The organism is Micromonospora tarapacensis, from assembly GCF_019697375.1.
GTDB lineage: Bacteria > Actinomycetota > Actinomycetes > Mycobacteriales > Micromonosporaceae > Micromonospora > Micromonospora tarapacensis.
Genome location: NZ_JAHCDI010000004.1, coordinates 598,511 through 713,853 on the forward strand (window position 1 = coordinate 598,511; position 115,343 = coordinate 713,853).

85 protein-coding genes and 13 pseudogenes (1 of these 98 cut by a window edge) are annotated in these 115,343 nt (G+C 72.3%); 52 read left to right on the top strand and 46 right to left on the bottom strand.

Going from position 1 to position 115,343, the window contains the following annotated elements; translation table 11 throughout:
* The 3 genes and pseudogenes from KIF24_RS34370 to KIF24_RS08795 all read right to left on the bottom strand — a co-directional run.
* Positions 1-1,456: pseudogene (locus KIF24_RS34370) on the bottom strand (right-handed parallel beta-helix repeat-containing protein) (it extends 213 nt beyond the left edge of the window).
* Positions 1,457-1,725: 269 nt separating this feature from the next.
* Positions 1,726-3,210, bottom strand: a complete 1,485-nt coding sequence (locus KIF24_RS08790) for a right-handed parallel beta-helix repeat-containing protein (RefSeq protein WP_331461045.1) — start codon at positions 3,208-3,210, stop codon at positions 1,726-1,728.
* A 385-nt stretch (positions 3,211-3,595) separates the two neighbouring features.
* Positions 3,596-5,077: an aminopeptidase P family protein gene (locus tag KIF24_RS08795; protein WP_221083600.1), complete on the bottom strand. Its 1,482-nt coding sequence runs from the start codon at positions 5,075-5,077 to the stop codon at positions 3,596-3,598.
* 133 nt (positions 5,078-5,210) lie between these two features.
* Here KIF24_RS08795 and asnB point away from each other — a divergent pair, with 133 nt between their 5' ends.
* Positions 5,211-7,172: an asparagine synthase (glutamine-hydrolyzing) gene (gene asnB / locus KIF24_RS08800; RefSeq protein WP_221083601.1), complete on the top strand. Its 1,962-nt coding sequence runs from the start codon at positions 5,211-5,213 to the stop codon at positions 7,170-7,172.
* A 69-nt stretch (positions 7,173-7,241) separates the two neighbouring features.
* On the opposite strand, the gene KIF24_RS08805 is transcribed toward asnB, so the two are convergent.
* Positions 7,242-8,369, bottom strand: a complete 1,128-nt coding sequence (locus KIF24_RS08805) for a lytic polysaccharide monooxygenase (RefSeq protein ID WP_221083602.1) — start codon at positions 8,367-8,369, stop codon at positions 7,242-7,244.
* Between the two features lie 397 nt (positions 8,370-8,766).
* Between KIF24_RS08805 and KIF24_RS08810 the strand changes: the two are divergent.
* Positions 8,767-9,700, top strand: a pseudogene (locus KIF24_RS08810) (PfkB family carbohydrate kinase).
* Positions 9,701-9,815: 115 nt separating this feature from the next.
* On the opposite strand, the pseudogene KIF24_RS08815 reads toward KIF24_RS08810, so the two are convergent.
* Together KIF24_RS08815 and KIF24_RS08820 are read right to left on the bottom strand one after the other, a co-directional pair.
* Positions 9,816-10,645: pseudogene (locus KIF24_RS08815) on the bottom strand (MBL fold metallo-hydrolase).
* Positions 10,642-11,046: a thioesterase family protein gene (locus KIF24_RS08820; protein WP_221083603.1), complete on the bottom strand. Its 405-nt coding sequence runs from the start codon at positions 11,044-11,046 to the stop codon at positions 10,642-10,644. Before KIF24_RS08820 ends, KIF24_RS08815 begins: the two are co-directional and overlap by 4 nt.
* A gap of 122 nt (positions 11,047-11,168) precedes the next feature.
* Between KIF24_RS08820 and KIF24_RS08825 the strand changes: the two are divergent.
* A pseudogene (locus KIF24_RS08825) lies at positions 11,169-12,203 on the top strand (phosphatase PAP2 family protein); the annotation flags it as partial.
* Positions 12,204-12,228: 25 nt separating this feature from the next.
* Here KIF24_RS08825 and KIF24_RS08830 read toward each other — a convergent pair.
* The 3 genes from KIF24_RS08830 to KIF24_RS08840 all read right to left on the bottom strand — a co-directional run bounded on the left by KIF24_RS08830 (position 12,229) and on the right by KIF24_RS08840 (position 14,524).
* Positions 12,229-13,542 carry a PH domain-containing protein gene (locus KIF24_RS08830; protein WP_407939904.1) on the bottom strand — a complete coding sequence of 438 codons (1,314 nt, stop codon included), beginning with the start codon at positions 13,540-13,542 and terminating at the stop codon, positions 12,229-12,231.
* A gap of 189 nt (positions 13,543-13,731) precedes the next feature.
* Positions 13,732-14,274 carry a PH domain-containing protein gene (locus KIF24_RS08835; protein WP_221083604.1) on the bottom strand — a complete coding sequence of 181 codons (543 nt, stop codon included), beginning with the start codon at positions 14,272-14,274 and terminating at the stop codon, positions 13,732-13,734.
* Entirely contained in the window at positions 14,261-14,524 is a 264-nt protein-coding gene (locus KIF24_RS08840; RefSeq protein ID WP_221083605.1) for a hypothetical protein, read from the bottom strand. The genes KIF24_RS08835 and KIF24_RS08840 overlap by 14 nt, the downstream gene beginning before the upstream one ends.
* A gap of 233 nt (positions 14,525-14,757) precedes the next feature.
* On the opposite strand from KIF24_RS08840, the gene KIF24_RS08845 reads away from it, so the two are divergent.
* The 3 genes from KIF24_RS08845 to KIF24_RS08855 are packed head-to-tail and all read left to right on the top strand — an operon-like array spanning position 14,758 to position 17,800.
* Positions 14,758-15,855 (top strand): AAA family ATPase, encoded by a 1,098-nt coding sequence (locus KIF24_RS08845; protein ID WP_221083606.1) that lies wholly within the window; start codon positions 14,758-14,760, stop codon positions 15,853-15,855.
* Positions 15,834-16,853: a DUF58 domain-containing protein gene (locus KIF24_RS08850; protein WP_221083607.1), complete on the top strand. Its 1,020-nt coding sequence runs from the start codon at positions 15,834-15,836 to the stop codon at positions 16,851-16,853. The genes KIF24_RS08845 and KIF24_RS08850 overlap by 22 nt, the downstream gene beginning before the upstream one ends.
* Positions 16,850-17,800 carry a VWA domain-containing protein gene (locus KIF24_RS08855; RefSeq protein ID WP_221083608.1) on the top strand — a complete coding sequence of 317 codons (951 nt, stop codon included), beginning with the start codon at positions 16,850-16,852 and terminating at the stop codon, positions 17,798-17,800. The genes KIF24_RS08850 and KIF24_RS08855 overlap by 4 nt, the downstream gene beginning before the upstream one ends.
* Positions 17,801-17,819: 19 nt before the next feature.
* Here KIF24_RS08855 and KIF24_RS08860 read toward each other — a convergent pair whose 3' ends face one another.
* From KIF24_RS08860 to KIF24_RS34375, 5 genes are all read right to left on the bottom strand, one after another.
* Entirely contained in the window at positions 17,820-17,972 is a 153-nt protein-coding gene (locus KIF24_RS08860; RefSeq protein ID WP_221087662.1) for a hypothetical protein, read from the bottom strand.
* 296 nt (positions 17,973-18,268) lie between these two features.
* A complete protein-coding gene (locus KIF24_RS08865; RefSeq protein WP_221083609.1) occupies positions 18,269-19,393 on the bottom strand; it encodes an acyltransferase family protein in 1,125 nt (374 codons plus the stop codon).
* Positions 19,390-20,328, bottom strand: coding sequence for an alpha/beta hydrolase (locus tag KIF24_RS08870; RefSeq protein ID WP_221083610.1), 939 nt, complete (start codon positions 20,326-20,328; stop codon positions 19,390-19,392). Before KIF24_RS08870 ends, KIF24_RS08865 begins: the two co-directional genes overlap by 4 nt.
* Positions 20,329-20,459: 131 nt before the next feature.
* Complete coding sequence (locus tag KIF24_RS08875; protein ID WP_221083611.1) at positions 20,460-21,122, bottom strand: response regulator; 663 nt, start codon at positions 21,120-21,122, stop codon at positions 20,460-20,462.
* Positions 21,119-22,348, bottom strand: coding sequence for a sensor histidine kinase (locus tag KIF24_RS34375; RefSeq protein ID WP_221083612.1), 1,230 nt, complete (start codon positions 22,346-22,348; stop codon positions 21,119-21,121). Before KIF24_RS34375 ends, KIF24_RS08875 begins: the two co-directional genes overlap by 4 nt.
* 150 nt (positions 22,349-22,498) lie before the next feature.
* Here KIF24_RS34375 and fabG point away from each other — a divergent pair, with 150 nt between their 5' ends.
* The 4 genes from fabG (at position 22,499) to KIF24_RS08900 (ending at position 25,959) form a co-directional block, all read left to right on the top strand.
* Positions 22,499-23,203: a 3-oxoacyl-ACP reductase FabG gene (gene fabG / locus KIF24_RS08885; RefSeq protein WP_221083613.1), complete on the top strand. Its 705-nt coding sequence runs from the start codon at positions 22,499-22,501 to the stop codon at positions 23,201-23,203.
* A gap of 27 nt (positions 23,204-23,230) precedes the next feature.
* Complete coding sequence (fabI, locus tag KIF24_RS08890) at positions 23,231-23,998, top strand: enoyl-ACP reductase FabI (protein ID WP_221083614.1); 768 nt, start codon at positions 23,231-23,233, stop codon at positions 23,996-23,998.
* Positions 23,999-24,110: 112 nt separating this feature from the next.
* Positions 24,111-25,142, top strand: a complete 1,032-nt coding sequence (locus KIF24_RS08895) for a ferrochelatase (protein ID WP_221083615.1) — start codon at positions 24,111-24,113, stop codon at positions 25,140-25,142.
* A 37-nt stretch (positions 25,143-25,179) separates the two neighbouring features.
* The gene (locus tag KIF24_RS08900; RefSeq protein ID WP_221083616.1) at positions 25,180-25,959 is read left to right on the top strand and encodes an HAD-IIA family hydrolase; all 780 of its coding nucleotides are present in this window, start codon (positions 25,180-25,182) and stop codon (positions 25,957-25,959) included.
* A 67-nt stretch (positions 25,960-26,026) separates the two neighbouring features.
* Here the strand turns inward: KIF24_RS08900 and KIF24_RS08905 are convergent, their stop codons facing one another.
* Together KIF24_RS08905 and KIF24_RS08910 are read right to left on the bottom strand one after the other, a co-directional pair.
* Positions 26,027-26,821: a hypothetical protein gene (locus KIF24_RS08905; protein WP_221083617.1), complete on the bottom strand. Its 795-nt coding sequence runs from the start codon at positions 26,819-26,821 to the stop codon at positions 26,027-26,029.
* 166 nt (positions 26,822-26,987) lie between these two features.
* Positions 26,988-28,193 (bottom strand): IS110 family RNA-guided transposase, encoded by a 1,206-nt coding sequence (locus KIF24_RS08910; protein ID WP_221083618.1) that lies wholly within the window; start codon positions 28,191-28,193, stop codon positions 26,988-26,990.
* A gap of 327 nt (positions 28,194-28,520) precedes the next feature.
* On the opposite strand from KIF24_RS08910, the gene KIF24_RS08915 reads away from it, so the two are divergent.
* Together KIF24_RS08915 and KIF24_RS08920 are read left to right on the top strand one after the other, a co-directional pair.
* The gene (locus KIF24_RS08915; RefSeq protein WP_221083619.1) at positions 28,521-29,333 is read left to right on the top strand and encodes a DUF3097 domain-containing protein; all 813 of its coding nucleotides are present in this window, start codon (positions 28,521-28,523) and stop codon (positions 29,331-29,333) included.
* Positions 29,334-29,411: 78 nt separating this feature from the next.
* The gene (locus KIF24_RS08920) at positions 29,412-30,704 is read left to right on the top strand and encodes an AI-2E family transporter (protein WP_230415402.1); all 1,293 of its coding nucleotides are present in this window, start codon (positions 29,412-29,414) and stop codon (positions 30,702-30,704) included.
* Between the two features lie 22 nt (positions 30,705-30,726).
* Here KIF24_RS08920 and KIF24_RS08925 read toward each other — a convergent pair whose 3' ends face one another.
* Positions 30,727-32,046: a serine hydrolase domain-containing protein gene (locus tag KIF24_RS08925; RefSeq protein WP_221087256.1), complete on the bottom strand. Its 1,320-nt coding sequence runs from the start codon at positions 32,044-32,046 to the stop codon at positions 30,727-30,729.
* An 83-nt stretch (positions 32,047-32,129) separates the two neighbouring features.
* Between KIF24_RS08925 and KIF24_RS08930 the strand changes: the two genes are divergently transcribed.
* The 9 genes and pseudogenes from KIF24_RS08930 to KIF24_RS08970 all read left to right on the top strand — a co-directional run.
* Entirely contained in the window at positions 32,130-32,600 is a 471-nt protein-coding gene (locus KIF24_RS08930; protein ID WP_221083620.1) for an NfeD family protein, read from the top strand.
* Positions 32,601-32,604: 4 nt separating this feature from the next.
* Positions 32,605-33,714 (top strand): SPFH domain-containing protein, encoded by a 1,110-nt coding sequence (locus KIF24_RS08935; protein WP_221083621.1) that lies wholly within the window; start codon positions 32,605-32,607, stop codon positions 33,712-33,714.
* Positions 33,715-33,904: 190 nt separating this feature from the next.
* A pseudogene (locus KIF24_RS08940) lies at positions 33,905-34,693 on the top strand (hypothetical protein); the annotation flags it as partial.
* A gap of 302 nt (positions 34,694-34,995) precedes the next feature.
* Positions 34,996-36,009 (top strand): hypothetical protein, encoded by a 1,014-nt coding sequence (locus tag KIF24_RS08945; protein ID WP_221083622.1) that lies wholly within the window; start codon positions 34,996-34,998, stop codon positions 36,007-36,009.
* Positions 36,010-36,385: 376 nt separating this feature from the next.
* Positions 36,386-37,240, top strand: coding sequence for an L-histidine N(alpha)-methyltransferase (locus KIF24_RS08950; protein ID WP_221083623.1), 855 nt, complete (start codon positions 36,386-36,388; stop codon positions 37,238-37,240).
* 13 nt (positions 37,241-37,253) lie between these two features.
* Positions 37,254-38,768 carry a class I SAM-dependent methyltransferase gene (locus KIF24_RS08955; protein WP_221083624.1) on the top strand — a complete coding sequence of 505 codons (1,515 nt, stop codon included), beginning with the start codon at positions 37,254-37,256 and terminating at the stop codon, positions 38,766-38,768.
* 63 nt (positions 38,769-38,831) lie between these two features.
* The gene (locus KIF24_RS08960) at positions 38,832-41,567 is read left to right on the top strand and encodes a prenyltransferase/squalene oxidase repeat-containing protein (RefSeq protein WP_221083625.1); all 2,736 of its coding nucleotides are present in this window, start codon (positions 38,832-38,834) and stop codon (positions 41,565-41,567) included.
* A complete protein-coding gene (locus KIF24_RS08965) occupies positions 41,564-41,953 on the top strand; it encodes a hypothetical protein (RefSeq protein ID WP_221083626.1) in 390 nt (129 codons plus the stop codon). The genes KIF24_RS08960 and KIF24_RS08965 overlap by 4 nt, the downstream gene beginning before the upstream one ends.
* Before the next feature lie 95 nt (positions 41,954-42,048).
* Positions 42,049-44,154: pseudogene (locus KIF24_RS08970) on the top strand (transglycosylase domain-containing protein); the annotation flags it as partial.
* A 258-nt stretch (positions 44,155-44,412) separates the two neighbouring features.
* On the opposite strand, the pseudogene KIF24_RS08975 reads toward KIF24_RS08970, so the two are convergent.
* A pseudogene (locus KIF24_RS08975) lies at positions 44,413-46,268 on the bottom strand (thiamine pyrophosphate-requiring protein).
* Between the two features lie 416 nt (positions 46,269-46,684).
* On the opposite strand from KIF24_RS08975, the gene KIF24_RS08980 reads away from it, so the two are divergent.
* The 4 genes and pseudogenes from KIF24_RS08980 to KIF24_RS08995 all read left to right on the top strand — a co-directional run bounded on the left by KIF24_RS08980 (position 46,685) and on the right by KIF24_RS08995 (position 50,545).
* A complete protein-coding gene (locus KIF24_RS08980) occupies positions 46,685-46,957 on the top strand; it encodes a hypothetical protein (RefSeq protein WP_221083627.1) in 273 nt (90 codons plus the stop codon).
* Positions 46,938-47,522, top strand: a complete 585-nt coding sequence (locus KIF24_RS08985; RefSeq protein WP_221083628.1) for a DNA glycosylase AlkZ-like family protein — start codon at positions 46,938-46,940, stop codon at positions 47,520-47,522. Before KIF24_RS08980 ends, KIF24_RS08985 begins: the two co-directional genes overlap by 20 nt.
* Before the next feature lie 73 nt (positions 47,523-47,595).
* Positions 47,596-48,432, top strand: coding sequence for a TrmH family RNA methyltransferase (locus KIF24_RS08990; protein WP_221087257.1), 837 nt, complete (start codon positions 47,596-47,598; stop codon positions 48,430-48,432).
* A 133-nt stretch (positions 48,433-48,565) separates the two neighbouring features.
* A pseudogene (locus KIF24_RS08995) lies at positions 48,566-50,545 on the top strand (PucR family transcriptional regulator).
* 21 nt (positions 50,546-50,566) lie between these two features.
* Here KIF24_RS08995 and KIF24_RS09000 read toward each other — a convergent pair.
* Positions 50,567-51,920 (bottom strand): annotated as a pseudogene (locus tag KIF24_RS09000) (hypothetical protein).
* A gap of 90 nt (positions 51,921-52,010) precedes the next feature.
* Between KIF24_RS09000 and murD the strand changes: the two are divergent.
* From murD to KIF24_RS09025, 5 genes are all read left to right on the top strand, one after another.
* Entirely contained in the window at positions 52,011-53,360 is a 1,350-nt protein-coding gene (murD, locus tag KIF24_RS09005; RefSeq protein WP_221083629.1) for a UDP-N-acetylmuramoyl-L-alanine--D-glutamate ligase, read from the top strand.
* Positions 53,361-53,517: 157 nt separating this feature from the next.
* The gene (locus KIF24_RS09010) at positions 53,518-54,363 is read left to right on the top strand and encodes a hypothetical protein (protein WP_221083630.1); all 846 of its coding nucleotides are present in this window, start codon (positions 53,518-53,520) and stop codon (positions 54,361-54,363) included.
* 7 nt (positions 54,364-54,370) lie between these two features.
* On the top strand, positions 54,371-55,300 hold the full coding sequence (locus KIF24_RS09015; RefSeq protein ID WP_221083631.1) for a hypothetical protein: 930 nt from the start codon (positions 54,371-54,373) through the stop codon (positions 55,298-55,300).
* 100 nt (positions 55,301-55,400) lie between these two features.
* Positions 55,401-56,702, top strand: coding sequence for an aspartate aminotransferase family protein (locus KIF24_RS09020; protein WP_221083632.1), 1,302 nt, complete (start codon positions 55,401-55,403; stop codon positions 56,700-56,702).
* Positions 56,699-58,189: a CoA-acylating methylmalonate-semialdehyde dehydrogenase gene (locus KIF24_RS09025; protein WP_221083633.1), complete on the top strand. Its 1,491-nt coding sequence runs from the start codon at positions 56,699-56,701 to the stop codon at positions 58,187-58,189. Before KIF24_RS09020 ends, KIF24_RS09025 begins: the two co-directional genes overlap by 4 nt.
* On the opposite strand, the gene KIF24_RS09030 is transcribed toward KIF24_RS09025, so the two are convergent.
* Positions 58,161-59,606 carry an acyltransferase family protein gene (locus KIF24_RS09030; RefSeq protein ID WP_221083634.1) on the bottom strand — a complete coding sequence of 482 codons (1,446 nt, stop codon included), beginning with the start codon at positions 59,604-59,606 and terminating at the stop codon, positions 58,161-58,163. The genes KIF24_RS09025 and KIF24_RS09030 overlap by 29 nt on opposite strands.
* Positions 59,607-60,074: 468 nt before the next feature.
* Here KIF24_RS09030 and KIF24_RS09035 point away from each other — a divergent pair, with 468 nt between their 5' ends.
* The 6 genes and pseudogenes from KIF24_RS09035 to KIF24_RS09060 all read left to right on the top strand — a co-directional run bounded on the left by KIF24_RS09035 (position 60,075) and on the right by KIF24_RS09060 (position 66,016).
* The gene (locus KIF24_RS09035) at positions 60,075-61,037 is read left to right on the top strand and encodes a MurR/RpiR family transcriptional regulator (protein ID WP_221083635.1); all 963 of its coding nucleotides are present in this window, start codon (positions 60,075-60,077) and stop codon (positions 61,035-61,037) included.
* A pseudogene (locus KIF24_RS09040) lies at positions 61,034-61,782 on the top strand (sugar isomerase domain-containing protein). Before KIF24_RS09035 ends, KIF24_RS09040 begins: the two are co-directional and overlap by 4 nt.
* Positions 61,783-61,808: 26 nt before the next feature.
* On the top strand, positions 61,809-63,212 hold the full coding sequence (ngcE, locus tag KIF24_RS09045) for an N-acetylglucosamine/diacetylchitobiose ABC transporter substrate-binding protein (RefSeq protein WP_221083636.1): 1,404 nt from the start codon (positions 61,809-61,811) through the stop codon (positions 63,210-63,212).
* A gap of 38 nt (positions 63,213-63,250) precedes the next feature.
* Positions 63,251-64,192, top strand: coding sequence for a carbohydrate ABC transporter permease (locus KIF24_RS09050; protein WP_221083637.1), 942 nt, complete (start codon positions 63,251-63,253; stop codon positions 64,190-64,192).
* A 13-nt stretch (positions 64,193-64,205) separates the two neighbouring features.
* The gene (locus KIF24_RS09055; protein ID WP_221083638.1) at positions 64,206-65,168 is read left to right on the top strand and encodes a carbohydrate ABC transporter permease; all 963 of its coding nucleotides are present in this window, start codon (positions 64,206-64,208) and stop codon (positions 65,166-65,168) included.
* A gap of 302 nt (positions 65,169-65,470) precedes the next feature.
* The gene (locus KIF24_RS09060) at positions 65,471-66,016 is read left to right on the top strand and encodes a hypothetical protein (RefSeq protein WP_221083639.1); all 546 of its coding nucleotides are present in this window, start codon (positions 65,471-65,473) and stop codon (positions 66,014-66,016) included.
* An 81-nt stretch (positions 66,017-66,097) separates the two neighbouring features.
* Here the strand turns inward: KIF24_RS09060 and KIF24_RS09065 are convergent, their stop codons facing one another.
* Positions 66,098-67,102, bottom strand: coding sequence for a GNAT family N-acetyltransferase (locus tag KIF24_RS09065; RefSeq protein ID WP_230415408.1), 1,005 nt, complete (start codon positions 67,100-67,102; stop codon positions 66,098-66,100).
* A 52-nt stretch (positions 67,103-67,154) separates the two neighbouring features.
* A complete protein-coding gene (locus tag KIF24_RS09070; RefSeq protein ID WP_221083640.1) occupies positions 67,155-67,799 on the bottom strand; it encodes an alpha/beta fold hydrolase in 645 nt (214 codons plus the stop codon).
* Between the two features lie 108 nt (positions 67,800-67,907).
* Here KIF24_RS09070 and KIF24_RS09075 point away from each other — a divergent pair, with 108 nt between their 5' ends.
* The 4 genes and pseudogenes from KIF24_RS09075 (at position 67,908) to KIF24_RS09090 (ending at position 73,489) form a co-directional block, all read left to right on the top strand.
* Positions 67,908-68,282, top strand: coding sequence for a nitroreductase family deazaflavin-dependent oxidoreductase (locus KIF24_RS09075; protein WP_221083641.1), 375 nt, complete (start codon positions 67,908-67,910; stop codon positions 68,280-68,282).
* A gap of 54 nt (positions 68,283-68,336) precedes the next feature.
* A pseudogene (locus KIF24_RS09080) lies at positions 68,337-70,015 on the top strand (bifunctional 3'-5' exonuclease/DNA polymerase).
* Positions 70,016-70,119: 104 nt separating this feature from the next.
* Positions 70,120-72,207 (top strand): xanthine dehydrogenase family protein molybdopterin-binding subunit, encoded by a 2,088-nt coding sequence (locus KIF24_RS09085; RefSeq protein WP_221083642.1) that lies wholly within the window; start codon positions 70,120-70,122, stop codon positions 72,205-72,207.
* A 175-nt stretch (positions 72,208-72,382) separates the two neighbouring features.
* On the top strand, positions 72,383-73,489 hold the full coding sequence (locus KIF24_RS09090; protein WP_221083643.1) for a hypothetical protein: 1,107 nt from the start codon (positions 72,383-72,385) through the stop codon (positions 73,487-73,489).
* Here the strand turns inward: KIF24_RS09090 and KIF24_RS09095 are convergent.
* A complete protein-coding gene (locus KIF24_RS09095) occupies positions 73,486-74,475 on the bottom strand; it encodes an FAD binding domain-containing protein (RefSeq protein WP_221083644.1) in 990 nt (329 codons plus the stop codon). The two genes, KIF24_RS09090 and KIF24_RS09095, sit on opposite strands and share 4 nt — an antisense overlap.
* A complete protein-coding gene (locus tag KIF24_RS09100; protein WP_221083645.1) occupies positions 74,472-75,011 on the bottom strand; it encodes a (2Fe-2S)-binding protein in 540 nt (179 codons plus the stop codon). Before KIF24_RS09100 ends, KIF24_RS09095 begins: the two co-directional genes overlap by 4 nt.
* Positions 75,012-75,138: 127 nt before the next feature.
* On the opposite strand from KIF24_RS09100, the gene KIF24_RS09105 reads away from it, so the two are divergent.
* The 4 genes from KIF24_RS09105 to KIF24_RS09120 all read left to right on the top strand — a co-directional run bounded on the left by KIF24_RS09105 (position 75,139) and on the right by KIF24_RS09120 (position 79,690).
* Complete coding sequence (locus KIF24_RS09105; protein WP_221083646.1) at positions 75,139-76,134, top strand: XdhC family protein; 996 nt, start codon at positions 75,139-75,141, stop codon at positions 76,132-76,134.
* 126 nt (positions 76,135-76,260) lie between these two features.
* Positions 76,261-77,682: a polyprenol phosphomannose-dependent alpha 1,6 mannosyltransferase MptB gene (gene mptB, locus KIF24_RS09110; RefSeq protein WP_331461046.1), complete on the top strand. Its 1,422-nt coding sequence runs from the start codon at positions 76,261-76,263 to the stop codon at positions 77,680-77,682.
* A 40-nt stretch (positions 77,683-77,722) separates the two neighbouring features.
* Positions 77,723-78,946 (top strand): glycosyltransferase 87 family protein, encoded by a 1,224-nt coding sequence (locus tag KIF24_RS09115; RefSeq protein ID WP_221083647.1) that lies wholly within the window; start codon positions 77,723-77,725, stop codon positions 78,944-78,946.
* A gap of 150 nt (positions 78,947-79,096) precedes the next feature.
* The gene (locus KIF24_RS09120) at positions 79,097-79,690 is read left to right on the top strand and encodes a nucleotidyltransferase family protein (protein ID WP_221083648.1); all 594 of its coding nucleotides are present in this window, start codon (positions 79,097-79,099) and stop codon (positions 79,688-79,690) included.
* Positions 79,691-79,812: 122 nt separating this feature from the next.
* On the opposite strand, the gene KIF24_RS09125 is transcribed toward KIF24_RS09120, so the two are convergent.
* The 8 genes from KIF24_RS09125 to KIF24_RS09160 all read right to left on the bottom strand — a co-directional run bounded on the left by KIF24_RS09125 (position 79,813) and on the right by KIF24_RS09160 (position 89,639).
* Positions 79,813-81,216: a GH1 family beta-glucosidase gene (locus KIF24_RS09125; protein WP_221083649.1), complete on the bottom strand. Its 1,404-nt coding sequence runs from the start codon at positions 81,214-81,216 to the stop codon at positions 79,813-79,815.
* Entirely contained in the window at positions 81,213-83,444 is a 2,232-nt protein-coding gene (yicI, locus tag KIF24_RS09130; protein WP_221083650.1) for an alpha-xylosidase, read from the bottom strand. Before yicI ends, KIF24_RS09125 begins: the two co-directional genes overlap by 4 nt.
* Positions 83,441-84,316, bottom strand: a complete 876-nt coding sequence (locus tag KIF24_RS09135; protein ID WP_221083651.1) for a carbohydrate ABC transporter permease — start codon at positions 84,314-84,316, stop codon at positions 83,441-83,443. Before KIF24_RS09135 ends, yicI begins: the two co-directional genes overlap by 4 nt.
* Positions 84,316-85,281: a carbohydrate ABC transporter permease gene (locus tag KIF24_RS09140; protein ID WP_221083652.1), complete on the bottom strand. Its 966-nt coding sequence runs from the start codon at positions 85,279-85,281 to the stop codon at positions 84,316-84,318. Before KIF24_RS09140 ends, KIF24_RS09135 begins: the two co-directional genes overlap by 1 nt.
* Positions 85,282-85,340: 59 nt before the next feature.
* Positions 85,341-86,612, bottom strand: a complete 1,272-nt coding sequence (locus KIF24_RS09145) for an ABC transporter substrate-binding protein (protein ID WP_331461047.1) — start codon at positions 86,610-86,612, stop codon at positions 85,341-85,343.
* A gap of 61 nt (positions 86,613-86,673) precedes the next feature.
* Positions 86,674-87,786 carry a LacI family DNA-binding transcriptional regulator gene (locus KIF24_RS09150; RefSeq protein WP_221083654.1) on the bottom strand — a complete coding sequence of 371 codons (1,113 nt, stop codon included), beginning with the start codon at positions 87,784-87,786 and terminating at the stop codon, positions 86,674-86,676.
* 129 nt (positions 87,787-87,915) lie between these two features.
* Positions 87,916-88,833: an amidohydrolase family protein gene (locus KIF24_RS09155; RefSeq protein ID WP_221083655.1), complete on the bottom strand. Its 918-nt coding sequence runs from the start codon at positions 88,831-88,833 to the stop codon at positions 87,916-87,918.
* Positions 88,830-89,639, bottom strand: a complete 810-nt coding sequence (locus KIF24_RS09160; protein WP_221083656.1) for a metal-dependent hydrolase — start codon at positions 89,637-89,639, stop codon at positions 88,830-88,832. Before KIF24_RS09160 ends, KIF24_RS09155 begins: the two co-directional genes overlap by 4 nt.
* A gap of 247 nt (positions 89,640-89,886) precedes the next feature.
* Here KIF24_RS09160 and KIF24_RS09165 point away from each other — a divergent pair, with 247 nt between their 5' ends.
* On the top strand, positions 89,887-90,450 hold the full coding sequence (locus KIF24_RS09165) for a GNAT family N-acetyltransferase (RefSeq protein ID WP_331461048.1): 564 nt from the start codon (positions 89,887-89,889) through the stop codon (positions 90,448-90,450).
* Between the two features lie 37 nt (positions 90,451-90,487).
* Here the strand turns inward: KIF24_RS09165 and KIF24_RS09170 are convergent, their stop codons facing one another.
* The 4 genes and pseudogenes from KIF24_RS09170 to KIF24_RS09185 all read right to left on the bottom strand — a co-directional run bounded on the left by KIF24_RS09170 (position 90,488) and on the right by KIF24_RS09185 (position 95,825).
* The gene (locus tag KIF24_RS09170) at positions 90,488-90,988 is read right to left on the bottom strand and encodes a hypothetical protein (protein ID WP_221083658.1); all 501 of its coding nucleotides are present in this window, start codon (positions 90,986-90,988) and stop codon (positions 90,488-90,490) included.
* Positions 90,989-91,153: 165 nt separating this feature from the next.
* On the bottom strand, positions 91,154-92,254 hold the full coding sequence (locus KIF24_RS09175) for a serine/threonine-protein kinase (RefSeq protein WP_331461049.1): 1,101 nt from the start codon (positions 92,252-92,254) through the stop codon (positions 91,154-91,156).
* Between the two features lie 167 nt (positions 92,255-92,421).
* A complete protein-coding gene (locus tag KIF24_RS09180) occupies positions 92,422-93,753 on the bottom strand; it encodes a glycosyltransferase family 4 protein (RefSeq protein WP_221083659.1) in 1,332 nt (443 codons plus the stop codon).
* A 141-nt stretch (positions 93,754-93,894) separates the two neighbouring features.
* Positions 93,895-95,825: pseudogene (locus tag KIF24_RS09185) on the bottom strand (amylo-alpha-1,6-glucosidase).
* Between the two features lie 42 nt (positions 95,826-95,867).
* Here KIF24_RS09185 and KIF24_RS09190 point away from each other — a divergent pair.
* From KIF24_RS09190 to KIF24_RS09205, 4 genes and pseudogenes are all read left to right on the top strand, one after another.
* A pseudogene (locus KIF24_RS09190) lies at positions 95,868-98,563 on the top strand (MGH1-like glycoside hydrolase domain-containing protein).
* 233 nt (positions 98,564-98,796) lie between these two features.
* The gene (locus KIF24_RS09195; protein WP_331461050.1) at positions 98,797-99,369 is read left to right on the top strand and encodes a TetR/AcrR family transcriptional regulator; all 573 of its coding nucleotides are present in this window, start codon (positions 98,797-98,799) and stop codon (positions 99,367-99,369) included.
* Positions 99,370-99,624: 255 nt separating this feature from the next.
* Positions 99,625-100,737, top strand: coding sequence for an acetyltransferase (locus KIF24_RS09200; protein WP_230415410.1), 1,113 nt, complete (start codon positions 99,625-99,627; stop codon positions 100,735-100,737).
* A gap of 108 nt (positions 100,738-100,845) precedes the next feature.
* Positions 100,846-101,520, top strand: a complete 675-nt coding sequence (locus tag KIF24_RS09205; RefSeq protein WP_221087261.1) for an HAD family hydrolase — start codon at positions 100,846-100,848, stop codon at positions 101,518-101,520.
* A gap of 269 nt (positions 101,521-101,789) precedes the next feature.
* Here the strand turns inward: KIF24_RS09205 and KIF24_RS09210 are convergent, their stop codons facing one another.
* The 5 genes from KIF24_RS09210 to KIF24_RS09230 all read right to left on the bottom strand — a co-directional run bounded on the left by KIF24_RS09210 (position 101,790) and on the right by KIF24_RS09230 (position 104,606).
* Positions 101,790-102,059 (bottom strand): hypothetical protein, encoded by a 270-nt coding sequence (locus KIF24_RS09210; RefSeq protein WP_221083661.1) that lies wholly within the window; start codon positions 102,057-102,059, stop codon positions 101,790-101,792.
* A gap of 47 nt (positions 102,060-102,106) precedes the next feature.
* Positions 102,107-102,538: a RusA family crossover junction endodeoxyribonuclease gene (locus KIF24_RS09215; protein ID WP_221087262.1), complete on the bottom strand. Its 432-nt coding sequence runs from the start codon at positions 102,536-102,538 to the stop codon at positions 102,107-102,109.
* 212 nt (positions 102,539-102,750) lie between these two features.
* Positions 102,751-103,455, bottom strand: a complete 705-nt coding sequence (locus KIF24_RS09220) for a VOC family protein (RefSeq protein ID WP_221083662.1) — start codon at positions 103,453-103,455, stop codon at positions 102,751-102,753.
* A gap of 144 nt (positions 103,456-103,599) precedes the next feature.
* Positions 103,600-103,794 carry a DUF397 domain-containing protein gene (locus KIF24_RS09225; RefSeq protein ID WP_221087263.1) on the bottom strand — a complete coding sequence of 65 codons (195 nt, stop codon included), beginning with the start codon at positions 103,792-103,794 and terminating at the stop codon, positions 103,600-103,602.
* Complete coding sequence (locus tag KIF24_RS09230) at positions 103,791-104,606, bottom strand: helix-turn-helix domain-containing protein (RefSeq protein ID WP_221083663.1); 816 nt, start codon at positions 104,604-104,606, stop codon at positions 103,791-103,793. Before KIF24_RS09230 ends, KIF24_RS09225 begins: the two co-directional genes overlap by 4 nt.
* A 621-nt stretch (positions 104,607-105,227) precedes the next feature.
* Here KIF24_RS09230 and KIF24_RS09235 point away from each other — a divergent pair.
* The 3 genes from KIF24_RS09235 (at position 105,228) to KIF24_RS09245 (ending at position 106,912) form a co-directional block, all read left to right on the top strand.
* Positions 105,228-105,470, top strand: a complete 243-nt coding sequence (locus KIF24_RS09235) for a hypothetical protein (protein WP_221083664.1) — start codon at positions 105,228-105,230, stop codon at positions 105,468-105,470.
* A gap of 82 nt (positions 105,471-105,552) precedes the next feature.
* On the top strand, positions 105,553-106,002 hold the full coding sequence (locus KIF24_RS09240) for a hypothetical protein (protein WP_221083665.1): 450 nt from the start codon (positions 105,553-105,555) through the stop codon (positions 106,000-106,002).
* A gap of 10 nt (positions 106,003-106,012) precedes the next feature.
* Positions 106,013-106,912, top strand: coding sequence for a cupin domain-containing protein (locus KIF24_RS09245; RefSeq protein WP_221083666.1), 900 nt, complete (start codon positions 106,013-106,015; stop codon positions 106,910-106,912).
* 1 nt (position 106,913) lies between these two features.
* Here the strand turns inward: KIF24_RS09245 and KIF24_RS09250 are convergent, their stop codons facing one another.
* The 5 genes from KIF24_RS09250 to KIF24_RS09270 all read right to left on the bottom strand — a co-directional run bounded on the left by KIF24_RS09250 (position 106,914) and on the right by KIF24_RS09270 (position 115,301).
* Entirely contained in the window at positions 106,914-109,790 is a 2,877-nt protein-coding gene (locus tag KIF24_RS09250; protein ID WP_221083667.1) for a WD40 repeat domain-containing protein, read from the bottom strand.
* 403 nt (positions 109,791-110,193) lie between these two features.
* Positions 110,194-110,772 carry a DsbA family protein gene (locus KIF24_RS09255; RefSeq protein WP_221083668.1) on the bottom strand — a complete coding sequence of 193 codons (579 nt, stop codon included), beginning with the start codon at positions 110,770-110,772 and terminating at the stop codon, positions 110,194-110,196.
* Positions 110,773-110,855: 83 nt separating this feature from the next.
* Positions 110,856-112,577: an IlvD/Edd family dehydratase gene (locus KIF24_RS09260; protein WP_230415412.1), complete on the bottom strand. Its 1,722-nt coding sequence runs from the start codon at positions 112,575-112,577 to the stop codon at positions 110,856-110,858.
* A gap of 31 nt (positions 112,578-112,608) precedes the next feature.
* Complete coding sequence (locus KIF24_RS09265; protein WP_221083670.1) at positions 112,609-114,120, bottom strand: aldehyde dehydrogenase (NADP(+)); 1,512 nt, start codon at positions 114,118-114,120, stop codon at positions 112,609-112,611.
* The gene (locus KIF24_RS09270; RefSeq protein WP_221083671.1) at positions 114,117-115,301 is read right to left on the bottom strand and encodes a fumarylacetoacetate hydrolase family protein; all 1,185 of its coding nucleotides are present in this window, start codon (positions 115,299-115,301) and stop codon (positions 114,117-114,119) included. Before KIF24_RS09270 ends, KIF24_RS09265 begins: the two co-directional genes overlap by 4 nt.
* Positions 115,302-115,343: the final 42 nt, after the last annotated feature.

The window sequence follows — 115,343 nt, forward strand, 5'->3', positions numbered from 1 at the left end:
CACCGCCTGGTTCGCCAGCAGCTCGGAGTCCCGCAGGGTCACCGACGCGCGGTCGTTGAACAGGCCGCCGCCGAAATCGCCGCCGGCGACGTTCTCCTTGATGACGCTGTTGGTGATGACGGCGATGGAGTCCTCGACGACGCCGACCCCGCCGACGTCGTCGCCCGCGTAGTTCCGGGCGACCAACACGTGTTCCAGGCTCAGCCGACTGTCGGCGATGGCGACCAGGCCGCCGCCGTCGACGCTGCTGGTGTTGTCGGTGACCTGGCTCTGGGCGAGGGTCGTGTCGCCAGCGGCGAGCAGGACGCCACCGCCGAGGCTCGTGGTCCGGTTGTGGCTGATCGTGCTCTTCCACACCCAGAGCGTGCTGCCCGAGCCGGCGAATCCGTTGCCGACCGGGCCGTTGGCGATGCCGCCGCCCGCGGTGCCGGCGGTGTTGTAACCGATCTTCGACTCCTCGACCCGCAGGATGCCCGCGTTGAACACGCCGCCGCCGAAGCTGCCGGCGCTGTTGTACTCCACCGTGCTGGTGCGCAGGATGGTGGTGCCGTAGTTGGCGATGCCGCCACCGTTGCGGCTGGCCTGGTTCTGCACGACGCGGATGTGCTCCAGGTCGGCGGTACCGCCCCGCTGCACCAGGATCCCGCCGCCGTCCACCCCGTCGGCGGCGATGCCGGGCGGCGCGGCCTCCGCCCCGGCCGCCCCGGCCGGCTCGGCACCGGCCGCCCCGGCCGGCTCGGCACCGGCCGCCGGCTTGGCCGCGTCCGCCTTGGCGGGCCGGCTGCGGCGGCCTTCGCCGCCGGGGCGAGGTCCAGCGCGGCCACCGGCTCCAGGATCGACATGTCGGACGCCGTCTGGCCGCCCTTGACGGTCACGCCCGTCAAGGTCAGGTGACCGCCCCGACCGACGTTGAGGATCCGGAACCGCTCCACGTTGGCGGCGCGGACGATCTTGCTGTCGTCGCCCTTCAGCGTGATCGGCCTCGTGATCACGGGGAGGCCGTTGCCGTCCTCGCTGCGGGTCAACTCGTACGTGCAGTGCCGGGCCAACGCGAGCACCCCGCCGTCGCGCCGGTTGGCGTGGACGATGGCCTGGATCAGCTTGTCGGTGTCGCAGGGCACCGCGTGTTCCCTGCCCTTGTCGCCGCGGCCGTCCTTCTTGCCGCTCCGGTCGCCGACGGCCCGCTCGTCCTCACCCTCGGTCCTGCCGCCGTCGGCGCCCTCGGCCTTTCCGGCGTCGCTGGCGTTCTGCCGGGCGTTGGACTGGGCGTCCGGCCGGCCGGCGTCCCCGGACCGGTCGTCGTCCCGGGCGGCCACCCGCCCAGGGCGGCCAGCCCGACGACGCCGGTCAGTCCGGCGACACCCGCGGCCACCCACAATTTTCGTCGTCGAAGTCCCGGTGGAGGTGGTGGAGCCGGGGGTGGCCCACCGTAGGAAGTGGTCATGTCATCAGACATCGGAGCCTTCCGCCCTTTCCTGATATCCAGAAGGGGTCGCACCATCCGAAGTCGGTGCGAGAAGGCCCAAATCGGCTGCGGCCTCCGATAGCCACCATATGAGAGCTATCTTCATGAGAGGTGCTTATGCGAAAAAACCCTACATTCGCCTCATCTGGTTCACGGCCGTCGGCCGGCACCAGTCACGCGGACTGGTGGACGAGGGTCGCCACGGCCGGCAAGGGGTCCCCTTCCGCTGTGGGAAGGGGACCCGAAGCCGCTGCGCTGGCTCAGCCGAAGCAGCCTTCGACGGTCCCGGCGCAGTTGGTGGGTTGGTTTGCCTTGACGGCGGTCTTGTCGAGCTCGACCTCGCCGCCGTTCTGGAAGATGCCGCCGGCGCCCTCCGCCTCGCCGGCGAAGTTTTTGACGATCTTGCTGTCGCGGATCTCCAGGTCACCGGCGTCGTGGTAGATGCCGCCGCCCTGCCGGGCGTCGTTGTCCTCGAACTCGGTCTTGCTGATGAGCAGACCGAAGCCGTTGAGGAGGACACCACCGGTCGCGTCGTCGTCGACGAGGATGCCGGTGAAGAGCCCGCCGCCGTTGAAGCCGGCGGTGTTGTCGAGGAACCTGCTGTCGGTGATGACGCCGCCGCTGCTGCCGTACCAGACACCGCCGCCGTCCGCGCTGGCCGTGTTGCCGGCGATGAGCAGGTGGCGGAGTTCGGCCGTGCGGTCCCCGGCGGTGTAGATGCCGCCGCCCTCGTCACCACCGGTGTTGCCTTCGACCTTGGTGAACGTGACGGTGAGGCTGCTGCCTTCGCTGTTGATGCCGCCGCCATCGTTGCTGGCCGCGTTGTCCTTGATGGTGCTGTGGGAGACGGTGGCGTGGCCGCCGTCGAAGTTGGCGATGGCGCCACCGCTGCCGCCGACGCCGTCGGCGTTCGACGTGGCGGTGTTCTTCGCCAACTCGGAGTCGCGGACGTCCAGCCTGCCCTCGTTGTAGATGGCGCCGCCGTTGCCGCCGTTGCCGAGTCCCCGGGCGTGATTGTCCCGGGCGACACTGTCCTCGAGCGTGACGTGGCCGGAGTTGTAGATGGCGCCGCCGTTGCCGCTGTTGCCCTGTCCGGTGGCCCGGTTGTGCACCAGGGTCGTCTTGTGCAACAAGGCCTTACCGCCCTGCTGCACGAGCAGGGCACCGCCCCGGCCTCGTTCCGGCGGAGGGCCGCTGACCTGGCCGCCCTTGAGAGTGAGGTCCTTCAGTGTCAGTTCGCCCCTTGAGGCGACCTCGAAGAAACGGAAGAGTCGCGTGCCCTCGTGGACGAGGGTCGCGCCGTTGCCCAGAATTGTGATCTTCCCGTCGACGACGGGGAACGCGTTGAAGTTGCTCTCCCGGGTGAGCCGGTATTCGCAGCGCGGGGCCAACTTCAACACGTCATCGTGCGTCCTGAGGGCCTTGTTCACCGCCTCGACCAGCGCCTCGGCCTTGCACGGCACCTCCTTGGCCCGGCCGTGCCCGTCCTCGCCTTTCCTGCCCTCGCCCTTGCCGCCCCAGTCGCCGCCGGACCAGTCGTCCTCGCCGTCGCCGGAGTCGTCCTCGTGGCCCTTGGCCCTGGCGTCGTCCTCGGCCTTGCCGGCGTCGCTGACGGATTGCTTCGGCATCGAGGCAGAAGCATCCGACACGCGCCCCGCGCCGTCGGCGTCCTTGTCGCGTGCGGCGAGGCCACCCAGCGCGGCCAGGCCGACAACGCCGGTCAACCCGGCCACGCCGGCCGTCACCCAGAGTCTGCGTAGGTGTCGTGCCGGTGGAGCCGGGGGTGGCCCACCGTTGGAAGTGGTCACGTCATCAGACATCAGAGCCTTCCGCCCTTTCCTGCTACCAGACTGGCTCGCACCAGGTCGACCGGCGCGAGCAGCTACAAATGGGTTGTAGCCTCTGATGACCACCGTATGAGAAGGTTCCTCGCGAGAGGGATGTATCCGAAAAAAGCCCGCATTACCTCCCGATCGGGCATCAGTCCGCCAGCCGGCGGTGATCCGGGCGAAAGCGGTTGACCAGGGAAAACCCCGACTCGCGAGGGCAGACAGGGGCGGGCCCCCGCCCGGGTGCGACGTCTCGTCGCTACCCGGTAGGGAGCCCGCCCTGTGTGTCGGTGCTGCCGGCTCAGCCCGGCAGTCGCGGCCCCGCCTCGCGCTGCTCGGCCAGCCAGGTCTCCACCTCGTCCGCCCGGCGCGGCAGGCCCGCCGACAGGTTCACCGCGCCGGAGGTGGTGACCAGGACGTCGTCCTCGATCCGGATGCCGATGCCGCGTAGTTCCTCGGGGACCAGCTCGTCCTCCGGCTGGAAGTACAGCCCCGGCTCGACGGTGAGCACGTACCCCTCGCCGAGGGTGCCATCGCGGTACATCTCCTTGCGGGCGTTCGAGCAGTCGTGCACGTCGATGCCGAGCATGTGCCCGAAGCCGTGCAGCGTCCACCGCCGGTAGACCGTCGAGGAGTCGTCCATCGCCTCGTCCACGCTCACCGGCAGCAGACCCAGGTCGGCCAGCCCCTCGGCGAGCACCCGCATGCAGGTCAGATGGACGTCGCGGAACTTCACCCCCGGCCGCACGGCGTCGATGCCGGCCTGCTGTGAGGCGTACACGATGTCGTAGACCTGGCGTTGCAGCGGGGTGAACCGTCCGTCGACCGGCAGCACCCGCGTCACGTCCGCGGTGTAGAGGTGGTGCCCCTCCACGCCCATGTCCATCAGCAGCAGCTCACCCGGCCGGGTGACGCCGTGGTTGTGCACCCAGTGCAGGATCGTGGCGTGCTCGCCGGCACCGACGATCGAGCCGTAGCCGACGTCGTTGCCGTCGTGCCGGGCGCGCAACGCGAAAATCCCCTCCAGCAGCCGCTCCGAGACGCCCCGGTCGGCCGGCAGCGCCCGGGCCACGTCCTCGAAACCGCGCACCGTGGCGTCCACCGCGTCCTGGAGCTGGGCGATCTCCCACTCGTCCTTGACCAGCTTCAGCTCCGCCACGGCGATCGCCAGCTCCCGGTCGCGGGCCGGCTGACCCTCGTCGCGCGGACCGTCCCAGGGCCGCACGGCGGCGTCCACCCGGGCGTCGAACCCGCGCAGCACCCGGGTACGCGCGGGCGCTAGCTCGGCCAGTGTCGCCTCCAGCTCGGTCAGGTCGGCGGTGGGCAGGCCCAGCTCGGTCGACTTCTCCGGCAGCGTGTGCCGCCGCCCCACCCACAGCTCGCCGTGCCGGCTGCGGAAGAACTCGTCGGTCTGCCGCGACGAGCGGGGCCGCACGTAGAGGGTGGCGTCGTGGCCGGAACCGGTGGGCCGCAGCACCAGGACGCCGTCCGGGTCGTGATCGCCGGTGAGGTACGCGAAGTCGCTGCCCGGCCGGAACCGGTACTCCGTGTCGTTGGCGCGCACCTTCTCCCCGCCGGTCGGGATCACCAGCGTCTCGCCGGGGAACGCGGCCGAGAGGGCGGCCCGGCGCTTGGCGTAGTTCGGCACCTCAGGTCGCGGGACGACCGGCAGCGTGGCGTCCCGCCACCCCTGCCGCATGAACGACAGGAACGCCGGTGGGAAGTCCGGGTCGTGCGACTCCGTGCCGTCGGTCGGCTCGCCGTCGGTGCGTTCCTCGGTCATGCCCCGCTCCCTTCGCCTCGTTGCTGGTCCGACGGTACCGCGAAATCGCTTCTGACCCGAGCGGGTGGTTGCCCGCCCGGTGAGGCCGGCAGTGCCGCGCCGTCCGATCCGAACGCGTGGAAAGATGACGACCATGTGCGGACTCCTGGCTTTCTTCAGTGCGCGCGGCGACGCCGCCGCCCACCGCGACAACATCGCCAGGGCGTTGGAATGCCTGCACCACCGTGGCCCGGACGAGACCGGTGTCGAGGTGGTCGGGGACGCCTCCGGCCGGTACGCGGACGGGGTGTTCGCCCACAAGCGGCTGGCGATCATCGACGTGGCGCTCAGCCACGAACCGCTGTCCTACGCCGACGGGCGTTACCTGCTGACCTTCAACGGCGAGATCTACAACTACATCGAGCTGCGCGAGGAGCTGATCCGCGAGCACGGGGCCAGGTTCGCCACCAACGGCGACGGCGAGGTGATCGTCGCCGGCTACCACCACTGGGGCGAGCAGGTCCTCACCCGGCTGCGCGGCATGTTCGCCTTCGTCATCTGGGACCGGCAGGAGCGCCGTGCGTTCGGCGCCCGCGACTACTACGGCATCAAGCCGCTGCACTACCTGGAGACCACCGACGGGCTCTACCTCGCCTCGGAGAAGAAGGCCCTGCTGCCCTTCGCGCAGTCCGCGTACGCCGGTGACGCCGGGGTCGACCCGGCGAACCTCAGCCACTACCTGACCCTGCAGTACGTCCCCGAGCCGGGCACCCTGCACAAGGGGATCAACCGGATCGGCTCGGGTGAGTACCTCACCTGGACGCCGGGTGGGCGGATCGAGGCGCGGCGCTGGTACCGCCCGGTGTTCCGGCCGGCTCCGGTCTCCGACGAGCAGAAGCTCTACCACGAGATCCGGGAGACGCTGCGCGAGAGCGTACGCATGCACATGCGCTCCGACGTGCCGGTCGGCTCGTTCCTGTCCAGCGGGATCGACTCCACCGCGGTGGTCGCGCTGGCCCGGGAGTTCAACCCGAACATCCTCACCTTCACCGTCGGCTACGACGTGCCGGGCTACTCGGAGATCGACGTCGCCCAGGACTCGGCCCGGCACCTCGACGTGACCACCATCCCGACCAAGATCGGTCCGCAGGACATGATCGAGGCGCTGCCGAAGATCGTCTGGCACCTGGACGACCCGGTCGCCGACCCGGCGCTGGTGCCGCTCTACTTCGTCGCCAAGAAGGCCGCCGAGCACGTCACCGTGGTGCTCTCCGGTGAGGGCGCCGACGAGTTCTTCGGCGGGTACACGATCTACCGTGAGCCGCTGTCGTTGAGCGGGGTGAACGGGCTGCCCGACGGGGTGCAGAAGGGCCTGCGGGCGGTGTCCAAGGCGATCCCGCAGGGGGTCAAGGGCAAGAGCTTCCTGGAGCGCGGTACCACGCCGATCGAGGAGCGCTACTACGGCAACGCGCGGATGTTCACCGAGGAGGAGAAGCAGCATCTGCTGCGCCGCTACGACCCGTCGGTGCGCTACACCGACGTGACTGCGCCGATCTACGCCGAGTGCACCGAGCTGGACGACGTCACCAAGATGCAGTACGTCGACCTCTACACCTGGCTGCGTGGGGACATCCTGGTCAAGGCCGACCGGATCTCGATGGCCCACTCGCTGGAGGTGCGGGTGCCGTTCCTCGACCGCGACGTGTTCGAGGTGGCGGCGAAGATCCCGGTCGAGCTGAGGCTGCCGCCGCGCTCCGACGCCACCAAGTACGCCATGCGCCAGGCGTTGCAGGGCGTGGTGCCGCCGGCCATCGTCAACCGCAAGAAGCTGGGCTTCCCGACCCCGACCCGGGTCTGGCTGCGCGGCGAGATGTACGAGTGGGCCCGGCACGTGCTGACCACCTCCGGCGCGGGCGACCTGCTCGACCTGTCGTACGCGCTGCGACTGCTGGAGGAGCACAAGCGGGAGGAGTTCGACCACTCCCGCAAGGTGTGGACAGTGCTGATCTTCTGCATCTGGCACGCGATCTTCGTCGCGAAGACGCTGGACCCGGGCATCCAGCGCAACCAGTCGGCCCTGCTCACCAAGCCCGTCGTCGGCTCGATGGTGCGCTGAACCGCGAGGAAGGGCCCCCTGCCGACGCCAGGCGTGCGGCAGGGGGCCCCTCTCGATGCCCGAGGGCGGTCAGCGGCGGGCGCAGCTGACCGTGGGCAGGCCGTTCGTGCCGGTGGTGCTGGCGAGGAAGCCGAACGTCGTGCTGGCTTCGACGCCGACGGTGCCGTTGTACGAGGCGTTCGTGACCGTCACCGACGATCCGGACGTGGTCTGGGTCGCGTTCCAGATCTGGCTGATCTGTTGACCGTTCGGCCAGGTCCAGCTCGCCGTCCAGCCGTTGAACGGCGTACTGCCGTGGTTCATGATCTCGACTTCGCCCTGGAAGCCGCCGGACCAGGCGTTGTTGATCCGGTAGACGGCCATGCAGTCACCGCTGTTCCCCGGCGGCGTGGTCGTCGGCGGAGTCGTGGTCGGCGGGGTGGTGGTCGGCGGAGTCGTCGTGGGCGGGGTGGTGGTCGGCGGAGTCGTGGTCGGCGGGGTGGTGTTGCCCGAGCCGATGCCGGTCACCTCGCCGTTGCCACCGTCGAAGGTGACGTCGGAGCAGCCGAAGAAGTTCTCCTGGCTGTCCGAGCGGACCCACCGGGAGTAGATGATGTGCCGGCCGCTCTTGTTCGACGGCAGGGTGCCGTTGAAGTAGTAGTGGCCGTCGTTGGTGCCGACCGCGCCGCGCTGCGGCGGGTTGGTCACCGTCAGGAACGGCTGTGCCTCCAGGTCGCTCCAGGCCAGCGCCCGGGTCGGGCTCCAACTGTCCCGGGTCACGTAGAAGTACCAGGTGCCCGGGTGGTGGGCCCAGTTGCTGTACCGGAACTCCATCGTCCGGCCGGCCGTGAGGTGGGTCAGCGGCCAGTCGTTGCGGGCCAGGTCGTAACCGCGGAAGCCGGTGGCGCCACCGCTGCACAGCTGGCCGTCGGGGATGAAGCCGGTGGTCCGGCCGCCGGCGTCCGAGCGCAGCACGCTGAACCAGTTGTAGAGCGAGTTGGTGCCGCTCTGGGCGACGGCGGCGGCGCAGGCCGGGTTCTGCGGCCGGATCTCGCCGGTGGGGGAGAGGCCGTCCTTCCAGCAGAGGAAGGTGCGGGCACCCGGCGTCATCGCCGCGCCGTGCGCGGCGGCCGGGTCGGGGTTCGCGGTCAACGCGACCGCGCCTGCGACAAGGGTGAGGGCCGCGGTGAGCAGCGCGGCCAGACGAGGACGGTGCACGGGTTCTCCTGACTCGCGGGGCACATCGTGTGGGTGTGCCCCGCCGGAACGCGCGGGGTGGCGGGAAGGGCCGCCCCGCTGCTGCGGGCGGATGCGACGATGCGGCGACCTACGGACGGGGACGGCCCGACCGACCTGGTGCGCCAGCGGTCTGACGACGACGCGTGTATGCCCTCGCGTGCGATGAACCCGGCACCGGCGACGCGCAGCCCCGCGCCACCCGGCACCCCCATCCCAGCACGCCGGGCGCCTCGGCGCAATAGCCGTCTCTCGATACGTCCGGGTGGCCCCGGCGGCGCGGCGGCGGTGGCCGGCAAATACCGTGGCTTCCGCGCCCCGGCACGCGACCCCTGTGCCAGCCTGGGCACCACGGACGGCCGACGAAGGGACCTGAGGAATGGGATACGCGGTGGTGCTCGGCGAGGCGCTCGTCGACCTGCTGGACACCGAGTGCGCCGGTGCACCGGTCTATCGGCAGGCCATCGGCGGTGGCCCGCTGAACGTCGCCGTCGGGATCGCCCGGCTCGGCGGCGCGGTGCAGTTCGCCGGGTCGTTCGGCGACGACGTGCTCGCCGGCCGGATCCGCGACTTCCTCACCGCCGAGCGGGTGGGGCTGGACGGGGCGATCACCGCGGCCGTGCCGACCACGCTCGCCGTGGCCACCTTCTCCGGCGCGGAGCCGGACTTCCGTTTCTACGGCGACCCGCCCTCCTACGCGCTGCTCACCCCCGACCACGTCGACGTCGCGTTGGTCGAGGGCGCCGACGTGCTCTACTGCGGCTCGATCGTGCTGCTGGCACCGGCGACGCTGGCTGCCGCCCGGCGGGCCTGGTCGTCGACGGGCGGGCTGCGGGTGTTCGATCCCAACGTCCGCCCCCGGCTGCTGGACGGCCCGGGGCGCTGGCCGGGCTGCGCGAGGTGGTCGCCGAGTTCGCCGCCGGGGCGCACCTGGTCAAGCTCAGCACCGCCGACGCGGAACTGCTCTACCCGGGCGAACCGGTCGAGTCGGTGGCGGCGTACCTGCGCGAACTGGGCGCGGCCACCGTCGTGGTCACCCTGGGGCGGCCGGTGCGGTGGTCGCCGCCGCCGGCGCCGATCCGGTACGCGTACCGGCCCCGAAGGTCGACGCGGTCGACGCCACCGGCGCGGGCGACTCGGTGATGGCCGCCCTCGTCGCCGACCTGCTGACCGGCGGTGAGCCGGTCGAACCGGCCGGCTGGCACGAGCGGGTCGCCTTCGCGCTGCGGGTGGCCGGGCTGGTCTGCGAGCGGCCCGGCGGGGCGGTCGCCATGCCCACCCGCGCCGAGGTACGCCAGCGGTTCGGCGGCTGACGGCCCGGTCCCGCCGGTCGTTGCGCCAGCGGGTCTGGTGCTCCGGCCCGGGAGTCCGGGTCGACCGGCTCGGCCGCGTCAGCGCCCGATGGTTGCGCTCGTCGTCGGCAGCCGGTCAGGCGGCGCCGTCGAGTTCGGCGTAGCCGCGGCGGGCGGCGACCAGGGCGGGCCGGGCCGGGAACGGGGCGTCGGCGGCGACCCGCTCCGGCGGGGCACCCCGGTGTGCCCGGCCCGGATCAGCCAGGCCAGTTCCACGAGTTGGGCGTGCTGTGCCCGGACGAACTCCGCGTCGACCGGTTCGCCGTGCCCGGGCACCACCACCGTGGCCGGTGAGGTCGACCGCAGCAGCTCCGCCAGCGCGTCGGGCCACCGCAGCGGGTAGGAGTCCTCGAACGCCGGGGGCCCGGCCTGCTCGACCAGGTCACCGGCGACCATCAGGTCGGCGTCGGGCACCTGCACCACCAGGTCGGCGTCGGTGTGGCCCCGGCCGGGGTGGCGCAGCACCACTCGCCGGCCACCGATGTCGAGGGTGGCCTCGGTGCGCACGGTGTGGGTGGGCGCCAGCAGCGCGGTGTCGGCCAGCTGGGCGGCGAGTTCCGGATGCCCGCCCTGTAGTTCCGCGTACGCCTCCCGGCGCAGCCGGTCCGCCTCGTCGCGCATCGCCGCCGCGGCCAGCTCGTGCGCCCAGACCGGCCGCGGCGGGTCGGCGGCGAGCGTGGCGTTGCCGAAGCAGTGGTCGAAGTGGTGGTGGGTGTTCACCAAGGTCAACGGGTCGGTGGTGACCGCACGCACGGCGGTGGCCAGCTCGACCGCCTGCCCGGCGGTGGAGAGCGTGTCGACCAGCAGCGCCGCACCGTCACCGAGCACCAGCGTGACGTTGACCGCGAGCAACGGCTCACGCAGCACGAGCACCCGGTCGGCGACCTCGACGAAGCGGCCGGTCATGACGGCTGGCTGGCGCGTTCGACGAATCGGTGCCGGTCGACCAGAACCCGCTCCACCCGCCCCTCGGCCACGGTCTGCCCACCCTCGGTGACGGTGATCTCGAACACCAGCCGGCGCCGGTCGACCGTGGTCAGCCGCGCCCGGGCGGTCACCGTCCGGCCCACCGGGGTGGCGGCCCGGTGATCCAGCTCCACCCGGGTGCCCACGGTGGTGGACCCGGCGGGCAGGTGCCGGGCGGTCGCCGCCACGGTCGCCGCCTCGGCCAGCGCGAGCACCCGAGGGGTGCCGAGCACCGGGACGTCGCCGGAGCCGACCGCCTGGGCGGTGTCGGCGTCGGTGACGGTCAACTCGACCCGGGCGGCCAGACCCGGTGTCAGGGCCTGATCCGGCTGCACCTGCATGGCCACAGCGTAGGTGCTCGCGGTGGCCCGGGCCACGCGGGCGGCAAGATGGGCCCGCCGGGACGACGCCACAGGTGATCCTGCGTTGGGTGGCCCGCCACACGTCGTTAACCTTGTCCGCGATGTCTGCCGCGACCGATCCCCAGCACCCGGCTCCGACCGAGCCGCCCACCTCACCCGACGGTGGTCGCCGCCGGGTGATCGCGATGTCGGTCTGGGGCGCCGCCTTCGTCGCGGGCTGGCTCGTCATCGGTCTGCCCACCGACCCGGTGTACGCGTTCTTCTGGATCTGGGCCGGCACCGTCGCCTGGAACTCCGCCCGACCGTGGCGCAGCCACCTGCGCTTCGCGCGGGACTGGGTGCCGGTGGTGGTGCTGCTGGTCGCCTACAACCTGTCGCGCGGTTTCGCCTACCACGACGGGACGGTCCCGCACACGTACGAGCTGATCCTGGCGGACCGGCTGATGTTCGGCTGGGCCATGGACGGCCAGGTGCCGACGGTCTGGTTGCAGCAGCACCTCTACCAGCCCGAGGTGCGGTGGTGGGACGTCCTGGTCAGCTGGGTGTACTTCTCGCACTTCGTGGCCGCGCTGGCCGCCGCCGCGGTGCTCTGGATGCGTGAGCGCAGCCGGTGGGCGGCGTTCATGCGCCGGTGGGCGTTCCTCTGCGCCACCGGTCTGGTCACCTACTTCCTCTACCCGGCCGCGCCCCCGTGGTGGGCGGCGCAGAACGGCCTGATCGAGGAGGTCGCGCGGATCTCCACCCGCGGATGGAAGGCGTTCGGCATGCACGGCGCCGGCAACCTGCTCAACGCCGGGCAGCTGGCCTCGAACCCGGTGGCCGCGATGCCGTCGCTGCACACCGCCTTCGCGCTGTTCGTGGTGCTGTTCTTCCTGCGCGGTGTGCGGCGCCGGTGGTGGCCGCTGCTGCTGGCGTACCCGCTGGCGATGACCTTCACGCTGGTCTACAGCGGCGAGCACTACGTCATCGACGTGCTGGTCGGCTGGGCGTACGTCGGGATGGCCTTCCTGGCCGTCGGCCTGGCCGAACGATGGTGGGCCCGGCGGCGCGACCGGCGGGCGTCGACCGGATCGCCCGCCGCGGCGGCGACCCCGCCGAGCCGTCCACGATCTCCGCCACCCGCTGACCCTCGGGTGCCGCGCCGGCCACGGGCTGCCGCGGTCAGGTGGTATTGCGGGCGGCGTGGCCGCGGGCGGTCAGTTCCGCCGCCAGCGCCCAGGCGTCGGCGAGATCCCGGTCCACCGCCGCCGCGCCGGCCCCGCCGGCGGTGTCCACGTGCACGGTGGCCAGCCGCAGCAGCCGCTGAAGCGGGCCCTGCACCACCCGGACGCTCTGGAACCGGGCGTACGGCACCATCGTCAGCTGGCGGGTGAGCAGGCCGGAGCGGACGGCGAAGACCTGCTCGGCCAGGCCGGCACCGATGACCCCGTTGCTCAGCGGGTTGACCCAGCGGGCCCGGCTCGGTGGCGGGCTCAGCGGCAACGACGCCAGGGTGACCCCGGGTAGCACCTCGGCGAGGATCGTCTCGCCGGTCGGCTGGTCACCGACGGGGAGCAGGCGGTCCGGCCGGTTGCGCCCGTCCGGCTCGCCGGCGGCGTAGCCGGCCACCTCCAAGCGCATCCGCAGCCAGCCCTTCATCCGCCAGAGCAGTGGCCAGATCACGCCCACGGTCTGCACCCGGTGCAGCGGCACGGTCTGCACCCTGGTCTCCAGCAGGCCGTTGCGGATCCGCAGCCGGTCGTCGTCACGGGCGAGTTGGAACTGCCAGTCGTCGAGCACCCGCCGGATGGGTTGCAGCAGGATGCCCGCCATCGCGGTGATCGTGCTCGCCACCGCGATGAACGACCATGATCCCTCCGACAGGAACTGCACGGCGACGAAGGCCACGCCGAACGGCAACAGGAACGCCTGTGGTGTCAGCAGTTGGCTGACCAGCAGATCCCGGTTGCTGACCGTGTGCAGCGGCCGTCCGGACGGTGCGTCGGTCTCCCCACCGGCCGTCGCCACCTGCGTCTGCGCCGGCTGCGTCCCCTGCGCCGCGGCCGGCCGACCAGGTGCGACGGCCGCCGGTCGGCCCGCGAGCGCCAGCAGACGCTGCCGCAGCGCCGCCGCCTCGGCGACGCTGAGGTATGCCAGCGGCGCCTCGGTCTTGCCGCCGCCGACCACCTCCAGCCGCAGCTCGGCCAGGCCGGTGAGCTGGGCGAGCAGCGGGCGGACCACCTCGACGGCCTGGAGCCGTTCCAGCGGGATGGCGCGGGTCCGCCGCCAGAGCAGCCCCTCGTGGATGCGCAGTTCCCGGCCCACCACCTGGTAGCCGGTGTAGTACCAACTGACCACGGCCAGCACGGTGGCACCGAGGGCGAGCACGATCACCATCGCCACGAACACGCCGAACCCGACCCGGGACAGCGTCGACCAGGACAGCCCGACGATGACCACGACCAGGGACTTCGCGCCGTGCAGGGCGGGGCTCAACGGGTGCAGCCGCTGCCGCGCCGAGGTGCCGTCCGGTGACTGCCCCGGTGGCTCCGGCGGCCCCGCCCACCCGCCCGGCGGGTACGGCGGTGTCGGTGCGGCCGGTGGCGACGGGGCGGGCCGGCACCGGGTGGTGGCGCGTCGCCGGCGGTGGGCGGGGTCGGTCCGGGCCCGACCCGACCGGGTCGGTCACAGTCCTTCCGCCCGGTCCTCGCCGAGCGCGGTGAGACGGTCCCGCAGCCGGGACGCCTCCGTGGGGCGCAGGCCGGGCACCCGGGCGTCGCTCGCCGCCGCGGCGGTGTGCAACTGCACGGTGGCCAGGTCGAAGGCCCGTTCCAGCGGGCCGGCGCTGACGTCGACGAACTGCATCCGTGAGTACGGGACGATGGACAGCCGGCGGACCAGCAGCCCGTGCCGGACCAGCAGGTCGTCGTCGCGTTCGGCGTAGCCCCAGGCGCGTACCGCCCGGACGATGGTCACCGCCCGCCAGACCCCGAAGAGCAGGGTGCCGCCGAGCGCCACGCCGAACGGCCACGCCCCCGTGTACGCCCAGCCGCCGCCGAGCACGACCGAGACGACCGCCACCCCGGCGGACAGCCGCAGCAGTTCCACCCAGATCAGGTCGGTCGAGATCGACTGCCACCGGACGGTGTCCGGCCACGGTTCGAGTGGGCTGGGCGTCGCGTTCGGCGGCGTCGGCGGAGGGCCGCCGGATGCGTCATCGCTCACCATCGTGCTCCGTTGTCCGCGTCCACCCTTCGAGCGTAGGCGATCCGGCCAGCGGGACGACCTCACGCAGGAAGCCGCGCGCGGCGAGGAAGTCGCCGAGGGACGGCCGGTGCGGATCGCAGGCGAGCCAGGTCTTGCGTCGCTCGGGCGGGTGGAGGCGAGGATTGTTCCAGCGCAGCGCCCATCCGGCCGAGGTGTGACACCCGCGGGCCGAGCAGATCGGGGCTTCGTCGGGATTGCTGGAACTGTTCATCCCGGCCAGTCTAGGCGGCGGGAGAGAGGGTGAGCGCCGGGCGACCACGGGGGAAGCCGCCCGGCGACGGATGAATGGTACACACGCCGGGGCGGCATCTGTCCACTGGTGATTGGCGGTTCGCCTGGCGCGGGCGGCGTGGCGGAAATCGGTCGCTCCCCCCTTCGGTACTCAGCCGGGCGTGCGAGGCTTGGTACCGCACACCCGACGACCGATCACGCTGTGGAGGACCAGTGGCCCAGCCGACCACGCCCGACGCACCGACGCCGAACGGGGCGCAGGCGTCCGCGTCGCCGACCACCCCGGCGCAGGACGCCACCCTGCTGGAGCGGGCGTTGTTCGAGATCAAGCGCGTGATCGTCGGGCAGGACCGGATGGTCGAGCGGATGTTCGTCGCCCTGCTGGCCCGGGGGCACTGCCTGCTGGAGGGCGTACCGGGGGTGGCCAAGACCCTCGCGGTGGAGACCCTCGCGAAGGTGGTCGGCGGGTCGTTCGCCCGGGTGCAGTTCACCCCGGACCTGGTGCCGGCAGACATCATGGGTACCCGGATCTACCGGCAGTCCAGTGAGAAGTTCGACGTGGAGCTTGGGCCGGTCTTCGTCAACTTCCTGCTCGCCGACGAGATCAACCGGGCGCCGGCCAAGGTGCAGTCGGCACTGCTGGAGGTGATGAGCGAGCGGCAGGTCTCCATCGGCGGCGAGACCCACCGGGTGCCGAACCCGTTCCTGGTGATGGCCACCCAGAATCCGATCGAGCAGGAGGGGGTCTATCCGCTGCCGGAGGCGCAACGGGACCGGTTCCTGATGAAGATCATCGTGGGTTACCCGACCGACGCCGAGGAGCGGGAGATCGTCTACCGGATGGGCACGGCCCCGCCCGAACCGACCGCCGTGTTCGACACCGCCGACCTGATCGCCCTGCAGCACAAGGCCGACCAGGTCTTCGTGCACAACGCCCTGGTCGACTACGCGGTCCGGCTGGTGCTGGCCACCCGTACGCCGGCCGAGCACGGCATGCCCGACGTGGCGCAGCTGATCCAGTACGGCGCCAGCCCGCGCGCCTCGCTCGGGCTGGTCCGGGCGACCCGGGCGCTGGCGCTGCTGCGCGGGCGCGACTACGCGCTGCCGCAGGACGTGCAGGACATCGCGCCGGACATCCTGCGGCACCGGCTGGTGCTCAGCTACGACGCGCTCGCCGACGACGTGCCGGCCGACCACGTGGTGCACCGGGTGATGTCGACCATCCCGCTGCCGTCGGTGGCGCCCCGGCAGCAGGCCACGCCGCCCGGCACCGTGGCGCCGACCTCGGGGTGGCCCGGGCAGCGACCGTGACCTCGACCACCCCTCGACCGGGCAACCCGGACCGCCCACCGGACGTGACCACCGACCGTTCCGGTGCGGTGCTGGCCCGGCTGCAACTGATGGTCACCCGCAAGCTCGACGGGCTGTTGCAGGGTGACTACGCGGGCCTGCTGCCCGGACCGGGCAGCGAGGCCGGCGAATCGCGGGAGTACCGCCCCGGCGACGACGTGCGCCGGATGGACTGGCCGGTCACCGCCCGAACCACCACCCCGCACGTCCGGCGCACGGTGGCCGACCGGGAGCTGGAGACCTGGCTGGCGGTCGACCTGTCGGCGAGCCTGGACTTCGGCACCGGACGGTGGCTCAAGCGGGACGTGGTGATCGCCGCGGCGGCGGCGATCACGCACCTGACGGTGCGCGGCGGCAACCGGATCGGGGCGGTCGTGGGCAGCGGCGGCGACCTGCCGTCGCGGCGTGGCCGGCGGGCGGCGCCGACGGTGGCCGGTGCGGGCCGGCTGGCCCGACTGCCCGCCCGATCCGGGCGCAAGGAGGCGCAGGGCATGCTGCGCGCCATCGCCGGCACCGAGATCCGGCCGGGGCGCGGCGACCTCGGCGCGCTTGTCGACATGCTCAACCGCCCGCCCCGGCGGCGCGGTGTCGCGGTGGTCATCTCCGACTTCCTCGCCCCGCCGGAGCAGTGGGCCCGCCCACTGCGCAAGCTGCGGGTCCGGCACGACGTACTGGCGATCGAGGTGGTCGACCCGCGGGAGCTGGAACTGCCCGACGTCGGGGTGCTGCCGGTGGTCGACGCGGAGACCGGCGAGCTGCACGAGGTGCAGACCGCCGATCCGGGGCTGCGGCACCGCTACGCCACGGCCGCCGCCGCCCAGCGAGCGGAGATCGCCGCCGCGATACGCGCCGCCGGCGCCGCTCATCTGCGACTGCGTACGGACCGAGACTGGCTGCTGGACATGGTGCGTTTCGTGGCCGCGCAGCGGCACGCCCGCACCCGGGGGACGACGCGATGATCAGATTGATGCAACCGTGGTGGCTGCTGGCCGTGCTGCCGGTGCTCGCCCTCGCCGCCCTCTACGTCTGGCGGCAGCTGCGCCGCCGGGAGTACGCGCTGCGGTTCACCAACGTGGACCTGCTGCGTACCGTGGCGCCGAAGGGTCTCGGCTGGCGCCGGCACCTGCCGGCGACCGCGTTCCTGCTGGCCCTGCTGGTGTTGGCCGGTGCGCTGGCCCGGCCGGCGGTCGACACCCGGGAGCCGCTGGAGCGGGCCACCATCATGCTGGCCGTCGACGTCTCCCTGTCCATGCAGGCCGACGACGTGGCGCCGAACCGGTTGGAGGCCGCCCAGGAGGCGGCCAAGCAGTTCGTGGCGGAGCTGCCCGAGACGTACAACGTGGGGCTGGTCTCGTTCGCCAAGTCGGCCAACGTGCTGGTGCCGCCGACCAAGGACCGCCCGGCGGTGACCAGCGCCATCGACGGGCTGGTGCTGGCCGAGGCGACGGCGACCGGCGAGGCGGTCTTCACCTGCCTGGAGGCGATCCGGTCGGTGCCGGCCGACGGTGCGTCGGGGATCCCGCCGGCCCGGATCGTGCTGCTGTCCGACGGCTACCGCACGGCGGGGCGTTCGGTGGAGGAGGCGGCTGCGGCGGCGCAGGCGGCGAACGTGCCGGTCTCCACCATCGCCTTCGGCACGGATTCCGGCCACGTCGACATCGGCGGTCAGTTGCAGCGGGTGCCGGTGGACCGGCTCGCTCTCGCCGAGCTGGCCGAGACCACCGAGGGCTTCTCCTACGAGGCGGCCACGGTGAGCGAGCTGAAGCAGGTGTACCAGGACATGGGCAGCTCGATCGGGTTCCGGACGGAGCCGAGGGAGATCACCCAGTGGTACGCCGGCATCGCGCTGCTGCTGGCGCTGTGTGCCGGCGCGTTCAGCCTGCTCTGGTCCTCCCGGATGCTCTGACCCGCGGCCGGCGGCCCGGTCAGTGGGTGCCGCTGGCGAGGACGAAGAGGACGGCCACCCAGACGGCGGCGAGGGTGAAGCCCAGCGGGGCGACGTAGCGGCTCATGACATGCTCCGGAGTGGCGACGGCGGCCCGGGGCAGGGCGGACCGCAGGGGTGGATCAGAACGCACACACACGAAGTCGTGACCGGGAGCTTCCGGTGGCACCCGCCGGCCCAGCGGTGCCGGCGGAGACGCCGGCGGTGGGGGCGGATGCGCGGGAGCGGTGCCAGCTCAGGCGGAGCGGGGCTCAGCGTCGCTGGCGATCGGCCCGGCCACGACTGGGAGGATCGCTATCTGGCACAGCGATCACCTCCTGCGGTCGGGGGCCGGGCGGGGCGGGCCGCCGAGCGACCCGCAAACGGGGATCAGCGTACACCCGCGCCCGGGGCGGGACGCACTCGGCCGATCGGCGCCGTCGGGCGCCGTCAGCCGCCGGCCACCTCGACTGCGGGCCTCGGGGGCGGCGAGGATCCGCCGCGGCGTCGGTGGACCAGGACGGCCAGGGTCACCGTCAGCACCGGCAGCCAGCCGACCCGGGCCAGCAGCCAGGCCGGGCCGTCGGGACTGCTGTGCAGGCCCGGTAGGGCGGACCCGGCGTGCGCCACGACCACGGCCACTGCGACCAGCACCGGCTGGTGCCAGAGGTAGATCCGCACCGTGTGCCGGTTGATCTCGTGGACCAGCCGGCCGGGCAGCGGGTGGCGCGGCAACCGGGCCAGCGCGGGCCGGGCCAGCAGGCCGAGCCCGACCTGGGTGACCGCGAGCGCCACCACCAGCAGGGACGGCGGATCCAGGTTGGACCGGCCGTCTCCGGGCACGCCGACCGCGCTGACCGGGTAGCCCAGGACGAGCACCGTGGCGAGGCCGACCACGCCGATGGCGACCAGCCGGGTCGCGTCGCGCCTGCCGGTCAGCCGGCCGTCGGCGTGGGCGAGGCCCAGCAGGTAGGGCACCGACCATGCGGCCAGTACGGTCACCGGTGGTGGTTCGCTGCCGGCGGGCAGCAACCGGGCGGCCAGGTCGACCGCGCCCACCACGCCCGTCGCGGTGACCGCGCAGCGCAGCGTGCCCCATCGGCGTACTGCGGCGCGCAACGGGCCGGTGAGCAGGATCAGGGCGAGCAGCGGGGCCAGGAACCACAGCGGGCTGAGCGACAGGGTCAGCGCCACCGACAGGTTGTCCTCCGACACGCCTGCCACCGTGGCGGCCAGCAGCACGGCCGCACCCGTACCGAGCAACGCCACCGCCGGCAGGAGCAGCCGGTGCAGCCGGCGGGTCAGCCAGCCGGGGCCCGGACGCCGGGCGGCGGAGCGGCCCGAGGCGTATCCGGCGGTGAAGAAGAACAACCCGAGGGTCTGCAACACCCAGCTGACCGGCGCCAGCGCCGGCATCGCGGTCAGCGGGCTGGCCAGGGTCAGTCTTCCCCCGGCGTCGAGCACCAGGCCGGTGACCAGCCAGTGGCCGAGCACCACCCCGGCGACCGCGTACGCCCGTAGCCCGTCGATGGCGGGGTCACGCTGCGGTCGGTGCGCCGTGAGTCGACCGCTCACCGTGCCGCTCCCCGCACCGACCTGCCGAGCGGCACCGCCTGCGGATCGGCCCGTTCGGCGGTGCCGTACAGCACGACCGTGGCGATGGCGGCCAGGGTCGGCTCGCCGGGCAGGAGGTACCCGTCGTGGCCGGTCGTCGCAGCCACCGGGAGCCACCGCGCGCCGAAGGACGGCTCACCCGGGCGGATCCCGTGCCCGAGCCCGGGCAGCCGCACCTGCGGAACGCGGCGGATCCAGTCGTTCGACGCCTCGGCGGCCCATACCCGGACCCGGCCGAGTCGATCGGCGTGGTCGACGCCGATCCCGATGCCGCCGAGGCTCACCAGGTCGGTCACCTGTGGTGGGGCGTCGCCGGCGGCCAGCCCGGCGACCAGCGCGCCATAGCTGTGCCCGACGAGCGTGACGCGGGCGGTGGGTCGCCGCGCGGCCAGCATCCGCAGCTGTCTGCCGAGTACCAGCGCGCCGTGGCGGGCACTGGCCGGAGACGCCGCCGCCGTGATTCCGTCGGGCGGGTCGTAGCCGAGCCAGGCCAGCACCGCGACCCGGGCGTGTGGTTCGGCGTCGCTCAACGCGGCGTGCAGGTCCCGGGCCTGCCGGGCGGGAGCGCGGTGGGCGATGCCGTCCAGCCCGCGGTCGAAGTCGGACAACCGGGTGCCCACGCCGGGGACCAGCACGGCGATCCGGTCAGCGGTGGCCAGGTCCCCGACGACCTCGACGGCGCTGCCGTCCCCGCGCGGGTCGAAGGCCAGGAACTGCCGCCCCTGGGCCGTCCAACCGGCGTACGGCTGGCCGGCCGCGTTCATCGCCGCCGACATCGCCGGGTATGCCTCGACGAAGCCAGCCGGCGTACCGGACGTCGTGGCGGCCGACGGTGCCACCAGCCCGGCACCGAGCACGGCGGCGACCGCCAGTCGAAGAACGTCGCTGCGCACCATGTGGTGTTCCCTTCGCCTCGCTGTCCTGCGCAGCGTGCGTCGAAGGCATGGCGGTGGGCATCAACCCGGGGAGCCGTTCGTAAATCCGTTGCCCGCTACCCGGGTACTACTCGTCGGCGGGCTAGCCGGTACTACTCCCCGGCCGCCACCAGTCCGGTCTCGTAGGCGAGGACGACGGCCTGGGCGCGGTCGCGCAGGTGCAGCTTGGCAAGGATTCGGCCGACGTGGGTCTTGACGGTCTGCTCGGCGACGACCAGCTCGGCGGAGATCTCGGCGTTGGAGCGGCCCCGGGCGATAAGCCGAAGCACCTCGGTCTCGCGGGGGGTGAGCGCGGCCAGCGTGGTGGGTCGGGGCCGTTGTCGTTGCGGCCGGGCGGCGAACTCGGCGATCAGCCTGCGGGTGACGGTCGGGGCGAGCAGCGCGTCTCCGGCGGCGACCACCCGTACCGCGTGCACCAGGTCGGCGGCCGGTGCGTCCTTGAGCAGGAAGCCGCTGGCTCCGGCACGCAGTGCCTCGTAGACGTAGTCGTCCAGGTCGAAAGTGGTGAGGATGAGCACCCGGGGCCGGCCGGCCGGCCGATCGCCGAGCAGTTTCCGGGTCGCGGCCAGGCCGTCGAGCACCGGCATCCGGACGTCCATCAGCACCACGTCCGGGTCGAGTCGGCGGGCCTCGGCGACGGCCTGGGCACCGTCGGCGGCGTCGCCGACCACCAGCAGGTCCGGCTGGGCGGCCAACAGCGCGCCGAAGCCCTGGCGGACCATCGCCTGGTCGTCGACGATCAACACCCGGATCATCTGGTTCCATCCTCATGGTTGTCGGGCAGGACGGCGTCCACCGCGTATCCGCCGTCGCCGGTGGGACCGGCGGTGAGGCTGCCACCCAGGGAGACGGCTCGTTCCCGCATGCCGGTCAACCCCTGACCGCCTCCTTTGGCGTCCGGTCTGGCCGAGGCGCTGCCGCCGGCGTTCACCACGCCTACGGCGAGGCCGCCGGCCCGGTCCCGGATCGTGACCCGCACCGCGGCGCCGCCGGCGTGTCGCGCCGCGTTGGCAAGTCCCTCCTGGACGATCCGGTACGCGGCCAGCCCGACCGCCGCCGAAGGTTCGGCGGCGACGTCGGTCTCCAGCGTCACCGCCATGCCGGCCCGGCGTGCGGTGGCGACCAGCGTGGGCAGCTCCGCCAGGCTGGGCTGTGGTGCGATCTGCGGATCCTCCGCCTCGCTGCGCAGGACACCGAGCAGCCGCCGCATGTCGGTCAGCGCCGCCCGGGCGGAGTCGGCGATGGCGGCGAACTCGGCCCGGGCCGGGTCGGGTACGGCGGTGAGCCGGTACGGGGCGGTCTCGGCCTGCACGGCGATCATCGACATGTGGTGTGCGACCACATCGTGCAGTTCCCGGGCGATTCGGGTGCGTTCCTCCAGCACCGCGCGCCGGGCCTTTTCCAACTCGTTCACCTGGACCTGTTCGGCCAGCGCCCGCCGGGCGACGAGGTTGTGCCGGACCAGGTCACCGACCAGGAGCAGCGTCACGAACAGCAGGGTGACGCCGACCTGGTTTTGCGCCGGCACGAAGATCCAGACCGGCAGCAGGCTGAGCAGGGCGACCCAGGCGAGCACCAGCCGGTCGACCCGGGCCGCCACGACCAGCAGGACGGTGAGGCTGACCACGATCTGGACCGGACTCCACGGCCAGTCCTCCCACGGCCGGCGGTTGAAGGCGCCGAAGAAGAGTCCGACGAGCGTGATCCGCCAGGCCCAGAGCGGCCGGGTCAGCAGAATCGGCAGTGGTGCGACGGCGAGCGCCGAGAGCAGCCAGGCGGTGGCGGCGGGCAGGTCGCGCGCGTCACGCAGGTACTGCGTGCCGACCAGGGTCAACCCGAACAGTGCCCCCAGTCCGAGCGACCGGAGCGCGGCGGCCGTCCGGGGCAGCCGGCGCAGCGGTAGCCGAACGGCGGGATAGTCCGGCCCGGCCGCGGTGCGGCGCAGGGCCGCCAGAGCGGCACGGACGACAGGACGGTTCACCCTGGCAGGGTAGTTGCGCGCCGGGTTCCCGTCGTGCGACCGCAGGGTGATCCCACGGGTCGTACCCCGGTACGACGTGCGGCGGGTTAGCGATTACCGTGCGGTAACGCCTAGTCTCCATCCCGCAGCGATCTTTGGAGAGGACGCACCGTGTCGCGAACTGTGCTGGTTACCGGAGGCAACCGCGGGATCGGCCTGGCCATCGCCCAGGCCTTCGCCAAGCAGGGTGACCGGGTGGCGATCACCCACCGGGGCAGCGGTGTGCCCGACGGGCTGTTCGGCGTGCGGTGCGACATCACCGACGCCGAGTCGGTCGACGCCGCCTTCGCGGCGGTCGAGGCGGAACTGGGACCGGTGGAGGTGCTGGTCGCCAACGCCGGCATCACCGACGACACGCTGCTGCTGCGGATGTCCGAGGAGCAGTTCACCCGGGTGTTGGACACCAACCTGACCGGCGCGTACCGCTGCGCCAAGCGGGCCGCGGCGAAGATGCTGCGGGCCCGGTGGGGCCGCATGATCTTCATCTCCTCGGTGGTCGGGCTCTCCGGCGGTGCCGGCCAGGTCAACTACGCGGCCAGCAAGGCCGGCCTGGTCGGGGTGGCCCGCTCGATCGCCCGGGAACTGGGCAGCCGGAACATCACCGCCAACGTGGTCGCGCCCGGCTTCATCGAGACCGACATGACCGCCGGGCTGCCGCAGGAGCGCAAGGCGGAGATCCTCAAGTCGATTCCGGCCGGTCGGATGGCCAGCCCGGAGGAGGTCGCCGCGGTGGCCACCTGGCTGGCCGGCGACAGCGCCGGTTACGTCTGCGGCGCGGTCATCCCGGTCGACGGTGGCCTGGGCATGGGCCACTGAACCAGATAGCACGGAGGAATGAGCTCAATGTCCGGACTGCTGGCCGGTAAGCGGCTGCTCGTCACCGGCGTCATCACCGACGCCTCGATCGCCTTCTCGGTGGCGAAGCTCGCCCAGGAGAACGGCGCCCAGGTCGTGCTCACCGGCTACGGCCGGCTCTCGCTGGTGGAGCGGATCGCCAAGCGGCTGCCCGAGCCGGCCCCCATCATCGAGCTGGACGTGACCAGCCCCGAGCATCTGGCCGGACTGGCCGACAAGGTCCGGGAGCACGTCGACGGCCTCGACGGGTTGGTGCACTCGATCGGGTTCGCCCCGCAGAGCTGCCTGGGCGGCGGGTTCCTCGATGCCGCCTGGGAGGACGTGGCGACCGCGCTGCACGTCTCGACGTACTCCTACAAGTCCCTTGCCGTCGCGGCGCTGCCGATGATGGCGGCGGGCAGCTCGGTGGTCGGGCTGACCTTCGACGCCACCAAGGCGTGGCCGGTCTACGACTGGATGGGCGTGGCCAAGGCCGGGCTGGAGTCCGCCTCCCGTTACCTGGCCATGCACCTGGGCAAGCAGGGCATCCGCAGCAATCTGGTCGCCGCCGGCCCGTTGCGCACCATGGCCGCCCGGTCGATCCCCGGCTTCGAGCAGTTCGAGGACGCCTGGGCCGAGCGCGCCCCGCTGGGCTGGGACCTGACCGACCAGGAGCCGGCCGCCCGCGCCTGCCTGGCGCTGCTGTCGGACTGGTTCCCGGCCACCACCGGCGAGATCGTGCACGTCGACGGCGGCTACCACGCCATCGGCGCGTAGGCGGGACGAGGGGCCCCGCTCAACGCCGGCGGTGTGTCCCCGGTGCCCCGGTCAACGGCCCGGACCCGGGGTCGTTGCCGGTCCGCCGCCGGGCACCGGGAAGAATGACCCCATGGCGTACGACGCGGTGGTGCTGGTTTCCTTCGGCGGCCCGGAGGGTCCGGACGACGTGCTGCCGTTCCTGCAGAACGTGACCCGGGGGCGGGGCGTCCCGCCGCAGCGGCTGGCCGAGGTCGCCGAGCACTACCAGCACTTCGGCGGGGTCTCCCCGATCAACCAGCAGTGCCGGAAGCTGCTCGCGGCGATCCGTGCCGACTTCGCCGACCAGGGCCTCGACCTGCCCGTGTACTGGGGCAACCGGAACTGGCACCCGATGCTCGCCGACACCGTGGCCCAGCTGCGCGATGACGGTGTGCGGCGGGCGCTGGCGTTCGTCACCAGTGCGTACGGCGGATACTCCGCCTGCCGGCAGTACCAGGAGGACATCACCGCGGCGCGGGCGGCGGTCGGCCCGGACGCGCCGGTGATCGAGAAGCTGCGCCAGTTCTGGGACCATCCCGGTTTCGTCGAGCCGCACGCCGACGCGGTGCGGGCGGCGCTGGCCCAGCTCGATCCGGCCCGGCGGGCCGGCACCCGGCTCGTCTTCACCGCACATTCCGTGCCCGTCTCGGCGGCCGACAGTGCCGGCCCGCACGGCGGCCGGTACACCGCCCAACTCGCCGAGACGGCCCGGCTGGTGCACGCGGCGGCGGCCCCGGACCTGCCGTACGACCTGGTCTGGCAGAGCCGCTCCGGCCCGCCGCACGTGCCGTGGCTCGAACCGGACATCAACGATCACCTGACCGCCCTGGCCGCGCAGGGCGTGACCGGCGTGGTGGTCAGCCCGATCGGTTTCGTCTCCGACCACCTGGAGGTGGTGTGGGACCTCGACACCGAGGCGCTGGACGCGGCCAAGCAGCTCGGTCTCGACTTCGTCCGGGCGGGGACGCCCGGCACCGACCCGCGCTTCGTGACCATGGTGCGGGAGTTGGTGCGGGAGCGGATCGACCCCGACGGGGGCGGCCTGCGCCGCCGCCTCGGCGAGCTGCCCATCTGGGACACCTGCGCCACGGTCTGCTGCGTCCCGCGCCGCCGTCCGTCCTGACCGCTCGGCGACTTCGACACCCCTGGGGATGACGACCATGCATGACCGTAAGCCCGTCGAGAGCTGGCTCACCGACATGGACGGCGTGCTGGTGCACGAGGGCCAGCCGGTGCCCGGCGCGCCCGAGTTCATCGCCCGGCTGCGTTCCTCCGGCAAGCCATTCCTGGTGCTGACCAACAACTCGATCTACACGCCGCGTGACCTGCAGGCCCGGCTCGCCCGGATGGGCCTGGACGTGCCGGAGCAGGCGATCTGGTCCTCCGCCCTGGCCACCGCCCAGTTCCTGGCCGACCAGCGGCCGGGCGGCACCGCGTACGTGATCGGCGAGGCCGGGCTGACCACGGCGCTGCACGCGGTGGGCTACGTGCTCAGCGACTTCGCCCCCGACTACGTGGTGCTGGGGGAGACCCGCACCTACAGCTTCGAGGCGATCACCAAGGCGGTCCGGCTGATCAACGACGGGGCCCGGTTCATCTGCACCAACCCCGACGCCACCGGCCCCTCGGTGGAGGGTGCCCTGCCGGCGGCCGGCTCGGTGGCCGCGATGATCTCCAAGGCGACCGGCGTGGAGCCGTACTTCGTCGGCAAGCCCAACCCGATGATGATGCGGTCCGCGCTGAACACCATCAACGCGCACTCGGAGAGCACCGCGATGATCGGCGACCGGATGGACACCGACATCCTGTGCGGGTTGGAGGCCGGGCTGGAGACGATCCTCGTGCTGACCGGGATCAGCACCCGGGTCGAGGCGGAACGCTACCCGTACCGCCCGTCGCGGATCGTCAACTCGGTGGCCGACCTGATCGACGAGGTCTGAGCGGCGGGCGTCGCCGGGCGGACCGCGAGCGCGGGAACGGCTTCCGGCCGCCCGGCCCCGACTCGGATCAGGGGCGCAGCGGGGCGTTGCAGGCGGCCACGAGGGCCTGGCGACAGGCTGCGGTCAGCGGGCGCAGGGCGGCGTCGCGCTGCTGGGCCTCGTAGTTGTTGACCGCGCCGCCCGGTGCGGCGTGCCCGGCCAGGGCCAGCACCCGGTCGAGTACGGCGGCGCGGGCGAACAGCCGGCGGGCGCGTGGGTCGAAGCCGGGCGGCAGGTCGGTGGTGCCGTCGGGACGGCGCAGCGCCTCCAGGGCGCCGGCCAGCTCCGGACGCCACTGGGCCACGTCGAGCCGGGTCAGTGCGGCGGTGGTCTCGGCCAGCGCGGCGGCCAGCTCGGCTTCCGCCTCGGCGGCACCGGGCAGCGTGAGCGACGCGGCGGAGGCGTTCGCCGGCAGTGGGTAGAACCGCCAGAGCACCGTGGAGAAGGTGTCCCCGGAGCCGGAGGTGTGTACGCGAACCTCCGGGATCAGGCCCAGCGGCCCGGCGATCACCGCTTCGCAGGCGAGCAGCGCGGCGCCGGCGAAGTCACCCGGACCGGGTAGGCCGCGGGGATCGCCCGGGGCCGGCAGCACCAGCCGGATCTCGTCCGGCGAGAGCTTGGCCAGGGCGGGCAGGGCCTCCCGCAGCGCCACGTCCGTCCAGGTGCCGGGCGCGTCGGCGACCAGGTGCTCCTCGTCACCGGCGACCGCGTCGGCGACCTCGTCGAAGGGCACCAACCCGGCGCGCCACGCGCGCACCCAGGCAACGAACCGGCTCGACCGGCGCGGCGCGAGGATGGCCGCACCCGCAGTGGGGGTGGACATGCCGAAAGAGTACGTGGTGACGCCCGTCCGTGTCTCGACTGCCGCGCCCCCACCTGCCTGAGGCGCCGATCATGCAGTTGTGGTTGGCGATTCGTCAGTAATCGCGGCTTTTGTGACGTGCCACAACTGCATGATCGGCGGCGGGGGGGTGTCCCTATGGTCTTTGTCAAGCGATGAGGGCGAGTTTTTCTGCCGGTTTGTGTTGATAGGGGGTGCGGGTGCGGAGCATGGCGTGTAGGACGTCGACGCGGCGGCGGGCGAGGCAGATGAGCGCGGCGTTGTGTCTCTTGCCCTCGGCGCGCTTCCGGTCGTAGTAGGCCCGGCTCAGCGGGTCGGAAAGCGCGGCGAACGCGGACAGGAAGAACGCGCGTTTCAGGTGCTTGTTGCCGCCCTTGGGTGGGTGCTCGCCGCGGATGCTGGTGCCGGAGCGGCGGGTGACCGGCGCGAGTCCGGCGTAGGCGGCCAGGTGACCGGAGGTGGGGAACGAGGTGACGTCGCCGACTTCGAGCAGGATCCGGGCTGCGGTCCTGATCCCGACGCCGGGCATCGAGATCAGGACCTCGGCAAGAGGGTGTGCATCGAGCATCTCCTCGACCTGGACGGCGATCTGGTCACGCTGTTTCATCAGGTCACGGAGGCTGTCGGCGAGTCTGGGCAGGATCGTTTCGGCGGCGGTGGTGCCCGGGACGACGACGGTTTGGGCGTCCAGGGCGGTGAAGATCTGCTCGACGAGGCGGGTGCCCATCCGTGGCGCACGCGGCGTGACGATCTCGGCGAGTTTCGACCGGCCGGCCTTGCGTAGCCCGGTCGGGCCGCCGCACCGCGACAGCAGCTCCAGGACGGCTTGGTGCTGGACTTTTGGGCCCAGCACGCGTTCGAGAGGCGGGTGGATCTGGGTGAGCAGGCCGTGGATGCGGTTGGCGACGCGGGTGACCTCACCGGCGAGGTCGTCGTCGTAGCCGACCAGCATCTCCAGCTCGGCGAGGGTGTCGTCGCCGGCGTCGACGCGACGCAGTGTGTGCGGCAGCGTCCGGGCGGCGTCGGCGATCACGTAGGCGTCGCGCGCGTCGGTCTTCGCGGTGCCGGGGTGCAGGTCGGCGAGCCGGCGCATGACCAGGCCGGGCAGGTAGGCGATCTGGTGTCCGCAGGCCCGGGCGACCGCGACGGGCAGGGCCCCGATCGAGGCGGGCTGGTCCACCACCGCCAGAATCCGGCCGTGCCTGCCGAGTTTGTCGAACAGTTTCCGCAGTCCGGCCTCGGTGTTCGGCAACGCGGCGTCGTGCAGCCGCTTACCCGCCGAATTCAACGCGACCGCGTGATGGTCGCTCTTGCCGACGTCCAGGCCGAGGAACACGCCGTACTCGTTGGTCACGTCTCGTCTCCCACGATGTCCAACATGGGCTCGGCCGCTGGTCAGAGCGTCGGACTGCCGGCAGCCACGTTACGGAGAGACCTACCCACGAAGGGTGGTCGGGTCCCTATCAGCGGTCCGCCGACGCCACCCGGCCCGGCGACAACACCCCCCGGATCATGCATGCGACAGGGGCAGTAAGTCATACCGGACCGAGCGACCGAGCAGTCCCCGGCTGGGGACGATCAAAAAGGTAACGGGTGGTGGGCGGGGGTGGGTGTGGGGTGGGGGTGTTGGGGGTGGGGTGGGGGTGTTGGGGGTGGGGTGGGGTGGGACTAGCGTGGCGGGATGGGACGGCGGTATGGCGATGACGTGTTGGCGGGGGACTGGCGGCGGCGGAAGGTGGCCCCCGAGGTGGAGGCCGAACCGGATCTCGTGGTCGAGGACGCCGACTCGGGATTCTGCGGCGCGGTGGTCGGCTTCGACTCCGGCGCGGTCACCCTGGAGGACCGGCACGGCCGGCGGCGCAACTTTCCGCTGCTGCCGGCCGCGTTCCTGCTCGACGGTCGCCCGGTCACGCTGCGCCGCCCGACCCGCCCTCCGGTGCCGGCGGCCCGCCGCCGCACCGCGTCGGGCTCGGTCGCGGTCGACGGGGTGCGCGCCCGGGTCGCCCGGGCCAGCCGGGTCTGGGTGGAGGGCGTCCACGACGCCGCCCTGGTCGAGCGGATCTGGGGCGACGACCTGCGCGTCGAGGGGGTGGTGGTGGAACCGCTGTCCGGCATCGACGCCCTCGACGCCGAGGTACGCGACTTCGGCCCCGGGCCTGAGCGGCGGCTCGGCGTGCTGGTCGACCACCTGGTGCCCGGCTCCAAGGAGAGCCGGATCGTGGCCCGGGTGAACTCGCCGCACGTGCTGGTCACCGGCCACCCGTACGTCGACGTGTGGCAGGCGGTGAAACCGGCGGCGCTGGGCATCGCGGCGTGGCCGGTGGTGCCGCCGGGGCGGCCGTGGAAGGAGGGCGTCTGCGCCGCGCTCGGCGTCGCCGAGCCGGCTGCCATGTGGCGACACATCCTGTCCAGGGTGGACAGCTACGCCGACGTGGAGACACCCCTGATCAACGCGATGGAACGGTTGATCGACTTCGTGACCGAGCCGGGATGATCCGGCGCCCGCGCGCGCGGCAACCTGGGCCGCTACGGTGGACAACCTGATCCCTACCATCCCCCGGGGGTACTCGCGTTGAGCCGGTCCGAGCGGCTGGGGCGGCGGCTGCGTCAGGCATACGAGGCGGGCCGCGAGTCGTTGCGTGCGGCCCAGGAGCGGGAGCGCGCCCGGCGGGCGGCGCGCACCGAGGAGGCCGACCGGCCGATCGCCGGACTGGCGCTCGAGACCTCGGGGCCGACGGGTGACGGCGGTCCGGCGTCGACGACCAGCCGCGACGATGCGGACGTGCCCAGGGCGCTGCGGATCGCCGCTGCGTGGTCGTGGCGGCTCATCGTCATCGGGATCGTCGGCTGGGCGTTGTTGCGGTTCGTCGGCGCCGTCCGCATCGTCATCGTCCCGCTGCTGGTGGCGTTGCTGCTTGCGGCGTTGCTGGCGCCGGCTGTCGGCTGGCTGCTGCGCGCCCGGTTCCCCCGCACGCTCGCCACCGCGGTGGTGCTGATCGGCGGGCTCGCCGCCGTGGTCGGCACGCTGACCCTGGTGGTCAACCAGTTCATCGCCGGACTGCCCGAGCTGAGTGCCAGCGCCGCGGCCGGCATCGGGCAGATCCAGGACTGGCTGCGCGACGGGCCGCTGAATCTCTCCGACGGGCAACTCGACAAGTACATCGAGGCCGGGCAGAACTGGATCAACGAGAACAGCCAGTCGTTGACCAGCGGTGCGATCTCCACCGCGGGCACCGTCGTCGAGATGCTCACCGGCACCCTGCTGGTGCTGTTCGCGATGTTCTTCTTCCTCCGCGACGGGGATCGCATCTGGCTGTTCCTCGTCGGGACGTTCCCGGTCGCCGCCCGCTGGCGGGTGAACGACGCCGGCCGCGCCTCCTGGCTGACCCTGGTGGCCTACGTGCGGGCCACCGTGCTGGTGGCGTTCATCGACGCGGTCGGCATCGGCATCGCGTTGGTGCTGTTCGACGTGCCGTTCGCCTTCCCGCTGGCCGCACTGGTGTTCCTCGGCGCGTTCATCCCGATTGTCGGCGCGACGTTGTCCGGGGCGGTCGCGGTGCTGGTCGCCCTCGTCGACGGTGGCTGGGTCACCGCGTTGATCATCCTCGGCGCGGTGATCGTGGTCCAGCAGGTGGAGGGGAACATCCTCCAGCCGTGGATCATGGGTCGGGCGGTGGCCCTGCACCCGCTGCCCGTGGTGCTGGCGGTGACCGCCGGGGTGGTGCTCGACGGCATCGTCGGGGCGCTGGTCGCGGTGCCGCTGATCGCCGTGCTCAACACCGCGGTCCGCCGCCTGTCCCGCCCCCGGCCCGGCCCGCCGCCACCGGCCCCGGAGACAGTCGTGATCAGCTCGACCGCGCCGTGACCGGCGCGGCCGGGCGGGCAGGTCAGGGCTCGTCGTCGGGGCTACGGGTGAAGACGAAGGTGGCGATGTCCAGGGCGACCGGGCCGCCCGCCTCGTCCCGCAACACGGCCAGCACCTCGCCGTCCTCGGGGCCGCTGCGCCCGCGCCAGCGATCCGGCCCGTCCGGCGCGTAGCGGCTGATCCGTTCGCCGCGCAGGGCGCCGACCAGTTCCCCGGTGGTCCGGTCCCAGCTCACGTCGAGCGGGATGCCCATCCACCACCAACGGCCGGCCAGCGCGGCCACGTCGGCCGGGGGCGGGGCGTCGGCCGGGAGCCAGGGGCGGGCCGGCGCCGGCTCGGCGTCCAGCACGCTTGTCAGGACCTGGTGGCCCAGGGTGCCGATGCCGCCGGTGCGGAAGCCGTACGAGTTGGCGAAGCCGACGACACCGGTGCGGCTGCGCCGGTGCACGGCCAGGACGGCGACGTATCCGGGCATCGAGCCGCCGTGCCCGGCGTAGATCCGGTCGCCCACCCGGGTCAGCTGGATCCCGAGGCCGTACCCGCCGCGCCAGGAGTCGAGGTCGCCGAGGACCACCGGGGCGCACATCTCGTCGAGGGTGGCCGGCGCGAGCACGGCCGGGTCCGGGTCGGCGAGAAAGGCCGCCCAGCGGGCGAGATCCGTGGTGGTGGACCAGAGCTGCCCGGCGGGGGCCATCGCCCGGGTGTCGGTACGCGGCTCCTCCCGCAGCGTGTCGTGCCACGGGTGCACCACGTAGCCCGCTGCGAACGGTCCGGTGGCCGCGTACGTGGTCCGGAGCATGCCCAGCGGCGCGAGGATCCGTTCCCGCACCAACTGGGCCCAGGGCGTCCCGGTCAACCGCTCCAGTGCCCCGCCGAGCAGCCCGTACGCCAGGTTGGAGTAGTGGAAGGCGCGGTGCGGCGGGTAGGCGATCTTGGTGGCGCCGAACCCGGCGACCAGGGTGGCCAGGTCGACGCCCTCGCTGCGCTCCCACCACGGCCCGTCGGGCTCGCGTTGCAGGCCGCCGGCGTGCCCGAGCAGTTGTCGCAGGGTGACCGGGCCGGCCGCGGCAGCCTCGGGCAGGTGCCGGCGCAGCGGGTCGTCCAGCGCCAGGCGGCCGGCGTCGCGCTCCTGCATGACCAGCACGGCGGTCATCGTCTTGGTGATCGAACCGATCCGGTACTGCAGGTCGCCGGCGGGGCTCGGATGTGTCCCGGCGGTGGCCAGGTGGGTCAGCCCGCGCTCACGGACCACTCCGACGACCAGTGACGGCACGTGGCCGGTGGACTGTGCGTCGGCCACCAGGGCGTCGACCTGCCGGGCGGTTTCGGGACGTAGGGACACGAACTCTCCCTCGATGGTGGCTGTCATGAGCCTACGATCATGACAGTTCGATGACACGTGCATTGCCGTGTCACGATCTAGCTGTGGATGCCGTGTTGTGGATCGTGCTGGGTGTGGTATTAGCGGTCGCTGAGATCTTCACCGCGACGTTGTTCCTGATCATGTTCGCGGTCGGGGCGTTCGCCGCCGCCGGTGCCGCCGCGCTCGGTGCGCCGGTGGCCGTACAGGCGGTGGTTTTCGCCGTCGTGTCCGCGCTGACGGTGTTCGCCGCGCGACCGATCATCCAGCGGCACAAGCAGACCGCGCTGGAGAGCGGCGACACGGCGTTCGGGATCGAGGCGATCGAGGGCTCGACCGCCCTGGTGCTGGAGCAGGTCGGTGCCGACCAGGGCATGGTCAAGATCGACGGTGAGATATGGAGCGCCCGCGCCTACGATGCCACCCAGATTTTGGCACCCGGTGAACGGGTGCAGGTTATCCAGGTCAAGGGAGCGGTAGCCCTGGTCTGGCGGGACGTTACGACGCCCGGTGAGCTACCCGAAGCGGAAAGGTGAACGGATGGAATTCGTGTTCCCCGTCCTGTTGATAGCCGTCGCGTTGATTGCGGTGATCACTCTGGCCAAGTCGGTGCGGATCGTGCCGCAGCAGCGCCAGGACGTGGTCGAGCGGCTCGGCCGGTACAAGCGCACCCTGAACCCGGGGCTCAACATCCTCGTCCCGTTCGTCGACGCGGTGCGCACCAAGGTCGACATGCGTGAGCAGGTGGTCAGCTTCCCGCCGCAGCCGGTGATCACCTCTGACAACCTGGTCGTGTCGATCGACACCGTCCTCTACTTCAAGGTGGTGGACTCCGTCCGGGCCACCTACGAGATCTCCAACTTCCTCCAGGCGATCGAGCAGCTCACCGTCACCACCCTGCGTAACGTGATCGGTTCGCTGGACCTGGAGCGCGCCCTCACCAGCCGTGAGGAGATCAACCGGCACCTCTCCGGCGTGCTGGACGAGACCACCGGCCGGTGGGGCATCAAGGTGACCCGGGTCGAGATCAAGGCGATCGAGCCGCCGCCGAGCATCCGCGACTCGATGGAGAAGCAGATGCGCGCCGAGCGGGACCGCCGTGCCGCGATCCTGAACGCGGAGGGGCACAAGCAGTCACAGATCCTCTCTGCCGAGGGTGAGAAGCAGGCGGCCGTGCTGCGTGCCGACGGTGACCGGCAGGCCCGCATCCTGCAGGCCGAGGGCCAGGCGAAGGCGATCCGTAAGGTGTTCGACGCCATCCACCAGGCCAACCCGAGCCAGAAGGTGCTCGCCTACCAGTACCTCCAGGCCCTGCCCCAGATCGCCAACGGCACGGCCAACAAGGTCTGGATCGTGCCGGCCGAGCTGACCAAGGCGCTGGAGGGTATGGGCGGGGCGCTCGGCGGGTTGAGCCAGATGGTCGGCGACGCGCCGAGCAAGGAGGCGTCCGACGACGCCACCGCGGTGGAGCGGGAGGCGGCCGAGGCCGCGCAGGCCGCCGCCGCGGCGGCAGCGGAGATCCACAACGAGGTACGGGTGGCCGAGGCGCAGGCCAGCGGCGGCAACGCGCCGCAGGGGCTGCCCGCCCCGGAGCCGGTCTCACCGGCGAGCCTGGTGAACGACACCTCCGACCAGCGCGAACGGGGCTGAGCCGGAGCCGGTCCGGACCGGCGTGACCCGCACCGAGACCGGATGGCGGGCGGCCCGGCGCCTCGACAAACACGAGAATTGCTCATGAGGCGCTTCGGTGCCTGCCACCATCGCTGGTAGACGGGTGGTGACCAGGCATCGGGGCGCCTCGGCGCGTCCCGGCACCACTCGCGGATGAGCGAGGTGACGGATGGAACCGGTGAGGCGGCTGTGGTCCACGCCGGAGGTGCCCGGGGCACACGACCCTGGCGGGCCGCTCGGCACCCGACGTACCGGCGGCGGTTTCGGCGTCCTTCCCTTCGTCGACGAGCCGGCGCCGCCCGGGCCGGCCACCAACGCCAGCTGGGCCTGGTCGCTGCGGCGGCTGGCCCGCGCCGCGGTCTGGCTGCTGCCGGCGTACGCGATCCTCTACGGCTCGGTGGCGATGGCCAGCGACGGCGGGGTGGGCAACGACCCCTACCCGGCCGACGGCCGGGCGTTGTACCTGATCGGCTGGGTGGCCGCGGTCTGGCTCGGCCTGCTGGCGCTGCTCGGGCTGACCGGCCTGCTCGCCGCCACCCGCAGCCGCCACGCCGCAGTGGCCGGGCTGCTGGTCGGCATCGCCGGCACCGTGCTCATGCTGCCCTTCGCGGGTCTGTCCGAGCAGACCTCGGTCTTCGGCACGACCGCCCGGTCGCTGGTGCTGGTCGGTGCGACCTGTTACTCGGTGGGCTGGCTGCTCGCCGGGTGGGCGGTGGCCCGCTCGGGGATGTTCAGCATCGGGGACGGGACGATGCTGATCATCGCCAGCCCCCTGCTCGGCCTCGGCGGGGCGCTGATCGGTTCGTTGCAGACCTTCGGGGCGATCTTCGTGCTGATCGCCGGCATCGGCATCGCGTACCGTTCGGGGCGCCTGATGCCGCGGGAGATCCTCCGCGACGCCGGCAGCGCCAGCGTCGCCACGGCCGGACCCGGCGGCCCGATCGGGCCGGGGGCGCCGGCCCGCTGGGCGCGGCCTGACCGCCGGCCGGTTTCGAGAATGACGCCGGCCGCCGATCAGGAATCGGCGGCATCCCGCCGCGAAACTGTCGGATTCCGGACCGGCCGCCATGCCATCGGTGGGTGGCGTTCCTTCGCGGTGGTGTCGCGAAAACATGTGATCAGCTCTTTCGGGGCCGGGTCGACGACCGGCGGGGCCGTTCGGCCATTGTCGGCGGACATTTCGCCGAGGTGTTGCCGTTCATCAACATGCCACCATGGGTGCTCATTTCCCACCTGTGAGACATTCATGGAGTTCATGTCGTGCCTGCGTTATCCCGATTGACCGTGCTGCTGTGTGACTCCGGTGTCGCCGCCGGACGGCTCTACCAGGAGTTGACCGGTAGCCCGTTGGTGGAGCGTGTGGTGGTGGCGGCAAGTCTCGACGAGGCGATCCGCGGCACCGCGGACAACGCCTTCGACGTGGTGATCGTCGACCCGCTGTCGACCGGCCTGGCCCGCACCGGTGAGCTGGCGCTCGGCTGGTCGGCGGCGGGAATGGCCGTCGTGCTGCATGTCGACCAGGCGGTGGTGGAGGAACAGGCGTCGGTGTTCTATCGCGGTGAGCGGGTCGGGCTGAAGGAGCTGTACACCCTCGACAAGCGGACTCCGGCGCAGATGCTGGCCGCCGAGGCCGAGGCGATGTTGATCAAGTGCCGGGAGTTCCGGCTGCTGGCCACCGGCCGCTCGCGCACCGACCGGCTGCTCGACCGGATGCGCGACATGGCGGCCGACAGCGGTGACGACAATCTGGAACAGCTGGTGGAGGACGTCGACGAGACCCGCAGCCTGGAACGGGCGCGCACGGGCGTGGTGCGGCCGGCCGTCGCCCGCGGCAGCGTCTTCCTGTCGTACCGCTTCGAGGAGGAGGACGGCTATGTGCGGGGGTTGACCGGCCTGCTGGAGGACCAGGGCTTCACGGTGGTCACCGGGCGTGGCGCCGACGGTTACGTCGGCGCGGCGGTGCTCAACCGGATCCGCGGGTGCGAGTTCTTCGTGTCGCTGATGACCCGCGCCCGGCCGTTCGCCGGAGCCGGGCAGAAGTACGCCACGAGCGCCTGGCTGATCGAGGAGAAGGGGGCGGCGCTCGCCTACCGCAAGTACCTGGTGCTGCTGGTGGAGGAGGGGGTGGACGACATCGGCGGGCTACAGGGCGACTGGCAGCGGCACGTGTTCACACCCACCACCTTCACCACGGCGGCCCGCGCCGCGGTGGCCCAGCTGCGCCACCGCAGCGGGCGGCCGGACGCGGTGGACGATGACCACCAGTCGCGGTGAACCGCAACCCATCGTCCGTTCGGCCCAAATAAGCTCGACTGATTGAAGGATCTCTTTGTCCTTCCTCTGTGCTAATTACTTGGTTGGTTGGCGCGTGGATTGCAGATCGCGAAATGGTGGCGCCCGGAAGGATGCGGACGGTTGTGGCCAACACCTATTGTTGGGTAATCGGCGGCAGGCCCTGACCTCGTCGGAGGACGTTGTGGCAGAGGCGACACGCGTATGCGGCATGACGGGTGGCAACACGACCCTTCGGTCTTCCTCGCCGTGCACCGATTCGCCGACGTTTTCCGCACCGACACACCGCCCCACGCATCCCTATTTCGAATGCGAGCCGCACCGGGCGGCCGCGGTGCGAGCGATCCGGTCCGGCCAGGTGCCACTCAAGTTCGCCTACGCCGGCAGCGCCGCCTACACCCACGACACCTACGCCCGCTCCGCCGACTACCTGAGCATGCTGGCCTCCGCCCGGCACGAGGCGGACGCCCTGGTCTCCGCCGGTGTGGTGGCCGCCCACGCGCTCACGGTGGCCGAGATCGGGCCGGGCAACGGTGGCCGCAGCCGGGCATTCCTCACCCGGCTGGCCCACCGGGGCCGGCCCTGCCAGCGCTATCTCGCACTGGACTTCAGCGAGACCCTGCTGGACATCGCCTGCGCCCGGCTCGCCCGCTTCGCCGGTGACCGGATGAGCGTTGACTCCCACGTGTGGGACATCGAATGCGGCACCTCGCGCGGCGTGGAGCGGTGGCGACCGGGGCCGGAGCCCGTGATCAGCTGCCTGCTCGGTCACACCCTGGGCAACGTCGAGCAGCCGGTGACCGCACTGGCGAACATCAGGGCCGCGCTGCGCCCCGGTGACGTGTTGCTGCTCAGCGTCGCCCTCGGCCCGGCCGACGAGCCGTCGCCGGTCGCGGCCCTGGCGCCGTACCGGTCACCGGAATTCCGGGCCGCGGCGCTTCAGCCACTGCTCGCCGCCGGCCTCGACGAGGCCGATCTGGAATTCGTGCTGGGCTGGAAGGACGGCGTGGTGGTCGGCGAGGCGGTGCTGCGTCGACCCGTGCAGGTGGGTGGCGGCGTGCTGCCCGCCGGGCACCGCATCCGCTGTTTCCAGTCCCGCAGGTTCCGCCCCCATGACGTCATCGCCGCCGTCGGGGACGCGGGTTGGCAGGTCCGCGACGCCCTGCCCGCGCCAGGTGGGAGCCACCTGGTCGTCACGGCGTCGCGGCACTGAGGGAGGAGCCGGGATGACCGAGCCGACCGGGACGACCGACCCGGACAGCGCCGTGGCGAGGGTGTCGCCCGCCGAGCTGATCGAACGGGCCCGCCGGGCGAACCTGTTCTTCCGGGCGTCGTACGAGGGCACCGACGCGGACCGCGTACGGCTGCCCGGCGCGGCGGTGGACGAGCTGATCCACGGCCTGGCCTCGGGTGTGCACCGTGAGCTGTGCCAGATCGTGCCGTACTCCGCCGTCGGCCGGCCGGCCGACCTGTTCTCCCGGGCGGTGTTCCGGCAACTGGCGCAGCACGCCACGGTCCGCCGGATGTATCTGGTGCCCGGTGAGGGCGTGGGCAGCGACGACGTCGACCGCCAGGTGGACGAGGACCGCGCGCACGACCTGCATCCGGTGAAGGTGGCGGTGCGCATCGGCGGTGAGGCCGCCCAGGTCCCGATGACCGACATGTGGCTCATCGACCGCCAGGTGGTGGTGCGGCAGGAGATCGGACGTGACGGTGCGGTGTCCTGGGTGGTCAGCCGGCAATCCGAGGAGGTCGAGCAGGCCCGGCTGCTCTGGGAGACCCTGATGGGCCGGGTCCCGGCCGGCGAGCAGCAGCGCCCGCCCGGGCCGGAACTCACCCGCTCCCTGCTCCGTTCGGCCAACATGCTGTACGCCATGGCGCCGATGTCGTGCGGCCCGTCGCACCAGGACAGCGTCAACTGCTCGTGGTACCACGCGGCCTGGCAGTATCTCCGCCTGTTCGACATGGTGAGCAGCCCGCAGTGGCACGCGGAGTTCTACACCCGGCGGTTGGCCGACGCGGTGCGCGGCGGTGCCCGGCGGGTGCTGATCAGCGGCACCGCCGACTACACGACGCTTGCCTTCGTGCTGGACGCGATCAGGTCGGGCACCGGCGACCTGCCCCGGAAACTGGACGTGCACGTGGTGGACAAGTGCCAGACCCCGTTGCTGGCCTGCCACTGGTACGCCCAGCAACTGGGCACCGAGATCCAGGTGCACCAGGCCGACATCACCTGCCCGGACACGGTGCGGAGTCTGGTGGCGGGTGGCCGGTTCGATCTGGTGGTCGCCGATGCCTTCCTGACCCGCTTCGACCGGGCCGTGGCGGCCACCGTGATCGGGAGTTGGTCGGCCCTGTTGCGCCAGGGTGGCACGGTGGTCACCACCGTCCGGCTGCACCCGGGCAACGAGTGGCCCAGCTCGGACGAGCCGGACGACCGGCACCGGGTGACCGACCTGGTCGACGACTTCGAGCTGCGCTTCCGCGAGCGTGCGGCCAGCTGGCGGGGGCTGCTCTCGGTGCAGTTGGAGGAGTTGTCCGCGGCGGTTCGCCGGTACGCCTCCCGGATGGAGAGCCATGACCTGGGCGACGCCGACGACGTTCGTACGGTGTTCGGCCGTGGCGGCTTCACCCTCTCCGAAGCGGACGTCGGCGACGTCGACGGCGAACTGGTCCGCACGAAGTATCTCCGGCTGTGCGCCGCGCTGTCCGCCGACGACAGTGGACGGTCCGGCGGCTAGCATCAAGATGTCCTGGTGATTGCCGGTTGACCCAGGGTGAGCCGCCGGAGGGGGGATGCGCCGGTGCCGGATGGAACGCCCGGTGGCTGGAAGGCCCTCGGTGCCCTCAGCCCGGATGCCGACGCCTTCGAGGTGCTCGGGGCGGCGCGTCAGGATCTGCTCGCCCAGGCGTCGCTGCCCGAGGGCCGGCGGGCGGCCCTGCACGTCTTTCCCGAGGTGACCGTCGAGTTCGCCGGCGGGGTCCACGGGCTGGTGGTGCGGGTGGACGCACCGGCCGAGCCGCTACAGGTGTGGCTCTCCGAGGCGGCGGTGCGGGTCGCCAGCGCCTCGATGTCGGTCGGCGTCACCCCGTTGGTGCTGCTCAGCTACGCGTTGGCCGAGTGGGGTGAGCCGCTGGGCGCGGGGTGGCGGCCCAAGCGGGTGGGGCACGCGCAACTGCCGAATCAGACCACGATGGACTACTACGCCCGGCTGCACCGGATCACGCCGGGTTCGAGCAAGGTCGACGAGATGCTGGAGGCCGGGCACGACGTGGTGGTGGTCGGCGACCACGGCTGCGGCAAGTCGGCGCTGGTGGCAAACGTGGTGGAGCAGCGGTTGGCCGGCGGCGACGGGGTGGTCTGGCTGAACCTGAGCGACCCGGCGGACGGGCCGGCGTCGATCGTGCTGGCGATGCTCGAGCAGGAGCGCAGCAGCAGCGGGGAATACCTGCTGGTGCTGGAGAACCTGCACGCGAACCTGCCGGTGCGCAACGAGCTGTTCGACTGCCTGGAGCGGCTGCGCAGCGATTTCGGCCTGCGTCTGCAGGTGCTGGCGACGAGCTGGAAGTCGGCGGCGGAGATCCTGCGGCGGGGCGAGCCGACGCGGGCGCTGACCCCGGTGCTGGCGGAGGGGCGCGAGCTGGTCAGCCAGCTGCTGGTGGACAGCGACATCGACGAGGCACGCCGGCCGAGGATCCGTGATCTGGCGCGCGACGACGCGCACATCGCGCTGACCGCGATCGACCTGTCCGGCACGCTGGGTCGGGTGCCGACGGAGGCGGATCTGGAGGAGTACTACACCCGCGAGGTGACCGGGGCGGGTCAGCAGGAGGCGCTGTACCGGTTGGCCTGCCTGGGGGTGCTGGAGCTCCAGATGGCGGTGCGCGAGGCCGGGCACCTGCGCGAGCCGTTGCAGCAGCTGCGCGATGCCGGGCTGGTGTACCAGATCGACGGTGCCTACCAGATCGGGTCGCGGCGGCGCGCGCAGCTGGTGATGAACCGGGCCCGCAACCAGTGGGACGCCGACCGGCGGTGGCGTCGCCCGGAGCGCATCGTCTGGACGCACCTGCAGCGCGGCGGCGAGCGGTTGATGAAGGCGACGTTGGGCCGGCTGGACAGCCTCATCTCGCCGGACGAGGTCCGCCGGGACCGCCTCTACCTGCTGACCACCTGGGAGACGCTGATCCGGCTGGGGCGTTCGTTGAGCCAGCGCAGCGCGGACGACCCGACCTGGGGCGACAATCTGGGCGCCGCGGTCTTCGCCGCCAGCGCCCTGCATCAGCTCAACCACGACGACGCGTGGTGGGCGATCGCCGAGCGGGTCCGCGCCCGGTGGACCTACGACGCCCCGGGGTGCACGCTGCCCGAGCCGGTGGGTGCGGTGACCGCCGACGTCGCCGACTTCGCCGAGATCCAGCGGTCGATGGCCCAGGAGGACGCGCTGCTGAACGGGGCGCCGCACCTGGCGGGCATGACCGCCGACGAGGTGGACAGCGACCGGATGTACCGCAACTGGGTGTTGGGTCTGCTGCTGGGGTTCGAGGGCTCGGCGCCGGCCCGGTTCCGGGATCAGCACCGCATCGACCAGTTGGTGGAGGTGGCGGCCCGGGCCCAGGAGGCCGACGGCAACTTCTACCCGGCGCGGGTGCCGTGGGTGACGGCCCGGGTGGTGCTCGGCCTGTGCCAGGCCAACCTGCGGGTCGATCACCCGGTGGTCCGCGACGCCGGCAACTGGCTGCTGCGCCGGGTGTCCGACGGCGGGCCGTTCGACAACTGGTGGCGCAGCGGCACGGGCACCTGGAACCGGGAGGAGGCCACCACCGCGATGTGTCTCAGCGCCCTGGTCCGCGCCGGGATGCCGATGCGGCCGGCGATGCAGACCGCACACACCTGGCTGATGGGGCGGGAGCGGGAGTGGACCGTCGCGGGTCGCGAGATCGACCTGTCGCAGGTGCTGGAGGCGAACCTGTTGTGCACGGAGGCCGCCAGCGTCACCCGCGAACACCTTCAGATGCTGTTCCAGCGCACCCGCACCGACATGAAGGCGCCCACGTTGCTGCCGAGCGCCCCGGAGGAGCGACTGCGCATCCCGTTCGTCGCCGCGCAGCTCGCCGACATCGTCTGGCGCATCGTGCAACTGGAGAGCCTGAAGCTCTACGGTGAGGTGCTCAACCACGGACGACCCGAACCGGCGGAGCCCCGGGAGCAACTGGTCGCGCCGGAGACCATCCCGACGGTGATCGGTGTGCCGCTGACCGAGCGCCAGTTGCAGGCATGGCGGCGGGGTGCCGAGCAGATCGAGAGCTTTCTGCGGGACCGGATCGCCAAGCGGGACGGCCCGATGCAGACGCCGGCGGTGCAGCGAGCGATCCGCGAGCTGCTTGACTTCCGGGCCGAGCTGGCCGCGCTCACCGCCGAACTCGACCGGGACGTCAGCATGGATCTGCTCGAGCGCGTCGACGGGCTGGGCCGGCGGATCTGCGGCGCGGCCTGGCCCGACCTGCCCTGGCCGGAACAGCCGACGGAGCCGACGCAGTGAGCGCCGCGATCCCCGCGCCGTCGACGCTGAACTTCCTGGCCGGGCTGTTCGCCGGAGCCGGGATCAACATGCTGACCTCGGTGTCGACCGGCCCGCCGGACCCGCAGATGTCCACCGCGAAGGTGGCGCTGGACTCGGCGCTCTGGGTGGTCGCCGCCGCGTTCATGACCTGGGCGGCGCACCTGTTCCAGGCGGCGGAGCGCGAGGCCGACCTCTACATCGACCGGGACTTCAGCGAGGCGGAGAAGCAGGAGATCCGGCAGGAGTATCTTCGTCGCGCGCTGCGCCGTGCCCGGTTACCGCTGGGGATGACCACGTTGTCCCTGGTGGGCGCGGTGCTCCTGTTGCCCGGCTTCATCAGCTGGCACCGCTTGTTCGGCGGCTGACCAGCGCGGAGTCGGCTGGCAACTGACGGTGAATTGCCTGACAACCGGGCGATTGTGGTGGCCGGAAGGTGGCATTCGCGGCAATCCTGGGGACCATGGCCACCCCTACGCCGCTGTCGCGGCTGTTCACCGTCGTGCTGGCCGGCGTGCTCGCCGGCCTGGTCCTGGCGGTCGTCGCGCTCCCGGGCAACCTGCTGCTCGGCTTCGCCGCGCAGTCGGCGCTCGGGAACTACGCCGCGCTGCCGGACGCGCTGCGGACCCCGGCCACCCCGCAGCGGTCGTATCTCTACGCCAACGACGGCAAGACGTTGATCACCACGTTCTACGACGTGAACCGCACGGATGTGCCGCTGGCGGAGATCGCGCCGGTGATGCGGCAGGCGATCGTCGCCGCCGAGGACCGGCGCTTCTACGACCACGGCGGGGTCGATCTGCGCGGCATGCTGCGCGCCCTGGTCACCAACGTCACCGAGGGCGGCACCGAGCAGGGTGGCTCCACGCTGACCATGCAGTACGTGCGCAACGTGCTCAAGACCGACCCGAGCCGCACCGCCGAGGAGCGGGACGCCGCCACCGAGCAGACGGTGGTGCGCAAGATCCAGGAGATCCGGTACGCCAACGCACTGGAGCAGCGCCTCGGCAAGGACGAGATCCTCAACCGCTACCTCAACATCGCGTACTTCGGCTCCGGCGCGTACGGGATCGCCGCCGCGAGTCAGCGCTACTTCGCCAAGACGCCGGCCGAGCTGACCCTGGCCGAGGCGGCCCTGCTCGCCGGCCTGGTGCAGGCGCCCGAGGCGTACAGCCCGATCGACGGTGACGCCGAGGCGGCGCTCGTGCGGCGGGGGTACGTGCTGGACGCGATGGCCGAGACCGGGGCGATCACCGGCGAGCAGGCCGCCCAGGCCAAGGCCGAGGAGTTGACCCTGGACCCGAGCGAGCAGGCCAACGGCTGTGCCGCCACCGCCGGCGGTGGCGACGGGTGGGGGTTCTTCTGCGACTACCTGCGCCGCTGGTGGATCGCCCAGCCGGAGTTCGGCGACACCGTCGAGGAGCGGGAGCAGGCGCTGCGCCGGGGCGGCTACACCGTGGTCACCACGCTGGACCCGCAGGTGCAGGCCACCGCACAGGAGCAGGCCACCGCCGTCTACGGGTACGACAACCCGCGCGCCCTGCCGGTCGCCGCGGTCGAACCCGGCACCGGCCGGGTCCTCGCGATGGCGGTCAACCGGCACTACAGCCTCGACGACAACCCCGACGGGCAGGTGAACTACCCGAACACCGTCAATCCGCTGATCTCCGGCGGCGGCGGTGTCGCCGGTTACCAGGCCGGCTCGACGTTCAAGCTGTTCACGATGCTCGCCGCGCTGGAGTCCGGCCGGCCGCTGGCCACCGGATTCGACGCGCCCAGCCGGCTGCCCACCCGGTATCCGGCCGACGGGGAGAGCAGCTGCGACGGCCGGTGGTGCCCGGCCAACGCCAACCCGGAGTGGATGGACGGCTACCGGATGATGTGGGACGGCTTCGGCCGCTCGGTGAACACGTACTTCGTCTGGCTGGCCGAGCAGGTGGGCCCGGACAAGGTGGTGGAGATGGCCCAGCGGCTCGGCATCACCTTCCGCGCCTCGTCCGACGCGGACTTCGCCGAGAACGACGCGGCCGACTGGGGGGCGTTCACGCTCGGGGTGGCCGCGACCACTCCGCTCGACCTGGCCAACGCGTACGCCACCGTGGCCGCGGAGGGGACGTACTGCGCGCCGGTGCCGGTGGTGTCGGTGACCGCGCCGGACGGGCAGCGGCTACCGGTCGGCGACCCGTCCTGCCGGGAGGCGCTCGACCCCGACGTGGCCCGCGCCGCCACCGACGCGGCTCGCTGCCCGGTCGGTCAGCAGTCGGCGTTCGGGCAGTGCAACGGCGGCACGGCCACCAGCGTGGACCGCATCCTCGACGGCCGTCCGGTGGCCGGCAAGACCGGCAGTTCCGACCGGGCCGCCACGGAGAGCTTCGTCGGGTTCACCCCGCAGGTTGCGGTCGCCGGCATCGCCGCCAACCCCGACGATCCGACCGACTCGGTCGGCGCCGCGGTGCAGGCCCGGGTGATCGACGCGGTCGCGCGGATCATCGACACCGCTGTCGACGGCCAGCCGGAGCAGGCGTTCACCGCACCCAGCCGCGAGCTGGTCGGCACCCCCGCCGCCCCGCCGAACGCGACCCCTTCACCACCACCGACCGCCGCCGCGCCGCCGACACCCCCACCCCTGGCTCCAACCCCGAGGCTGACCCACCCACCCCACCCACCCACCACCACCCCACCCCACCCCCGTTCTCACTCCGTTGATCATGAAGTTAGCGGGGAGTTCGATCTCGAAAAGCCCCGCTAACCTCATGATCGACAGGGCTGGGGCTGGGGCTGGGGCTGGGGCTGGGGCTGGGGGTGGGGGTGGGTGGGGTGGGTGGGGTTAGGAGCGGGTGCGGCGGGGGCGGTAGGTGGTGACCACGCTGGGTAGGCCGCGGCGGACGATGCCGGCCCAGTCGGTGTCGCCGCGCAGCACCGCCGCCGCCGTCTTGCGGGCCTGGTCGACGGTGAAGTGCGGAGGCATCATCAGCTCGGCCGGGTCGACCAGCGCGTTGATCACGGTGGGCCGGTCGGCGCGCAGTGCCCGGTCCCAGACGTCGGACACCTGGTCGGGGTGGTCGACCAGTTCGCCGCGCAGCCCCAGCACCTCACCCCACTGGTGGTACGCGATGTCGGGCAACTGCTGGCTGTCCGGGAACATCGGCGTGCCCTCGGTCGAGCGCTGCTCCCAGCTGACGAACGCCAGGTCCCGGTTGTTGAGCACCAGCACCACGAACCGCGGGTCGGCCCAGCCCCGCCAGTACTTGGCCACCGTGATCAGTTCGTTGATCCCGTTCATCTGCATCGCGCCGTCGCCGATCAGGGCCACCAGCGGGCGGTCGGGGTGGGCGAACTTGGCCGCTAGGGCGTACGGCATGGCACCACCCATGGACAGCAGGGTGCCGGACAGGCTGGCCAGCATTCCCGGCCGGACCTTCAGGTGCCGGGCGTACCAGGCGGTGGTGGTGCCGCAGTCCACGGCGAGCATCACGTCGTCGGGCAGCCGCTCGCTGAGGCTGGCGAAGAGCAGCTGCGGGTTGACCGGGTCGGCCTGCTGCTCCGCCAGCTCGCGCTGCGACTGCCGCCAGGCGGCGGTGGCCCCGGCGATGGTCTGCCGCCAGCGGGTCGGCCCCGCCCCGGGCCCAACTCGCGCAGCAGTGCCCGCAGGGTGGGCGCGGCGTCGCCGGTCAGGTTCACCTCGGTCGGGTAGCGCAGACCGAGCAGGGTGGCGTCGTGGTCGATCTGCACCGCCCGAGCCTGGCCCGGCGGCGGGTAGAACTCCGAGTACGGCATGTTGCTGCCGACGATGAGCAGCCGGTCGCACTGGTTCATCAGCTGCCAGCTGGGCCGGGTGCCGAGCAGGCCGATGGCGCCGGTCACCCACGGCTCCCGGTGGTCCACCGCGGTGAACCCGAGCAGCGCCGTCGCCACCCCCGCGCCGAGGCGGTGGGCCACCTCGCGTACCTCGTTCTCGGCGCCGAGGGCACCCTGGCCGACCAGCATCGCCACCCGCTCGCCGCTGCCGAGCACCTCGGCGGCCTGCCGGACGTCCGCCTCCGGTGGCACCGTCGGGCCACTGCTCGGCACGCTGCTGGTGTGGTAGTAGCCGTGCGCGTGCGGCGGGTTCGGCATCGCGTCCAGGTCCTGCACGTCGAGCGGCAGGACCAGCGCCGTGACGGTGCGCCGGGCCAGCGCCGTCCGGCAGGCGCGGTCCACCAGGTGCCGGACCTGGGACGGGTGGTCGAGCTGGGCCAGGAACGCCGCGGCGACATCCTTGTAGAGGGCGAGCAGGTCCACCTCCTGGTAGTAGCCGCCGCCCTCGGCGGTGAGCGCGGTGTGTCCCACCAACGCCACCACCGGTTGGTGGTCCAGCTTGGCGTCGTAGAGGCCGTTCAGGGCGTGGATGGCACCCGGCCCACTGGTGACCAGCACCGCACCGATCGGCCCGCCGCCGTACTTGACGTGCGCCGAGGCGGCGAACCCGGCGGTCTCCTCGTGGCGCACCTGGACGAACTGCGCCAGCTCGTGGGTGCGTTGCAGGGCCGAGGTCATGCCGTTGATGCCGTCGCCCGGGAAGCCGAAGTACCGGCGGACGCCCCAGCAGGCGAGTCGCTGCACGACGTGGTCCGCGACCGTGGCCTCGCGGGGCAGGGGCCACGGGTCGGCCGGCACGAGAGTGCGGGCGTGGTCTGCGCTCATCGGGTACGCCTTTCCGGCCGGGCTACTCAAACGGAGTGGCCCGGTATTCCCCGCATCTTCCTGGCGAAACACCCCAACCGGGATAGACCCGGCCTGCCGGAAGTGCCCGGCACTCGTACCCCTGACGAGGCCCCGTGCCGTGGGGCCTTGTCAGGGGTACGCGGGTCAGGCGCGCCTGGCGGAGCGGACGAACGACCGCCAGGCGGCGCGACCTCCACCATCTCGACCCGCACGACGGTCCCGAGCCCCGGGCACTGTTCGACCGTTTCCTCGCCGGGGTCCGGCGCGGCCGGTGAAGTGTCTGGACACCGCACCAGGGTCGGCGGCATGGTCGCTCACCACCTGACGAGGGACGAGGCCCGCCGGATCGCGATCCACGCCCAACTGCTCGACGCCCCGCGCCCGACCGGACGCTGGTGGAGACCGTGGCCCACATCCGGCCGCCGTGCGACCTGCCCGCCGTGCTCGCCGAGGCCCGGGCCGAGACCCACCCGTCCAGCCGGGCCTGGATCGAGGAGAACGAGTCGTTCCGCCGCGACATCCTGGCGCTGCTGGCGGAGCGGGGACCGCTGCTCTCCCGGGACATCCCCGACACGAGCGTGGTGCCCTGGCCGTCGACGGGCTGGACCAACAACCGCAACGTCACCAAGATGCTCGAATTGATGGCCCGTGGCGATCTCAGGCCGTAGGGGGCGGCAGCGCTACTGGCACCTACCCGAGCGGGTCTACGGCGCCGAGCAGCCCGAACTCGCCCTCGACGTCGCGATCCGGGTGCGCAACGAGCGTCGGCTCGCGGCGCTCGGCATCGCCCGCTCCGGCGGCACCCTGACCCCGGGTGAGTCGCCATTCGTCGGCGACGCCGGTGAGGAGGCGGTCGTCGAGGGCACGCCCGGCACCTGGCGGGTCCATCCGGCGTACGTCGGCCTGCCGTTCGAGGGGCGCACCGCGCTGCTGTCCCCCTTCGACCGGCTGATCCACGACCGGGTACGCGCCGAGCAGCTGTTCGACTTCGAGTACCTCCTTGAGATGTACAAGCCTCGGGAGAAGCGCCGCTGGGGCTATTTCGCCCTGCCGGTCCTGCACGGGGATCGGCTGGTCGGCAAGCTGGACGACACCGCCGACCGCAAGGCCGGCACCCTGATCGTCAACGCCGTGCACGAGGACGTCCCCTTCACCGGTGCCATGGCCGCCGCCGTCCGCGCCGAGATCGAGAACCTCGCCGCCTGGCTCGGCCTCACGGCCACCGGCTGTTAGGCGTCTGGCTCACCGGACACGTTCCACCCGACCGGATCGTCGCGCGGGGTGGGATCCTGCCCGTGATGATGGGCTGAGGTGGGTCCGGCAGAATCGGCGGGTGCCCGTCCACCTGATCACCGAGCCCGACGACGAGCGGATCGCCGACTACCGCGCGCTGACCGACGTCGAGTTGCGGACCCGCTGGGAGCCGCCGCACGGCCTGTTCATCGCCGAGGGTGAGCTGGTGCTGCGCCGGGCGCTGCGGGCCGGCTACCCGGCCCGGTCGTACCTGGTCGACGCCAAGCGGGTCGACCAGCTCGCCGACCTCGACACCGGCGACGCCCCGGTCTACGCCGCGACGCAGGACGTGCTGCGGTCGGCCACCGGCTTCCACGTGCATCGGGGTGTGCTCGCCTCGTTCCGGCGCAAGCCGCTGCCGACCCCCGCCGAGGTGCTGGCCACTGCCGGACGGGTGGTGATCCTCGAAGACGTCAACAACCACACGAACCTGGGTGCCATCTTCCGGGCGGTGGCGGGACTCGGCGTGGATGCCGTGCTGCTCTCGCCCACCTGCGCAGACCCGCTCTACCGGCGCAGCGTACGGGTCAGCATGGGCGAGGTCTTCGCCGTGCCGTACGCAAAGCTGGAGCCGTGGCCGGCGGCGCTGGCCGAGGTGCGGGCCGCCGGGTTCACCGTGCTGGCCATGACCCCGGCCCCCGACGCGGTGCCGATCCAGCGGCTGGCACCGGCCCACCGAGCCCGTGCCGCGCTGCTGCTCGGCGCCGAGGGCGCGGGGCTGACCGGGGCGGCGATGGCGGCCAGCGACGTACGGGTGGTGATCCCGATGCGCCGCCGCGTCGACTCGCTGAACGTCGCCGCCGCCACCGCCGTGGCCTGTTGGGAACTGGGCCGCGACGACCCCTGTTAGTCCGGACGCCGTCGAGGCCCTCCGCCCCCGTCGCCGCCGGCCGGGCTGCTCTCCGCCGGGCCGGGCCGTCTGGCGGCTCTCCGCCGGGCCGGACGGTCGAGGTGCGCGGTGAGCTGCGGGTACCGTGTCGCCCGTGTTCCCTACCGTCCGTGAGGTCCTCGCGCTGGACCCGGTCCGCCACGGCGCCCCGCGCCTGGTCGCCGGGGAGGCCGGGTTGGACCGCCCGGTGCGCTGGGTGCACGTCGCGGAGGTGCCCGACATCGCGACCCTGCTCGGCGGCGGCGAGCTGGTGCTCACCACGGGCATCGGGCTGCCCGGCGACGACGCCGGGCTGCGGGCCTTCATCGGCGAGTTGGCGGGCGTCGGTGTCTCCGGGCTCGTGGTGGAACTGGGCCGCCGCTACCCCAGCGAGGTACCCCGGGTGATGGTCGCCGCCGCCGAACGCCACGGCCTGCCGCTGGTGGAACTGCGCCGGGCCACCCCGTTCGTCCGGATCACCGAGGCGGTGCATGCGCTGATCGTGGACGCCCAGCTCACCGAGCTGCGCGCCACCGAGGAGATCCACCAGCGGTTCACCGAGCTGTCGGTGGAGGGTGCCGACCCGGGGGAGGTCCTGCGGCAGGCCGCCGAGCTGTCCGGCTGTCCGGTGGTGCTGGAGAACCTGTCCCGGCAGGTGCTCGCGTACGACCCGGCGGGGGAGAGCGCCGAGCTGCTGCTGGACGGATGGGAGCAGCACTCGCGGCGCATCCGGCCCGCCGGCCGCACCGCGTACGACGGGGACAGCGGCTGGCTGGTCACCATGGTCGGTGCCCGGGGGCAGGACTGGGGCCGGCTGCTGCTGCGCTGGCCGGGCGGGGTGAACTGGCCGCCCCGGGGCGCCCGACCCGACCGGCACCGGCGTACCGGCCGTCGCGGCGCCGCCCACGCGGCTGACCATCCTGGTCGAGCGGGCGGCGTCCACGCTGGCCCTGGGCCGGCTGATCCGACGCGACGCCGAGGGACTGGAGCGGCAGATCCACCGGACCCTGCTCACCGCCCTGCTCGACCACTCCCGCCCGGTGGATGAGGTGGCGCTGCGGGCCCGGGCTCTCGGGGTGGTGCTGGAACGTCGGCACCTCGTCGGGGTGGTGGTCCGTTACCGCGCCGACGACACGGCGGCGGAGGGCGGTCTGCTCGCGGAGGCGGGACCCACCGGTGAGGCACTCGAGGCGGCTCCGGACGCCGGCCCGGCCCGGCTGCGGGACCTCGCCGAGGCCGTCGGCCAGGCGTTGCGCGAGGCGCACCTGACCGGGCTGACCAGCGCCGTGGACGACCAGGCGGTTGGCGCCCTGCTCGCCCTGCCCGATCCGGCGGGGAGGGGCGGGCGCTGTCCGCCTTCGCCGCCGCGCTGCGCCGGGCCCGCCCCGACCTGCACACCCGCCCCGATCCGCGGGCCCGTTCCGAGGCGCAGGCCCGGTCCGACGGTGCCGCCCGGTCCGATGGTGCCGCCCGGTCCGACGGTGTGGTCCGGTCGGAGGGTGTGGTCCGGCCCGACGGTGCGGTTCGGGCGAACACGGCTCGGCCGCGTCCCGGCGGTGGCCTGCTCATCGCCGCGGGATCCGGGGTGGGCAGCCTGCGGGAGGCGCGCCGCTCGCTGATCGAGGCCCGGCAGGTCGCCGACGCGGCCCGCCGGGATCGGCGAGACCTGCCGGTCTTCCGGTTGCCGCACGTCGGGCTCGCCGGTCTGCTACATCTGCTGCGCGACGAGCCCCGGGTGCAGACCTTCGTGGAACGGCAGCTCGGCGCGTTGCTGGCACACGACGCGCAGCACCACCGGGAGCAACTGCTCGGCACCCTGCGGGCGTACCTGGAACAGGGCCGGAACAAGTCGGCGGCGGCTGCCGCGGCGCACCTGTCCCGGCCGGCGTTCTACGAGCGGCTGGCCCGCATCGGCCGGATCCTCGACGTCGACCTCGACTCCGTCGACGCCTGCCTCTCCCTCCACGTCGCCCTCCTGGCCCTAGACGCCATCCGCACCCCTAACCCCCACCCACCCCCACCCGGCCGCGATCATGCAGTTGTGGCACCTGACAAAAGGCGCAGACGGGGCGAAACAACTGCCACAACTGCATGATCGGCGGAAAGGGGGCGGGGGTTAGGGGGTGAGGGTTTGGAGGGTTTTGGTGTAGGTGGGGGGATGTGGTGGGGGGCGGTGGAGGGGTGAAGGTGTCGGAGGTGGCGGCGGTGGACCAGGCGGTTTCCGGGACGGCGGCCACGAGTGCGCGGACGACGGGGGCGTGCCGCCAGTCGGGCTGCTCGGCGAGCAGGCTCAGCGCCACCACCGACTCCTCCACCTCGCCGACACACTCGAACGGCTTGTGCCCGTCCACGCCCAGTAGCTCGCGGTAACCGGGGATCTGCGCCTCGTCGGCGAGCAGGTCCCCGCCGAAGATGTGGGTGATCCGCTCGCGGGACATGAACGGCGCCAGAGCGAGGAAGACGAAACGGCACTTGGGGCAGTCGCGGCACCACCGCTCGCTGGCGTCCCGGAGCTTGAACGCCGCGTTGCAACTGGTCACCACGTCGTCGTAGCGGTCGATGCCGGCGAACAACCGGGCGATGTGCAGCTCCGACAGCGGGCGCAACAGGGAGAAGTACGGCTCGGCCAACCCGGCGTGCTCCGTCAGGGCCGCCCGTAGCAGCCCCTCGGCCACCACGCCCTTGGACCACTGGTGGTTGATCTCGTGACCGTTCCAGATCAGGTTGGGGTCCGACGCCGAGCGCTCGTTGGACATCACCACCGGACCCAGCCCGTGCAGCACGGCCGTGGCGACGGCGATCAGCGAGTTGATCGCGGTGACCGGGATGTGCCCGTTGCGGGCGCCGGCCGCGTTCAGGTCGAACAGCACCGGGTCGATGCGGCGCCGGGCCGCGAGCGGGGCGAGCCCCGAGGCCTCGTTCACCGCCGTGATCACATGGTTCGGGTTGACCGAGAAGGGCACCGGGTCGAGACCCGCCCGGCGCAGCGCCTCCAGGCTGACGATCGAGTCCTTGCCGCCGCCGACCGCCGACAGCGGGCGCCGGTCGGAGTTGTCGTACTCGGCCGCGGGCTCGACCCGGCCGGCCGGCACCCGCGGGGTCAGCTCCAGCACGTACGGCAGCCGGTTGCGGTACGCGTACTCGGCGAGGCCCTCGGTGTAGACGGCCGTGACGAACTCGACGGCGGCCGGGCCGAGCGGAGCCGGCAGCAGCAGCTGCCCGGGCGCGACGGTCTTGTAGTAGCTGACCCCGGCCACGACGTGCAGCAGCTCCAGCACCCGGCCCAGCGCCGCCACCGCGGCGTCCGACGGGGACTCCGCCGGCACCGCGAATGTGATCACCTCGGTGAACCGCTGCTCGCCGTCCGGCCCGGTCAGGGCGTAGTCGAACAACGCCTCCCCGGTGGCGAGGTCGATCGAGTAGGACGGGAAGGTGAAGGCGTCCATCCGCCGGAGCTGCGTGTTGGGCACACGCCATACTAGGCCCTGGTTCGTCCGGCCGTGCCCGGCTCTGCCGGACCCTGCCCGTGACCATGCCGCCGCCGCATCCGAGGAGAGCCCGTGCGCCTGTCTGACCTGCGCGGACGTAAAGTCGCCGTCTGGGGAGCCGGCCGGGAGGGACGGGCTGCGGTGACCGCGATCGCCGCCCACGGCCCGGCCGACCTGGTCGCCGTCGACGACAGCGCCAACTTCCTCTCGCTGCCCTGGGACGGGCCGCTGGCGGAGGCCGCCCCGCTGATCACCGGTGAGGAGGGCTTCGCCCGGCTGGCCGCCGCCGACGTGGTGGTTCGCTCGCCGGGGGTGCCGCAGACCCATCCGTGGCTGGTGGAGCTGCGTCGCCGGGGCGTGACCGTCACCCAGGGCACCTCGCTGTGGATGGCCGACCACGGCGAGCGCACCATCGCGGTGACCGGCAGCAAGGGCAAGAGCACCACGTCGAGCCTGATCAGTCACCTGTTGACGGCGGTGGACCGGCCGAACGTCTTCGGCGGCAACATCGGCGTGCCGACCCTGGACCTGCCGGAGGCGGAGCTGTACGTGTTGGAGCTGTCCAGCTACCAGTGCAGCGACCTGACCGACTCGCCGCGGGTGGCGGTGGTCACCGCGCTCTTCCCCGAGCACCTCGACGCGCACGGCGGCGAGCGGGAGTACTACCGGGACAAGCTCAACCTGCTCGCGTACGGCCCCCGCACGGTGGTGGTCAACGGTGCGGACCCGCGGCTGGCGTTCGAGCTGGGCGATCGGGCTGCGGTGCGCGCCGGCACGGCCGACTCGGTGAGCGTCGCCGCCGGCCCGGACGGTACGCCCTGGTTCCACCTGGTCGACCAGCCGCTCTTCCCCCGGGCGGTGCTGCCCCTGGTGGGCCGGCACAACGAGGGCAACCTCTGCGTGGCCCTGGCGGTGCTGGCCGCGCTCGGCGTGGATCTGGTCGACCGCAAGGACACCCTGGCCGTGGCGGTCGCCGAGTTCCAGGGTCTGGCCCACCGGCTGACCGAGATCGCCGACCCGTCGGGGCTGACCTTCGTCGACGACACCCTGGCAACCAGCCCGTACGCGGCCATCCACGCCATCGACGCGTACGAGGGGCGGCCGTTGACCGTGATCGTCGGCGGCAACGACCGGGGTGTCGACTACGCCCCGCTGCGCGACCACCTGGCCGAGCGGGAGCTGACCGTGATCGGCATTCCGGACAGCGGCCCCCGGATCCTCGGGGCGCTCGACGGGCTGCCGAAGGTGCGTACCGAGCTGGTCGAGGACCTCACCGAGGCGGTGCAGCTGGCCCGGCGGGTCACCCCGGCCGGCGGTGTGGTGCTGCTGTCGCCGGCCGCGCCGAGCTACGGCCGGTTCCGCAACTTCGAGCACCGCTCGGAGGTCTTCGCCGAGGCCGTCCGCGCCACCGCCCCCGCCTGAACCCGGTGCCCCGGCCGGCCTGTGTCGATCATGACGTTGTTGCCACCCTCTGTCCGATTCTCCTGGTGACAGCTTCATGACCACGGCGGGCGCCGGAGGCCCGGGCTGGTGGTCGGGAGGTTCTACGCTGACGGGAGTCGCTGCCCGGAGGTGGTGGATGGTCCAACTGCTGCGCCGCCCGCGTACGCACGCGGTCGGCATCGCACGGCTGATGGCATACACCGACCCGATCGCACTGATCGGTGTCGCCCTGTCGATCTCGCTCTCCGTGACGCTCGACCTGACCGGCGCCGCCACCGGCGTGGAGTCGTTGCTGGCCGGTCTGATGGGCATCACCATCTCGTTGCTGGTGGACTCCATGGCCCGGGCCGAGCGTCGGTTCCAACTGCGGGCGCTGCTGGCCGGCCCGCACTGGCTGGTGCGGGCGGTCCCGGAACTCGCCACCGCCGCGACCGAGGCGGTCGACCGCCATCCGGGCACCCGGGTCGCTGAGGAGACCCGGCGTCGGTTCGAGCGGTTCCACGCCGACCTCGGGCAGCTTCGTCAGGGACGCATCCTCCGACCCGGCGAGGACTACCAGGACATGCTCGGCGCCACCCGGGACTGCCTACGGCAACTGGAGGCGCTCACCAACGTGCTGCCCCGGTTGGCCTGGTGGAGCGGTGACATCGGCCGGCGGTACTGGTCGGAGAACCTCGCCGCGCTGGCCCGGGGCGTGCAGATCACCCGGGTCTTCACCTACACCGAGTTCTCCGACGAGTTGGCGGAACTGGTGGCGACGCAGCGCCGGGCGGGCGTGCGGGTGGGTCTGCTGTCGACCGTCGCGGTCCCGGCCGACCTGCACGTCAACCTGATCCGCTGGGACGGCACCGCGTGCTGGACGGCCGGCATGAGCGCGCACGGCGAGATCAACGAGCACCGGTTCTCGGTCAACGCCGTCGACCTCGCCCGGGCCGACGAGACGTTTCAGGCGTGCCTGAGCCGGGCCACCTTCGACACCTGACGAAGGGGTGACCGCCCAGGGCGTACTGCTGGTGACCGCGGTGGTCTGGGCGGTGAGCCTGATCCGGCCGGTCCGGTGGCGGGCTCTCGTGGCCGCGTTGCCGCTGCCGATGACGGTCGCGCTGCTGGCCACCGGCCGCCCCGTCGACGGCACGCAACTCGTCGGGGTGGTCGGGCTCAACCTGTTCTTCGGCGTCGTGGCGCTGACGCATCACCGGTTCCGTTGGCCGATACTGTTGGCCGACCTGACGGGTGTCGCCGGCTACGTCGCGCTCGCGGCGGCGCTGGGTCCGGTCGCGCTGCCGTTCGGGCCGACGGTGGCCGCCACGGTCGCCCTCTGGCTGCTCGCCATGCTGGCGCTCCGCCGCCTGCCAGGACCCGACCCACCGGCGGACCCGGCCGACCCACCCCGCGACCCGCCGGTCGGTGCCGCCGACCCGGCCCGCGAGGCCAACACGCTGCCCGCCGACCCGCTCCGCGATCCGGCGGTGACGACCGCTGCAGCGGTGCGCCACGCGGCGACCGGAGGCGGCGGGCGGCGGCCGGCGGGACACGGTGCGCGGGTTCCGGCGGTGGCCCGGCTGCTGCTGATCCTCGCCGGTGCGGTGCTGACCGGCTTGCTCGGCCAGGTGCTGCGCGGGCTGGTGGTGACCTTCCCGTACGCCGGGGTGCTGGTCGCGGTCGAGGTGCGGCGGGACCTGCCGGCCTTCTGCCGGCACTTCGCCCGGAACAGCCTGGCGCTGCTCGGGTTCCTGGTCGGGGTCCGCCTGGGCCAGGACGCCTCGGTCGCGGTATCGCTCGTCGTCGGCTGGGTGGGCTTCGGTCTGGTCGCCGCGGCGCTGCACCTTCCCCGGTATGAGCGCGGAAAACGCTACTCAGCTACTCGTTCGATCACCGGAAGCGTGGTGATGCCGCGAGACAGCGACGGAAAGCGTTGACGTGTTGTCAACGTTCCCGGGGCATCGCCGGACAGTCTGGCACTTGTCCCGGCAGTGAAGGTGGTGAAAGCGTTCGGTAACGCGAACCGAAGGGGCGACGATGACCGCCGACGACCTGCTGGCCCGGCACCGGGCCGTGCTCCCGTCCTGGATGACGCTCTACTACGCCGAGCCGATCGAACTCGTCAGCGGCGAGGGCCGCCGGGTCACCGACGCGCGGGGCCGCTCCTACCTGGACTTCTTCGGCGGGGTGCTGACCAACTCGCTCGGCTACGACATCGCCGAGGTCCGGGAGGCGGTGCAGCGGCAGTTGGCCACCGGGATCGTGCACACCTCGACGCTCTACCTGATCCGCCAGCAGGTCGAGCTGGCCGAGAAGGTGGCGCGGCTGTCCGGCATCCCCGACGCCCGGGTCTTCTTCACCAACTCCGGCACCGAGGCCAACGAGGCGGCGCTGCTGGCCGCCACCAACTACCGCCGCTCGCACCAGATCCTCGCGGTGCGCAACAGCTATCACGGCCGGACGTACGCGACCATGGGGGTGACCGGCAACCGCAACTGGTCGCCGACGGCACTGAACCCGCTACAGGTCGCCTGGCTGCACTCGGGAGAGCGGCTGCGCGGCCTGCTGGCCCGGCTGCCCGAGGCCGAGCGGGTCGACGCGGCGGTGGAGGACCTGCGCGAGGTCCTCGCCACGCAGACCAGCGGGGATGTGGCCTGCCTGATCGCCGAGCCGATCCAGGGGGTCGGCGGCTTCGTGCACGGCCCCGACGGGCTGTTCGCCGGCTGGCAGAAGGTCCTCGACGAGCACGGCATTCTGCTCATCTCCGACGAGGTCCAGACCGGCTGGGGGCGTACCGGCGAGCACTTCTGGGGCTACCAGGCGCACGGCGTGACCCCGGATCTGCTCACCTTCGCCAAGGGCATCGGCAACGGGTTCGCGTTGGCCGGGGTGGTCGGTCGGTCGGAGGTGCTGGAGTCGGTCCCGGCGATCAGCTTCTCCACCTTCGGCGGCAACCCCGTCTCCACCGCCGCCGGCAACGCGGTCCTGGACTACCTGCTCGAACACGACCTGCAGGCGAACGCCGCCCGGGTTGGCGCGATCCTCGGTGACGGCCTGCGCGACGCGGTCGCCGGCCTCGAACAGGTCGGTGAGGTACGCGGCAAGGGCCTGATGCTCGGTGTCGAGTTCGTGCGCCCCGGCAGCGGCGAGCCGGACCCGACGCTGGCCGCGCAGGTGTTCGAGGCGTGCCGGGAGGGCGGACTGCTGACCGGCAAGGGCGGGCTGTACGGCAACGTGGTGCGGATGGGGCCGCCGTTGACGCTGACCGAGGAGGAGGCCCGCGAGGGCCTGGCCATCCTGGTCGAGGCGATCCGTTCGTGCGTGGGTGGTCGGGCGTGAACCTCCTCGGGCACTTCATCGACGGCAAGCACACAAGCGGCACCTCGACCCGGCGCGGGGACGTCTTCGACCCGGCGACCGGCCGGCGTACCGCCGAGGTGGAGCTGGCCTGCGCCGCGGACGTCGCGACCGCGGTCGAGGCCGCCGAGCGCGCGGCCCGCACCTGGCGGGACGCGTCGCTGGCGAAGCGGACCGGGGTGCTGTTCGCCTTCCGCGAACTGGTCCGTGCCCGCCGCGACCGGCTGGCCGAGCTGATCACCGCCGAACACGGCAAGGTGCTCGCCGACGCCGCCGGCGAGGTGCAGCGCGGGCTGGAGGTGATCGAGTACGCCTGCGGCATCCCGTCGGCGTTGCGCGGCGGCTTCAGCGAGAACGTCTCCACCGAGGTCGACTCGTACAGCCTGCGGCAGCCGCTCGGCGTGGTCGCGGTGATCAGCCCGTTCAACTTCCCGGTGATGGTGCCGCTGTGGTTCGTCCCGGTGGCCGTGGCCGCCGGCAACGCCGTGGTGCTCAAGCCGAGCGAGAAGGACCCGAGCGCGGCGCTGCTGCTGGCCGAGCTGTTCGTCGAGGCCGGCCTGCCCGACGGGGTGCTGAACGTGGTCAACGGCGACGCCGAGGCGGTCGACGCGTTGCTGGACCACCCAACGGTCCGGGCGGTGTCGTTCGTCGGTTCCACCCCGGTCGCCCGGCACGTCTACCAGCGCGGCACCGCGGCGGGCAAGCGGGTGCAGGCGCTCGGCGGTGCGAAGAACCACATGGTGGTGCTGCCCGACGCCGACCTGGACCTGGCCGCCGACGCGGCGGTCAACGCCGGGTTCGGTTCGGCGGGGGAGCGGTGCATGGCGATCTCGGCGCTGGTCGCCGTGGAGCCGGTCGCCGACGAGTTGGTGGCGCGGATCGCGCGGCGGCTGGCCGGGTTGCGCACCGGCGACGGCCGGCGCGGCTGCGACATGGGCCCGCTGGTGACCGCCGGACACGCGGCGAAGGTCCGTTCCTACGTGGCGGCCGGCGTGCTGGCCGGCGCGGTCCCGGTGGTGGACGGGCGGGGCGTCCGGCCCGACGGCGATCCGGCGGGCTTCTGGCTCGGCCCGACCCTGTTCGACCACGTCACCCCGGACATGTCGATCTACACGGACGAGATCTTCGGCCCGGTGCTGTCGGTGCTGCGGGTCGGCTCGTACGACGAGGCGGTGGCGTTGGTCAACGCCAGCCCGTACGGCAACGGCACCGCGATCTTCACCAACGACGGTGGCGCCGCCCGGCGCTACCAGCACGAGGTGGAGGTCGGCATGGTCGGCATCAACGTCCCGATCCCGGTGCCGATGGCGTACTACTCTTTCGGCGGCTGGAAGTCGTCCCTCTTCGGTGACCTGCACGCGCACGGCGCCGACGGCGTCGCGTTCTTCACCCGGGGCAAGGTGGTCACCAGCCGGTGGCTCGACCCGCGCCACGGCGGGGTCAACCTCGGCTTCCCCACCCAGACCTGAGCAGGCGCAGGGCGCCCGCGCCGGCCAGGTACGCCACCAGTGCGGCGACGGGCAGCCCGAGCGGCTCGGGTGCGGTCTTCGCGGTGGCGCCGTTGGCCGCCAGGGCGTACACCACGGCGGCGAAACCGGCGACGCTGAGCACGCCGCGACCGATCGCCCACCGGTTGCCCGGCCGTCCGCCTCCCCGCGGTCCGGTGTCGTCCCGCGGCCGGGTGGTCTTGCCGGCCGGGCCCGGTTCCGGTGGCCGCCGCGCCGTGGAGCGACCGGTGCGGGCCTCGATCGGGCCGAAGATCGCGACCAGGATCGCCAGCACCACCGTCAGCATCAGCACCCAGGGCAGCCGCCACGCCCACCAGGCCGCGGAGCCGGCGGCCGGGGTGGGCAGCGCGCCGAGCCCGTGCAGCGCGCCGATCAGCAGCACCGCCGCGCTGAGATGCCACAGGAACACGGTCAGCACGACCGAGTTGACGGCGATCACCGCCTGCCACGGCCGGCTGCCGTGCAGCCAGCGTTCGGCCCGCTGGCGCAACAGCAGGATCAGCCCGAGCTGGGCGGTGGCCACGGCCAGCAGCGCCACGCTGGGCGGCGCGGCGTTGGCCAGCCGCTGGCCGGGCAGGTTGATCATGCTCACCGGGTACGGGCCGGGGCCGGTCAGCAGCACCGCCAAAGCGAGACCGCCGGCGAGCATCGCCCACGCCGTTCCCGGCGACATCGGCAGGCACCGGGTCCGGAGCCCGAGGCCACCGCCCGGGTGGCAGTTCCCCTGGCGGGCGTCGTACCAGGCGAAGCCGAGCTGGTGGACGGCCAACCAACCGAACAGGTAGCCCGGCAGCGCCAACCAGGCCGGGCCGAGCGTCCGGCCCAGGTCCCCCGCGGCCACCAGCAGCACCAGGACCAGCGGCACCAGCAGTCCGAAGCGTCGGTGCAGCGCGTACATCGGCGGGGTCAGCGGCACCACCGCGAGGTAGGCGGCGAGGAACCACAACGGAATGGTGGCGAACCAGACGATCGGGCGGACCTGATCCGGTTCGGCACCGGCCAGCCGGGCGACCAGCGCGCCGCCGGCGAGCACCAGCACCAGCGCGGTGGTGGGTCGCAGCAGCCGGGCGCTGCGGCCGAGCAGCCAGCCGACCGGATCACCGCCACGGCCGCGGTGCGCGGCCAGCGAGGCGGCGTTGGCGTACCCGCCGACCAGGAAGAACACGGGCATGACCTGAACGGCCCAGGTCAACGGGTAGGCCCAGGAGATCGCGGTCAGCGCCGAGTGGCCGTCGGGCCGGCCCTGCTCGTCGTAGTAGACGGCCGCGATCGCCCAGTGGCCGAGGACGACCAGCATGACGGCCAGCGCCCGGAGCAGGTCGAGGTAGCGCTCCCGGGTGGCCGGCGTCCGGGCGGCGAGTCGGGCCAGGCGGCGCATGGCCCGAGCGTATGCCAGTCGCCGCGACGGCCGGAGCGATAACCGCTGCGGTGCGTCCGCGGTCCCGAGCCGCCGCGCGAACCCGCGTGCACGAAGATCGTGTTCGTTGCGGGATCGAGTGGTCCTGGAGCGGCAAGCAGGCCACCCGATCCAGGATCGAGCACGACCTCGCCCGTAGCGCGGCGTGCCGGCGGGGTGCGGGCGAGCGGCCCGCCGCCGAGCGCCAGGAAGCTGGTGTCGCCGGCCGACCGGATCCGGCCGGCGGTGGCGGCACGCCGGCCGCCGACCTCCTTGATCGATCCGTGTTCAGGCTGGTGGTGGCGCTGATTCGGGGCAAGGGGGAGGCTCGGCTCGGCGGCTGTGCGCCAGGTAACAGTTTGAAAACTTCGCCCACGGTCTTGACACGGAGGTGCCTTCAGTAAGAACTTTTACCACTAACAGTTAACAGTCTTTTCCGAAAGGCGTCCCATGGTTGATCACGAGGCGGACACCTCCGCGGGCACCGCGGTGGCCGATGCCGTTGGGGTCGACCGCCGGGGCGCCCTGGGTGTCGCCTCCGACGGGGTACTGGCCCGGGTGCGCACCGGGGCCGCCGAGCTGACCGGCGCGCTGCGCCGGGTCGCCGAACACGTGCTCAGCGACCCCGAGGCGGCGGCCCGGGCCACCATCGTCGAGCTGGCCGAACGCAGTGGCACCTCGCCGGCCACGGTCACCCGCTTCTGCCGGGCGATGGGCTTCGACGGCTACGCCGACCTGCGGCTGGGCATCGCCTCCGAGACCGGCCGGGCCCGTTCGGCCGGCTGGACGGTCGACATCGGGCGCGAGATCCAGCCCGGCGACCCGCTCGACCGGGTGCTGGAGCAGATCATGGCCGCCGACACCCGGGCCATGCACGACACCGCCGCGCTGCTCGACCTGGCCGAGGTGGAGCGGGCCGCCGTCGCCGTCGCCGGTGCCAGCCGGGTGAACATCTTCGGTGCCAGCGGCAGCGCCCTGGTGGGCGAGGAGATGCAGTTCAGCCTGCACCGCATCGGGGTGGCCGCGTGGGCCTGGAACGACGTGCACTCCGGGCTCGCCTCCGCCGCACTGCTGCGCCCGGGTGACGTCGCGCTGGGCATCTCGCACAGCGGTCAGACCCGGGAGGCGATCGAGATGCTCGCCGAGGGCGGCAGCCGGGGCGCGACCACCATCGCGCTGACCGGCTTCCGGCGCTCGCCGCTGGCCGAGCTGGCCGACATCGTCCTGCTCACCGCCAGCCAGGCCACCACGTTCCGCCCGGACGCGCTGTCCGCCCGGCATCCGCAGCTGGTGGTGCTCGACCTGCTCTACATCGCGGTCGCCCAGCGCACCCACGACCGCGCCCACGCGGCCTTCCGGCGTACCGCCCAGGCCGTCGACGGGCACAAGGCCGCGAGGGGAGCCAGCGCATGATCAGCGCGCAGGGGTACGCCGACGCCGTCCGGCCCGTCCTCGACCGCCTCGTCGAGCAGGAGTCCGGGGCGCTGGACCGGGCCGCCGACCTGATCGCCGCCAGCCTGCGCGGCGGCGGGTGCTGCAGGCCTTCGGTGCCGGGCACTCGGAGGCGTTCGCCGCCGAACTGGTCGCCCGGGCCGGCGGGCTGGTCCCCACCAACCGGCTCTCGCTGCACGATCTGGTGCTGCACGGCGACGCACCGCGTGGCGTGCTCGCCGACCCCAAGCTGGAGCGCGATCCGGCCGTCGCGCACCAGCTCTACGCGCTCGCCGCGCCGCAGCCGCGGGACGTGTTCGTGGTGGCGTCACACTCCGGCATCAACGGTTCGGTGGTCGAACTGGCCCTGCTGGCCACCGGGCGCGGTCACCCGCTGATCGCGGTCACCTCGGTCGCGCACACCGGACGGGTCGCCCCGCGGCACCCGTCCGGCCGGCGGCTCGTCGATCTCGCCGACGTCGTGCTGGACAACGGCGCGCCGTACGGTGACGCACTGCTGCCGCTCGAGGGCGGCGGCGCGGTCTGTGCGGTCTCCTCGGTCACCTCGGCGCTGCTGGCGCAGCTGCTGACCGCGGAGGTCGTACGACGGTTCCACCAGGCCGGAGAGGTGGCCCCTATCTACCTCTCCGCCAACGTCCCCGGTGGGGACGAGCACAACCTCGCCCTCGAGTCGCGGTACGCCGGGCGTCTCCGGCGCACCGCCTGACCCGACACCACAAGGAGAGTCAGACGATGTCCGTTACCCCCGATCTTGACCGCCGGACCCTGCTGCGTCGCGCGGCGGCTGCGGGCCTCCTGGTGACCCCCGCTGCTGGCCTGCTCAGCGCCTGCGCCGGCAGCACGCCGGACCAGAACGACGACAACGACGCGGAGAAGAGCAACGACAACCCGTTCGGCCTGCAGGACGGCAGCGCCGTGAAGGTGGTCATCTTCAACGGTGGGCTGGGTGACGCCTGGGCGAAGGAAGACCAGGCGATCTTCAGCGCCAAGCACCCGAACGTCACCGTCAACATGAGCTCCACCCAGAAGATCAAGACCGAAGAACAGCCCAAGATGGCGACGCAGCCCAGCGACCTCATCATGAACTCGGGCGCCGACCTGATGGACCTGAGCACGCTGGTCAACGAGGGCGCCATCGAGCCGCTGGACGACCTGCTCGCCGCCCCCGCCTGGGACAGCGAGGGCACGGTCGCCGACTCGCTGCTGCCGGGCACCGTCTCCGACGGCACCTTCCAGGGCAAGTTCTTCGTGGTCTACGTCGCGTTCACCGTGTGGGGCAACTGGTACAACGGCGCCCTGTTCGACCGCGAGGGCTGGGCCCCGCCGAAGACCTTCGAAGAGTTCTTCACCCTCGCCCCGCAGATCAAGGCCAAGGGCATCGCCCCGTACGTCTACGACGCCGTGCACGGCTACTACCCGCGCTGGGCGCTGATGGCCTCGATCTGGAAGTCGGCCGGCAAGCAGGCGGTCGTCGACATCGACAACCTGAAGGAGAACGCCTGGCGCGCCGAGGGCATCCTGCCGGCCCTGGAGGCGTGGGAGAAGCTGGTCAAGGACAAGCTGGTGCTGCCGGGCAAGCTCGACCACACCCAGTCGCAGCAGGCGTGGCTCGACGGCAAGGCCGCCTTCATCCAGGTCGGCACCTGGCTGAAGAACGAGATGGCCGCGACCATCCCGCCGGGCTTCGAGATGAAGCTCTCCGACTACTGGGGCGTGAGCGCCGCCGACAAGGCGCCGAAGGACGTCTTCGCCGGTGCCGGTGAGGGCTTCGTGGTGCCGAGCAAGGCCCCGAACAAGGCGGCGGCCAAGGAGTTCCTGCGCGCGGTGCTGTCGAAGGCCGGTTCGGCGAAGTTCGCCGAGCTGACCAAGTCGCTGGCGTCGACCAAGGGCTCCGGCGACAACGTGCAGGACCCGGCGCTGGCCACGGCCAACGAGCTGATGAAGAACGCCGGCTCGGACCTGATCTCGGTCAAGCTCTGGGACTTCTACGCCGACCTGGACAAGGAGAGCCAGAACCTCTCGCAGGAACTGATGGCCGGCCGGCTCACCGCCGCGCAGTTCGTCGACAAGATGCAGGCCGCCGCCGACAAGGTCGCCGGCGACTCGTCGATCACCAAGCAGACCCGCAACGTGTGACACCTGCCCGGACATAACCGAACGAGGAAGTGGGAGAAATGCGGCACGGTGTTGCGCGTTTCGTCACGGGTTTCCTGGCGCTGCCGGTCGGGCTGTACCTCTTCTACGTGGTGTGGCCCTTCCTACAGGCGGCCGGGTACTCGCTGACCGACTGGGGAGGCTACTCCGACAGGCAGCAGTTCGTCGGGCTGGACAACTACCTCCGGCTCTTCTCCGACGAGCTGATCAGAAAGGCGTTCTGGCACAACGTCTTCTTCCTGATCACCGTGCCGTTCTTCACCATCGCGCTGGCCCTGTTCCTCGCGTTCCTGCTCAACGTGGGCGGACGCGAGGACAAGGCCGGCATCCGCGGCGTCTTCGGCTCCGGTCTCTACAAGGTGATCTTCTTCTTCCCGCAGGTGCTGTCCCTGGTCGTCGTCGCGGTGATGTGGCAGCAGATCTACCGTGCCGACGGCCAGGGCCTGATCAACGGGGTACTGATGAAGCTCGGGCTGGTCAGCCCGGACGAGCCGATCACCTTCATGTACGACCCGGAGCCCTTCCTCGGCGTACCGGCGGTGCTGTGGTGGTTGCTGCTGATCGCGGTCTGGAGCGGTGCCGGCTTCTACATGGTGCTCTTCTCCGCGGCCATGCAGTCCATCCCGAAGGACGTCTTCGAGGCGGCGATCCTCGACGGCGCCGGGCGTTTCCACACCTTCTTCCGGATCACCCTGCCACTGCTGCGGGACACCGTCTCGGTGGCCTGGGTCTACCTGGGTTTCATCGCCCTGGACATGTACGCCCTGGTCTTCGTCATGACGCCGAGCCAGGGCGGCCCCAACCACGCCAGCGAGATCTTCGCATCGGTGCTGAACTTCACCGCCTTCCAGAAGGGTCAGTTCGGCTACGCCTGTGCGATGGGTGTGGCGCTGGCGATCTTCACGATCCTGCTGGCCGCGCTACAGCTGAGGATCACCCGTCGTGAGCGGATCGAGTACTGAGGAGAGCTGGACGATGAGCACGGTGACCCACACTCCGGGTGGACCGGCCGGCACCGACCAGGCCCCGCCGCCGACCCGTACGCCGGCGCAGCGGGCCGCCGTCGGCGGCGGCCGGGCCGGGGCGCGGTTCTTCAACGGCTTCTCGCACCTGTTCCTCGCCGTCTGGGCGATCATGGTGGTCTACCCGCTGCTGTGGGTGGTGATGTCGGCGCTCAAGACCGACTCGGAGGTCATCCGCAAGCCGCTGTCGCTCGTTCCCGAGCGGTTGCAGTGGGACAACTTCGCCCGGGCCTGGACCGAGGGGCACATCGGTTCGTTCTTCTTCAACACCGTCCTGGTGCTGGTCGGCAGCGTCTTCCTCACCATGCTGCTCGGCTCGATGGCCGCCTACGTGCTGGCTCGCTACGAGTTCCGCGGCAACCGGCTGATCTACTACATGTTCCTGTCCGGGTTGACCCTGCCGATCTACCTGGCCGCGGTGCCGCTGTTCAAGGGCGTCTACAACACCGGCGTGGTGCTGCCGTTCCTCGGCCCGAACAAGCACCTCATGCTGATCCTGGTCTACGTCGCCTGGTCGCTGGCGTTCACCGTCTTCTTCATGCACTCGTTCTTCCGCACCCTGCCCACCGCGATCGCCGAGGCGGGCATGGTCGACGGGGCGTCGCACAGCCGGCTGTTCTTCAGTGTCATGCTGCCGATGGCGAAGCCGGGCCTGATCAGCATCGGCATCTTCAACGTCCTCGGCCAGTGGAACCAGTGGTACCTGCCGACCCTGTTGATGCAGTCGGTGGCCGGCGAACCGAAGAACCAGGTCATCTCGCAGGGCCTCATCGAGCTGTCGGTGAACCAGGGCTACCGCTCCGACTGGTCCGGGCTGTTCGCCGGGGTGACCATGGCGATGCTGCCGGTGCTCATCGTCTACATCGTCTTCCAGCGTCAGGTGCAGTCCGGCCTCACCGCCGGCGTCACCAAGTAGCCCCCGCACCCTGCTCGATCCGGAAACATCGGCCTCGCCGCGAGTCCGACCGACCCAGGATCGAGCACGGTCACGAAGCCGGGTGGTGCCGCTCAGACGCGGCGTCCGCCGTCCTCACCGGCCCGGCACCAGTGTGGTGCGCAGGTCGAGCACCACGGTGCCGCCGAACTCGTCGACCAGCCGGCCGAGGACGGCCAGTGCGCGCTGTTGCTGCACCCGGAGCCTGACAGTAGTAACCACGTACCAACAAGACCGGGCGTGCTGTGCCCGGTCGATCGGGAGCTGATCGCTACGCTGCGGGGATGGATGTCGATGAGCGGCTACGGCGGATCCGCGGTTGGCTGTGGATCGTGGTGGTGGCCCTGTTTCTGAGCGGGGTGACCGCGTTTCCGCTCGAGATCGAGGTGCGCTGGCTGCTGCGGGCGGTCGACCCGCTCGCCGAGCAGTTCCCGGCCCTGGTCGGCTGGATCGAGCGGGTCCACGTCGGGCTGGTCGAGACCGGGGACCGGTACCCGTTCATGCGGTACGGAACCGACTGGCTCGCGTTCGCCCACCTGGTGCTGGCGGTGGCCTTCTGGGGGCCGCTACGCGATCCGGTGCGCAATGTCTGGGTGGTCCAGCTGGGCATGATCGCCTGCGCCGGTATCGTGCCGCTCGCGCTGATCTGTGGGCCGCTGCGGGAGATCCCGTGGTTCTGGACGGTGGTGGACCTGTCCTTCGCCGTCGGGGCGTTCCCCCCGCTGTGGTTCGCGTACCGGCACATCCGGGCGATCGAGTCGCAGCAGGCCGAGCCGGCAGGACCGGCCCGCTCGTCGACCGCCGAGACCGCCGGGCCGGCTCGTCCGTGACAGCGGTCCTGGCGAGGAGTGACAGCGGTCCTGGCCAGGCGCGAGCGGCTGGCCCGGGACCGGCGGTAGCCTCGGTGGCGGTCAGTAGCGGATCAGCCGGTGCAGCCGGAGGAACGTCTCGGTGAAGCCGAGCGCCGGCCAGGCCCGCGAGGAGAGCAGGTTGGTCACCCGCCAGTCGGTGACCACGCTGCCGAACCCGGCCGACACCGCCCAGTCGATGACGGCCGTGCCGAGGGCCCGTCCGGCGCCGCCGCCCCGGGCGTGCGGGAGGACCGCCGCGAAGCCGAGGAACCCGGCGTGGTCCGGGCGGGCCAGGCTCAGATGTCCGCCGGACTTCTCCAGCGCGCAGCCGACCGCCGAGCCGATGACCCGGCCGTCCGACTCGGCGACGAAGGTGGCGTACGCGGGGTCGTCGACGTCGGCCGTCCACTCGGCGAGGGCTTCCTCCAGCGTGCCCAGCTGACCGGCGGAGAACGTCGGGGACCGTCCCTGATGCAGTGGCAACTCGAGGTCGAGCTGGGCGAGTGCCGGGACGTCGGCCCGGGTCGCCCGGCGTACCGACAGCCCGTCCGGCAGCACCGTCCCCGGCCGGACGGCGGGCCGGATGGCGTGCGCGTGCTGCTGGCCGAAGCCCAGCCGGAACCAGGCCCGTACCAGTTCCGCGTCGTGCGCCGGAACGACGACGTAGTGCGCCGTGCGGCCCTCGTCGACCCACCGGGCGGCGGCGACCGCGTACAGGTCGCGCATCACCTCGGGGTCGGTGACCGCGAGTCCGGCGGCCTCCACCCAGATGTTCGGCCCCCACAGCGGTGACGGCTTCGGGGCACCGAGGACGAAGCCCACCGGTGCGCCGGCGCGGTACGCGACCGCCCCCGACGAGTCCGGTGTCTCGTACGCGGCGGTCAACTCCGTCAGCGCCAGGACGGTGTCCTCGAACCGAGCGGACAGCAGCGGCTGGGCGGCGCGGTGCCGGCGGTGCCGGTCGGCCAGCAAGGCGCCGCAGGCGGCCAGGTCGGCGGCCGTGAACGGCCGTAGCTCGGTCCGGGACATGGCCGGCACCCTACGCACCACCAGCGTCGAGGTCATCCGGGTTTCGATGGCACCGGTGCGTAGCCGATGGACCGGGCTGCCGGCGCCTTCAGCGCACCAGGTAGGCGGTCAGCCGATCGGCGAGTTGCTTCGGGTGACTGAGCGTCACCGCGTGGCAGCCGTCGATCTCGTCCGGGACGACACCGAGTCGGTCGGCGGCCACCCGGCGTTGGAAGTCCGCCGGGAAGAACCGGTCGTCGCGCGCGATGAGCACCTTCGTCGGCACGTCCGGCCAGGCGTCCAGCGGCCACGGCTCGTCCCACTCGGCGCTGGCCTGGTCCCGCCCGTGCGCCGGCGCCTGCGCGACGACCTCGGCCGGCACGCCGTGGTAGAACTGCTCCTGCTCGCTGAGACCTTCCGTGGCGCGGTGACCGGTGTTGCCCCACCAGTCCCCGGGCGACTCACCGGGCTTCGGGATCATCGGAGCGAGCAGGACGATCAGCCGCGCCGGCAGCTTGGCGGCGATCAGCGGAGCGGTGAACGCACCGTACGAGTGCCCGACGACCACCAGGTCGCGCCGGTCGCCGATGGCGCCGACCACCGTCTCGCAGAACTCGGCGAACCCCGCCGAACGGTCCTCGATCGGCAGCTCCGGCACCACCACGTCGTGGCCACGGTCGGTCAGCTCCGGTGCCAGAAGGTGCCAGTCCCAGGCGCTGCCACCGCCGCCGTGGATCAGAACAAGGGTCGCCATGCGCCTAAGTCTCGCCGCCGGGTACGACAGTCGTGGCGCCGCACCCGGGCGGGTACGATCCGGCCTTCTGGTGCCAGTGAATCGCCGCCGGAGGTCGAGGAGGTCGGGATGCCACTGCCGCGCTGGCTTGCCCGGATCAACAAGCGGGTCGTCAACCCCAGGGAGATCCGTCGGGGCGTGCGGCCGGTCCTGACTCATCTGGGCAGATCGTCAGGCCGGATCTACCAGACTCCGCTCGACGCTCACCCGCTGCCCGACGGGTACCTGTTCCTACCGCTGTACGGGCCACGTACCGACTGGGTCCGAAACGTGCTCGCTGCGGGAACAGCACGGCTGACCGTCGGCGGCGAGCAGGTGCAGTTGGATTCCCCACGGATGGTGCGGAAACAGGAGGTCTGGCCGCTGCTGCCGGCAGGCACCAGGGCTCCACCGGGAATCTCGAACGATTCCGAACTGCTGCGCATGGACCTTCGCCGCGGCTGACGACCCGCCGGGGTCGGCACCGTTGTGTCGTAGGGGCCGGGCAGAATCGCGTCCGTGCAGGTGGCGGTGGTGTCCGACGGGCGGGGCGGGGGAGTGCTGCAACCCCTCGGTCCGGCCGGTGCGCCGCTGGGTCCGCCCGAGCCGGTCACCGACCTGCCCGCCGCGGTGGCCGCCCGGGAGCGCACCGACCGGCCGCGTTGGGTGTGGGGTTGCGGCGCCGTGCTCTACCCGGCGCTGCTGCGCGACGGCGTCCGGGTGCAGCGGTGCCACGACGTGGAGCTGACCGAGGCGCTGCTGCTCGGGTACGCCGGCCGTTGCGGTGAGCCGCGCGCCCTGGCGGCGGCGTGGGCGCGGCTGGCCGGGGCGCCGGTGCCGGCGGATCCGCCGCCGCGTGCCGCCGCGCCGCCCGGCGCCGGGCAGGCCGCGCTCTTCGACGCCGCACCAGGCCCGCCGGGCCCGGGCATCACCGCGTTGACCGGGGTGTACGCCGACCAGCTCGACCGCATCGGGGCGACCGCCCAGCCGGGGCGGTTCCGGCTGCTGGTGGCCGCCGAGTCGGCCGGCGCGCTGATCGCGGCCGAGATGGGAGCGGCGGGCCTGCCGTGGCGTGCCGACGTGCACGACGCGGTCCTGGCGGAGCTGTTGGGTGAGCCGTCCCCGGTGGGCGGGCCGCCGCGCCGGCTGGCGGAGCTCGCCGCGCGGATCGCCGCCGCGTTCGGGGTGCGGCAGGTGCACGCCGACAGTCCGGCGGAGTTGCTGCGGGCGTTCGCCAGAGCGGGGTTGGAGTTGCCGAACACCCGGGCCTGGGTGCTGCGCGGGGTGGATCATCCGGCGGTGCCGCTGGTCCTGGAGTACAAGGAGCTCTACCGGATCTGGACCGCGCACGGCCGGGCGTGGCGGGACGCCTGGGTCCGCGACGGCCGGTTCCAGCCGGAGTACGTCCCCGGCGGGGTGGTGTCGGGGCGGTGGGCCACCCGGGGTGGTGGCGCGTTGCAGATCCCGAAGGTGATCCGCCGGGCGGCGGTGGCCGACCCGGGTTGGCGGTTCGTGGTGGCCGACGCCGGGCAACTGGAGCCGCGGGTGTTGGCGGCGGTCTCCGGTGACGCCCGGCTCGCCGCGGCGGGCGCGACCGGCGACCTGTACGCCGCGCTGGCCCGGGATGCGTTCGGGGCGATCGCGGCCGGGCCAAGCTGGCCCTGCTCGGCGCGATGTACGGGCAGACCGGCGGCGAGGCGGTGCCGGCGCTGGCGGTGTTGCGGCGCAACTATCCGACGGCGTTCGCCCATGTCGAGGCGGCGGCGCGCACCGGGGAGGCCGGCGGGCTGGTGCGCTCGTGGCTGGGGCGCACCTGCCCGCCCGGGACGGCCGGTCTCGGCACGGCCGACGACGGGGTGGCCGACCCGGACGCGGCCGGGGATCCGCGGTCGGGCCGGGCTCGCGCGGCTCGCTCCCGTGGCCGATTCACCCGCAACTTCGTCATCCAGGCCACCGCGGCGGAGTGGGCCTCCACGCTGCTCGCGGTGCTCCGGGGCGAGTTGGCCGGCACCGATGCCGAGCTGGTCTTCTTCCAGCACGACGAGGTGATCGTGCACTGCCCGGCCGAGCAGGCCGAGCGGGTCGCCGAGGCGGTCGACCGGGCCGGGCGGCGGGCCACCGCGCTGCTGTTCGGGGAGACTCCGGTCCGCTTTCCGTTGGATGTCTCGGTCGTGGAGTGCTACGCCGACGCCGCGTGAGCCGGGTGGCGGGCTCCGACGATCCGGGCGACAGCCACCGCAAAAAAACATACTATGAGCGTTATGCGTAGTTGGCTGCTGACGGTCGTGGACGGGACGTGCCGGTGAGCCGCACCGGCGCGGTGGGGCAGCCGCACGCCCGTCTGGAGGGCCACGACAAGGTGACCGGGACCGCCCGGTACGCGGTGGAGTACCCGGTCGACGGCGTGGCGTACGCCCACCTGGTGCAGTCGACGATCGTGCGGGGCACCATCACCGGGGTGGACACCGCCGCCGCGCTGGCGGTCGACGGCGTCCTCTGCGTGCTGCACCACGGCAACGCGCCCCGGCTGGCACCGGGCGTCGACGCGGAGGTGTTCCGCCTCCAGGAGCCGACCGTCCACTACCGGGGCCAGATCGTGGCGGTGGTGGTGGCGGAGTCCAGCGAGGCGGCGCGCGAGGCGGCCCGCCTGGTCCGGCTGGACTACCACCCGCAGCCGTACCGCACCCGGTTGTCCGCCCAGGACCCTGACCTGTACCGGCCCGACCACGTCAACCCGGCCTACCCCACGGACGTCCTCGCCGGTGACTTCGACGCCGGCTTTGCCGAGTCCGAGATCCGGTTGGACCTCAGCTACCGCACCCCGTCGTACCACAACAGCCCGCTGGAGCCGCACGCGTCGACCGCGCAGTGGCAGGACGGGCGGCTGCTGGTGCACGACTCCAGCCAGGGGACGTCGCCGGGTCGGGAGATCCTGGCCCGGCTGTTCGGGTTGCCCCCGGAGTCGGTGCGGGTGATCAACACACATGTCGGCGGCGGGTTCGGCAGCAAGCTCTACGGCAAGACCCAGACGGTGCTCGCGGCGCTGGTGGCCCGGCATGTCGACCGGCCGGTCCGGCTGGCGTTGACCCGCCAGCAGATGTTCGGACCGGTGGGCTACCGCACCCCGACCATCCAGCGGATCCGGCTCGGTGCGGGCCGGGACGGGCGGCTCGCCGCGATCGCCCACGACGCCGTCAGTCAGACCTCGACGCTGACCGAGTTCGCCGAGCAGAGCGCCGTCTACACCCGCAACCTGTACGCCGCGCCGAACCGGCGCACCACGCACCGGCTGGCCCGCCTCGACGTGCCGACACCCTTCTGGATGCGGGCACCGGGGCACACCCCCGGCTCGTTCGCGCTGGAGTCCGCCCTGGACGAGCTGGCGCTGGCCTGCCAGGTCGACCCGGTCGAGTTGCGGCTGCGCAACGACACCACCGTCGACCCGGAGAGCGGGCGACCGTTCACCAGCCGCAACCTGGCGGCCTGCCTGGACGACGGGGCGCGCCGGTTCGGCTGGGTCGATCGGGATCCGACCCCGCGGTCCCGGCGCGAGGGCCGGTGGCTGTTCGGTACCGGCATGGCCGGCTCCAGCTATCCCGCCCGGATGCGCCCGGCCGCCGCCTCGGCCGCCGCGTCCGCCGACGGGACCTTCGAGGTGCGGATCAACGCGGCCGACATCGGCACGGGCGCGCGTACGGCCCTGTGGCAGGTTGCCGCGGACGCGCTCGGCGCACCGCCTGAGCGGGTGCGGATCCAGGTGGGCGACAGCGCCCTGCCGGCAGCGGACTCGGCGGGGGGATCGACAGGTCTGGCCTCCTGGAGTTGGGCGGTGGTCCGCGCCTGCGAGCGGTTGTGCGACCGGATCGCCCGGTCGCGTGGCGGCGTGCCGGCCGAGGGACTGTTCGTCGAGGTGAGCACCGACGACGAGGTGGCCGCGCAGGCCACGCTGCCGCGGTACGCGTACGGCGCGCAGTTCGCCGAGGTGCGGGTGGACGTGGACACCGGCGAGGTCCGGGTGCGGCGGCTGCTGGGCGTCTTCGCCGTCGGCCGGGTGGTGAACCCGACCACCCTGCGCAGCCAACTGATCGGCGGGATGACCATGGGCCTGTCGATGGCGCTGCACGAGGCGGGGCTCTTCGACGCCCGGTACGGCTGCTGGACCAACCACGACCTGGCCAGCTACCACGTGAGCAGCAACGCCGACGTGCCGGCGGTGGAGGCGTACTGGGTGCCCGACGAGGACGCCCAGCTCAACCCGGTCGGGGTCAAGGGCGCCGGCGAGATCGGGATCGTCGGTGCGGCCGCGGCGATCGCGAACGCGGTGCACCACGCCACCGGCGTACGCGTCCGTGAACTTCCCGTCACCCTGGACAAGCTTCTCCCCGCCTGACTGCGGCAGATGTTCACCCTCATTTCTTCCGCCATGCATTGCGGTGTGCCTGCGGAATTCATCTGTCAAATCGACGGGCACCCGCTATTTCCGTGCCCGTACGTCGTATGCCACCCTGGGTGCTCACGGCACCGGACAATATCCAGCCAGGCGTGCTCGCGCGCGGGGAGGCAGCATGGCCAGACGCGTCTTCTTGCATATCGGTGCGCCGAAGACCGGCAGCACCTATGTGCAGAACGTGCTCTGGAAAAATCACGACGCCCTGATCGACGCCGGCATTCTGTTGCCGGGCAGCAGCGCCGTGGCTCAGGACCAGGCGATGGCGGACCTGCGCCAGGCGCCCTGGCGGGACACCGGCGTCCACTGGACGTGGGACCGGTTGGCCGAGAAGGCCCGCAAGTGGTCGGGCGATGTGATCATCAGCAACGAGGGGCTGGGTGCGGCCACCGACGCACAGGCCGCCCGGGCGGTGCAGAGCCTGCAACCCGCCGAGATCCACGTCATCGCGGCGGGCCGGGATCTGTGGCGAACCTTCCCGTCGTTCTGGCAGCAGAGCATCCGGGCCCGCAGCGGCTGGCGCTTCGGTGCCTTCCTGCGGGCCGTCGAACAGGGCAAGGCCGAGGTGTTCTGGACCAGGCACACGGCCCCGCACATGCTGCGTCGGTGGGGCGACCTGGTCCCGGCCGACCGGCGGCACCTGGTGACCGTCCCCCCGCCCGGTGCCCCACGTGACCTCCTCTGGCGGCGCTTCGCCGGGATCATGGGCATTCCGGAGGGCCTGTGCGAGCTGGCCGAGCCAACCTCGAACCCCTCGCTCGGCGCCGCCGAGATCGAACTGCTCCGTCGCGTCAACCTGGCGCTGGGCGACCGGTATCCGCTCCGGACGCCCTACCAGAAGGTCGTCCACCGCCATCTGGTCGACGCGGTGCTCAAGCAGCGCAGCGAAGGGCTGAAGTTCGGCGTCGGCATGGAACGGGCCGACTGGGTGAGCGACCTCGCGGAGCAGCAGATCAAGGAACTCCAGGACTACCCCTGCCGGATCGTTGGTGATCTCGACGAACTCCGGCCGGCCATCATGAAGCAGACCACCAGCCCCGACGAGCTCGACGAGGGGCAACTGCTCCAGGTGGCGGTCGAGACGATCGTCGGCATGCTGGGCCACGCCGAGTCGCTCAGCCAGCGCACCGGCCGCGACTTCGAGACTGTCCTGTCCCGACTCAGGACCCGAGCTGCCGGCGGAGTCCGGCGCCGGCTGCGGCTGGCCACCCGGCAGGGTTCTTAGGGCACCCTGCCGACCAGGTCCAGCACGGTACGGACGATGGCGTTGCGGGCGAGCGGGATCTTGAAGGCGTTGTCCGACTGTGGCCGAGCGTCGGCGAGTTCGGCCGCCGCGGCCCGGCGCAGTCGCTCCTCGCTGACCGGCCTGCCGCGCAGCAGGTCCTCGGCCCGGGTGGCCCGCCAGGGCCTGGGTGCCACACCGCCGAGTGCGATCCGCACGTCGCGCACCCGCCCGTCGGCGAGGTCGATCGCGGCGGCGACCGACACCAGCGCGAACGCGTACGAGGCCCGGTCGCGGATCTTGCGGTACCAGGAGCGGCGGGCGAACGGCAGCGACGGCAGGTCCACGGCGGTGATCAGCTCTCCGTGGGCCAGCACGTTGTCGTGCTGGGGTGCGGATCCCGGCAGGCGGTGCAGTTCGGTGAGCGGGATGCTCCGGCCGCCGGCCGGGCCGATGGTCTGCACCGTGGCGTCGACCGCGACCAGCGCGACGGCCAGGTCGGACGGGTGGGTGGCGATGCAGTCCGGCGAGGCGCCGAGGACGGCCAGGTCCCGGTTGTCGCCCTCGATCGCCGAGCAGCCGGTGCCGGGTTCGCGCTTGTTGCAGGCGGTGGTGACGTCCTGGAAGTAGCGGCAGCGGGTGCGTTGCAGCAGGTTGCCGCCGACGGTGGCGAGGTTGCGCAGCTGGGTGGAGGCGCCTTCCAGCACGGCCTGCGCGACCAGCGGGTAGCGCAGCCGGATCAACGGATCGGCGGCGAGGTCGCTGTTGGACACCCCGGCGCCGACGCGTACCCCGCCGTCGGGCAACTCCTCGATCGCCCGGGAGGTCGCCCCTCGAACGTCGACCAGCAGGTCCGGGCGGGCCACGTCGAGCTTCATCAGGTCCACCAGGTTGGTGCCGCCACCGAGGAAGGCCGCCTGCGGTGACCCGGCGAGCAGGGCCACCGCGCTGGCGGGGTCGGTGGCGCGTTCGTAGCGGAACGGCCTCATGAGCGGGCCACCTGCTGGATCGCGGGCACCATGTTGGCGTACGCGGCGCAGCGGCACAGGTTGCCGCTCATCCGCTCCCGGATCTCGTCGGGGTCGCCGGTCAGGTCGACCGGGTCGGCCTGGGTTGCGGTGTCGGTGCCGTCGGGCGGGCGGAACGTCACCGCGCTGGGCCACCCCGCCGCCGCCTCGTCGAGCATGGCGACGGCGGAGACGATCTGCCCTGGCGTGCAGTAGCCGCACTGGAAGGCGTCGTGCTCGACGAAGCTGCGCTGCATCGGGTGCAGCCGACCGTCGGCGGCGAGCCCGGCGGCCGTGACGATCTCGGCGCCGTCGTGGGCCACGGCCAGCGCGAGGCAGCTGTTGGCGCGTCGCCCGTCGAGCAGCACCGTGCAGGTGCCGCACTGGCCGTGGTCGCAGCCCTTCTTGGGGCTGGTGTTGCCCAGCCGTTCGCGGAGCGCGTCGAGCAGGGTGGTGCGGGTGTCGACGGCGAGGCGGTGGTCGGCGCCGTCCACCCGAAGCGTGATCTGGGTATCCATGGTGGTTAGCCCCCGGAAGGTCGTGAGTCGCCGACCAAGTTATCGCCATTGACCCGATCGGCAGCGGCCAAACCCCAACAAAGCTATAAAAAGGTACGCAGACGGTTCGGCTTGGGGGTGACGGCAGGTGTTGGCGGAGGTGTGGCCGTTCGTCGAGCAGCGGCACGGTGCGGGGCAGCGGGTCGTGCTGGCCCGGTTGGTCCGACGCGCCGGCCCGGGCTCCCGGCCGCTGGGTGCCACCATGGCGGTGGCCTCGGACGGCGGCTGGACCGGGTCGGTCTCCGGCGGCTGCGTGGAGGGTGCCCTGCTCGACGAGGCCCGCACGGTGCTCCACGGAGCCCCTCCCCGCCTCACCACGATCAGTCCCGGCGCGGACCGGATGCCCTGGGAGCCCGCCCCCGCCTGCTCCGGGGAACTGGGCGTGCTGATCTGCCCCGTGCCGGCCGGTCCGGTGTACGCGGCGATCACCGCGGCGCTGGCCGGCCGTCGCCCGCTCGCGCTCGGTGTCGCACTGCGGGAGCCGTTCCGGTGGTCGACGGCCGCGTGCCGGGACGGGCTGCCGGGCGGCGAGGACCACTTCGTCGAGGAACTGCGTCCCGGCCCGGTGCTGCTGGTGGTCGGCGCCACGGACCTGGCCGCCGCGTTGGCCGCCCTGGCCGTCCCGCTGGGTCACCGGGTGGTGGTGGTCGATCCGCGCCCCAGGTACGCCCGGCGGGAGCGGGTGCCCGCGGCCGACGACGTGGTCTGCGACTGGCCGGACGAATGGTTGGCGGCCGCCGACCTGACTTCCCGCGACGCGGTGCTGGCGCTCACCCACGACCCGCGGATCGACGACCGGGCGATCCGGGCCGCCCTGGCCGGCACGGTCGGCTACGTGGGCGCGCTGGGCAGCCGGGCGACCCATGCCCAGCGGTTGTCCCGGCTGGCCGGTGTGCCGGGCCTCGACCGGCTCAGTGGCCCCGCGGGCCTGGATCTGGGCGCCGACTCGCTCGCCCAGACCGCGCTGTCCATGCTCGCCGAGGTGGTCGCGGTCGGCAACCGGCGCGCGGGCGGGCGGCTGCGCGACGCCCGGGGCGCCATCCGGACCACCACCGGGAGCGCGGCACCGAGCCTGGTGGCCTGACGGGCGCGCCGAGCAGATCCGGCTCGCGGCCCGCCGACCGGCGACGCGGGGAGCGGACACCCCGGGGTCGCCTGTTGATCGACAAGTGGCCGTCTGGTGGCCAGGTCGCAGTGGCACCATGCCCCGGTGCTGATACCGCCGAGCGTGCCCGCGTACCGCCTCCTCGGCGGGTCGGGCGCCACCCTGCTGGCGATCGCGGGCTGCGGCGCGGGCGCGTTGCCGGTGCAGGACGCGCTCTGGTGGCGGGCACTGCGCCACCTGGACCGGCCGGCTCTGCTCCTCGGCTACGCCGGGCTTACCCTGCTCGCGGTCGCCTGGTGGTGGGCGGGCCGCGACCTGCGGGAGTCCGGCCGGACCGGCGCGGCCCGCCTCGACGTGCGCGGTGCCGCCATCACGCTGGCCTGCTGGGCGGGGCCGTTGCTGCTCGCACCGCCGCTGTTCTCCCGCGACGCCTACAGCTACCTGGCCCAGGGCGCGATGGTCCTCGCCGACCTGGACGTCTACCAGCTCGGGGTGGCGCACCTCGGCGGGGGGCTCGCCGCCGAGGTGCCGCAGATGTGGCAGCAGACGCCGGCGCCGTACGGACCGCTCTTCCTGGCGCTCGCCGCCGGCGTCTCGGCCCTCAGCGGCGGGCACCTGGCGCTCGGCGTGCTCGCGCTGCGGCTGGTCGCGGTGGTCGGGCTGGCGCTGATCGTGGTGAACCTGCCCCCGCTGGCCCGGCACTGGGGGGTCGACCCGGCCGTGGCGCTCTGGTTGGGGGTGCTCAACCCGCTCGTACCTCTGCACCTGGTCGCCGGCGCGCACAACGAGGCGGTGATGCTGGGGCTGCTCGTGGTCGGGCTGCGGCTGGCCGTCACGGGCCGCTTCGGTGCGGCGGCCGTGCTGGTCACGCTGGCCGCGCTGGTGAAGGTGCCGGCGGTGCTGGGCCTGCTGGTGGTGGCCGCGATTGCCGTCCGCCGCGTCGGCGTCCGCGCCGCGGCGGCCCGCATCGTCGGCTTCGCGGTGGTCACCGGCGCCGCCGTCACCTGGGCGACCGGCATCGGGTACGGCTGGATCGGCGCCCTGGCCACGCCGGCGTACCGGCACAGCTGGTCGATCTCGACGGCCCTCGGCCGGGGCGCGCGGCGGGTGATCGAGGACCTCGGCCTGGATCTGGGCAACCTGCCGATGCGGACCGGAATCGTGGCGGGGCTGCTCGGCCTCCTCGCCGTCGCGGGCGCCGTCTGGTGGTACCGGCACCGCCTCGGCCCGGCGTACGCGGTGGGCCTGCTCCTGCTGGCCGTGGCGCTGCTCGGTCCGGCGACGCGGCCGTGGTACGCGCTGTGGGGCCTGGTCCTGCTCGCGGCGGCGGCCCCGGAGGGTCGGCCCCGGCAGGCGGCGGCGCTCGGCGCGGCGGTGCTGGCCTTCGTGGCCCTGCCCAGCGGGTTCGGCCCCGACGCCGAACAGGCTCTGCTCGCCGCCGCGGGTGTGCTCGTCGGGCTGGCCGTCGTCGGTGTGTTTCGGCTGCTCGCCCCGCCGCCTCCGCTGGCCGTGGCGGTGCCCGGATGACGGCCACCGCCGCGGGGACCGGCTCGGCGCCGGCGGCGGGATGTGGCGGCGGCTGCTGCTGGTGGGTGGGCTGGCCACGGCGATCGCGGTGGCGATCGCCGTGCTGCCCGGCCACCGGGGCTGGTTCGACATCGGGGTCTACCACGGGGCCGTGGCGCACTGGGTGGCCGGCGGGGAACTCTACGAGTGGGTGACCTGGAACCAGTACGGGTTCACCTATCCGCCGTTCGCCGCGGTCGCCATGCTGCCGATGGCGGCCCTGCCCTGGCACGCGACGATCGCGGTCAACCTGGCGCTCACCGTCCTGGCGGCCGGGTTCCTGTTGCTGCTGCTGGTCGGCCCCCTCGTCCGCCGCGTCGGCCGGCCGCGGTGGTACGCGTTCGCCCTGGCCGGGTGCCTGCTCGCCGCGCTCAACCCGGTACGTGACACGGTCAGCTTCGGTCAGGTCAACCTGCTGCTGATGGCGCTGGTCTACCTCGACCTGTGGCTGCTGGAACGGGGGCGTCGCGGTGCCGGCGTCGGGATCGGACTGGCCGCCGCGATCAAGCTGACCCCGGCGGTCTTCGTCGGGTACCTGCTGGTGACCCGGCGGTGGCGGGCCGCCGCGACGGCCGTCGCCACCGCCGCGGCGGCGACCCTGTTCGCGGCGGCCGTGGCACCGAACGCCACCCGCGCCTACTTCACCGAGGCGCTGTGGGACACCGGGCGGGTCGGGAGGCTGGAGTACGTTTCCAACCAGTCGCTGCTCGGGCTGGTCGCCCGGCTCGATCCGGCGCACCCCGACCGGCTGCTGTGGCTCGCGCTGGTCGCCGGGGCGCTGGTCGTGTGGTGGGTCCGGGTCCGGGTCCGGCGGGCCGCCGGGTCCGGCGACGAGCGGGCGGGTTTCGCGCTCACCGGTGTGCTGGCCCTGCTGATCAGCCCGATCACCTGGGTGCACCATCTGGTCTGGCTGGTGCCGGGACTGGTCGTGGTCGCCGCGGCGACGCTGCCGTGGCCGCCGGCCGGGCCCGTCGCCCGCCGGCGGCTGCGCGCCGGGATCGCCGCGTACGTGGTGCTGTGCAGTGGCGTGGTGTGGGTCTTCGCCAACGGCTTCGGCGGGCCGTACGGCTTCCTCGGCGGCAACGCGTACCTGCTGGTCGCGGTCGGGTTCCTGGCCCTGCTGCCGGTCCGTCGCGGTGCCTCGACCATGGTCGGGCCGGTCCGCCCGGCCGGGCGGCGTTCGAGTTCCGCTGCCCGGGTCCGGCCGCGCGTGGAGACCGAGTAGTAGCAGAATACCCAATTTATACGATTTGCCCCGCGACTCTCCTCCCGCCGCAGTCGTTGCAAACGGTGTGCGTCGGACGGGACGGACAGCGCCACGGTGCCTGCCCGAACCCACTCTGGAGGGAGCGCAGCTCTGAACCGGATCGCAGGAATGATCATCGCCGCGGGGGGCGGTCGCCGGATCGGCGGCCCGGAAGCCCTGCTGCACCAGGGCGGCAAACCCCTGGTCGACCAGATGATCGACACGCTGACGGAGGCGGGCTGCGGGCAGATCGTGGTCGTCCTTGGCGCCGCGGCCAACCAGGTCCGCGAGACCGCCGACCTGAGTCGCGCCACGGTGGTGGTCAACCGGGCCTGGGGCACCGGCGTCGGCTCGTCCATCCGCGCCGGCCTGGCCGGCATCGACGACGACCGGATCGAGGCCGCGGTGGTGGTGCCGGTCGACATGCCGGGTCTCACCGCCGCGGCGGTCCGCCGGGTCACCGCCCTGCCCTTCTCCGACGTGCTGGTCTGTGCCACCTACAACGGGCTGCGCGGCTACCCGATGCTGTTCGGCCGCCGGCACTGGCCGGGCATCGCCACCCTGGCCAGCGCCGACGTCGGCGCCCGGCCGTACCTGCTGGCCCACAAGGACCAGATCGTCGACATCGCCTGCGACGCGGTCGCCGACGGCAGCCGCGTGGACACCCCCGAACTGATGGCCCTCTACGGCCTCACCGTCCCCGAACAACGCATCGGCGTCTGACCCCTCCTCCCTCCCTCCCTCCCCCTCCCGTCGATCATGCAGTCGTGGTCGGAAGAATGTCCTTTACGCCCTTTTGGGTAGGCGCCACAACTCCATGATCGGCACGCCAGTGGGGGTGGGGGTTAGGGGTTAGGGAGGTGGTTGGTGGTGGTTAGGCGGCGATACCAGTGGGCGGAGTCTTTCCAGGTGCGTTGCTGGGTTTCGTAGTCGACGTGGATGATGCCGAAGCGGCGGTCGTAGCCGTAGGCCCACTCGAAGTTGTCCAACAGGGACCAGACGAAGTAGCCGCGTACGTCGGCGCCGGCGGCCATCGCCTCGGCCGTGGCGGCGATGTGCCGGCGTAGGTAGTCCACCCGGCGGTCGTCGTGGATCGCGCCGTCGGGGGATACCACGTCGTCGAAGGCGGCGCCGTTTTCGGTGATCATCAGCGGCAGGTCGGGGTGTTCCCGACGCAGGCGCAGCAGCAGCTCGGTCAGACCGGCCGGTTCGATGTTCCAGCCCATCGCCGTGTGTGGGCCGGGTTGGGGCAGGAAGTCGACCCGGTCCGCGCCGACCCACGCCGAGTGGGCCGAGCGGCCGTGGCCGTCCGCGCCCGACCGGGGCGACACCCCGTCCCAGGCGCGCACCAGCGTGGTCGAGTAGTAGTTCACGCCGAGCACGTCCAGCGGCACGGCGGCGGTCCGCTCGTCGCCGTCGCGGACGAACGACCAGTCGGTGACCCCGGCGGTGTCGGCGAGCAGGTCGGCCGGGTACGCCCCGTCGAGCATCGGGCCGAGGAACGCCCGGTTCGCCAGGGCGTCGATCCGGCGTACCGCGTCGGAGTCGGCCGGCGACTCCGACGCGGGCCGGATCACGTGCAGGTTCAGGGTGACCGATAGCTGCGCCGCCGGGGCCGCCTCCCGGATCACCCGGCCGGCCAGGCCGTGCGCCAGGTTCAGGTGGTGCACCGCCGCCAGCGCCGCGGCCGGCTCGGTCCGCCCCGGCGCGTGCACCCCGGAGGCGTAACCGAGATAGGCCGAGCACCACGGTTCGTTGAAGGTCGTCCAGGTGTGCACCCGGTCGCCGAGGGCCCCGACGATCGCGGCGGCGTAGTCGGCGAAGCGCAGCGCGGTGTCGCGCGCCGGCCAGCCGCCGGCATCCTCCAGCTCCTGCGGCAGGTCCCAGTGGTACAGCGTGGCGACCGGCTGGACGCCGCGCTCCAGCAGCCCGTCCACCAGCCGGGAGTAGAAGTCCACCCCGGCCCGGTTGACGGCCCCCGAACCGCCGGGCTGCACCCGGGGCCAGGAGATCGAGAACCGGTACGCGCCGAGCCCGAGCGCGGCCACCTGGTCGAGGTCACCGGCCCAGCGGTGGTAGTGGTCGGCCGCCACGTCGCCGGTGTCGCCGCCCAGGGTCCGGCCCGGGGTGTGGCTGTAGGTGTCCCAGATCGACGGTCCCCGGCCGTCCTCGGTGGCCGCGCCCTCGATCTGGTACGCCGCCGTGGCCGAGCCCCAGACAAAGCCCGGCGGAAACACGATCCCACTCACTTCGCCACCTCCGTGACCTCGCAGACGTACCCCGACGAGGCGCCCGACACCAGCGCGACGCCGGCCGTCCCGTCCTGGTAGGACACCTCGAACTCGGTTCCGGGCCCACCGTCGGGAGCCGGCACCCGGACCCGGGTCCGCTGACCTTGCACCGGCGCGAACAGCCGCAGCCGGACGTCGTCGGCCCAGGCGTAGTCGGGTCGGTCGGCGACCGCACCGAACGGGATGACCGCGCCGGGCCGGGCGAGGACGGGCACGCTGTCGAAGTCGTGCTTCTCGGTGACCCAGCCGGGGCCGGTGACCTGCGCCCCGCTGGTCAGGTGGGTCCAGGTGCCGGCGGGTACGTAGTAGGTCACCTGCCCGTCGGCGCTCATCACCGGGGCGACGAGCAGGTCCGGGCCGAGCATGTACTGCCGGTCGAGGTGGGCGGCGGTCGGGTCGTCCGGGAACTCCAGCACCATCGGCCGCATCACCGGCACCCCCGCACGGTGGGCCTCCTCGGCCGCCGCCGCCAAGTACGGCATCAGGCTCAGCTTGAGCCGGGTGAAGCGGCGCAGCACCTCCACCGCCTCGTCGTCGTACGCCCACGGCACCCGGTACGAACCGGAGCCGTGCAGCCGCGAGTGCGACGACAGCAGCCCGAAGGCGATCCAGCGCTTGAACACGGCCGGGTCGGGCGTGCCCTCGAAGCCGCCGATGTCGTGGCTCCAGTAGCCGAACCCCGAGGCGGCGAGCGACAGCCCGCCGCGCAGCGACTCGGCCATCGCCACGAAGGTGGACTCGCAGTCGCCGCCCCAGTGCACCGGGAACTGTTGCCCACCGGCGGTGGCCGAGCGGGCGAAGACGACCGCCTCGCCCTCCCCGCGCTCCGCCGCCAGCAGCTCGAAGACGGTCTTGTTGTAGAGGTACGCGTAGTAGTTGTGCATCCGCTGCGGGTCCGAGCCGTCGTGCCAGACCACGTCGGTCGGGATGCGCTCGCCGAAGTCGGTCTTGAAACAGTCGACGCCCATGTCCAGCAGCACCTTCAGCTTGCCGGCGAACCAGCGGACCGCATCCGGGTTGGTGAAGTCGACAAGGGCCATGCCGGCCTGCCACTTGTCCCACTGCCAGACCGAACCGTCCGGGTTGCGCACCAGGTAGCCGGCCTGCCGGCCCTCCTCGAACAGGTACGACCGCTGGGCGATGTACGGGTTGATCCAGACGCACACCTTGAGGCCGCGCTCGTGCAGCCGGCGCAGCATCCCCTCCGGGTCGGGGAAGGTCGCCGGATCCCAGACGAAGTCGACCCAGTGGAACTGGCGCATCCAGAAGCAGTCGAAGTGGAACACCGACAGCGGCAGGTCGCGTTCGGCCATCCCGTCGATGAACTCGGTGACCGTCTTCTCGTCGTACGAGGTGGTGAACGAGGTGGACAGCCACAGCCCGTACGACCAGGCCGGGACGCGGGCCGGTCGCCCGGTCAGCGCGGTGTAGCGGCGCAGCACGTCCTTCGGGGTGGGGCCGTCGATCAGGTGGTAGGTCAGCGACTGGCCCGGCACGCTGAACTGGGTCTGCGACACGACCTCCGAACCCACCTCGAACGACACGTGCTCCGGGTGGTCGACGAAGACCCCGTAACCGGCGCTGCTGAGATAGAAGGGCACGTTCTTGTACGCCTGCTCGCTGGCCGTGCCGCCGTCGGCGTTCCAGATGTCGACGGTCTGACCGTTCTTGACGTACGCGCCGAAGCGTTCGCCCAGCCCGTAGATCGTCTCGCCGACGCCGAGCGCCAGCCGTTCGTGGACGAACTTGTTGCCCTCGCCGTCGGTGACCGCGCCGATGCTGCGCTCGGTGGACGAGGTGACCAGCCGGTCGCCGCGCAGGAAGTCGACCCGCCACGGGCCGGTCAGCGCGACCCGGACGGTCAACTCGCCGGTGGTCAACCGGGCGCTGAGCCCGGTGACCTCCACCTGGACCGGGTGCTGCGTGCTCTCGCTCAGCGTGAAGCGCGGCTGTCTGGGCAGCCCACCGGTGTGGTGGCCGATGGTGACCCCGACCACGCCGGGGGCGGGGGAGAAGAACCGTACGGTGATCACCGGCCGGTTGAGCGTGTCGCCACGTCCGGTGATCCGCCCGGTGGGTGCGAAGACGGTGAAGGCCCGCTCGTCCGGCTCCACCGACTCCACCGTGCCGGGGCGCAGCACGCTGACCCCGGGACGCAGTTGCCAGTATCCGTCGGTGAACTTCACTTGTCGGCTCCTGCCGTGATGCCGCGCGAGAGGGTGCGCTGGAAGATGAGGAAGAACAGGATCGCCGGAAGGAGGCTGATCAGCGCCCCGGCGTTGGTCGTGGGGGCGTCCATCAGCCGGTCGCCCTGCAAGGAGGCGAGCGCGACCGGGACGGTCTGGGTCTGGTTGTCGATGAGCATGACCAGCGGGATGAGGAACTCGTTCCAGGTCCAGATGAAGAAGAAGACCAGCAGCACGGAGATGGTGGGTCGCACGTTGGGCAGCACCACCCGCCACAGGATCCGCCACCGGCCGGCCCCGTCGAGCGCGGCTGCCTCCAGCAGGGTGCGGGGGAAGGTGCCGAGCACCGAGGCGAGCAGGTAGGTGCCGAAGGCGGCCTGGATGACGGTGAAGATGATGATCACCGCAAGGCGGGTGTTGTAGAGCCCGGCCTCCTTGGCGAAGTGGTAGAGCGGGTAGATCAGCGCCTCCTGCGGCAGCATGTTGGCCAGCAGGAAGAGGCCGATGATCCAGAGCCGGCCGCGGATCCGGCCGATGCCGAGGGCGTACGCGCTGAGCAGTGACACGACGACCGCGAGGACCGCCACCGAGCCGGAGATGAGGATCGAGTTCCACAGCTTGACCGGGAAGTCGACCTGCTCCCAGTAGGTGCGCAGGCCGGTGGTGTAGAACTCGCCCGGCCAGCTCATCGGGCCGTTGGTCGAGTAGTCGCCGGGCGACTTGAAGGCGTTGAGCAGCATGAACGCGAACGGCACCAGCATGGCCAGCGCCGCGGCGCCGACCAGCAGGAGCACGATCCACCGGCCGGCGCCCCGGTGTCGCCGGTCGGCCGGGCGTCGGCCGGGCCGGGGCGGGGTGAGGGTGATCGCCATCAGAGCACTCCGTCCCGTCGCTCGGCACGGTTCTGTGCCCGGATGAACAGCACCGCCACCACGACGATGATCAGGGTCAGCACCATCGAGATCGCCGAGCCGTAGCCGACCTGTAGCCGCTTGAAGAAGGTGTAGTAGGCGAAGTAGGACGGCACGTTCGTGGCGTTCTCGGGGCCGCCCCGGGTCAGCGCGAAGATCGGGCCGAAGACCTTCATCGCCGCGATGGTGCAGGTGAGTCCGACCACGAACGTCTCCGGCCGGATCTGCGGCAGGGTGATCGCCCGGAACCGCCGGAACCAGCCGGCCCCGTCGATCTCCGCGGCCTCGTAGAGTTCCGGGTTCACCCGTTCCAGCGCCGCCATGAAGACCACCACCGGGTAGCCGAGCTGCACCCAGATCATCACGGCCATCACGGCGGGCAGCGCGGTGTTCGGGTCGCCGAGCCAGTCGTGCCCCAGCGCGCCGAGTCCGACCGCGTCGAGCAGCCCGTTGAGTGCGCCGTCGGGCCGCAGGATCCAGCCCCAGACGATGCCGGCGACCACGACCGGGAGCACCTGCGGCAGGTAGAACGCGGCCCGCAGCGCGGCGGCGGTGCGCGGCCGGAACCGGCGGCCGATGGTGTCGAAGAGCGCCGCGGCGAGCACCAGCCCGAGCAGGGTGGGCAGCACCACCATCGCGATGATCATCGCGACGGTGTTCTTGAACGAGGTCCAGAAGACGTCGTCGGTCAGCAGCTCGCGGTAGTTGTCCAGCCCGATGAAGGTCGGGTCGCCGACGCCGGACCACTTGGTGAGCGAGAGGTAGCCGGTGTAGAGCAGCGGACCGCCGATGACGAGCAGGAAGAGCACCGCGCCGGGCAGCAGGTAGAGCCAGTAGCCGGCGTCGGAGCGCGACCGGCGTCGCCGGCCCGCCGACGTCTTCGCTGCGGTCGTCGCCGGGGCGACGACCCTGTCGAGGGATGCCATGAGGTGTCCTTCCGGGGTGGGGCAGGCGCGCGAGACGCCGCGCCTGCCCCGGGCCGCCGTCAGCCGCGCTTGATCTCCGCGACGCCGTCCTGGTAGGGCTCGGCGATCGCGTCGAGGACCTCGTCGGGCGACCGGGACTGGTTGATCAGGCCCTGGAAGCCGGAGACCAGCACGTCGTAGTAGCCCGGGACCGGCCAGTCCGGGTAGAACGCCAGGCCGTCCTGGGAGCTGACCGTGTTGAAGTCCTCGATCAGCTTGCGGTCCTTCGGGTCGTTGATCGCCGCCGGGTCACCGGCCACCGGCACGCCACCGTTGTTGCCGATCAGCGCCTGGATCTCCGGCCGCATGGTGATGTCGATGAAGTCGTACGCCAGGCTCTTGGCCTTGCTCGTCTCCGGGACCACCCACAGGTTGCCCGAGGAGCCGGCGTGCAGGGTGTTGCCGGGGAAGAGGAAGGTGTCCCAGTCGAAGGAGATCTCACTCTTGAAACGACCGAACCACCAGCTGCCGGAGACGATCATCGGTGTCTTGCCGGAGATGAAGCCGGTCCCCATGTCCTCGGCCTTCAGGCTGGCGGAGTCCTTGGCGATGTAGCCCTTGTCCACCCACTGGGCGAAGGTCTCGGCGCCGTACCTGAGCGGGTCGGCGGAGAAGTCGACCGGGTTGGCGTAGATCTGGTAGTCGTCGACGAAGGCCCGGTCGGCCCGGGAGAGGGCCAGCTGGTAGAAGAGCTGGCCGGCGGGGTACTCGGCGCCGGACATGCCGAGCGGCGTGACGCCCTTGGCGACGAAGGTGTCCATCGCGGCGGTCATCTCGGCAAGCGTGGTCGGGACGCTGACGCCGTGCTCGGCGAACAACTCCTTGTTGTAGTAGACCATCACGTACTCGCCGTAGTTGGGCACGCCGTACCAGTTGCCCGAGCCCATCACGCCGTTGTCGTAGCGGGCCGTGGTCTGGAGGCTGGGGCTGAGCGCGGTGTCCCAGCCGCGCTTGGTCGCCTCCTCGGTGAGGTCGGTGAGCAGGCCCTGCGAGGAGAGCAGCCCGGCGGTGGCGTTGCCCTTGTTGTACTCCATCACGTCCGGGCCCTCGGACGAGTTGATGATCATGCCGGCGTTCTGCTGGATCTGCTCGAATGCCTTGCGCTCGAAGCGCACCTCGACCCCGGCGTGCTCGTCCTTGAATATCTCGATCGCCCGGTCCCAGGCGAGGCCCATGGCGCTGTTGGCGCTTTCGTAGTGCCAGAGCTTGAGGACGTTGGCGTCGCCGTCGCCACCGTCGTCGCCGCAGGCGGCCAGATTCGTCGCCGCGAGCGCCGCCACTGCGGCGGCCACGGCTACTCTACGGAATCGTCGCATTGCTAGTCTCCCTGGTGAGTATCGAGCCGGTACTCCTTCAGGCCCGCCGTCGCGTGGCAGCGCGGCGGCGGGCTGCTTGCGTGCTGGGGGTCGGCTGTTCGCCGACGACCCCGGAGGGTGTTGCGATGCCGGCCGGCGTGCGCGGCGGGCCGCTGGACCCGCGGATCTCCAGCACGCACGGCAGCAGTTCCTGGTGGATCTCCCCACCAGCGCCCTCGATGTGGCGCAGCATCGTCTCGACCGCGATCCGGCCCAGCGCCGAGCCGGGCGAGGTCATCGCGGTCAGCGCCGGCGTGGCCAACTCGGCCACCTGGGGTGAGGTGACCATCGAGACGACGGAGACGTCGCCGGGAACGGTCAGCCCCCGGGTGGTCAGCTCGCCGAGCAACCCGAAGACGGCGTTCTCGTTCATCGCCAGCACCGCGGTCAGGTCGGGGGCCTGCCGCAGCGCGGCGGCCAGCGCCGACCGGCCACTGGCCGCGCTGTCCTGCGCGGGGATCATCAGCGGTGCCAGGCCGTACTCGCTCATCGCGGCGGCGAACGCGTCCCGGGTGCGCAGCGCCGGGCCGTAGCCCTCGGCGATGGTGTCGGCCGAGTGGTTGACGTAGACGATCCGCCGGTGGCCGAGGCCGACCAGGTGGTCGACGGCGTCGCGGACGGTCCGGTCGAAGTCGATGTCGACGTACGACAGGCCGGTGGTGTCGGCGGTGCGGCCGATCAGCACCGTCGGGACGCCGGTCTCGCGCAGCACGCCCACCCGGGGGTCGTCCAGCTGGACCTCCATCAGCAGCGCGCCGTCGAGCATCCGCTGGCTGGCCAGCCGGCGCAGCTCGTCGAGGTCGCCCACGCCGATCGGGGCGAGCACCAGGTGGTAACCGGCGGACCCGGCGGCGGACGCCGCACCGGTGACGAAGGCGGTCTCCGTGGCGCCGATGCCCCGCTCGTCCATGGGCAGCAGCAGCCCGAGGATCCGGCTGCGCCGGCTGGCCAGCCCGCGCGCCATGGCGTTCGGCTGGTAGTCGAGCTGGGCCATGGCGGCGAGGACCCGGTCCCGGGTGGCCCGGGAGATCGGCCGGGTGCCGGTGAGCACGTACGACACGGTGCTGACCGAGACCTGGGCGAGGCGCGCGACGTCCTGCATGGTGGCCATCGGGCACCTCCTCGCTGTCCGTCCCGCCCGGGTTGTCGAAGCGCTTCGACTAAGCGGTTCGACGACCGTAGGACACGTGTTACGGCCACGTCAATAGCCAGTGACGAAGTGACGTCGAACTGCGGGTGGTCAGCTCGCGGTGAGACCGAACAGGTCGGCGGCGGTCTGCCAGCAGACCGCACGCAACCAGTCGTCGCCGAGATCGAGCCGGCCCAGACCGGCCAGCTGATCCGCGTACGGGTACGGGATGTTCGGGAAGTCACTGCCCAGCAGCACCCCGCCGGCCAGCCCCAGGTCCCGCAGCCGGGGCAACTCGTCGGCCGGGAACGGCACGATCCGATCGAAGAACGGGGTGAACACCATGGTGGTGTCCAGTCGTACCCGTTCGTACCGTTCGGCGAGATCCAGGAAGGCCGGGTAGTCCGGCGCGCCCAGGTGGGCGACGATCGCGGGCAGCCGGGGGTGCCGGGCCAGCAGCGCGGCGAACGGGTCCGGCCCGGTGTGTGCGGTGCCGACCGGTGCGTGCCCGGCGTGCACCACCACCGGCACGCCGGCCTCGGCGAGCAGGCCCCATGCCTGCTCCAGCGCCGGATCGGTCGGGGCGAAGCCACCCACCTGAAGGTGCACCTTGAACACCCGGGCGCCGCGGCCGATCGCCTCGGCCACGTAGCGCGGCGCCTCCGGCTCGGCGAAGAAGGTGGCCGAGGGCAGGCAACCGGGGGTGGCGCGGGCGAAGTCCAGCGTCCAGGCGTTCAGTTGCTCGGCCATGCCGGGCCGGTGGGCGTACGCGAGCGCGCCGAACGCCCGGACGCCGAGCCGGCGCAGGTGTGCGACCCGGTCCTCGTCGCTCCACCGGTACCGGATCGGCCATTCCAGCCCCACCAACGGCCCGGCCGAGTCGAAGTACTCCCACACCCGACGGCGCAGCCTCGGCGGCAGGAAGTGGACGTGCACGTCGGCCAGCCCGGGCAGGCCCAGCCCCTGCCAGAACCGTGGCACGGCGTCGTCGGCCGCCACGGTCGCCGGGTCGACCGCCTCGACGCTCATATGTCGAGGTTGAATTTCTGCAGCACGGAGGGAGCGACCAGCCCGATCGCGGCAAGCACCGACACGACGGTCAGCGCGGTGCGAACGAAGACGATCTCGGTCCGGCCACCGGCCCGCAGCGCGATCCGGTCGGGCAGGCTGATCGGCGTCCACATCCGGCGTTTGATCGGAATCGGCCAGAGGATCGGTACGCCGGCCCGCGTGATCATGTCGCCGATGATGTGCACGAAGGAGCCCACCCCGACCGCCAGACCGATCATCGGGTAGCCGCGGTCGCCGGGCAGGTTGGCGGCGGTGAAGACGGCCGCACCGGCCGAGACCAGGGTGACGATGAGCCAGCCGGCGCGCTCGGCCCACTCGTCGAACAGCCCGCGCAGGGCCAGGCCGATCATGAAGAACAGGACGCCGATGACCGCCCACTTGCCGTACGCGGCGCAGAGCGTGGTGGTTCCCCAGCCGACCAGCGCGGTGAACGGGATCGTGTGGGTCAGCGTGCGGTGACCGTTGCTGCGTTTCGGATCGCGGCTCAGCTTGGTGGCGTAGTAGACGCCCAGCGACACCTTCTCCACCACCTCGGCGATGAACAGCGAGAAGACGCCGAAGGTGCGGGCCACGGTCGCGCCGCCCTGGTTGCGGGTCACCTTGCCGGACAGGTCGAGGTCGGGCAGCAGCGCCCCGCCCGCGCAGACCGCCGTGCCGACGGCCAACGCCAACGGCGACTGCTCGTAGTCGTAGAACTGCTGTAGCGCCCACGACCCGCTCAGCCATACCGCCGCGCCGGACAGCGCGTGCGACGGTCCCATCATCTCGGCTCGCCCTCCCCAGGGATCTTGAGCGCCAAAACTACGCCACTGTAGTTCGTTGCGACGCCGCAGGGGGATCACCCGGACAGTCCACATGAGACGATTCTGGGGCGCGGTCCGCGCGCCGGGCCGATCACCAGGAAGTATGGCAGCGCACGGCCGCCGCAGCTTGCCCTGTGTCGGCCATGGGACGCCGCCGCCCCGCGGCAGGGTCGCGCTCACCGGCCGGCCCCGCGTAAGGTCTCCCGCTGTGCAAGCCGTCGCTGTCAGCGTCGCGGCCCCCGCCGACCGCACGCGGGTGGTCAGCTCCCTGGTTGCCGCGTTCGCCCAGGACCCCGCGCTGCGGTACTTCTTCCCGGACGAGGATTCCCACCCCCGGTTCGCCGCCGCCTTCTTCGGGCACCTGTTCGACAAGAGAGTCCAGCTGCGGGCCATCTGGACGATCGAGCGAGGCGCCTCGACCGCCATCTGGCAACCCCCCGTGGCCGCCGACCCGCCCTCGGACCACGACCTCGACGTCCACCTGCCCGCCGACGCGCTCGCCCGCGTCCGCGCCTACGACCGGGCGGTGCACGCCGCCCTACCGACCTCGGCGTTCTGGTACCTCGGGGTGCTGGGCACCCACCCGGACCACGCCGGACGCGGCTGGGCTCACGCCGTCATGAACACCGGGCTGCGCCGGGCCGCCGCCGACGGCCTGCCCGCCGTGCTGGAGACCACCAACCCGGCCAACGTCGAGTTCTACCGCCGCGCCGGCTGGGAGGTCGTGCGCACCCTGACCGAGCCCCTGCCCATCTGGGTGATGCGACAGTAGGCGACACCGCACTGGCGGCGCGCCGCCAGGCGGCGCCTCAGCGGGCCGGCCGGAAGCTGTCCCGCACCGTGACCAGCTGAGCCGCCGCGGCCGGCCAGTCCCGCTCGTGGGTGATCCAGCCCAGCGTCCAGGACCGGCCGCGTGCCGGCCCGCCCGACACGATCTGCACGGCGCGCAGCCGCTCGCCGTGCGGCGTCAGCCAACCGAACTCCCACTCGGTGGCCTTGCCGACCCGGCCGAGGCGGAACTCCCGGTAGGACGGCAGGGTGCCGGCGGTCAGTTGCCGGTCCCGTACCGCTTCGAGCCCGGTGACCGGCTCGGCCGCGTCGGTGCCGGCGGCGACGCTCAGCGCCCGACCGGTGGCCGGGTCCTGGAAGCAGGCCACGTCGTTGTCGCGGGAGTACCGCCAACCGGTGGGCACCGCCACCCGGAACCCGGCGTCGTCGGCATGCCATGCCCAGCCGGCCGGTGGCCGGAAGCGTTCGCCCGCGGCGGCCGGCACCCCGGCGACCGGGGTGCCGTCGACCCACGGGCGCACACAGGGCAGCGGCGGGGACGAAACCGCCGGGCGGTGGGCCCGGCGGGCGTCTCCCGTCGGCCGGACCGGGCCCGCCGGCTCCCGGGGCGTCCGCGTCGTACGGCGTGCCGGGTGGGACGCTCTCCGCCGCCTGGCGCGGCTGGTCCCCGCCGGTGCCGACCACGGTCAGTGCGGTGCCGATGCCGGCCGCCACCGCCACCAGCACGGCCACCGCGGCCAGCGCCCAGGGCCTGGCCACGGCGACGAGACCGCGTTCCGGGCGCGGCCCGCCCGGGGGTTCCGGGTGCTGCCCGTCCTGTGGTGCGGGGCTGGCCGGTCCGCCGACCCGGACTGCTCGCCGCCCCGGCTCGGCGCCGCCGCAGGGCCGCCGGTCGTCGCAGGGCCGCCGGTCGTCGCTGCCGGCCGGTCGCCGGTGACCGTCGCGGGGTCGGCGTCGTCGCCGGTGGGCCGAGATCCGGACCGGTCCGGCCCGGCGGCAGCCAGCAGGCGCCGGCGGGTCTCGGTGTGGTCGGTGCGGTGCGTGGGGTCCCGGCGCAGCAGCCCGGCCAGCACCGCCGACAGCGCACCGGCGTGCGGCGCCGGGTCCGGCGGCGCGGAGGCCAGCGCGCTGAGCGTGGCCATCGCGGTGCTGCGGGCGTACGGTGCGCGGCCCTCGACGGCGGCGTGCAGGGTCGCGCCCAGCGACCACAGATCGGCCGGCCCGCTGGACATCCCCTCGGCGGCGCGTTCCGGTGCCACGTACTGCGGTGAGCCCAGAATGGTGCCGGGGCCGGTCATGATCTGGTCACCGCCGTCGAAGACGGCCAGCCCGAAGTCGGTCAGCAGCACCCGGCCGTCGTGGGCGACGAGCACGTTCGCCGGCTTCACGTCGCGGTGCAGCACCCCGGCGTCGTGCGCCGCCCGCAGGGCGTCCAGCAGGGCCAGGCCGATGCGGGCGGCGTGCTGCGGTGGAAGGGGGCCGTCGCTGTCGAGGACGTCCTGGAGGGTGCGGGAGGGCACGTACTCCATCACGATCCACGGTGTGTCGGCGTCGGAGACCACGTCGTAGACGCGGACCACGTTGGGATGACTGAGCCGGGCGGCCGTGCGCGCCTCGCGCAGCGTGCGGGCGACCAGTTGGTCCAGCTCGTCACCGCCGAGCGAGGCCGGCAGCACCACCTGCTTGACCGCCACCTGGCGGTGCAGCAGCTCGTCCTCGGCCCGCCAGACCGTACCCATCCCGCCGCGCCCGACCAGCCCGAGCAGCCGGTACCGGCCGGCGATCACCGCTCGCACGTTTCCCCCATCCGCCGCCGTCCGGCGTACACCTTAGCCAGCAGATCGGGGATCACCTATCCGATGAACCCGTTTCGGCCGCCCTTTCGGCCGGATACCGCGCCCGGAGAGGGACGCGGTGTGCCAGCGCCAGACGGTTCGGCCTGCGGTGGGGTGGGTCAGCAGGCGGCGCCACCGACCGGGAGGAGGTTGCCGTCGGGGATCGTGATCGGCTGTCGGGGCAGCGGTATCCCGGCGAGGCCGCGCCGCACCTGCGGCGAACCGTGTTCACGGCGGGCGGCCGTGTACGTCTCGGCGGTGCGGGCGGCGATGGCGGCCCAGCCGTACCGCTGGCCGACCATGCTGCGTGCCTGCCGGGCCACCCGGCGGGCGAAGACCTCGTCGCCGAGGAGCTGCCCGACGGCACCGGCCAGGGCCGGCGGGTCGCTGTGCGGGAAGGTGACGCCGGTGACGCCCGACTCGACGATCTCGGCCAGCCCGCCGGTCCGGGCCACGGCCAGCGGCGCCCCGGCCGCCGCGGCCTCCAGGGCCACCATGCCGAAGGGCTCGTAGAGACTTGGCACGACGGTCGCGTCGGTGGCGCCGAGCACCGCCGGCAGTTGGGTGTTGTCGAGGAACCCGGCGAAGCGTACGGTCCCGCCGATCCCGAGCCGGTGGATCCGGTCCTCCAACTCGCCCCGGTAGGGGCCGTCACCGGCGATCAGCACCCGCAACCCGGGATGCCGCTGGCGCAGTTGCGGCACCGCGTCGACCAGGTGCTGCACGCCCTTCTCGTAGACCAGCCGGCCGGCGTAGCCGATCAGCGGGCCGTCGGCGGCGAACCGGGCACGGGCCGAGGCGACGGCCCGCGGCCGGGCCCGCCAGGCCCGGTCGTCGACGCCGTTGGGCACCACGTCGATGCGGCTCCCGGGCGTCTCGAACAGCGTCGTCACCTGCTCGCGCATGTAGCCGGAGCAGGCGATGAGGCGGGTGGAGGCGTTGCTGAGCCAGTGTTCGACGCCGTGGATGGTGCGGTTCATCTCCTCGGGCAGCCAGCCCTGGTGCCGGCCGGCCTCGGTGGCGTGGATCGTGGTCACCAGCGGCCGGCGCAGGTGTTCGGCCAGGGTGATGGCGGTGTGTGCGACGAGCCAGTCGTGGGCGTGGATGACGTCGTAGTCGCCGGTGGCGGCGGCGCGCAGGGCGGCCCGGGTGAGGGTGTGGTTGAACGCCATCGTCCAGGCCAGCAGGGAGCCGGTGGCCAGGGGGAAGGTGACCGGGTCGGCGGCGGCGCGGACGACGTGGACGCCGTCGACGTACTCCTCCAGCGGGGCGCCGTCGGCGTGCCGGGTGACGACGGTGACCTCGTGCCCGGCGGCGGCCAGGGCGAGCGAGAGGGCGTGCACGTGCCGGCCGAGACCGCCGACGAGGACGGGCGGGTACTCCCAGGACAGCATCAGCACCCGCTGCGAACGTGCGGGGTTGATGTCGATCACGTCGGCGTTCGGTGACATGCGCGCCCCCTTTGAGTTGTCTCCGCACGCGCGGCAGCCGGCCCCCCGGTGGGCGGCGATCGCGTCACGGCTGGATCGGAACCAATCCTGCTGGCAGCTGGATAACCAGCGGAGACGTACCCGTTGCGGGGGTGTAAAGCGCTACCGGCGGGCGCGCAGCAGCTCCGCCACCGACCATGCCTGGAACGGGCAGCCGGTGGCGATGTGCGGGGCGGCACCGTCGGCGGTCTCGCTGACCGAACCCAGGCCGTACTCGGTCAGGTGTGCCTCCAGACCGGTGAACAGCGCGTCGACCGGCAGGCCCGCCCGTCGGCCGGCATCGGCGTACGGGCCGATCAGCCACGGCCAGACGGTGCCCTGGTGGTAGGCGGTGTCCCGCTCGGCCGGCCCGCCCCGGTGCCGGCCGAGGAAGCCGGGGCAGTCGGGGAGAGGCTGCGCGGGCCGAGCGGGGTGAGCAACCCGGCACCGACGTGGCCCACCGCCCGCGGATCCGGCTCCAGCGGTGCGAACGGCAGCGACCAGGCCAGCAGCTGGTTGGGGCGCAGCAGGTCGTCGTCGTGGTACGCGGCACCACCGAGCGGGTACGCGGGCGCGGGCGCGTCGACCACGTCGTGCAGCCAGCCGGCCGAGGTGGGGAAGCGCCCCCGGAACGCCGTGACCGCCCGCTCGTGCAGCCGGTGCAGCCCGTCGGCGTCCTGCCCGGCCAGCTCGGCCAGCTCGGCGACCCCGGCCACCCCGTTGATCCACAGTGCGTTGACCTCGACCGGCTTGCCGTGCCGTGGCGTGACGGGCACCCCGTACACCCGGGCGTCCATCCAGGTCAGGGCGGCGCCGGGCGCGCCCTGGGTGAGCAGACCGTCGATCGGGTCGACGGCGATGCCGTAGCGGGTGCCGGCCAGGTGGGCGTCGACCACCGCGCGCAGCGCCGGCAGCAGCTCGTCGCCGAGGTCGGTGTCGCCGGTGACGGTGACGTGCCGGCTGACCGCGTGCAGGAACCACAGCGTGCCGTCGACGGTGTTGTACTCGACCCGGCCGGTGTCGGCGGTGTTGGCCAGCATCCCCTCCGACAGCGTCGCCGCGTAGGAACGCAGCAGCTCGCGGCCGAGGGGGGCCCGGCCGGTCCGCAGGAACAGCCCCTCGTAGGAGATCATCGTGTCCCGCGACCAGGCGCCGAACCACGGGTAGCCGGCGACCACCTCGACCGCGGCGTCGTTGGTGCGCACGACGAACGCGTCGGCGGCCAGCGCGAGGGTGGCCTCGACGTCGTCGGCGGGCTTGGCCGCCGCCACCACCTCACGGTTGCGCCGCCGGGCCAGCTCGACCACCTCGGTGGCCGGTGGTGGTGCGGGAGCGGGATCCGCCCAGGCCAGCACCGAGACGGTGTCGCCGGGGCGGTGCATGGTGTCGCGGAACTGGCCCGCATACCACAGGTCCTCCTCCGGGTGCAGGCCGCGGGCCGCCTCCTCGCGGTGGTACACACCTCGCCACCAGTGGCCCTGCGGCGTCCAGCCGGGCCCGGACAGCCGGTACGCGCCCTCGATCACCGCGCCGCCGTCGACCGGGTCCATCCGCAGCGGCGGTCCGTCGCCGCGGCGCTCGCCGTGCGCGTCGCGCCAGGTGCAGGCGGCGGCCAACTCCAGCTCGACCGGGCCGCCGCTGAGCAGCCGGTGCACCACCGCCACGCACGATCGTCCGTACAGCATGGCCAGCTCCCGCTCGATGACCACGTCGCCGATGCGCCACCGCCAGCGCGGCAGCCCGTCGGTCAGGTCGAAACGCTCCAGCAGTTCGAAGCCGCGCGGGTCGACGTCGCCGGAGGCCCACTCGTGCACGCCGAGGCGCACCCGGGCGCCGGAGGGCAGCAGCACCGCCGGATCGAGGCTGCCCAGTCCCACCTTGCGGGACGCCGGGGTTTCTCCCGGAACCACCAGCAGCCCGTGGTACCGGCGGGTGCGCAGCCCGCCGACGGTGCCCATGGCATACCCGCCGAGGCCGTCGGGCACCAGCCACTCGCGGCTGGCGGCGCTGGTCAGCTCGCCGCAGACCTGCGAACCGAAGCGAATCTCGATCAACTTTCCTCCACCGGCGGCGAGGTGTAACACGACACGACGACAATGGCCGCTGTGGTGAAGTACCCCGGCGGCGTCGAAGATGGTCAGATGATCACTGACGGTTCGCCCTCCGCCCCCGACGCCGAGCGAATCCGGCTCGCCCAGGCCGATGCGGGGGAGCAGGACTGGCGGGCATGGGGTCCCTATCTGTCCGAGCGGGCGTGGGGGACGGTACGCGAGGATTACAGCGAGCACGGTACGGCGTGGGACTACTTCCCCCACGACCACGCGCGGTCCCGAGCCTACCGGTGGTCCGAGGACGGCATGGCGGGCGTGTGTGACGACCGGCAGACCTTCTGTTTCGCCCTCGCGTTGTGGAACGGGCGCGATCCGATCATCAAGGAGCGGATGTTCGGTCTCGGCGGCGACGGCGGCAACCACGGTGAGGACGCCAAGGAGTACTGGTGGTACGAGGACTCCACGCCCACCCACTCCTGGATGCGGTGGCGCTACCACTACCCGCAGGCCGCCTTCCCGTACGACGAACTGGTCGCGGTCAACGGGCTGCGCGGCCGGGACGACACCGAGTACGAGCTGGTCGACACCGGCATCTTCGACGACGACCGCTACTGGGCGGTGACCGTCGACTACGCCAAGTCCGGCCCGACCGACCTGTGCATCGTGGTGACCGTGGCCAACCGCGGCGAGGAGGCCGAGCGGCTGCACGTGCTGCCGCACCTGTGGTTCCGCAACACCTGGGCGTGGAACCTGCCCGGCGGCGACCGGGTGCCCCGCATCGTCGGCGAGGGGCGCCGGCTGGTCGGCGAGCACTGGGTGCTGGGGCAGCTCCTGCTCGAAGGCGACGGCGACCCGACGCCGCTGCTGTGTGACAACGACACCAACGGCGAGCGGCTGTGGGGGTTGCCGAACCGTACGCCGTACCCGAAGGACGGCATCAACGACCACGTGGTGGGTGGGGCGGCGACGGTCAACCCGGCCCGGGAGGGCACCAAGGGTGCCCTGCACTACGTGCTGGACGTGCCGCCCGGTGGCGAGCGGCGGATCCGGCTGCGGCTGACCCGGACCGCCCCGCCGCCCGGCGACGGCGACCCGCCCCGGCGGACCTGGGCGACGGCTTCGACGCCGCCGTGTGGGCGCGGCGCGCCGAGGCGAACCGGTTCTTCGACGGGGTCATCCCGGAGAAGACCAGCGCCGACGAGGCGTTGATCGCCCGGCAGGCCATCGCCGGGCTGATGTGGGGCAAGCAGTTCTACCACTTCGACGTCAAGCGGTGGCTGGAGGGCGATCCGGGTTCGACGCCGCCGGCCGGGCGCCGGCACGGCCGCAACAGCGCCTGGTGGCACATGACCAGCTTCGACGTGATCTCCATGCCGGATCCGTGGGAGTACCCGTGGTACGCGGCGTGGGACCTGGCCTTCCACTGCGTGAGCATCGCCCGGGTCGACCCCGGTTTCGCCAAGGAGCAACTCCTGCTCCTGCTGCGCGAGTGGTACCTGCACCCCAACGGGCAGATTCCCGCGTACGAGTGGGCGTTCGGCGACGTCAACCCGCCGGTGCACGCCTGGGCGGCGTTGAAGGTGTTCGAGATCGACGGCAGTCGGGACCACGACTTCCTGGCCCGGATGATGCACAAGCTGCTGATGAACTTCACCTGGTGGGTCAACCGCAAGGACACCGGCGGCAACAACGTCTTCGAGGGCGGGTTCCTCGGGCTGGACAACGTCGGGCCGTTCGACCGGTCGGCGGCGCTGCCGGTGGCCGGGGTGCTGGAGCAGTCCGACGGCACCGGCTGGATGGCGATGTACGCGCTCAACCTGCTGGACATCGCCATCGTGCTGGCCGAGCACGACCGGACCTGGGTGGACACCGCGACCAAGTTCTTCGAACACTTCGCCTACATCGCCGCGGCGGCGTACTCGCAGGGGTTGTGGGACGACGAGGATGCCTTCTTCTACGACGTGCTGCGGCTGTCCGACGGCACGAAGGTGCCGCTGAAGGTGCGTTCGGTGGTGGGGCTGCTGCCGCTGGCGGCGGTGACCCGGCTGACCGCGCGAACCCTGCACCGGCTGCCCGAACTGGGCGCGCGGCTGCGCTGGTTCCTGACCAACCGCCCCGAGTACGCCTCGGTCATCGGTGGGCGGCGGCTCGGCCCGGACGGGCGTCAGCAGCGACTGCTGTCGATGTGTGGCCCGGAGCAGGTGGTCCGGCTGCTGGCCCGGATGCTGGACACCGACGAGTTCCTCTCCGAGTACGGTCTGCGCACGCTGTCCCGCGCCCACCTGGACAAGCCGTTCGCGGTGACGTTGGGCGGGCAGGAGTTCTGCGTCGGCTACGAGCCCGCCGAGTCGACAAGCGGCCTGTTCGGCGGCAACTCCAACTGGCGCGGCCCGATCTGGATGCCGACGAACTTCCTGCTGATCAGTGCGCTGCGGGACTACGCGGCGTTCTTCGGCGACGACCTCCAGGTGGAGTACCCGACCCGGTCCGGGGTGAAGAAGACCCTCGACGAGATCGCCGACGACCTCTCCGCCCGGCTGATCGCGCTGTTCACCCGGGACGGTTGGGGCCGCCGCCCCATCTACGGCGCGGCGCAACTGTTCCAGACCCACCCCGACTGGCGGGACCTGATCGCCTTCCCCGAATACTTCCACGGCGACAACGGTGCCGGCCTCGGCGCCTGGCACCAGACCGGCTGGACCGCCCTGGTAGCCGACCTGATCCTCACCCTCCGCCGCTAACCCCCACCCCCACCCCCACCCCACCCACCCACCCCACCCACCCGCCCAGCCGCCCAGCCGCGTCGATCATGAAGTTAGCGGGGTTGAGGAGATCAAAAAGTACCGCTAACTTCATGATCAACCTCGGTCGGGCCCGGTCTGGGTGGGGTGGGGGTGGGCGTTCTCGGGGCGGTGGAGAGTCGTCATTCCGTCGGAGTCATCTGCCGGGAGGTGCCGCGGGTAGGGTCGGCAGAGTGTCCGGAGTCGAGCACGGAGACGCAGCGCCGGGCGGCGATGCGATCGTCACCACCGCCTGGCAGCTGGCCGAGGCGGAGGGGTGGGCGGCGGTGACCACCCGACGGCTGGCCGAACGCGCCGATGTCGACCTCGGCGCGCTCTACGAACGCTTCGCCGACCGGGACGCGGTGGTGGTCGCGGTCGCGGTGCGGGGCTTCGCCGACCTGGCCGCCGCGCTGGCCGGCGCACGTGGCGCGGCCGGCCGGCCCGCCCAGGTGTGGCCTGCGGTGATGGGCGCCTACCTGGACTTCGCGTACGCCAACCCGGAGGTGTACGACGCGATGTTCGCGCACACCCCGGAGTTGACCCTCGGCGCCGAGCAGGTGCCCGAGACGGTCGCGGCGACCTTCGGCGAACTGCGCGCGGCGCTGGACCCGCTGGCCGCCGGGCGCGACGCCGACACCCTGGCCGAGCTGGGCTGGAGCCTGCTGCACGGGATGGTGATGCTCACCCGGGGCGGCCGGCTGCGCCCCGAGGCGCAGGAACAACGAGACCAACTACTCGGCGCGCACCTCTTCGACCCCCGCTGACCCAGCCTTGTCGATCTTGCAGTCCTGGTCGTGCCGTCGCCCGCCCCTGCGTTCCTTGCCGTGGCCAGGACTGTCTGATCGCGGGGGTGGCCGGTGGCGGGTAACGGTGTTGCGCGGGGTGCGGGTGTGGCGTAGTTTTCGGGCACGCCGTCGAGCCGGAAGGAGGTCAGAACAATGTCCGATGTTCTGCGCCCCCTCCGCGTTCCGGCGTCCACGCGGATCTGACCCGGGCGCCGCCTTCCCGGAGGATCAACCATGGCCGAACTGGTCATCCGCCCGCTCGTTGCGGGCGAGGAGGAACTGTTCGACTCGATGCCCGACCCGCTGCCGCAACTGCGCCAGGTCGGTTACGCCGACGGGATAGCCGGTGGCGGCTACCGACCCGAGCACACCTGGATAGCGCTACGCGCCGGCCGGGTCGTCGGCCGGGCCGCCTGGCTCCTGCCGCCCGGTTCCGTCGGGGAGCCGTGGCTGGAACGCTTCGACCTGGACCCGATGCCCGGGGTCGATCCCGTGGCGGGGAACGGTGCCATGCCGGCGGCAGCCGCCGTGTCGGGAGTCGGTGCCGTGTCGGGGGTCGGTGCCGCTGCTGAGGTGGGTGCGGCGTTGCTGCGCGCCGGCCACGAGGCGCTCGGCGGTCCGAAGATCTACTACGCGGCGTTGCCGGCGTACTGGCGCCGGCAACCGCCGGTGCGGGCCGTGGCCCAGGCACCGATGGCGGCGGCCCGGCTCGCCGGCCTGGTCGAGCGGGGGGAGCGGCTGAGGTTCAGCTGGACGGGTGGACCCCTGCCGACCGTGTCCGGCCGGTTCTCCTTCCGGCCGGCCGCCGACCGAACGGAGATCAACGCTTTGGTGGCCCGCGTCGCCGAGCCCGACGTGCTGACCGGTGCGGAGACGGCGCGGCAGGTGTCCGGTGTGGACCTGGCCCGGGATCCGCTGGCCTGGCTGACCGGCCCGGCCGGGAACTGGCGCGTGGCGCTGGACGGCGGCGAACCGGTCGGGGTGGCGGCGACGGCGGGTGACGCCTGCTATCCGATGATCGCCTACCTCGGCCTGCTCGACGTGCCGGCCCGGGACGGCGCCGCCCGGGACAGCGCGGCCGGGAACAGCGCGGCCCGGGGCAGCACTGCCGGGGACAGCATTGCCGGGGGCGGGGTTGCCCAGGGCGCGGCGGTCCGGTCCGGCGGCGCGGTGCTGGCCGGCGCGGTGCGCGGCGAGCTGCTGGCCGACGCGGTTGCGACGCTGGCCGGGGGCGGAGCGTACGAGGTGGTCGCGGACACGGACGCGCGCCGCGTGGCGGTGGTGGCGGAACTGGAACGGACCGGCTTTCGGCGGATCCGCTCCAGGGTGGTCTTCGCGCCGGCCTGAGCGGGCCGATCCAGGATCGGCCGTCGGTTATCCGGTCGCCCGCCGTGCGGGTGGTCGCCTACAGTCCGCGAGGTGACGAAGGACGGGGTGCTGATCGGGTCGGGTCGGGTGCTGGTCTTCGACGCCGACGACACGCTCTGGGAGAACAATGTCGTCTTCGAACGGGTGATCGACGACTTCCTGGAGTGGCTGGCGCATCCGACCCTCGACCGGAGGCAGCTGCGGGGTGTCCTCGACGACATTGAACGGGCCAACGCGGTCACCCACGGCTACGGCAGCAAGGTGTTCCTGCGCAGCCTGCGGGAGTGCCTGGAACGGCTGCGCCAGCGGCCGGCCACCGCGGCGGAGCGCCGCGAGATCGACGAGCTGGCGGTGGCGTTGGTGACCCACCAGGTCGAGCTGATGCCGGGGGTGGCCGACGCCCTGGACAAGTTGGCCGGCCGGCACGAGCTGCTGCTGCTGACCAAGGGCGAGCGCGAGGAGCAGCAGCGCAAGCTGGACGCCTGCGGGCTGCTGCACCACTTCGTGGCCGCGCACATCGTGCCGGAGAAGACCGTCGAAACCTACCGTCGGCTGGCACGCGAGCATGCCGTCGACCCGGCCCGGGTCTGGATGATCGGTAACTCGCCGCGCTCGGACATCCTGCCCGCCCGGGCGGCCGGCTGGAACGCGGTGTTCATCCCCAACGCCAACACCTGGGTGCTGGAGCACGACGAGCTGGATCCGGCGGACGCCGGCGTGCTGCACCTGAGCGCCTTCCCGGATCTGCTGCGCCACTTCTGAGCTGCGCCGTGGACTGCGCGGTCGGCGGATGTGCGGTCGGCGGATGTGCGGTGGGCGGATGTGCGGTGGGCGGTTGCGGGGTGGGCGGTTGCGGGGTGGGCGGTTGCGCGGTGGACGGATGCGCGGTGGGCGGATGCGCGGTGGACGGGTACCCGGACCGGCGCCCGGCGGCCGGCATGCCGTGCCGGTGCGCCCCCGGCTCGCTGCCCGCGTTCGGCGAGGTCGGGGCGGGACCTGTGGGCCCGCCCCGACCTGGGTCGAGCCGAGCGTCAGGTGCTCTCGCCGCGCACGATGGCGACCGCCACCCGGCAGAACTCGTCCATGTCGGGTTCGAAGCCGGCCGCGATGTCGGGATGCAGTCCGGCCCGGGTCTCGTCGAGCAGCCGCTGGCAGACCTGCTCCACCGGCTCACCGGCGTAGCCGTCCCGCACCCGGTCGGCGGCCGCCTGAAGGGCGGAGGTCAGCTGGTCCTCCAGCGGCCGGCGCAGTTTCTCCTGCACCGGGTCGCGGGGATCCAGCGTGACATGTGGCTCCGACATCGGCGCTCCCTTCGTCGGCGGCTGCGGTACCCCACCGCGGCCGTCGGTCAAACCCCGTCCGGTACGGCCGCGACGCGTACCAGGTACGAGAATTCCTCGGCCGGCTCCTCGGCATAGGACAGCCGGCGGATCTGCCGGTCGTCGTCGTAGAGGGCGACGTCGACCAGCACGCCGAGGTGGGTCAGGCCGATGCTGGAAACCCGCTTCTTGTCCTGGAGCACCGCACACACCCCGCCCAGCAGGGTGCTGGCGTCGGAGGTGCGGTGCCCGGGCGGGCAGCGCAGGGTCAGGTCGATCTCGACCGGGCCGGACAGCGGGGTCCAGCCGGTCTGCTGCGCGGCTGCACAGGCGGCCTGTAGCAGGGCGCGTACCCTCGTCGCCTGCCGGTGCCCGGCGGCGAAGATGGACAGCGCCTCGGTCTTGATCGGTGGCAGGCCGCTCACCTCGAACGTCAGGGTGAGAGCGCGGGTGTCCTGCACCACGGCGGCACCTCCTCGTTGGGGACGATCCTGCCCAACCGGTATGCCGGTGAGGGGCTGTTCCCGCGAGAACCAACCGATCGGGCGGGTCGGGGTCGGCCGGTGGCGTATCGACGGCGACGGCGTACGCGCGGACGGCGAAGTGCGTTAAACGCTAGTCCACCTGGCGGTCGCCCGGTAGCACCTGACGGTCGCCCGGTAGCACCTGACGGTCAGTCGGTGGCACGTGGCGGGAAGGCGCAGAACTCGTTGCCCTCCGGGTCGGCCAGCACCCACCACGACACCGTGTCGTCCGGCTCCCGCAGCAGGGTCGCACCGGCCCTGATCAACGCGGTCGGCCCGGCGGCGGTCAGGTCGACGTCCCAGTGCATCCGGTTCTTGACGGTCTTGCGCTCGGGCACGGGGTCGAAGACCCAGTGGTCCCAGGGAAAACCGGCCGCACCGACGACCGACGCGTGCCCGTGCTCGCCGCTCGCCACCTCGCCACCGACCACGCCGGCCCACCAGGTGGCCTGGGCGGTCGGGTCGGCGGCGTCCACCACGAGCTCGAACGGCCCGGGACGGGAGTCGCCACCGGCGGCGAAGGCGCAGAACAGGTTCCCGTCGGGGTCGGCCAGCACCCACCGGTCGATCTCCGCGTCCGGCTCCCGGACCAGCCTCGCCCCGGCCGCCAGCAGCGCCGCCGGGCTCGCCCCGGTCAGCCGCAGGTCGAGATGGACGCGGGTCTTGACGGTACGCGGCTCCGGCACCCGGTTGACCCAGATCGACTCGGCGCCCGAACCGGCCCGGCGCGGATCGACCCGGGTGTCACCGTCGCCGGTGTCGACCAACTCCCCGTCGAGCACCCGGGCCCAGAACCCGCCGAGGGCGTGGGCGTCGGCGGCGTCGAGGCAGAGATCCTTGAAGCGTGCGATCATCCGCCGATCATGCCGCCCGGCACCGACATCCGCAGGCCGTCGACCGGCGCAACACAGCAGGCCCCCGGCACAGCGGGCCCCGGGCACAGCGGCCCCCGGGCAAAGCAGGCCCCCGGCACAGCTGGCCTGCCGCGGGGTGAGCGGTCAGCCCACCGGGCCGATCCGCGTCGCCAGCGTTACGAACGACTGCCACGAGCGTGGGTCGAACTGGAGGGTGCCGCCGTCGCGGTCCTTGGTGTCGCGGACCAGGACGACGCCGGAGAGGTTGTCGGCCACCTCGACGCACGCTCCGCCGTTGGCCCCCGAACGAGTCGACGTGCGCCAGTTGGCACCGGTCATTTCCATGTCTGCGCCACTTCCTTGATCCGATCGAGGGACTGCCTGCGCGAGAGGGCCTCGCCCCTGACGACCTCCCATATCCGCTGGAGCGTAGCAAGCCGGTCCGGCTGGGTGACGACCTGCGCGTCGACCTGATGATCGAGGTACGCGACCACCGAGCCGTCGGGCAGCGTCGCCAGGATGAAGCCTCCCTGTAGTCCAGGGTAGACACCCGCCTCCTCGGTTACCACGAGGATTTGCACGTGCGGCAGCTCGGCCATCTTCACGATGTGGTCGAGTTGCTCCCTCATGACCCCGGGGTGCCCGTTGATCTGCCGCCGGAGGACCATCACGTCGAGCACCGCGACCAGCGGGACCGGGTTGTCCTGGGTCAGGATCCGCTGCCGCTCCAGCCGCGAGGTCACCCGGTGCTCGACCTCGTCGGGCGCGAGCAGACCGTCGGCGAGCGTCGCGCGGGCATATGCCTCGGTCTGGAGGATGCCGGGCACATAGGCGGGCTCGTACCAGCGCAGCAGGCGCGCCTCGCTCTCCCATTCACCCCATTCGCGCAGCCACGCCGGGTCGTTGTCAATCTTGGACAGCTCCCGGACCATCCGGGCGAACCGCCCACCGTCCGTCTTGTCGAAGGCGGGGTCGTAACTGCGGTCGACCGCCATGGCGTAGTCGGCGGTGGGCGGCCGGCCACCCGTCTCCACCGCGCTGACGTGTGACGCCGAATATCCGATCGCCCGGCCGAAGTCCTCCTGGCCGAGGCCCAGCGAGATGCGGAAAAGGCGAAACTCCATCACTACGTACTTCATCGCGCTGCCCATCGGCTGCCCATCGGCTGCCCACCTTCTGCCCAGTTCTATTGACCTGTCGCCCGGCGGTCGACGCATGCACCGAATGGTCGACTCAATGGCGGTGAATACGTATCGAAGATAGACCGCTCCTAACCAGACTGTCATCCATGCGGATCTGCTCCATGCCAGGGCGGGCTGGGGCGGGTTCTGCCTGGGGCCGCCCACGGACATCCCCCGTCCGGGGGCGGCCCCTCCCGATCACCTACTCGCGGAGGCCGATGTGCGCACCCGTCCCTCGTACCTGTGTCCCACCACCGTACTGCCGGTCCTGCCGCAGCGTCAGCGCGGAACGCACCTGCCGGAGTGGTTTCGCCAGCAACGGACCATACCCCTCCCGGTGCAGTGGCCGGGCCGTGCCGGTTCCCTGACACCGGGCCAGCGGTGGCGGTCGAACGGGGAATGGCCGTCGTGACGAGTCACCCGACCCTGCCGGTCGCGGCCCACGGTCGGATCGCCGCCCGGGTGAGGGGACCTCCGGTTTCCGGGTCGTCCGCGAGTCGCCCACCCTTCCGATCGCCGCACGGTAAGACAAAGAACGGACGCGGGAGCCGCACTCTCCCGCGAATGGGAAAGCATGAAAGGTCTTCTCTTATGTCCCTGAACAACCTGTACGCGGTGCCGGTCGACGGCGCGCAATTCACGACCTACTGCGGTGGCAACCTCGGTGGTGACAACGAGACCTGCGCCGAGGTCGCCCCGATTCCGGGTGTCGCCGACGCCTTCGTGGTGCGGGACAACAAGGTGGACAGCGTCGGCCACGAGCTGCGCCTGACCGGTGTCGAGCTGGACAACCTGGCGCTCGGCTGGGCGAAGGACCGGGGACTGACCGCCTGACACGAAGATCGCGACGAGAGCCGGCCGTCCTCGATCGCCAGCAATCGGGGACGGCCGGCCGCAACAGCAGAAAAGGGCGCAGATGGGCAACTGGGCAGGCCACTGGCACGGCTTCGGGCCGTGGACCGGATCGCGATCGGAGTTCGCCAAGGAAGGGCCACGCCGACCCGGGGCCGACTCGGGCGACGCGGAGACCCAGGCGTTCCTGGCCAACACCATGACGCCGGTGGAGACCGGCCACTGGCTGCTCCGTCGCAGCCAGGCCGCAGCCGAGCGGACCTGGACCGATGTCGCCGGGGCGGCAGCCTGGATGAGCCGGGTCCGAGCGGCGAACCCGGCGGACCAGTCCGGCGGCACGCTGCTCACCGTGGACGAGTTGATCGACCGGAAGTCCGCGAGCCTGACCCTCGGCAGCGACGTGGCCTGGGGCTACTACACCCCGGCCTTCGGCTACGTCTCCTTCGCCGTCGTCTGCTGTCCCAGCCGATCACTTCCCGACATCCCCTGCCCGTCGCCGCCCGACACACGATGAGGAGGTAACCGTGTCGCTCAGCCTCATACTTCCCCCGGACGGAGTCGCAGACCTGATGGACCACTGGCCCGACGAGCCGCGCGTCTACCAGCGCCCGCGCACCAGCCTGGACGTGACTGTCACACCCGAACGGCTCTACGAGTGGATCGACACCGGCTGTGTCCCGGCCGACGAGATCGCCGCCATCAAGGCCCCCGCCCCGGCGCTGAACGCCCGGTCCTGGACCACGAACGGGCGCACCGACGCCCTCCGACTGCGCCGGCTCTACGAGCGGGGCCACACCATCCGCCTCGGCAACCTCCAGCGGGTGATGCCCTACCTGGCGGGACTGGCGAGGGCCATCCAGGCGGAGACCGGCTACTCGAACTACGTCCACGCCTTTCTCACCCCCGGCCGAGAGCAGGGGCTCCGCCACCACTGGGACCAGCAGATGGCCGTCATCGTCCAGCTCGCCGGGGTCAAGCGGTGGGAGCTGTGGCCACCGGTGGTGGAAGCACCCATGCGGGAACACCTGGAGTCCTTCCGGGTGTGGAAGGACAGCTACCTGGACGAGTGGCGGGCCGCCGGCCCGGATCTGACAGTCGACCTTCAGCCAGGTGAGTCGATGCTCCTGCCGAGAGGTTGGGTGCACAACCCGTTCAACCCGGCCGATCGGCCCAGCCTGCACCTGACCTTCGCGATCCGCGAACGCACGCCCTACTGGATCACGGAGAAGCTGACCGGCGGCGCGATCGAGGAGGTGGCCTTCCGGCAGATCATCCTGCCGGGCCAGATCCACGGCGACGCCCTGCCCGCGACCGTCGCGGAGACCCGCGACGCCCTGGTCGCCTACCTTCAGGGCCTCGACGCAGGAAAGATGGCCGAGACCCTGCGCGACCTCGCGCGGACCGAGCTGGAGTACACCACCTAGGCTAGCGGGACGGTCTCCAGATGTGCACCGCGTTGGCGTCGTCGCTGGAAGCCACCACCAGGTCGCCGTCAACCTCGGTCGCGGCGACGCAGTTGACCATGCTGGTCTTGTGTTCGCGGTAGTGCTCGCTGACCTCTCGCAACTCATCGTCGAGGAGGGCGACGCCGTTCGCAAAACCGGCGACGATCAGGGTACGGCCGGCGGCTTCGACCATCACCACCGCGCCACTGCGGCCGTAGTCGTGCTGTTTGAGCGCGGCGAGGAGGTCACCGGTGAGGGCATCGCGGAGTTCCAGGTTGTCCTCGCTCGGTCCATGGAACAAGTAGTCCTCGGCGCCGACGTCGAGACCGTGCATCCTGACCACTCTGCCGTTCCTCACCCCGAGGGCGGCCACCTCGCCGCCCTCGCTGAGATGGATCGGCTTGTCGATGGGCTGTCCGGCCGACACGTCCCACAGCGCTGCCACGGAGTCCGCCGCGCATCTCTCGTCGCCCGCCGCCGTGCCACCGTGCACGAACGCCAGCAGTCGCCCGCCGGCCGCGGCCAGCGCCACCGACCCGACGAGCCGGCCGACCGGCAGTTGGGCGACCGGCTCGCCGGTGACCACGTCCCAGATCCGCAGCGTCTGGTCCGCTCCCGCCGCGCCGACCAGTGACCGGCCGTCCATCTCCACGGTGTCCGCCGCGTACATCGGCTTGTCGCCGCGATGCAGTGGGGCGCCCAGAGCCGTACCGGAGTTCGCGTCCCAGCGCTGCACCAGCCCGTCGTCGGTGACGCTGATCAGGATGTCGCGGGCCGGCCCACCGAATGCCACCGCGGTGACCTGGGCCCTGCCCACGGCGATCGAGTCGACGATCCGGCCGGTGGCCGCGTCCCACAGCCGGATCGTCCCGTCCGCGGAGCTGGACGCGAAGGCGGGCCGGCCCTCTCGGGTGCCGGCGGTCAGGGCCGTGACCTCGCCGGTGTGTCCCGTGTCGACCGGCGGTGCGCCCATCATCCACATCCGCGGGGCGCCGGTGGAGGCCACCGAGATCACTGCGGCCTGGTCATGCCAGTGCGTCGGCAGCAGCGCGGTGATCTCGCCGGGGTGGGCGGCGAACGGGGTCCCGATGGCTTCGCCGGTGGCGAGGTCCCAGAGCCGGACGGTCCTGTCGACGCCGCCGGTGACCACCACCTGACGACCGGAGACCTGCGCGAAGGCGATGGCCGACACCGACTGGTTGTTGATCTTCGGCAGGCCGTCGTCGATCCGGTGACCGCGCAGCACGGGCCCCGCCTCCCGTCCGGTGGACGTATCCCAGACCTGCACCGGGCCCTTCGCGTCACCGGCGGCAAGCAGCGTCCGGCCGCCGATCCGGCCGGCCGCCAGCACGTTGATCCGCTTCATGTTCTCCACGGTGATGCTTCCGACCAGCTCGCCGGTCCGGGCGTCGTAGAACTCGATACCCCGGTTGAACCGCCGGGCCACCGTCGGCTGCCCGGCGAACTCCACGAACGTCATCGGGTTGTCCCATGTGCGGAAGCCCTCCGACTCCGCCGGGAGTTCCCGATAGAAGACCGTTCGAGAGGTCTGTGGATCCCACACCTGCAACGTCGTCGGGACGGTGTCCGAACGGCCGGCCAGGACGGCGAACATCGCACGGCCGTCCACTACGCCGGCCGCGATCGTCCGCACGCCGTCACCGAACGGCGCCGTGCCGACCGGCAGACCCGACTCGAAGTCCCACACCACCCCCGTCGCGCCGCACACCAGCAGGGAACCACGTCCGTCGACATCGACGAAGGAGCAGTTCCGCTTCTTGATGTCGGACTTGACGTAACCGGCGTAGTAGGGACTCGGGACCAGGGTGCCCGCTTCGACGTCGAACACCTTCAACGAGCGGCCGTGGTAGCCCGCCACGGCCGCCGTTCGACCGTCGAGAACACCCAGGGCCAGCGCGGAGGACGCGCCGAGATCCACGCCCAGCCGCCGCCCGCCGTGCGGTGCGGGCAACCAGACCTCGGTGCCGTTCCGGCCGTCATAACCCCACTGCACCAGGGCGGTGATCTCGCCGTCCCGGGCCTGCAACCGTAGATTCTCGATCGGCCGGTTGCCGACCGACTCGGCGTCCCACAGCGGCGGCAAGTCCACCTCGCACCCGTCGGTGACGTCCCACGCCAACGCCGAGTCGGCGGCATGCCTGCCCGCGGAGACCACCCAGAGGTGGCCGTCCACCACCACCGTCGCGATTGTGCTGAGTTCCCGGCCGCCGAACGGCTCACCGACGGCGGCACCGGTCAGCGCATCCTGCAGGAAGTGGGCGCGACGCAGGACGTCGTAGCGGACCTGGAGCAGCCTGCCCTGATGCTCCGCCAACGCCTTGATGTAGCCGGCGCCGGCGTGCCGGGCGATCACGCTGCCGTCCCGCGCGTCGTACACCGTCGCACCCGCGGCGACGATCCCCCGGCCGTCGATCGTGGCGACCGCGACCGGGCAGTCGCGCCGGAACCGCGGGAACTCCACGTCGATGGGCTCGCCCGACCACCCATCGCGCAACCGCAACACCCGTACGCCGTCGTCCCCGTCGGCCGGGCTCTGGAGCAGCAGGGCGAGAACCGCCCGATCGCCACACATTCCCACCGCCGCGGCGCGTGGCCCCTTCGAGCCGTGCAGCCCCGACCGGTCCGGAACGCGGGCTCCGGTCTCCAGATCCACCACGGAGTAGTAGGACCCGTCGTCGGTCGGCAACCCGAAACTGGCCAGGGCGGGGCGGCCCGCGACGGTGACCAGCGCGGCCGGTCCGACCTCGTCGAAGGCATGGGCTTCGTCGAAGCCCAGTGGCGTCCGCAACACCCGGTGCGGCGCGAAGATCCCGTCCTGTTCCCAGCCCTGTGTCATCCGAGCCCTCTCTCACGCCATTGTGGACCGATGCGGCCGACCGCTTCCACGGCCGGGAGGAGCCGCGGGTTCAGCGCCCGCCCCGTCCCGATCAAGTATCGCGGGCCGGGCTCGCACCCCGGTCAGGAGCCCCGCACCACGCGACGCCAGTCAACCAACTCGAAGCCGAGAGCGTCGGCCGCGAGTGGGTTCGCCGCGCAGGATCCGCGAGTGTCGCCTGTCCGGACTTCCGACGCCCGACGTGAGAACTATGACCACGGCCGGGCAGGTGATCTGGCAAGCGCGTGGGCCTTCTTGATGACGGCGCCCGCCGCACGGACGAGGCGCGGCTAGGGCTGAACCACGACGGCGGTTGCGGTGAGGAAGGTGCGGTTGTCGTTCTAGCTAGTGCGTTGACTGTGACTCAGTGGCGGGCGCGCTTGAGCTCGTGGAAGGCCGGCATGCGCAGCAGCGGCACGACGCTGTCCCACAGGACCAGCGCGTCGTCGGCGCCGGGCACCTCGGTCAGGATCGGGCCGTGCAGGCCCCGGTCGGCCCCGGGCACCATCAGCACCGGGGAGCCGATGTCCGGCCCGGCGGAGGCGTACGCCAGGGCGTGCGAGGCGTGCACCTGCGCGTCCCAGCGTTCGTCGTCGAGGGCGGGTGCCGCGTCGCCGAGGCCGGCCGCCTCGACGGCCGCGTCCACCAGCTTGCCGCTCGGCGGGTTGCCGGCGTCGTGCGTCCGGGCGCCCAACTCGGCGTAGAACCGGCCGACCTCGTCGTGACGGCCCTCGGCGCGCAGCGCCTCGACCAGGCGTAGGGCGCGATTCGAGGCGGTGATCGCGTCGGCGTACTCGGGCGGGACGTCGCCGCCGTTGAGGATGCCGAGGCTGAAGGCCCGCCACTCGATGCGCAGGCCGCGGGCCTCGGCGACGGTCACCAGCCAGCGGGACGTGCGCCAGGTCCAGGGGCAGATGGGGTCGAAGAAGAAGGTGGCGTCCACCGCACGAGAGTAGCCCCGACGGCGAGACCCTGTGCGCAGTGACCTGACCCCGCACGAGGGCCGCGCCGCCGGCGCCGGTTGAGTCAGTGTGAGTGACGGGGCACCGCACTGCCGCTGCCACCGACGAGGAAGTCCAGGTCTGCGCCCCTGTCGGCCTGCTGGACGTGCTCGGTGTAGAGCCGCGCCCAGCCCCGGTCGGCCGCCAGCCGCGGCGGCTGCCAGGCGGAGCGGCGTGCGGCGAGTTCCGCCTCGTCGACCAGGAGGTCCAGGCGTCGCGCCGGGACGTCGAGGTGGACCAGGTCGCCGGTGCGGACCAGCGCGAGGGGACCGCCCACCGACGCCTCCGGTGCCACGTGCAGGACACAGGTGCCGTACCCGGTGCCGCTCATCCGGGCGTCGGAGATCCGCACCATGTCCGTGACACCGGCGGCGAGCAACCGTCGCGGCATCGGCACGTTACCCACCTCCGGGAAGCCCGGGTAGCCGCGCGGTCCGGCGTTGCGCACCACGATGACCGTCTCCGGCGTGACGTCGAGATCCGGATCGTCGGCGGCGACGGCGTACTCCTCGATCCGGTCGAAGACGAGCGCCGGCCCGGTGTGCGTGAGCAGGTGCGCCGAGGCGGCGGAGACCTTCAGCACCGCCCCGGACGGCGCGAGTGAACCCCGTAGCACGACGGTGCCCGACCCGGCGGGCTGGAACGGCTCGGTCAGGGTACCGATGACCTGCCGGTTCCAGCACTGGACGGCGCTGATGTTGTCGCCCACGCTCTTCCCGCTGACCGTGATCTGGTCGAGGTGCAGCAGCGAGGCGATCTCTTTCATCACCGCCGGGACACCGCCCGCGTAGGCGAAGTCCTCCATCAGGTACGTGCCGGAGGGCATCAGGTTGACCAGCATCGGCACGTCGGTGGTGAGGGTGTCGAAGTCCTCAAGCGACAGGGGGACACCGACGCGTCCGGCGATGGCGAGCAGGTGCACGACGGCGTTCGTGGAGCCACCGATCGCGGCGTTGACCCGGATGGCGTTCTCGAACGCCTCGCGGGTGAGCACCGTGGAGAGTCGCTGGTCCTGCTCGACCATGGCGACGATCCGGCGACCGGCGGCGTGCGCGAGGGCGTACCGACGCGAGTCGACCGCCGGAACCGCGGCGGCCCCGGCCAGTTGAACGCCCAACGCCTCGGTCACGCAGGCCATCGTGGAGGCGGTACCCATGGTCATGCAGTGACCCCTGCTGCGGGACATGCAGACTTCGGCCTCCGCGCAGTCGAGCGCGGTCATCCGACCGGCGCGCTGCTCCTCGGTGAAGCGCCAGACGGCGGTGCCCGACCCGATGTCCTGACCACGGAACTTGCCGTTGAGCATCGGCCCGCCGGTGATCAGCAGGGTCGGCAGGTCGACGCTTGCCGCACCCATCAACAGGCCGGGGGTGGTCTTGTCGCAGCCGGAGAGCAGCACCACGCCGTCGAGTGGGTTGGCCCGGATCAGCTCCTCCGCCTCCATCGCCAGCAGGTTGCGGTAGAGCATGGTGGTGGGCCGCATCAGGGGTTCGCCGAGGCTCATCGCGGGGAACTCCAGCGGCAGGCCGCCGCTCTCCCACACGCCCCGCTTCACCGACTCGGCCAGCTCGCGCAGGTGGGCATTGCACGGGGTCAGTTCCGACCAGGTCGTGGCGATGCCGATCACCGGGCGACCGTCGAAGACGTCGTCGGCGAACCCCTGGTTGCGCATCCAGGACCGGTGAATGAACCCGTTGCGGCCGTCGGCACCGAACCACTGCCCGCTGCGCAACGGTCGACTCGTCATTGACATCAGCACACCCTCCTGTCAACTGTGGCTATTCGAGTCCTGACACCAGCCGCCCGTCGACGCGGCGGGGAATGGCGGCGTACTCGTCTCGCAGCTCCTGGGGGAGGATCCACTCCGGGGCGTTCTGCCAGGCCAGCGGGCGCAGGAACCGTCGGATCGAGGTGGCGCCCACCGAGGTGTGCACGGCGTTCGTCGACGGCCAGGGCCCGCCGTGGTGCTGCGCCCACGACACCCGGACACCGGTGGGGTAACCGTCGAAGACGATGCGACCGCAGCGGGCGGCGAGCACGTCGACCAGTCCGCGTACCGCGTCGGTGTCGTCCGGCCCGCTGTGGACGGACCCGGTCAGCGACGGCGGCACGGTCGCGAGCGCGGCGTCGAGATCGGCGACGTCGCGGTACCGGACCACGACCATGAGCGGGCCGAAGCACTCGTCGGCGATCTCGGCGGTCAGGCCCGGCAGGTCGACTTCCAGGAGCGTCGGCGCGACCGTGAAACCCGCGCCCGCCTCGATCCGGGGCCGCGCCGCGAGGCGAGCGCCGGCCTTCTCCAACGCGGTGGCCCCGCTGTCGTACGCGTCACGGATGCGCTCGTTGAGCAGGACCATCCCGCCGGCGGTGGCGACTGTCTCCCGGAGCGTGTCGACCAGCCGGTCGCCGCCCGGGTCCGCCGGGACGAACGCCAGACCGGGCTTGGTGCACAGCTGACCGCCCGAGGCGGTGAAGGAGGCGAACAGCCCCTCGGCGATCTGGTCTCCCCGGTCGGCTGCCGCCCCGGGCAGGATCACGATCGGGTTCACGCTGCTCAACTCGGCGTACAGCGGAATGGGGTCGGCGCGTTCGTCGATCGCGGCCTGGATAGCGCGGGCGGCGCCGACGGAGCCGGTCAGGGCAGCCGCCCGGATCGCCGGATGGCGCACCAGCCAACGGCCGGACTGCTCCCCGTACACGGCCGCGATCACACCGTCGGGCCCACCCAGGTCGCGGACGGCCGACTCGATCGCCTCGGCGGAGGCCCGCGACGTCAGCGGATGAGACGGGTGGGCCTTCACGACCGTGGGACAACCGGCGGCCAGCGCCGAGGCGGTGTCGCCGCCGGCGACGGAGAAGGCGAACGGGAAGTTGCTGGCACCGAAGACGGCCACCGGCCCGAGGGGTACGAGCATCCGCCGCAGGTCCGGGCCGGGCCCGAGTGGCGTGTCGGCGGCGTGGTCGATGGCCGCCTCCAGGTACCCGCCGTCGCGCAGCACCGCCGCGAACATCCGGAACTGGATCGCCGCCCGGGTGAGTTCCGAGTCGAGTCGCGCCTGGCCCAGCCCGGTCTCCGCCTCCGCGACCGCGACCAGGTCCACGCGACGGGACTCCAGGGAGGTGGCGATCGCGTCCAGCAGCTGCGCCCGGCCGAGCCGGCCCCGATCGAACAGCCACTGTGCCGCCCGGGACGACTGGCCGGCGATCGTGGCCACGCCGGACTCGTCGGTCTCGGTGAGGTCCGTTACCTGGTGCCGGCCGTCGCGCGGATCGGTGGTGGTGACCTTCACAGCAGTCCTCTCCTCGCCAGATTGCCCATGAGATCGCGGGCGCCGAACCGCCAGGGTTCGCACTGCTCCGCATGCCGCACCCGGTTGACCAGGGTGCCGAGCGCCGGACAGCTGATCCGCACCACGTCGTCGACCTTGTGGGTGAAGCCCTCACCGGGGCGATCCCGGTCCTCGGTGGGGGCGAACATGGTGCCGAGCATCAGCACGGCGCCGTCAGGATACTGGTGATGGGGGCCGATCAACTGCCGCACCAGCGCCGCCGGGTCGCGTGACATCCGGGCCATCTCCGAGGTTGCCTCCAGGTGGAAGTCGTCCACCCCGTGGACCTGGAGGCCCACCTCGAGTTCGCGCACCCGACCGAGCGGAAACCGCTCGTCGAACAGCCGGATCAACGGGCCGAGGGCGCACGAGGCGTTGTTGTCCTTGGCCCGGGGGAGCAGGAGCGCCGACCGACCCTCGACATCCCGCAGGTTCACGTCGTTCCCCAGGGTGGCGCCGACGATCCGGCCGCTGGACTGGGCGATGAGCGCGACCTCGGGCTCCGGGTTGTTCCAGGTCGACGCGGCGAGCACGCCGACCGGGACGGCGGTGCCGACGGCGGAGAGGGGCTGACCCTTGGTGAAGATCTCGGCGTCCGGGCCGATCCCCACCTCCAGGTACTGACTCCAGATGCCCTCGGCGATCAGCGCGGCCTTGAGCCGCTCCGCCGCCGCCGAGCCGGGGACCAGGGTGTGCAGGTCGGCACCGAGGTCGGCGAGCATCCGGCGACGGAGGTCCGCCGCGAGTGTCAGGTCTCCCCGGGCCCGCTCCTCGATGACGCGCTCGATCATCGAGACGGGAAACGTCACGCCGGCGGCCTTGAGCGCCTGCAGGTCGACCGGGGCGAGCAGCCAGGGCCGGGCCGGGTCACGGCTCGCCGCGCCGGTGTTGGCCAGTAGCTCGCCGAAGCCGCCGACCCGCGGCCCGTCCAGCCCGGCAACCGTCGCGGCGGGGTCGGGCAACTCGCAGATGTCCCGGACGGTCGGAAACCGGTGGCTGACGTCGATGACCTCGCCGTCTCGGACGGTCACGGGTGACGGGCCGTCGACGGACGGGTTCCAGATCCGGCCGATGAGGACGCTGTGATCGGCGTCGTCCGGCAACGCCTCGGCGGCAGTCCCGAACCAGGGCTCCTTGCTCATCGTCACTCCCCTGCAACAGGTCGGGTGTCGCCGAGCTGGAAT

Coding starts and splice junctions, on each gene's coding strand:
- KIF24_RS09090 (WP_221083643.1), top strand. CDS start 72,383: ATGGCCAGACGCGTCTTCTTGCATATCGGTGCGCCGAAGACCGGCAGC.
- KIF24_RS09210 (WP_221083661.1), bottom strand. CDS start 102,059: ATGTCGGAGCCACATGTCACGCTGGATCCCCGCGACCCGGTGCAGGAG.
- KIF24_RS09160 (WP_221083656.1), bottom strand. CDS start 89,639: ATGATGGGACCGTCGCACGCGCTGTCCGGCGCGGCGGTATGGCTGAGC.
- KIF24_RS09120 (WP_221083648.1), top strand. CDS start 79,097: ATGATCATCGCCGCGGGGGGCGGTCGCCGGATCGGCGGCCCGGAAGCC.
- KIF24_RS08840 (WP_221083605.1), bottom strand. CDS start 14,524: ATGAACAGTTCCAGCAATCCCGACGAAGCCCCGATCTGCTCGGCCCGC.
- KIF24_RS09270 (WP_221083671.1), bottom strand. CDS start 115,301: ATGAGCAAGGAGCCCTGGTTCGGGACTGCCGCCGAGGCGTTGCCGGAC.
- KIF24_RS09035 (WP_221083635.1), top strand. CDS start 60,075: ATGGTTGATCACGAGGCGGACACCTCCGCGGGCACCGCGGTGGCCGAT.
- KIF24_RS09235 (WP_221083664.1), top strand. CDS start 105,228: ATGTCCCTGAACAACCTGTACGCGGTGCCGGTCGACGGCGCGCAATTC.
- KIF24_RS09140 (WP_221083652.1), bottom strand. CDS start 85,281: ATGGCATCCCTCGACAGGGTCGTCGCCCCGGCGACGACCGCAGCGAAG.
- KIF24_RS09020 (WP_221083632.1), top strand. CDS start 55,401: ATGACCGCCGACGACCTGCTGGCCCGGCACCGGGCCGTGCTCCCGTCC.
- KIF24_RS09250 (WP_221083667.1), bottom strand. CDS start 109,790: ATGACACAGGGCTGGGAACAGGACGGGATCTTCGCGCCGCACCGGGTG.
- ngcE (WP_221083636.1), top strand. CDS start 61,809: ATGTCCGTTACCCCCGATCTTGACCGCCGGACCCTGCTGCGTCGCGCG.
- KIF24_RS09100 (WP_221083645.1), bottom strand. CDS start 75,011: ATGGATACCCAGATCACGCTTCGGGTGGACGGCGCCGACCACCGCCTC.
- KIF24_RS09220 (WP_221083662.1), bottom strand. CDS start 103,455: ATGATCGCACGCTTCAAGGATCTCTGCCTCGACGCCGCCGACGCCCAC.
- KIF24_RS09200 (WP_230415410.1), top strand. CDS start 99,625: ATGGCCGAACTGGTCATCCGCCCGCTCGTTGCGGGCGAGGAGGAACTG.
- KIF24_RS09095 (WP_221083644.1), bottom strand. CDS start 74,475: ATGAGGCCGTTCCGCTACGAACGCGCCACCGACCCCGCCAGCGCGGTG.
- KIF24_RS08820 (WP_221083603.1), bottom strand. CDS start 11,046: ATGCAGGTGCAGCCGGATCAGGCCCTGACACCGGGTCTGGCCGCCCGG.
- KIF24_RS09060 (WP_221083639.1), top strand. CDS start 65,471: ATGGATGTCGATGAGCGGCTACGGCGGATCCGCGGTTGGCTGTGGATC.
- KIF24_RS09155 (WP_221083655.1), bottom strand. CDS start 88,833: ATGAGCGTCGAGGCGGTCGACCCGGCGACCGTGGCGGCCGACGACGCC.
- KIF24_RS08900 (WP_221083616.1), top strand. CDS start 25,180: ATGCATGACCGTAAGCCCGTCGAGAGCTGGCTCACCGACATGGACGGC.
- KIF24_RS08955 (WP_221083624.1), top strand. CDS start 37,254: ATGACCGAGCCGACCGGGACGACCGACCCGGACAGCGCCGTGGCGAGG.
- KIF24_RS08870 (WP_221083610.1), bottom strand. CDS start 20,328: ATGGTGCGCAGCGACGTTCTTCGACTGGCGGTCGCCGCCGTGCTCGGT.
- KIF24_RS09260 (WP_230415412.1), bottom strand. CDS start 112,577: ATGACGAGTCGACCGTTGCGCAGCGGGCAGTGGTTCGGTGCCGACGGC.
- KIF24_RS09030 (WP_221083634.1), bottom strand. CDS start 59,606: ATGCGCCGCCTGGCCCGACTCGCCGCCCGGACGCCGGCCACCCGGGAG.
- KIF24_RS08895 (WP_221083615.1), top strand. CDS start 24,111: ATGGCGTACGACGCGGTGGTGCTGGTTTCCTTCGGCGGCCCGGAGGGT.
- KIF24_RS09050 (WP_221083637.1), top strand. CDS start 63,251: ATGCGGCACGGTGTTGCGCGTTTCGTCACGGGTTTCCTGGCGCTGCCG.
- KIF24_RS09225 (WP_221087263.1), bottom strand. CDS start 103,794: ATGACCGGTGCCAACTGGCGCACGTCGACTCGTTCGGGGGCCAACGGC.
- fabI (WP_221083614.1), top strand. CDS start 23,231: ATGTCCGGACTGCTGGCCGGTAAGCGGCTGCTCGTCACCGGCGTCATC.
- KIF24_RS08855 (WP_221083608.1), top strand. CDS start 16,850: ATGATCAGATTGATGCAACCGTGGTGGCTGCTGGCCGTGCTGCCGGTG.
- KIF24_RS08795 (WP_221083600.1), bottom strand. CDS start 5,077: ATGACCGAGGAACGCACCGACGGCGAGCCGACCGACGGCACGGAGTCG.
- KIF24_RS08835 (WP_221083604.1), bottom strand. CDS start 14,274: ATGGTGAGCGATGACGCATCCGGCGGCCCTCCGCCGACGCCGCCGAAC.
- KIF24_RS09010 (WP_221083630.1), top strand. CDS start 53,518: ATGGTCCAACTGCTGCGCCGCCCGCGTACGCACGCGGTCGGCATCGCA.
- KIF24_RS08905 (WP_221083617.1), bottom strand. CDS start 26,821: ATGTCCACCCCCACTGCGGGTGCGGCCATCCTCGCGCCGCGCCGGTCG.
- KIF24_RS09150 (WP_221083654.1), bottom strand. CDS start 87,786: ATGGCCACCATGCAGGACGTCGCGCGCCTCGCCCAGGTCTCGGTCAGC.
- KIF24_RS09075 (WP_221083641.1), top strand. CDS start 67,908: ATGCCACTGCCGCGCTGGCTTGCCCGGATCAACAAGCGGGTCGTCAAC.
- KIF24_RS09135 (WP_221083651.1), bottom strand. CDS start 84,316: ATGGCGATCACCCTCACCCCGCCCCGGCCCGGCCGACGCCCGGCCGAC.
- asnB (WP_221083601.1), top strand. CDS start 5,211: ATGTGCGGACTCCTGGCTTTCTTCAGTGCGCGCGGCGACGCCGCCGCC.
- KIF24_RS08935 (WP_221083621.1), top strand. CDS start 32,605: ATGGAATTCGTGTTCCCCGTCCTGTTGATAGCCGTCGCGTTGATTGCG.
- KIF24_RS09055 (WP_221083638.1), top strand. CDS start 64,206: ATGAGCACGGTGACCCACACTCCGGGTGGACCGGCCGGCACCGACCAG.
- KIF24_RS09230 (WP_221083663.1), bottom strand. CDS start 104,606: ATGGGCAGCGCGATGAAGTACGTAGTGATGGAGTTTCGCCTTTTCCGC.
- KIF24_RS08915 (WP_221083619.1), top strand. CDS start 28,521: ATGGGACGGCGGTATGGCGATGACGTGTTGGCGGGGGACTGGCGGCGG.
- KIF24_RS09115 (WP_221083647.1), top strand. CDS start 77,723: ATGTGGCGGCGGCTGCTGCTGGTGGGTGGGCTGGCCACGGCGATCGCG.
- KIF24_RS09065 (WP_230415408.1), bottom strand. CDS start 67,102: ATGACCTCGACGCTGGTGGTGCGTAGGGTGCCGGCCATGTCCCGGACC.
- KIF24_RS08875 (WP_221083611.1), bottom strand. CDS start 21,122: ATGATCCGGGTGTTGATCGTCGACGACCAGGCGATGGTCCGCCAGGGC.
- KIF24_RS09070 (WP_221083640.1), bottom strand. CDS start 67,799: ATGGCGACCCTTGTTCTGATCCACGGCGGCGGTGGCAGCGCCTGGGAC.
- KIF24_RS09180 (WP_221083659.1), bottom strand. CDS start 93,753: ATGTCACCGAACGCCGACGTGATCGACATCAACCCCGCACGTTCGCAG.
- KIF24_RS09240 (WP_221083665.1), top strand. CDS start 105,553: ATGGGCAACTGGGCAGGCCACTGGCACGGCTTCGGGCCGTGGACCGGA.